The following is a 109,996-nucleotide window of genomic DNA, read 5'->3' as shown; positions in this document are numbered from 1 at the left end:
AAGTGCGTATTCCACTGATCGCGGACACCCATTCCAGGCTGATCGCGGACAGTGTTCCGGGCGATCGCGGACACCCTGAGTGGAGTGCCTGAGTGACGGCCCGCATGGTAGGTCAACTGTCCGCCATCAGTTTGGAACGGTGTCCGCGATCAGCGTGGAACTGGCCCATGGGTCAGGCCCGGGATGAGCCCGGCGCAGAGACTCGCCCTTGAGCGCAATGCTGTGCGAGGCGAGCATCAGCCGGTCCATGATGGCGTCGGCGATGGTGGGCTCACCCAGCCATTGATGCCAGGCCCAGGCGCTGCTGGGCATCTGGCTAGTGATGAGCGTGCTGCGGCTGCCCACCCGGTCGTCCAGCAGCTCCAGCAGATCCTGGCGTTCCTGCGCGGTGATGGGAGCAATCGCCAGATCGTCCAGGACAAGCAAATCCAGTCGCGCCAGCTGCGCCAGGCGACGGCCGAAGCTGCCGTCTCCGTGCGCCACCTGCAGCTCTAGCAGCAGCCGGGTCGAGCGGGTGTAGAGCACAGTGAAGCCCTGGCGAGCGGCCTGCTGGGCCAGCGCGCAACCGAGCCAAGTCTTGCCGCAACCGGTGGCGCCCGTGATCAGCACGTTGCGGCCTTGCCGGATCCAGTCGCCCTCGGCCAGCGACGTGACCAGGTGGCGGTCCAGGCCGCGGCCAGATCGCCAGTCATGTCCTCGACGCACGCGCCGCTGACCTTGAACTTGGCTGCCTTGAGCAGCCGCGCCACGCGCTTGCCGTCGCGCCAGTCCAGCTTGCGCTGTACCAGCAGCGCCAGCCGTTGTTCGAAGGGCAGCGCTTCGGCGCTGGCCTGCAGCGCAGTGTCGTTGAGCGCGGCAATCATGCCGTCCAGGCGCAGGCCGCGTAGTTGGTCCAAGGTGTGTTGTTGAAGCATTGTTTGTTCGTAATTTTTGATGGCTAGGCCAAGGGGCTTGCCTTGCGGCAGCGCCTCAGTGGTGTCGGTAGTAGCTGGGCCCGCGCACGTTGTCGTGGGCGGGCATGGATGCCGTGTCGCCGCCCAGCAAGCTGCTGCCCTGTCGGTTCAGGCCACTGGCCAGGATCGACTTGACGCTGCGGTAGTGCGGCGCACGGATGGACTGCACGGCCTCCAGCCGCTCGTCGCCGTACTCGCGCGCCAAGCGCATCAGGCCCAGGCAAGCGCGGTAGCCCTGCTCGGGGTGGGTGCGGTGCTCCATCTGCCAGCGCACGACGCCAGCGGTGGCGGCACCGATGCGCTCGCCCCAGCCGATGAGCTTGGCCGGGGTCCATTGCCGGTGCGCGCGGTGCGACGCCGGCATGTGCTCGGCCATCGTGGTGAAGCCACCCACGAGGTGGCTGAGGGCGTGTGCCGCGATGCGCTGGCGCCGCAGCAGCACTTCCAACGTGCCGGCGGTGATGCGCAGCTCCACGGCGGCGCCCACGTGCAGGTGCGGCACCGAGTATTAGTGGCCCTCGTAGGCCACGTGGTAGCCGATGGCCGCCTGCGGCCACCTGACGCCAGCGTCGCCCGCATACATCGCGATCTCGCTGACGGTGGCTGGCATCATCCGCACGATCTGAAGCTCGCTGCCCGAGCGCGGGCAATTGCCGGATATGCCGATGCGCTGGTGGCCCTGGTGCGGCACGATGGCCGTCCATGATCAGTGCGCAGCAACTGGACGCCTTGGACCCGCAGACGCGGCAGGCCGTGCAGTCGCTGCTCGCCCAGGTCCAGCAGCGTGACACCGAGCTCGCCTTCAAGCAGGCGCTCATCGACAAGCTCACGCACGAGATGGCGATTCTGAAGCGGATGAAGTTCGCCGCCACCAGTGAGCGCTTCGCCAGCACCCTCTCACCCGAATAGCGAAGCCTGCTGGATGAGACGCTGGGCACCGACATCCATGAGCTCGACGGCGAGCTGCAGCGGCATCGCAAGAAGAGCGACAAGAAGGACGAGGACGAGAAGCAGCAACCCAAGCGCGCCCAGCTCCCCGCCCACCTGCCGCGTCGCGACGTGCCGCACGAGCCGACGGACACGAGCTGCGCGACACCGAATTGCGGCCAGGCCATGCAGCGCATCGGCGAAGACGTGTCCGAGAAGCTGGACTACCAGCCCGGCGTGTTCACGGTCGAGCGCCATGTGCGCGGCAAGTGGGTCTGCAAGTGCTGCGAGCGCATCGTGCAGGCGCCGGTGCCCGCACACGTGATCGACAAGGGCATCCCGACGACCGGCCTGCTGGCCCACGTGCTGGTGGCCAAGTTCATGGATCACTTGCCCCTGTACCGGCAGGAGGCAGTGTTCGCGCGGGCCGGCCACGTGATCGCCCGCTCGACGCTGGCGGAGTGGGTGCGCGCCTGCGGCGCGCAGCTGCAGCCGCTGGTGCAGGCCCTGGCCGACGAACTCCGGCGTCACATGGTGCTGCACGCCGACGAGACGCCGGTGGCGATGCTCAAGCCCGCCGGACAACGAGATGGCAAGACCCACAAGTCCTATATCTGGTCGTACGGCACGCCGAGCACCAACCCGGTCAAGGCGGTGGTGTTCGAGTTCAGCGAGACCCGCAGTGGCGAGAACCTCCGAGACTTCCTGCGCCTGGACACGCCCAACGCCTGGCAAGGCACGCTTGTCCCCGACGGCTTCAGTGGCTACTCGTGCTGCGTCGAAAAGGGCGTGACCTCAGCGCAATGCATGGCCCACAGCCGCAGGAAGTTCCACGAGCTCTGGGCCAAACATGGCAGCCAGGTCGGCGAGCAAGCACTGCGCCTCTACCAAACCCTGTTCCGCATCGAGCGCCAGGCCGAGCGGCTCACAAGCGACGACCCGCGCCTACTGCAAGGACGTGCTGGATCGCCTGCCAACTCACCCGGCCAGCCGCATCGACGAGCTGTTGCCCCACCGTAGGTCCCCGAGCTGAGTCTCTTCGCCGCTGGACGCCGATTCCCATCCCCGGTGTCAGGGGCTGGGCAGCTCCATCGCTCTCTAGGGCTACGCTGAATAAGCCGGCGATTTCGACGCTCCGTCATGCCGACGGCTGACGTGCTCGAACTGACGTCGTTTTGGCCCGCACATGCCGATTTTTTCGGCCCTTTTGAGGCAGCAGGCGCGCCGTGCGCCCACTGCTGACGCACTTATGCCACCAGGCGCTTGCGCGCCAAGTAGATATTGGCCAAGCCCAGCGCTACAAAGGCTCGCGTGGCATTCTTGGCCAACCCTTTGTAGCGAACCTTCGCGAAGCCGAACTGGCGCTTCACGACTGCAAACACGTGCTCCACCCGCGATCGCGTTTTGGACTTGATGCGGTTGACGATGCGCTCCAAGTCGGCGAAGTGCCCTGTGCCCCTGACCCTCTGGTTCGTTCGGTCCTTGGCCTTCGGTGCCTTGGCTGCAATCAACGCCTGCTGCGAGGCGTAGGCACTGTCGCCAAAGACTTCCAGCTCCTGGCCGTGCAGCAGTTCGGGCAGCGGGTGCTTGTCGTGAACGTTGGCTGCGGTCACCACAGCGCTGTGCGCAAGGCCCGTCTCGCTGTCCACGCCGATGTGCAGCTTCATCCCGAAGAAGTACTGCTGACCCTTCTTGGCCTGGTGCATCTCGGGATCGCGCTCGCCCTTGTCGTTCTTGGTGGAGCTCGGCGCCGAGATGATGGTGGCATCCACGATGGTGCCAGTGCCGATCTTCATGCCCTTGCCCTGCAGCACTTCACCGACCTTGGCGAACAGGGCCGCGCCCAGCTTGTGCTTGTCGTCTTCGAGCAGGCGGCGGAACTTCAGCAAGGTTGTGCCGTCGGGAACACGCTCGCGGCCCAGATCGATGCCCACAAAGCGGCGCAGCGCCGTGCTGTCCAACAGCGCTTCCTCGCACGCCTCATCGGCCAGGTTGAACCAGTGCTGCACGAAGTACATGCGCAGCATGCGCTCCAGCCCGATAGGCGGTCGCCCCTTGCCGGCCTTCGGGTAGTGTGGCTCGATGACTTCGCACAGCTCCCCCCACGGCACGATGGTGTCCATCGTCTGCAGGAACACGTCGCGCCGGGTCGGCCTGCGAAATCGCTCGAACTCCGCGCCCTGATCGGCTGCTGCTGCGAGGGTTGCTTGCTTCATGCGAGCATCATCCCGACGCGGCGCCTGCCTTGCCACCAGATCAACCCGGAAGACGGACCTTAATCAGCGTAGCCCTAGGCGGCAACCGTCAAGGTGTGTTTGCCGCGCCCTTACGCCGTGGGAGAGTTCGGCGGGCGCGTCCATCCCATCGCTTACGTTGTTCCGACATGAATGGCGTATACGGTTTAGCGCTGCTAGTCCACTGAATCAGAAGAATTGGTGGTGTCGGCGCTTGGGGTTGTCGTACTTCCACTTCAGCGGTTTGGGGTCCTTGTTGTGCTGGCGGATGTAGCGCATGAGCTTCTTGTCCAGGTCCTTGACCGAGGTGAAAACGCCGCGGCTGATCACGTCGCGCTGAATGCGCGAAAACCAGTTCTCGACCTGGTTGAGCCATGACGAGTAGGTGGGCGTGTAGTGGATCTGCACGTTTGTGTGCGTGGCCAGAAACGCGTCGACAAGGCCGGTCTTGTGGCTGCTGACGTTGTCGCAGATGACGTGAATTTCCCGGCCCAGTGGCTGGCTGTCGACGACATCCCCCAGGAAGCCGACGAACTGCTCGCTCGTATGGCGTGGGGCGGTCATGCCCAGCACTTCGCCGGTGGCTGTGTTCAACGCCGCAAACAGGCTGAGCGTGCCGTTGCGCTTGTACTCGAACCCGTGGCTCTCGGCGCGGCCAGGCGACAGCGGCAGCATGCGGTCCTTGCGATCGAGTGCCTGGATGGCTGTCTTCTCGTCCACGCAGAACACGGCGGCGTGCGCAGGCGGATTCAGGTACAGGCCGATCACGTCAGCAGCCTTGGCCTCGAAGTCAGGGTCGTTAGAGATGAGATGGCGCTCCAGCCGGTGCGGCTGCAGACCGTGCTTGCGCCAGATGCGCTGCACGGCGGAGAACGAAACGTCGCCGAGTTCAGCCGCGAGCTTGCGGCTGCTCCAGTGCGTCGAGCCGTCCTTGGGCTTGTGCTTGAGCGTCTTGTTGAGCACTCGGGCTTCCAACTTGGCCACCGGCTGCACCGGCGCCCGGCCCGGGTGCAGCGACACCAGTCCGGCCAGGCCTTGAAACTCGAACGCCTTGGTCCAGCGCGTGACAAAGGCATCGTTGCACGCCAGTTTGGCGCGGATGTCCACCCTGCGCTCACCGTCGGCCCACAGCAGGACACAGCGCGCACGACGCGCGAGCGCCGCGCTCCCGCTGCGCTTGCGGATCACCCCTTCCAGCTCGCCGCGTTCGTCGGCCGTCAATGTCATTCTGTGCATGCTCTCCATTGTGGAGCATACACAGCCAATTTCAATGACTCAGTGGACTAGTCTGGATGGTCGTCTCGTTCTTCACCGAGCGGTCAGCTTGCGTGTGAGCCCACCCGCACGTCACGCTAGCGTCTAGTCAAGTAGCCACCGTTCAGCGAAACACCCAGCCCAGGCCATTTGCGCAACCGACCCGCAACACAAAGGCCATCCACCGCGGCAAGGGCTGCATCAATGGGTAGTCCAGTTTCGGACGTAATGCCGGATATGGAGCGAACCGTGAAGCGAGACTGAATCATGGCCTCCATGACCTTCTGCTGGTCCAACGACAGCTCTTGATCTGCATCCCCCATCATTCCGCGCTGCCCCCCGCCTCCAATCGCTTCGGGTGCCTCAATCAATGGCTCTACAGCCGCACGAGCCGCAAATGCATCTTCCCTGGCTTGTTGCGCCTCGCGGGCAGCTTCGCGCGCACTGTCAAGAACACGTTGGGAGACACTGCGAATGAAGGCTCGGGATGAGGCGGCGGCCACAAGGCAGAAGCCAGCTAGAACAAACAGCTTGGAATAGTCTGGTTTCGATCCCGCTGCAGCGCCGCGGATTTTGTCGATCAGGTCGCCCGATGCGAGGTTCAACAGCAGCGGAACGATGAAAGCCGCAACAATTCCGACGAAGACATGCTGCCATGCGTTGAGCGGCTTTTCTGTGTCCGTATCGGCGGTGAAATAGTTGGCAAGTCCTCCAAGCGCTCCCGAAATGAGCATGACCCCTGCAATGAGGAACAACGGGATCAAGGCTGCAATTTCGTCAGTCATGACGGTTTCCAAGCTGGAACACACAGAATCCGCACGATGGATGCGACTGACCCAGAAGGTTCTGATACCAGATCTTGCGATAGCGCCACGTGAGCGAATCAGCTTCCTTTCTGTCGTAGAAGGAAAGCCTTGAAGCCAACAGCGCGAGAGCCGCGCGTGTCCAGGGCAATGTCCTGAAGGCAATCTTGCGAAGTACCGCTCGCGCGCTTGAATGACGGCCGAGACGGGCCAGCAATTCAGCTCGCACGACCTGGGCATCAGGAATCCACCTGAGACTATCCGCCCAAACGTTTGTCTCACAGTCCAGTTCTTCCCAGCGCTTCGGATCGTCCAGCGCGCTGAGCGCGGCGATCACGCGACCTAGACCGACCTGCTGCGGCATAAGTGCACTGCTTGTGGAAGACAGCGCCGAGGTCGCTGAAGTAGGCACCCGTTGATCAGGCCGTAGGCTGCCGACAAGAAGGTTGAGGTCAGGATCAGTAAACTCGAAGTACGGCAGATAGACGCCCGTCGTATGCGTCTCTGACCAATGGATGTTCGGCATCTCAAAGCGCCCATTGAAATAGTCAGCCGGCACAAGAGCGAGCCGGCTGCTCCACTTCGGCCCCGCAAACAGGATGCCGAATGCGCTGATGGATTCTGGGGAAGGAAGGAATGGGGGAAGATTCGACGCCAGACGCTCTATAGCAAACATCTCTCGAAAATCTTCACTATCAACGACCTCTTTTGGTCGCGCACGCCGCCTCAGGATGCGCACATAGTGGAAGGCGGGAGCAACCGCCGATGGGGCGTCGAACTGGGCCAAGCGAGACTGACCCCCCGCGACAACCACCGGCAAAGCAGCCTCCTGCAGCAGGTTCCGCCCCTTGATCGATGGCTCGTTCGGTTGAAGCTTGAGGTCAAGTTCGCTGTCGAGCGCCCCAACGTCGAAACGGATCGGCTGACCGATGGCACGCCCACTGCCATCAATGGCACTCGCGACATACCCCTCGCCCTGAGGGACCTGCATGGGCCATCCCGCAGGCCCTTCGCCAACGACTGCGAAATCGCTGGTGTGAACCCTGACTTTGATGGCCTTGGGGCCACCATGAACTGGTGGCCAGACGCGGACAAGCACGTCGCTCATGGCCACCCCCTCAGGATCCATGGATTCTCAACATCCGGAAGCACGATCTGCCCTTCCAATACTGCCGTCCACTGCATGCCTGGCCCTCGAACCTTGACGTCATATTCACCCGGCCGCAACATGATGGTGTGTCGCCCTGGCGCCGCTAGAGTGCCTGGCACGAAGCCCATAGCGGCGTGTTGAAACCCCACTTCTCGTCCTGCGGCCGATGCCGTTGGATCCAGAATGACTTCCAAGTCGACATCGGGCGCGGCAGGCATGCGACGCAGGACAGGTCCTGGAGATGAAGCGTCGGGAACCATCATCTGCCCAGGAAGAGTCGCATAGCGGGCATTTAGTCTCGCGGTAATGGACTCCGCATCGAGCTGCCAACCGGTGACCAACTTCTTGCGGCCTGCACGCAAGAAGGCGTCCGACACCGCCTTTTCGAAACGCGTACCTTGGCCAATGGACGCGTAGGCGGCCTGATTGTCCGGCGCAGCAAACCAACGACCGTAGCTGCGGTTGTCCGGAACTCCCTCCGTCAAAAGGACATCGAGTGCAGGAGCCACGGTCCGGTCATCGAATGCCTTCATCTCTTCCGGATAGCTGCGACAGCAGTCGAAGAAGAAGAACTGCTGACGCGCGATTCGGTCCCCCGCCGTCTGAGGCGCCATGCCAAAGAAGACGTTTGAAGCTGCAATGGTGTTGGACAGCCTCGGGCCGCCAGGCGCGAACAGATCCGAGCAAGAGAGCAGCAGGTTGACGTCGCCGCGACCACGACTGAAGCCATGCCCCGCGTAGTAGAAGAGCGCCACGCTCTGCGGGTCGTCTTGGCAGTCCTGATGCCAGTCCCACAACGCCCGTGCCAAGTTTGCTCGTGTCGGCACGCCGGCACCGGCTGCCCACGCTGGAACTCCTGCCGTTTCAACGTCCGTCGGCGACAGCAGCACACGTAGCGTCTTCAGCTGATGGACGAGTGCCGTGCCCGATAGCCAAGTTGCGATTCGTGCCGCACTGAGTGACGTAGCCCCAATCGAGCAGAGATTCCAGGTCGCGGGATCCGGTGGGTCGTCGTGTCTGGGCAGGTGCGCGTAGTCACTCACGCCGACAACCAAGGCATGCACGCCCGGAGTTGCAACGCCACCAGGAGCCGCACGGTTATCGACGAGGAGTGCCATTGCGCCGGCTAGGGATAGAGTTGCTGAACTGCGGCGACGTCCCCTGAGCTGAGACCGTTCCGCTGCCCCATGTTGATTCCCGGTGGCAACGGTTGACGCGGCACGATGGTCGGCTGACCATTGACCGAGAATGCGGTCGCTGGGTAGTGCATGATCGAGCCAAAGTCGTATGCACCCAGGTTCACGCTATTTTCCTGGTTGAAGTTGTGCCGCATCGTCGGGTTGACGTTTGCCCACTCGATCTGTACGTGCTGATCGCGATCGCTGCGGCTTTGCTCGTGATAGAACCCCACGCAGTGCCCTATCTCATGCATGACGTTCCCGGCGCTGCACGCATCGCCGATGACGATCTCTTGACGACCGCCTCTTCGACCGACATAGGACGCACACCCGGGCCCTGGAACGAACTCAACCCAGTCCTTTTCGTTGGTACGCGCAACCAGACGAATCTTTGTTGCCAGGCCATTCCAATGGCTGATCGCATCCTCGATGCGCTGCTTATTGAGCAGCGATCCAGAGATCACATAGGGCACGCGACCATTCGGCCAGCGGTAGCTGCCTCCTTTGATGGCACCGCCCTGCATGACGAAGTCTGGGTCTGTAAATACCTCTGAGTTCGATTGCTGACGGATCCGATCGACGAGCTTGTCCTGCTCCTCGACAGTGCCGATCAGGATGCAACCTTCAAGTACGGCGTAGCGCGTGCCATTGATGTTTACGGCGCTGTAGATGACCGGCTGCCATGCGCTTCCGATAGGCTTGTGGAAGCCGAGTCGGTAGTCCGTGCTGTGCAATCCATCTGCTTCACTCATGAGAGGACTCCGTTCAGAGGATGAGGTCAAGGGGAAGGTTGATGCCGGACACCATCTCCGGCCGGAATTCGATGGCACGGGTGAGCACAAAGTCGCCCTTGGACAGTTGCCCACCCGGGCGGCTGCTGACGGTGGCATCGAACAACCAACGGCTGCGCGGCGCAGGACTGGCGTCGGGCCTGAGCAAAAACGGGATGTGTCGCGGAATAGGACCTTGCAGACAAAACTCTTGCACCGCCACTTCCTCGGACGGTCCATCCGCCATCGGAGCATCGCGAAGGCAAACCCGGACATGAACCACGCCGCCCGGCATCGGTCCTCGAAGCAGCAGCACTCCCGATACGGGTTTCATTCGTTGCAGGGTTGGTAACGCGTTGAACGCCTCCGCCATCGATACCAGCCATTCCAGTGCACTGCTCCACGGCGCCTACTCCGGTGTCGTGTTCAGCGCCTTGAGCTTGTTCTCCTGCTCCTTGATCTGCACGAGCAGCAGCAGCTGACGCTTGCGCGCCTCAAGCGCATCTTCGGTAAGCTGGTTGCGCGTGGCGACACCTGAGCGCTGCGCTTCTTGCGCCTCAAGCTTCTTCAGAGTGTCTAGGCGATCCGAAAGCACGTCCAGCTGCGAGTCGCGACGCTTACTCTCGAGGGACAGCTGGGCCTCCTCGTCCGTGCGGCGGCCCTTCAAGAAGTCAAGCCGGTCTGTCTCGCGGCCCTTGACGAATGCGAGATAGCCATCGCCGATCTCCTTGGCAGACGATGCTGCGCGCTCGGCCGACGACTTGCTCTTGAATGAGACTACCTTGGGCTGGCCTGACTCGCCGAAGCTGACATTGAGCGAGTTGTCCTCGAAAACCCAGTTGGAAAGCGGCAAGCTGGCTCTCGCGCCAAGCTGAGGCAGCGCGTGGACGCCAACGTAGGCTAGATTTTCTTCAAGGACAGCGCCGTTCTGCAGTTCTTCGCACGCGGAGGGACATACACGCAGGAGTACGTGCGCCGGTTGTCGATACACGATGCCCCCCTTCTTTAGCGGGTCACGGCCGTTGTCCTTCCCGAGCACTCCCAGTGGGGGCGTCAGTGCAACTTCGGAATGCATGGCGTCTTTGGCGAACTTAGCCGCCTCTTGGGAGAAGCCCAGGGCTTGAAGCGCCTGCGCTGAAGGAGAAATTCGCAAGGGCGCGGGCTTCTCCGCTTCGAATTCCGTCGGATCGGGAGTCCACAGAAGCGTTCGTGTCACGGACAACGCCTGCCTGGCTTCGGCAAGCTCGTTTGTCTTGGTGCCCGTTTCAAGCGGGCCAAGGCCCGCCAGGGTCTGCTGTGACACCTCGAAGGCCGCACGCGTCTTGCGAACCTCGACGCGGGCATCTGCAATGGCGATAGGCTCCTTGGCCTCCTCGGCTTCCTTCAGCTTGCTTTCGGCCACTTTTAACGCGGCCGCCGCCTTGGTGCGGGCACCAGCCGCGACCTGCCGCTCCTCATCCTTGACCACGGCACTTTTCAACGCAGCTCGCGCTTTCTCCACTGCGGCAATGCGCGGTTGGAATTCATTACAGTGATTCGGCGGGGTGTTGCCGGAAGCTGCATCCATCGACGGTAGCTGGCCCAACGCCAATCCCCTGGCGACGGAGAACGCGGTGCTTGCCAGGCTCGAGAGGATTGGGCCCGTCTGATCTGCCGCACTGGCATTGACTGAGACCAGCAGACCTTCCTCCGAAGTGGAAATGGTGAGATCTGTCGTCTTGGTGAGCGCCGAGAGAGACTTGTACGAAACGATGTAGCGCTGCGACAGGTCGGGCACTTGTTTCTCAGAAACCTTTGCGCTCACGGCGTATAGCAGCCCCGGCGCACTACCACCGTCGCGGCACTGTGTTATTTCGAAGCTTGCGTCGATTACCAACTGCTTGAGGGGAAGGTAGTAGGCGATGCCTTCTCGCTCTTCGGCCATGCTGGTGGTTTCTAGTCGACTCACCTCCAAAGTCGTGCATCCAGAGCAAAGGGCGGCAACGACGCTCCCGACGCTCGTCGCGCGCAAGCGACGGTTCATTTCAATTCCGAGCAGTTGCATGCGTGCGTCCAGTTCAAAGAGCGGCGATTCTGGAGACCGAAATCGACGTTTGCATCCCAAAAACTGAGGAGAGTTCAGGCTCAGATTGCCGTACGCCAGCGTAGGAATGGCTCAGTCCGTGCTTGCGGGCACCTATACCCGGACGCTGCACTGGTCCACCGGCTATGCCGTAGCCCGCGCAGCGACGCGCGACCTCGTCGAGGACTTCATCGCACAGGACGACGCGCAATTCGCCCACGCGACTCATGGCTTCGAGTTGGACGGCGAGGAGCAGCGGCGCCGCTTCTTCATCCAGTCGCTGCTCACCGAGCCGGGCCTGTCTCACGAAGCCTATGCACGCCGGTTCGGCAGCGCAGCCCTCGACGATCTGCCGCAACTGCGGGAGCTGGCGGCCCTCGAGCTGGCGGATGACGACGGGAGGCTGCTGGCGCTGAACGAGCGCGGTATTGCGTACGCCGACACCATCGGCCCCTGGCTCGCGTCGGCCGGCGTGTCGATGTGGCTCCCGCGTCGGCCAGCGCCGTGTCCTCTGGTGGCCGCGTTGCCGGTGCCGAAAGTTCAAAGTTGAATGAAACAAAAAACCGATAGTTCAGACTTGAGTGAGACACGGGTTCAAAGCCGGCTGACCCGCCCAGAGCCAAGTTGTTGATCAGAGCCGGTTTTCAGTTTTGGGTTGAACGCAAACCGACAGTCGGTTCTCACTCAAGGTGGAACTCTTCTCACCGAAGATGGAACTGATCTCGCTTGCCCAGAACGTTCACCCTGAGAGCCCATCGGCTCGCCAATCGGCGGCTCCATTTTGAAGAGCTTTCCCACCCGGCCGCCACGTTGCCTACGCTGCGGTGCCACCTGCTGCATCTACCTAGGAAGGTGCTTTGACTCCGTGACCTCGCCTCTGTTGAATCCTGCGGGGGATCCGCCTGTGCCGCGAGGCGCTTGGCGTGGTCGCGGATCGTGTGACGGGCGATGCCGGCTCCTTTGGCGCCGCCTAAGGATGACCTTGGTCCGCGAGCACGGCGAATCGAAGCTTAGGTTCCTGGCGCAGCCGTGAACCCACTTACTCGGCGGCACCGTGAGCCCGAGCAGTCGAGGTGCGGTCATGGAAGCGGCAGGCCCGCGATTTCCTGCAGTTGCAGAACTTCGCTCAGTCCCCGGTCAGTGCAAAGCTTGCCGCCAGGCCCAGCGACTGCTTGATGCAAGGAAGCGCGAGTACGTCCTCGTGCGGCCAGCGGCAGAGATCGCGGCGGTCCAGTTTTGCGTTGTCGATCTTGACCTACCGCTTTGGGCACTTTGCAGCCACTCGACTGACCGGCCGCAGCCAGCCTCATCCGGTCATCGCCGACACGGGTGGTCAGCCGCGTTGTCACGGCGAGACGCTCCGACTTGCTTCGCCGGGGTGTCGTACATAGACTGCGCGTCCTTCATGCACCTCCAGCCTTACGGAGCTAATCGTGTCCTGCTGCATCGCCGCCATTTAAGCCGTCGACCGCCATCCGTCTCATGCTCGCCATGAGCTCGGCCGCTGCAGCCGTTCTCCGCGTCCCGCCCGCCCACGCCATGCCGGCGGCGGACGCCTAGCCCGCCAAGCAACGCGCACGCTAGTCGTCGGTTCGTTCCATCGAACCAGGATACGACCATGTCTGCGCACATCGGGTCGACGCCATCCGTCGACTCTCAAATCCAATCCCTGGAGATCCTGAAGTACCCCAGGACTCCGCACATCGAAGGCTCGCGCCTGCAACCTGGCGACGAAGGTCACGAGCACGTCCGCCTCGCGACCCTGGAAGGCTGTCATGCCGTTGTCGAAGAGAAGCTCGACGGCGCCAACGTCGGCATCTCGTTCACCACCGGTGGCGAGATGCTGTTGCAGTCCCGTGGCCACTACCTCGTCGGTGGCGGCCGTGAGCGGCAGTTCGGGCCGTTCAAACTCTGGGCTTGCTCGCACGAATCGCGGCTGCTCGCGCTGCTCGAAGACCGCTACGTGATGTACGGCGAATGGCTGTACGCCAAGCATTCGGTCAGCTATGACCGCTTGCCGCATTGGTTCTGCGAGTTCGACATCTACGACCGGGTCGAGCAAGTTTTCCTCAGCACGCCGCGGCGGCACGAGATGCTTGCGGGCTCGCCCATCGTCAGTGTCCCCGTGCTGCAGGCCGGCGCGATGCCGCGCGATGTCAAGTCACTGCGTGCGCTGGTGCGACCGTCGCTTGCGAAGAGCTCGCATTGGCGCGACGCCTTCGAGCACAGCGTACGCCGCCAGGCCCTGGATCTGTCGCTAGCCTGGCATCAGACCGACAAGTCGGACCTGTCCGAGGGTCTGTACATCAAGGTCGAAGACGAGCGCCAGGTGCTGGGTCGCTACAAGTGGGTGCGCCCGGACTTCGTCCAGACCATCCTTGATTCAGGCTCGCATCACAGCACGCGACCCGTGATCCCCAATGGGCTTGCGCCTGAAGCCGACCTCTACGCGCCGGTGGCCATTGCCAGCTGGGATGAGCCGGTAGCAGGCGACTGATCGATCCGAGAAGGAGAAGAACATGGACTACGAAACGATCCGCGCGCTGTGCCCAATTGAGGCCGGCGCCGGCTACGACTGGGAAGTCTGCTGCGAGGTCTTCCCACGCCTGCGTGCGCTCGAGACCACGCCGCAAAGTCCGCGCTATCACGCGGAGGGCAATGTCGGCGTCCACACTCGCATGGTGCTGGACGCGCTGCTGGAGTGCAACCACTTCCGAGCGGCCAGCGGTACGCGGCGCGAGACGCTGTTCCTCGCCGCGCTGCTGCACGACCTGTGCAAGCCAGAAACGACGATCGTCGATCCGGTGACCGGAGACATTGGCCAGCCCGGCCACTCGCGCCGCGGGGCGGTCGATGTGCGCTCGTTGCTATGGCGTGCGGGCGTGCCGTTCGAGCTGCGCGAGGCTGTATGCCGGATCATCGCCGTGCATCAGGTTCCGTTCTTTGCCTTCGATTCGCGGCGCGGCGAATCGCCGGAGTTCATTGCGCGGCGGCTGTCGTGGAGCCTGGATCTGCCCGATCTGATCTGCGTGGCTCGTGCCGACATGCGGGGTCGCATCTGCGCCGATCAACAGGCACGGCTGGAGGACATTGCGTTGTTTGAGCAGCTTGCACGTGAGGATGGCTGCTGGGGCACTCCCCGGCCGGCGGCCTCTGCGCACACGCGGCTGATGTATGCGCGTGGCTCGGCTGTGCATTTGGACACGCCGCTGTTCCAGGTACAGGGATCGCACGTCACGGTGCTCTGCGGGTTGCCGGCCTCGGGCAAGGACAGCTGGGTAGCACGCCATGCTCGAGGCATCGAGATCGTGTCATTCGACGACGCGAAGGCGGAACTCGGCCTGAAGCACGGCGAGAACGATGGCTTGGCGGCTCATCGCGCGGTCGACAAGGCGAAAGCGTTACTGCGCCGACGGGAGCCCTTCGTGTGGAACGCGACGCACCTGAGCGAGCAGATGCGCAACAAGACGTTGGACCTGCTTTACGCCTACGACGCCAGCGTCCGGCTGGTCTATCTCGAGGTGCCAGCCGACACACTGTTCAGACGCAACGCGCGTCGCGACACCACTCTCAAGCAGAAGGATCTTGAACGCATGTTGCACCGGTGGGAGGTCCCACTCCCCTGTGAGGCGCACGAAGTGCGTTTTGAGGTCGAGTCTGACGACCGTAGAGCCTGAGGCAAGCGGCACGAGTCTCTTGCCGAACGCGTGTTGGCCTTTGGGTGCGGCGTGGCGCGGCTGCGGACGCCATCGCACCACGCGAGAGTCGGCGAGCGCGGAGCAGGCTCATCTGGTGAGCCTGCGGTGAGACACGATAGCGGCATGACCGATGCTTTAGATCGCAGCTCGTCGCCACGACACGCGCCTGCTGACAGCGGCGTACTGGCCCGGGTGCCTGGCCAGTACATCGCACAGGCCAGCAAATCCCTGCCAGACCCCGCCTGTGCGCTGGACGACGAAATGAGCGTCGAGATCGACGCCGAGCGGGTGGGGCGCGTGCGCCTGACGTTCAGGAGGCAGCGCTACAGCAGACCCCTGGGCAAGGTCTCCTATTTCTCCTGGCTCTGCCGACACGCCGAAAACGTCACTGACCCATCGACACAAGATCCCCCCGGTTCGCGGCACATCCTCCAATGCCCGTCCGAGACTTCACCATGAACGCGCCGTTGTTGCCTCAGATCCTGCTTCGGCAAGATCCCTCGCCGCAGGCTGACCTGGACCTCGCGACTGAAGGCGTGCTGCGCTACGTGTGGAGTAGCGAGTGGGGCGACATGCTCATCGAGGCGCGGGATGGCGTGGTCTACGTCAACGGTCGGCGCGTCGATGCGGCTCCCGCATCGGCAAGCGCCGTGTGCTCGGGTGGCCGCGTTGCCGCGGCCGAAAGTTCAAAGTTGAGCGAAACAAAAAGCCGATAGTTCAAACTTGAGTGAGACACGGGTTCAAAGTCTGCTGACCCGTCCGGAGCCAAGTCGTTGATCAGGGCTGGTTTTCAGTTCTGGGTTGAACGCGAACCGACAAACACCCGCCCCGTTAAATCTGTCGAAAGCGCCCAGCGCCCCTCGTCGCGTGGATAGCGGCGGTGTTGCCGTGCTCACTGAAGGAGATGCCATGAACTACGTCGACGGCTAGCTGGTCCCGGTTCCGAACGAGAAGCGGGATGTGTACCTGAAGCTGGCGCTGGAGATGGCAGCGCCGTTCAAGCAGCACGGCGCGCTGAAGGTCCTGGAATGCTGGGGCGACGACGTCCCGAAGGCAAGCTCACGTCGTTTCCGCTGACGGTGCAGCGCCAGCCCGGCGAGACGGTGGTGTTCTCGTGGTGCGTCTGGCCCTCCAAGCAGGTGCGCGACGAAGGTATGAACAAGGCGATGGAACACCAAGGCATGCCGTTCGACGGGCAGCGCATGATCTTCTGTGGCTTCCAGGTCATCGTGGACGAGTGAACGCCGGCCGGCGGCGCGGTTGACGCTGTAGGCCATGACCGCCCGCTCGCGTCGGCCGCGACGCTGACGCGGCACCTGCTGCCATCCGCCGGCGTTTCGCTTGGGCACACTGGCGCCATGCCCGACCTGGTCACACGCCGCCCGCAGGGTCTCTACTGCGATCCCGGTGGTTTCTACATCGATCCTTGGCTGCCCGTGGAACGCGCTGTCATCACGCACGCGCATGCGGATCACTGCCGGCCGGGGCATGCCGCCTACCTGGCGCAGCGCGACGCGCTGGGCCTGATGCGCGCGCGGCTGGGCGACGACGCCCCGCTCGACGGCCTGGCCTACGGCGAGCTGCGGCGCATCGGCGACGTGACGCTCAGCCTGCATCCGGCTGGCCATGTGCTCGGTTCGGCGCAGGTGCGCATCGAGCACCGAGGCGAGGTGTGGGTGGTGGCGGGCGACTACTTCGTCAGCGGTGCGGGCGACTGCAATACCACCTGCGCGCCGTTCGAGCCGGTGCGCTGCGATGTGTTCGTCACCGAGAGCACCTTCGGCCTGCCCATCTACCGCTGGGCGCCGCAGACGGAGGTGATCGCCGAGATGCGCGCGTGGTGGGCCGACTGCGCCGCTCAGGGCAGGCACGCGCTGTTGATGGGCTACAGCCTGGGCAAGGCGCAGCGGCTGGTCGCCGGCCTGGCCACGGCTGATGCGCCCGGGCCGGTGCTGGTGCACGGCGCGGTCGCGCGGCTCAACGCGGCCTACCGCCAGGCTGGCGTCGCGCTGCCGGCGGTCGAGACCGTCACGCCGGAAACGAACTTCAAGTCGCTGCGCGGCGCCCTGGTCATCGCGCCGCCGGCCGTGCAGGGCAGCCGCTGGGCCAAGGCGCTGGGCCCGCACAGCGACGCCTTCGCCAGCGGCTGGATGCGGCTGCGCGGCGCGCGCCGGCGCCGCGGCGTGGACCGCGGCTTCGTATTCAGCGACCACGCGGACTGGCCCGGCCTGCTGCGGGCCATCGGCGCCACCGGAGCGCAGCGCGTCATCGTCACGCATGGCGACGAGGGCGCGCTGGTGCGCCATCTCATCGAGTCCGGTCTGCAGGCCGAAGCGTTCGCGACCGAGTACGGCGACGAGACGCTTGGCGTGGAGGCGGCGGCGTGAAGCGTTTCGTTGCGCTCTACCTGGCGCTGGATGCCAGCACGTCGACGCTCGCCAAGGTGGCGGCGCTGAAGCGCTATCTCGCGGACGCCCCCGCCCGCGACGCCGCCTGGGCCGTCTACCTGCTGGCGGGCGGGACGCCGCGGCGGGCGGTGCCGACGAAGGAGTTGCGCGCGCTGGCCTGCGAGGCGGCGGCGCTGCCCGAGTGGCTGTTCGAGGCCGGCTACGCCGCCACCGGCGACCTGGCCGAAGCCATCGCCTACGTGCTGCCCGACCCGGTGGACCGCCTGGACGAGCCGCTGAGCGAGTGGATGGAGGGCCGCATCCTGCCGCTTCGCACGCTGGACGCGGCGGGTCGCCGCGAGGGCGTGCTGGCGGCCTGGCAAGGCCTATCGGCCGACGAGCGTTTCATGTTCGTCAAGCTCGTGGGCGGTGGCTTTCGCGTCGGCGTCAGCAAGCTGCTGGTGCAGCGCGCGCTGGCCGAATGGTCGGGTGCCGATGTGGCCGGCGTGGCGCAGCGCATGATGGGCTACACCGCCATCGACACCCCGCCGACGACCGAGCGCTTCCAGGCTCTGCTGGCCGAGGACACGAGCGGCGCGCGCGGCGGCCAGCCCTATCCGTTCTTCCTGGCGCATGCGCTGCAGACCGAGCCGGCGTCGCTGGGGGCGCGTGGTGAGTGGCTGGCGGAGTGGAAGTACGACGGCATCCGCGCGCAGGTGGTCAAGCGCGACGGCCAGGTGTGGATCTGGTCGCGTGGCGAGGAGTTGATCACCGAGCGCTTCCCGGAGGCCGTGCTGGAAGCGAGCACCTGGCCGGACGGCACCGTCGTCGACGGCGAACTGCTGGCCTGGCGCCACGGCGACGCCGAGCCGGCGCCGTTCGCGCTGCTGCAAAAGCGCATCGGCCGCACCAAGCTGTCCAAGGCCATCCTGGCCGAGGCGCCCGTGCGGCTGCTGGCCTACGACCTGCTGGAGAGCGACGGCATCGACCGTCGGCAGGAGCCGATGCATGCGCGGCGTGCCAGGCTGGAGCAGCTCGGCATCGCGACCTCGCCGCTGGTGGCGGCCGACGACTGGGACGGCCTCACCGCGGCCCGCGAGCAGTCGCGCGAGCGCCGCGTCGAGGGCCTGATGCTGAAGCACCGCAGCTCGGCCTACGGCATCGGCCGCACGGTTGGCGCGTGGTGGAAATGGAAGGTCGCGCCGCTGAGCGTGGACGCCGTGCTCATCTACGCGCAGGCCGGCCACGGCCGCCGCGCCAACCTCTACACCGACTACAGCTTCGCCGTGTGGAACCGCGCGCCGCGTGATGCGGCAGAAGCCGAGGCGGCGCTGGATTCGACGGGCGGCGAGTTGATGCTGGTGCCTTTCGCCAAGGCGTACTCGGGCCTCACGGACCAGGAGATCCAGGGCGTGGACAGGGTGATCCGCAAGACCACGGTGGAGAAGTTCGGCCCGGTGCGCCGCGTGCGGCCGTCCATGGTGTTCGAGCTGGGCTTTGAGGGCATCCAGGCGAGCACGCGGCACAAGAGCGGCATCGCGGTTCGGTTTCCGCGGATGCTGCGGATCCGGGAGGACAAGCCGTTGTGGCAGGCGGATACGCTGGATTCGCTGCGGGCGCTGATGGAGGTGGTGTGAGCCGGGTTGCTTGGGTGAGTAGTGCGCGTGATCGGTGCATTGCCGGGAGTCCGCCCCGGCGGGCGCCGCCGGGCGTGACTCACGGCTTGGGCATGGCTGTTCAAGCCACCGCAGCGAATGGCTAACCCAACAACTGAATGGCTCCAAGCCAAGGGCTGGATAGCCTTCCCCTTTCAGAAGACCGTCTGGAAGGCAATGAAGCAAGGCCACTCCGGCCTGTTGCACGCCACGACCGGCTCGGGCAAGACGCTCGCCGTCTGGCTCGGCGCACTGCAGTCGCTGGCCAAGACCGAGGCGCCGCTGACGGTCATCTGGGTGACCCCGATGCGGGCGCTGAGCCACGACACGCTGTTGGCGCTGCAGGACGCCGCCGCCACACTCGCCCCCAGCTGGACGCTGGCCGCCCGCACCGGCGACACCACCAGCGGCGAACGCGCATCGCAGCAACGGCGCTGGCCCACCGCGCTGGTCACGACCCCCGAGTCACTGAGCCTGATGCTGTCGCGCGCCGATGCGCCCGACGTGCTGAAGCGCGTGCGTCTCGTCGTCGTCGACGAATGGCACGAGCTGCTGGGCAGCAAGCGCGGCGTGCAGCTGCAGCTGGCGCTGGCGCGGCTGCGGCGCTGGAGCCCGGCGTTGATGACCTGGGGCTTGTCGGCCACACTCGCCAACCTGGAAGAAGCGGCCGACACGCTCGCGCCCGGCGCCATCGTCGTGCGCGGTGCGCGGGACAAGAAGATCACCATCGACACGCTGCTGCCCGCGCGCATCGAGCGCTTCGCCTGGGGGGGGCATATGGGGCTGACGATGCTGCCCGCCGTCGTCGGGCACATCGACGCCGCAGCCAGCACGCTCGTGTTCACCAACACGCGGTCGCAGTGCGAGCGCTGGTTCCAGGCGCTGCTGGACGCGCGGCCGGACTGGGCCGGGTTGATCGCGCTGCACCACGGCTCGGTGGACGCCGAGGCACGCCGCTGGGTCGAGGCGGCGATGAAGGCCGGTCAGCTCAAGTGCGTCGTCTGCACCGCCAGCCTGGACCTGGGCGTGGACTTCCTGCCCGTGGAGCAGGTGCTGCAGATCGGCTCGGCCAAGGGTGTCGCGCGGCTGCTGCAGCGCGCCGGCCGCAGCGGGCACGCGCCGGGCCGGCGCTCGCGCGTGACGCTGGTGCCCACGCACAGCCTGGAGATCATCGAGGCGTCAGCGTTGCGCGCGGCGGTGCAGGCCGGCCACATCGAGCCGCGCCGCCCGCCCGCCGCGCCGCTGGACGTGCTCGTGCAGCACCTCGTCACGGTCGCCCTCGGGGGTGGCTTCCGCCCCGACGACCTGCTGCCGGAAGTGCGCAGCGCGCCCAGCTATCGGGGGCTGAGCGACGAGGCCTGGGCCTGGGCACTCGCCTTCGTGCGACACGGCGGCGAGAGCCTGCGCAGCTACCCTGACTTCCAGCGTGTCGTGCCCGACGACGAGGGCGTCTGGCGCGTGCCCGACCCGCGCCTCGCCAGGCGCCACCGCAGCAACATTGGCACCATCGTGTCTGACGCCGTGATGAGCGTGCAGTTCCTGACCGGCGGTCGCATCGCGACGGTGGAGGAGGGCTTCATCGCGCGGCTGCGCACGGGCGACGTGTTCCTGCTCGGTGGCCGCGCGCTGGAGCTGGTGCGCGTGGAAGGCCTGACGGCTTATGTGCGCGTGGCCAAGCCGGACAAGGCGTTGCTGCCGCGCTGGGACGGCGGCCAATTCCCGATCTCCGACACCCTGGCCGACGCGATGCTGCAGCGTTTTGACCAGGCCACGCAAGGCCGCTACGCGGACCGCGAGATGCGCTTCGTCGCGCCGCTGCTGAAGCTGCAGGCGCAGTGGTCGGCGCTGCCGGGGTCGCAGCAGCTGCTGGCCGAGGTGATGACGTCGGCCGACGGCCACCACCTGTTCCTTTACCCCTTCGCCGGCCGCGTCGTGCACCTGGGCCTGGCGTCGCTGCTGTCGTGGCGCGCCGGCCGAGACACGCCGGCCACGTTCACGATGGCGATGAACGAGTACGGGCTGGAGCTGCTGAGCGCGACCGAGGTCGACTGGGCCGCCCGGCTGCCCACTTTGCTGGCGCCGGTGGACGTCGCGACGCTGCGCGACGACGTGCTGGCCAGCCTGAACGCCAGCGAGCTGGCGCGGCGGCGCTTCCGGCAGATCGCGCGCATCGCCGGGCTGATCTTCCAGAGCCACCCCGGTGAGGCGCGCAGCCAGCGGCAACTGCAGGCGTCGGCGTCGCTGTACTTCGACGTGTTCCGCCAGCACGACCCGGACAACCGGCTGCTGCGCCAGGCCGAGGCAGAGCTGTTGTCTGCCGAGCTGGACGTGGCAGCGCTGGGCCGCACGCTGGACCGCATGGCGGCGCAGACCTTGAACCTTCAGCGGCCGGCACGGCCGACGCCACTGGCCTTTCCATTGATGGTGGAGCGGCTGCGCGAGCGCACGTCGACCGAGTCGCTGGCGCAGCGGCTCACACGCATGCTGGCTGAGGTGGAGGCAGCGGCCGGTGGCGGGGCGGTGCCTGACGTGGACGCGCGCATCGCCTTCGGCCAGCCGGACGATGCCACCCGGCCGCGCACACGGCGGAGGCGCCGATGAGCCTGTCCATCGAGGCGGCCGGCGAGACGCTGTGGCTGCTGCCCGAGGGGGCCGTCTGGTGGCCGGCGCAGCGCCTGCTCTTCGCGGCCGACCTGCACCTGGGCAAGGGCGCGGCGTTTCGAGCGCAGGGTCAGGCGGTGCCGGCCGGCAGCAGCGCGCGCACGCTGGCGCGGCTGGGCGCGCTGGTGCAGGCTCACGACGCGGCGCGGCTCGTGGTGCTGGGCGACTTCTGGCATGGCCCGCAAGGCCTGACACTGCCGCTGCTGGACGCGGTGGCCGCGTTCGCCGACCGCGTGCCGACGCTGCTGGTGCTGGGCAACCACGACCGGCGCATCCACCCGCCCGGGCTGCCGCTGCAGGTGGTCGATGGTGCGCTCGGGTTGGGGCCGTTGACGGCCGCGCACGAACCGCCGCCGCCCGGCACGCCGGGTTTTGCGCTGGCGGGGCACTGGCATCCCGCCATCGGGCTGAGGAGCCGTGCCGGCGACCGGTTGCGGCGGCCTTGTTTCGTGCATGCGCCGCACGCGCTGGTGCTGCCGGCCTTCGGCGGGCTGACCGGTGCGCTAACGCTGCGCCGCGGTGAACTTGCCCGGCTCGGGGCGCGCGTCGCCGTGCTGGGCGAGGGTGCGCTGCACTGGCTGCCGGCCGGGCGCTGACGGCCCGGATCGGAGGCCGCGCCATCGAAGCGCGAGCCGGCCTCCTACAGCCCGGACCAGTGCCGCGCTGCAGACTGGAAGCCCAGCAACTGATGCGTGCGGTGCCCCATGAGACTCGTTGTCGACGCCATCACCGGCGGCCTCCTCGCGGCGGCCCTCGCCAGCACCGCCGTGGCCCAGCCTGCCAAGCCCATGCCGCTGCCTGCGTCGGCGCCGGTGCCTGACACGGCGGCCTCGCGGCAGGTGCCGACGCGCAACCCCGCCATCCGTGCGGCAGAGAACGCGAAGGAACCCGGCGTGCAACGGCCCGAGGAGCGCGTGATCCCGCAGATTTCACTGCCCCTGCGCTCCAGAAATGTCACACCCGCCACGTCGGCATCGGCCCCGGCCGGCAGCATCCCGGGCGGCGTCAATGACGATGCTGCGCGCTGCTTGGCCGCCGGCACCGCGCAGGAGAAGGCCGCTTGCGAGCGCGGGTCGGCCGCGTCGCTGCCCGCGAAGCCGAAGACGAACCGCTGAACTTCCACCCGTTGAAACCTGAAGGGCGATCCATGAACATCCGCAGCCTGCTTTCCTCGATGCTGATCGGCGCCGTCGCCAGTGCGCGCTCCATGACGCCCATGGCCACGCTCGCGGCGGCCCGCCTCATCGGCCGGCGCACGCCGGGGCAGCTCGTGCTGCTGGACCGCCCGCTGTTCAAGTTCGGCGCGCTGGCGATGGGCGCGGGTGAACTGGCCGGCGACAAGATGAAGACGGCGCCCGACCGCACGGTCTTCCTGGGGCTGCTGGCGCGCGTCATGAGTGCCGGCATTGCCGGTGCGGCGCTGGCGCCCAAAGGCCACGAGCGCGCCGGCGCCGCGGTGGCGGTCGGCACTGCCGTTCCGCTGGCCTACGCGACGCTGGCCGCCCGCAAGCGGGCCATGTCCCGCATCGGCCAGACCCGCAGCGGGCTGATTGAGGACGTGTTCATCGTGGCAGCGGGCATCGCCATCGTGGCGCTGTCGACGCGCGCTGATCGGGACTGACCGCGCCTCAATCGAAGAAGTCGCTCAGCCAGGACTTCTTGCGGTACTGGCCGCCGTGGCGCTTGCCGTAGTCGGAGTCTTCGAAGTCGCGCCTGTAGCCACCGGGCGCGGGGTGCTGCGGCAGCGACGATGCAGTCGGCGCCGCTGTGGCGGGAACACCGTTGTTGCCGGCGAGCTGGACGAGCTTGTCCAGTTCGCCGCGGTCGAGCCAGACGCCGCGGCAGCTGGGGCAGTAGTCGATCTCGACGCCCTGGCGGTCGGACATCAGCAGCGTCGAATCGGGGCAGACGGGGCATTTCATGGCGATCTCCTTCAGCGCAAAAGCGTGATGCGGTCGACCTCGAACTCCGACTTGCGCAAGCCCTTGTCGAACTCGCCGGACAGCTCCACGCGCTGCTGCGCGCTGATGGCCTGGCCGGGCGGGAAGTCCTCGGTGTCGATTTCCACGGTGATGCGGCCGGTGGCGTCCTCGAAGGTGTAGCGGTCGCCGCCGTCGTGGGACACGATGCGGCCCTGCAGGCGGGCGCGCTGCTCGTCCTTGCCGGTGTCAAGCAGCTGTTTCACCGTCAGCACCGGCACGCTGCTGGGGCCCGTGTAGCTGCCGGGAGCAGACGCCGCTCTGGGTGCGGCGCTGGGGCCGGTGTAGCCGCTGGCCGGCTCGGCTGTGGCGGCGGTGCACCAGCAGAGCAGGACGGCGAGGCCGAAGGCTGGGACGTTCTTTCGCATAGTCGTTACTCCTTTAACGTTGCGAAGCGGCAATTGGTGTGCCTGCCGGTTCAGCCCCGGCGGGTGTCCAGCGGCCACCCAGCGCGCGCAGCAGCGTCACGCGGTTGGCCTGCTCGGTCTGGCGCAGCGTCACCAGCGCCTGCTGCGCGCTCGCCAGCTGGCGCTGGGCGTCCAGCAGCTCCAGCTGGCTGCTGCTGCCCAGCCGGTAGCTGTCCTCGGCGATCTGCAGCGCCCGTGCGGCGGCGGCGACCTGGGCCTGCTGCGCGTCCAGCCGTTCGGCCAGGCCGTCGCGCACGGCCAGCGCGTCGGCGGCCTCTCGGAAGGCCGCCTGCAATGCGCCTTCGTACGTGGCCAGCGCCTGGCGGCGGCTGGCCTGGCTGACCTCGACCTGCGCCGCGCGCGCGCCGCCGTCGAACAGCGGCAGGTCCAGCTGCGGCAGCACGCTCCAGAAGCCGGTGCCGCTCTTGAACAGGCCGTCCAACTCCGGGCTGCGCGTGCCGGCGCTGGCCGTCAACGTCAGGCGCGGGAAGCGCGCGGCGCGGGCGGCGCCCACGTCGAAGGCTGCGGCCTGCAGCTGCTGCTCGGCGGCGCGCAGGTCGGGGCGTTGCAGCAGCACATCGGCCGGCAGGCCCGCCGGAATGGCGGGCAGCGCGGTGACAGCTTGCAGATCCTGCGACAGCGGCAGCAGCGTGTCGGGCAGCGGCTGGCCGGCCAGCAGTTCCAGCGCCAGACGGGCCTGCGTGACGGCACTCTGCGCGCGTGTCGCTTCGCCACGGGCCGCCTCGAAGGCGGTGCTGGCGCGGGCGCGCTCCAGGCCGGAGGCGGCGCCCAGCTGGTAGCGCTGCTCGGTGAGGTTCAGCGTGCGCTGCTGGCTGTCTCGCAGTTGCTGCGCGAGGGTCAGGCGTTGCTGCTCGGCGGCCAGCGTCAGCCAGGCGCTGCTGACCTCGGCCACCAGGCTCAGCTGGGCGCTGCGCTGGGTTTCCTGCTGCGCCAGGTAGCGCGCCAATGCCGCGCCCTCCAGGCTCCCCAAGCGGTTGAACAGGTCGATCTCGTAGCTCGCCAGGCCCAGGTTGACGGCGTAGCTCGTGGAGCGGGCGCCGCCGGCCACCTGCTGGCGGGTGGCGGACATGCCGGCGTTCAGGTCGGGGATGCGGTCGGCCTCGGTGATGCGGTACTGCGCGCGCACCCGCTCCACGGCGGCGGCGCTGGCGCGCAGCGTGCGGTTCTGCGCCAGCGCGATGCCGACGACCTGGCGCAGCCGCGCGTCGGCGAAGAAGCCATCCCACTCGTGGGCGACGTTCGCGGGCGCGGCGGTCGTCGTGGCTGTCGGGCGGAAATCCTCGCGCAGCGGCGGCGCGATCTTGTCCGTAGCCGGCACCAGGCTGCCGCAGCCGGCCAGCAGCGCCGCAGCGGCGATGAGCGTCAGGTGGTGCGCTTTCATGCCTTCACCTCGCTGGCGGCGGCTGCAGGCTTGGCCCGCGTGAACCGCTGCCGCACCCACAGGTAGAACAGCGGCACAAAGAAGATGCCCAGCGCCGTGGCACTGGCCATGCCGCCCAGCACACCGAAGCCGATGGCCTTCTGCGACCCCGAGCCGGCGCCGCTGGAATAGGCCAGCGGCAGCACGCCCATCATGAACGCCAGCGAGGTCATCAGGATGGGGCGCAGCCGCTGCCGGCTGGCCAGCAGCACGGCGTCCATCAGCGCCATGCCGCGGCCCATGAGGCTCTGTGCGAACTCGACGATCAGGATGGCGTTCTTGGCCGACAGGCCCACCGTGGTCAGCAGGCCGACCTGGAAGAACACGTCGTTGTTCTGCCCGCCCAGGTGGCTGGCGGCCAGCGCGCCCAGGATGCCCAGCGGCACCACCAGCATCACGCTGAACGGCACTGACCAGCTCTCGTACAGCGCGGCCAGGCACAGGAAGATGAACAGCACCGACACGGCGTACAGCAGCGGGGCCTGGTCGCCAGACAGGCGCTCCTGGTAGCTGCGGCCCGACCACTCGTAGCCGATGCCCGGAGGCATCTCGGCCAGCACTTCCTCCATCACCTTCATGGCCGCACCCGAGCTGATGCCCGGCGGCACATCGGCCTGGATCTCGTAGGCCGAGCTGCCGTTGTAGCGCACCAGCTGGCGCGGGCCGTTGATCCAGCTGCTGGACGCGAACGCGGCGAACGACACCATCTGCCCGGCGGTGTTGCGCACGTACCAGTGGTTGATGCTGTCGGGCGCGGCGCGGTACGCACCTTCGCCCTGCACCAGCACGCGCTTGACGCGGCCCCGGTCGATGAAGTCGTTGACGTAGGCACCGCCCAGCGCGATGGACATGGTGTCGTTGATGACGCTGGGTTGCACACCCAACACGCCGGCCTTGTGGTCGTCGATGCTGATCTGCAGCTGCGGCGTCTCAGTCAGGCTGTTGGTGCGGGTGCGGCTGAGTTCAGGGCGCTTGTTGGCCAGCTCGATGAGCTGCTCGCGGGCCTCCACCAGCTTGTCCTGGCCGAGGCCGCCCAGGTCTTGCAGGAACAGCTGGATGCCCGCGCTGCCGCCCAGGCCGCGTACGGTGGGCGGCTGCACGATGAAGACGTTGGCGTCACGCACGCGTTTGCCCAGTTCACGCGTGAAGCGTTCGGCCAGCGCACCGGCTGCCTGCTCGGGGGCCTTGCGCTCGCTCCAGTCCTGCAGCCGGATGAAGCCCTGGCCGGAGCCCTGGTCGCCACCGGCGCCGCGCACCACGTTGTAGAACTGCACTTCCTTCTGCTCGGCCAGGTAGGCCTCCAGCTGCTGCATCACCACCTCCAGCCGCTCGGCCGTGGCGCCGGGCGCCATGCGCACCTGGAGCTGCAGGCCGCCCTGGTCTTCGTCGGGCAGGAAGGAGGTCGGCAGGCTCTTGTACATCCAGCCCATGGCGGCAATCACCGCGACATAGACCGCAAAGCTGCGCACACCGCGCCGGCTCATCCAGCCCACGCCGCGCACATAGCGCTCGGTGAAGGCATCGAAGCGGCGGTTGAAGCCGCCGAAGAACCAGTCCAGCTGCTTGCCGAACGGCCCGCCGTGGGCCGCATGCTCGCCCTGGTGCACGGGTTTCAGGACCGTGGCACAGAGGGCAGGCGACAGCGTCATCGCCACCAGCACCGACAGCACCATCGCGCTGACCACGGTGATCGAGAACTGCCGGTAGATGATGCCGGTGGAGCCGCCGAAGAAGGCCATCGGGATGAACACGGCCGACAGCACGACGGCGATGCCGACCAGCGCGCCGGTGATCTCCTGCATGCTCTTGCGCGTGGCCTCCTTGGGCGACAGGCCCTCCTCGCGCATCAGCCGCTCGACGTTCTCGACGACCACGATGGCGTCGTCCACCAGCAGGCCGATGGCCAGCACCAGGCCGAACATCGTCAGCGAGTTGATCGAGAAGCCTGCCACCGCCAGCACGCCGAACGTGCCCAGCAGCACGACCGGCACGGCGATCGCGGGGATCAGCGTCGCGCGCAGGTTTTGCATGAACAGGTACATGATGGCCACCACCAGCACGATGGCCTCGATGAGCGTCTGCACCACGCCCTTGATGGACACGCTGATGAAGGGCGTCGTGTCGAAGGTGACGGTGGCCTTGTAGCCGGGCGGGAAGAACGGCTCCAGCTCCTTGATCTTGGCCTTCACGGCGTCGCCCGTGGCCAGCGCATTGGCGCCGCTGGCCGGGAAGATGGCCACGCCGGCGGCGGTGCGCGCGCTGGAGCGCACATTGGTGGTGTAGCTGTCGCGGCCCAGCTCGACGCGTGCCACGTCGCCCAGCCGCAGCGCGGAGCCATCGGCCTGCACGCGCAGCACGACGTTCTTGAACTCCTCGGCCGTGGTGAGCTTGGAGCGCGCGGTGATGATGGCCGTCAGGCGCTGGCCCTCGGGCACCGGCTGGGCGCCGATCTGGCCCGCGGAGACCTCGGTGTTCTGCTGCTGCAGCGCGGTGCGGATGTCGCCGGGCACCAGCGCATAGCGTTGCAGCTTCAGCGGATCCAGCCAGATGCGCATCGCATAGCCAGAGCCGAACACGTTGACGTCGCCCACGCCCTCGACGCGGCTGATGATGTCCACCAGCGTGCTGTTCAGGTAGTCGCCCAGGTCGCCCGACGTGACGGCCGGGTCGTCGCTGGTCAGCATCATCACCATCAGGAAATCGGTGCCCGACTTGGTGACTCGCACGCCCTGGGCCTGCACCGCCTGCGGCAGCCGGCTGATGATGGACTGCACCTTGTTCTGCACCTGCACCTGGGCGGTGTCGGGGTTGGTGCCGGCGATGAAGGTCAGCGTGGTGCTGGCGTTGCCGGCGGCGCTGCTGCTGGACTCGATGGACAGCAGGCCGTCGATGCCCTTCAGGCTCTGCTCGACGATCTGCGTCACCGAGTCCTCGATGGCCTTGGCCGACGCACCGGGGTAGGTGGTGTTGATGGACACGCGCGTGGGCGCGATGTCGGGGTAGCGCTCCAGCGCCAGCTGGTGGATGGCGCCGCCGCCGGCCAGCATGATGACGATGGCGATGACCCACGCGAAGATGGGCCGGTCGATAAAGAAGGACGCCATGGGTCAGGCGCCCTTGCTGGCGGCGGAAGCGGCCGAGGATGCGGCCGATGAGGGTGCGCCACCCTTCTTGCCGCTGGCCGAGCCGGCGGCGACCGGCGTCACCACCACGCCGGGCCGGGCGCGCTGCAGGCCTTCGACGATGAGCTTGTCGCCCACTTTCAGGCCGCTGGTCACCAGCCACTTGTTGCCGACCGCGCGCTCCAGCACGAGTCGGCGGCGCTCGACCTTGTTGCCCTCGCCGACGACCAGCGCCGTCGCGTCGCCCGTGGCCGAGCGGCTGACGCCTTGCTGCGGCACGAGCAGGGCGGCCGTGTCCACGCCGGCCAGCAGGCGCGCGCGCACCACCATGCCAGGCAGCAGCGTGCCCTTGGGGTTGGGCACCGTCGCACGCAGCGTCACGGCGCCGGTGCCGCGGTCCACGGTGACGCCGCTGACCTGCAGCGTGGCGGGCTGCGGATGCGGCGTGCCGTCTTCCAGCATCAGCTGCAGCTGCCGGCTGCCGGTGCTGCCGTCAAGCTGGCGGCGCAGCGTCAGCATCTCGGCGCTGCTCTGCACGATGTCGACCTGCATCGGGTCCAGCTGCTGCACGGTGGTCAGCGCCTGGGTCTGGTTGGCCGTCACCAGCGCGCCGACCGTGACGGTGGAGATCTCCACGCGCCCGCTGATGGGCGACGTGATGCGCGCCCGCTCCAGCTGCACGCGGGCAGCGTCCAGCGCGGCGCGCGCCACGGCCACGTCGGCCTCGCCCTGCTTCAGCAGGCCGGCGCTGTCGTCGGCGGCCTGGCGGCTGATGGCGTCGGCCTTCAGCAGCTCGGCGTCACGCGCGGCCTTGCTGCGCGCCACGGCGAGGGACGCCTCGGCCTTCTGCAGCGCCGCGGCGGTGCGGGCGCGTTCGGCCTCGAAGCTGGCCGCGTCCAGCTGGTACAGCGGCTGGCCGGCCTTGACCTGCGAGCCTTCCGTGAAAAGCCGCTTGACGACGATGCCACCCACCTGCGGGCGAATCTCGGCGACCTGGCTGGCCGACAGCCGGCCCGGCAGGTCCAGCTCCAGCGGCGCGTCCTGCGTGCTGACGCTGACGACGCCGACCTCGGGGGCGCCGGCCTTGGGCGGCTCGGGTTTCTTGTTCTGGCAGGCGCTCAGCAGCAGCAGGGCGCTGACGATGCCGACGGCGGGAAGGGCGTGACGCGGGAAGAGGTTCATGGCCATGGCGCGGCATGGTGCCTGCAGAATGTGGAGAGAGATTGAAGGCGGGGCGCGCCAGCCGGGAATCCTTGCCCCGCGCGCACCGCGGCCCTCACCATGCGCCCCTGATGATGAAGCTCAGCCTGACCGCCCGCCTGTTCGCCGCCGTGTTCAGCACGGCCATGGCCGTGGCGCTGGCCATGGGCGTGTTCACGCACATCAACCTGAACCGCGACTTCCTCGGCTACCTGAACGAGCAGGCCGTCAATCGGCTGGAACTGGCGCAGGCCAGCGTCACCGCCGGCTACCGCGAGAACGGCGGCAGCTGGGACTTCCTGCGTGAGCAGCCCGAACTGTGGGGCCGGCTGCTGCGCCCGCGCGTGCCCGAGGCGCAGGCGCCGGCCGTCAAGACCAGCCCGGCCGATCTGACCGGCGCCACGCGTCGTTTCACGCTGCTGGATGCCGACCGCCAGCGCATCGCCGGCTTCACGCAACCGTCGCCGCAGGCCATCGAGCGCCCCATCCTCGTTGACGGTGTGACGGTGGGCTGGGTGGTGCTGACGCCGTTCGAGTCGGTCAGCTCCGGCGCTGAGAAGCGATTTGCCGACGCGCAGGTGCGCTCGGCCTGGGCGGTGGGCGTCGCCGCGGTGCTGCTGGCCGCCGGCGTGGCGTTCTGGGCGTCGCGCCGGCTGCTGCGGCCGGTGCGCCGCGTGGCCGATGCCAGCCACCGCCTGGCCGCGGGCGACTACGGCACGCGCGTGCCTGTCATCGCCAGCAACGACGAGATCGCGCAGCTCAGCGCCGACTTCAACCACCTGGCGCTGACGCTGCAGCGCAACGAGGCCATGCGGCGCGAGTTCATGGCCGACGTGTCGCATGAGCTGCGCACGCCGCTGGGCGTGCTGCACGGCGAGCTGGAAGCGCTGGAGGACGGCGTGCGCAGCCTGGACGCGCAGGCACTGCGCTCGCTGCAGGGGGAGGTGGCGACGCTGCACAAGCTGGTAGACGACCTGTACGAGCTGTCGCTGGCCGACGTGGGCGCGCTGTCCTACCGCAAGGCTGACCTGGATCTGCGTGCGGTCATCGACGGCGCCGCCGGCGCGTTCGGCGAGCGCCTCAGTGGCAGCGGCCTGCGCCTGCAGCTGGAGCTGCCCGACCAGCCGCTGCCAGCCTTCGGCGACGAGCGCCGGCTGCGGCAGCTGTTCAACAACCTATTGGAGAACAGCTGCCGCTACACCGATGCCGGCGGCGCGCTGCGCATCAGCGCGCGGCGCGAGGGCGCGCATGCGGTCATCGACGTGCAGGACACTGCGCCGGGCGTGCTCGCCGAACAGTTGCCACGACTTTTCGAGCGCTTCTTCCGCGCCGATGCATCGCGCAGCCGGCGCGGCGGTGGCGCGGGCCTGGGGCTGTCGATCTGCCAGCGCATCGTCGAGGCGCACGAAGGCCGCATCGAGGCGCGGCCGTCACCGCTGGGCGGCCTGTGGCTGCGCGTGGAGCTGCCAAGCCATGGCTGAAGTGGTTCCGTCTCTCGCGCTCGACACCGGCCCGGCGCGCATCCTGGTGGTGGAGGACGAGCCCAAGCTGTCGGCGCTGCTGGCCGACTACCTGCGTGCGGCCGGCCACGAGCCCGAGTGCGTGGCCGACGGCCGCGACGTGCTGGCGGCCTGGACCGCGCGCCAGCACGAGCTCATCCTGCTGGACTTGATGCTGCCGGGGCTGGACGGGCTGAGCCTGTGCCGCGAGATCCGCGCGCGCAGCAGCGTGCCCATCGTCATGCTGACCGCGCGCGCCGACGAGGCCGACCGGCTGCTGGGGCTGGAGCTGGGCGCTGACGACTACATCGCCAAGAACCCCTTCAGCCCGCGCGAGGTGATGGCCCGTGTCAAGGCGGTGCTGCGCCGCAGCCGCGCTGCTGCCACGTCGCCGCCGCCCGACGCTGGCGGGCCGCTGCAGGTCGACGAGAACGGTTGGCGCGCCAGCTGGCAGGGCCAGGCGCTGGACCTGACGCCCATCGAGTTCCGGCTGCTGCGCGCGCTGGCCGCGCAGCCGGGCCGCGTCTATGCACGCGCGCAGCTGCTGGAGCTGCTGCACGACGATGGCCGCGCCGTCACCGAGCGTGCGGTGGACAGCCACGTGAAGAACCTGCGCCGCAAGCTGGAGCAGGCCGGCGCCGGCGCGGACCGGATCCGCGCGATCTACGGCGTGGGCTACCGCTTCGAGGCCTGAACGCCGGCCGCCTGCGCCGCCGCCGTGCCCAGCTCGCTGTACAGCGGCAGCACGTTGGTGCCCAGCGCCGGATGCACGCGGTTGGACAGCAGCACGTAGAAGCTGCGGCTTTCCGGGTCCAGCCAGAACGCGCAGCCGGTGAAGCCGGTGTGGCCGAAGCTGCCGGCCGGGTACACGCTGCCGCGCGGGCGCACGGCGTAGGGCGTGGCGATGTCCCAGCCCAGACCGCGCTGCTCGGCCAGCGCGGGCGGCGACTGCGGCGTGGTCAGCAGCGTGACGCTGTCGGTGGACAGCAGGCGCCGGCCATCCTCGGCCACGCCGCCTGACAGCAGCATGCGTGCGAAGCGGGCCAGATCCGCCGTTGTCGTGAACAGGCCCGCGTGGCCGGCCACGCCGCCCATCTTGCGGGCGGTGGGGTCGTGCACCTCGCCTCGCAGCAGCGTGCCGTTCTTGAGCCGCTCGGTGGGTGCGATGCGCGCGGCGGCCAGGCGCCGCAGCGGCAGGTAGCCGCTGCTCGTCATGCCCAGCGGCTGGAACAGCGCGGTGTCGGCCAGGCGGCCCAGCGGCTGGCCGCTGACCTGCTCGACGATGCGGCCAAGCAGGATGAAATTGACGTCCGAGTAGCGGAACAACGTGCCCGGTGGCGCGGTCACCGGCAGGCCGCAAGCGATGCGCTGGGCGTCCGCCGGGCCGGCCCAGTCGCCGGCGCCGTTGCCCGGCAGGCTGGCGGGCAGGCCGGAGCTGTGCGTCAGGAGCTGGCGCAGCGTGATGGCGGCCTTGTCGGCGCCGCCGCAGTCGGGCAGGTAGCGCTGCAGCGGCGCCTCGATGTCGAGCTGGCCGCGCTCGCGCAGCAGTTGCACCAGCGTGGCGGTGACGACCGCCTTGGTCAGCGACGCGGCGTCGAACACGGTGGCCTCGTCCAGCGGCTCGGGCGCCGGGTCCAGCGCGCGCTGGCCGTAGGCGCGGTGGTGGGAACCGTGGCCCAGGCGCTCGATCCACACCGCGGCACCAGGGATCTGGCGGGTGGTGATGGCGCGTTCGACGGCGGCGTCGGCCTGCGCGAGCGGCTCGGGCGCCAACGCGGCGCGGTGGGCGCAGCCGGCCAGCACCGCGGCGGCGACCAGGCAGGGGATGATGGCGGCTTTCATGCCAGCGATTCTGGGAGCTGTCCGACACACGCGCCCATGAATTGCTGCGAGGCTCGTATGCCATGACGTCACCCACCGCCGCCTCTGCCCCGTTCTTCGTCGTGTTCAACCGCGCCTCGGGCCGCGGCGACCGCGATGCGCTGGGGCCCGCCGTGGAGGCGGCCTGCACGGCGGCCGGCCGGCGCTGCGAGCTGATGCCGGTAACGCAGTCCGGCCAGCTGCCGGACGTCGCCCGCGAAGCCGTGCGGCGCGCGCAGGCGGTGGGCGGCATCGTCGTGGCAGCCGGCGGCGACGGCACGATCAACTGCGTCGCCCAGGCCGTGCTGGGCAGCGGCTGCCGTTTCGGCGTGCTGCCGCGCGGCACCTTCAACTACTTCTCCCGCACGCATGGCATCCCGGCCGAGCTGGACGCCGCGCTGCAGGTGCTGCTGCGCGAGCAGGCCATGCCGGTGCAGGTGGGCCTCGTCAACGGGCGGGTTTTCCTCGTCAACGCAAGCCTGGGTCTGTACGCCCGGCTTCTGGAGGAGCGCGAGGGCTGGAAGCGCCAGTTCGGCCGCAGCCGCTTCATCGCGCTGCTGGCCGGCATGCGCACGCTGCTGCGCGGCCACCGCAGCCTGCAGCTGGACGTGGAGCTGCAAGGCAAGACCTGGCAGGCGCGCACGCCCACGCTGTTCGTCGGCAACAACGCGCTGCAGATGGAGCAGGTGGGGCTGCCCGAGGCACAGGCCATCGACGCCGGCTGCCTGGCCGGCGTGACGCTGAAGCCGGTCGGCCGGTGGGCGCTGCTGGCCCTGCTGGCGCGCGGCATCTTCGGGCGCATGGGCGACGCCGACGAGGTGCAGAGCTTCGGGTTTCAGACGCTGACGGTGAAGGCGCGGCGCTTCGGCGCGTCGCGCATCAAGGTGGCCGCCGATGGCGAGGTGCTGAAGATGGCGCTGCCGCTGCGCTTCGAGGTGGCGCCTGAGCCGCTGCTGCTGATCCGCCCGGCGGGCATGGCGCCGGAGCGGCGCGAGGTGCAGGCGTGACGGTGCTGCTGCAGGTCTCGGACACGCATTTCGGCACCGAGCGGCCCGTCGCGATGGCGGCGCTGCAGCAGCTGTGCGCCGAGTTGAGCCCCGACCTGCTGCTGGTCACCGGCGACATCACGCAGCGCGCGCGCCGCCGTGAGTTCGAACGCGCGCGCGCTTTCTTCGACACGCTGGCCGTGCCCGCGCGGCTCATCGTTCCGGGCAACCACGACATCCCGCTGTTCGACCTGGCCACGCGGCTGCTGCACCCTTACAGCGGTTTCGAGCGTGTGTTCGGCGCGGCGCTGGAGGGTGAGTTCGAGCGCGACGACCTGCTGGTCATCACGCTGAACACGACGCGGCGCTGGCGCCACTCCAACGGCGAGGTGTCGCGCGCCCAGGTGGCGCGCGTGGCCGAACGGCTGGCGCGCGCGCGGCCCGCGCAGCTGAAGCTGGTGGCGGTGCACCAGCCGGTGGCCGCCGTCACGCACGAGGACGTCGCCAACCTGCTGCGCGGGCGGCATCACGCGCTGAAGCGCTGGGCCGCGGCCGGCGTGGATGCGGTGGTGGGCGGGCACATCCACCTGCCGTATGTGCTGCCGCTGCGCGAGCGCTGGCCCGAGCTGCCGCGCGAGGTCTGGGCCGTGCAGGCCGGCACCGCGGTCAGTAGCCGGCTGCGCGGCGGCATCAGCAACTCGGTCAACGTCATCCGCGGCGTGCCTGCGGCGACGGTGGAACGCTGGGACCTGGACGAGGCGCAGGCGCGCTTCCAACTCGTGCAGGCGACGGCGCTGCGCTGACAACGCGCCCACGCCGGCCGGCCAGATGAGGCATCGGCTGACACGCGCCGCGCCGCCCCGCCCCCACAGTGGCGACACGCATCACTTCGAGGGACCGTCTCATGGACACCACCACGCACCACGACCTGTCTTCGCTGTTCGCGCAGCTGGGCTTGCCCGACGACGCGGCCGAGATCCGCGCCTTCATCCGCCAGCACCGGCCCCTGCCGCAGACGCTGAACCTGTCGGAGGCGCCGTTCTGGAACGACAGCCAGCGCGCCTTCCTGCGCGAAGAATGGCATGCCGACGACGGCGACTGGGTGCTGCAGATCGACCAGTTGAACGCCTGCCTGCGCGAGCATCCGGCGCCTGAGACGCTGGCGCAGGCCTGAGCGCATGAAGCGGTCGCCGTCCTGGGCCACGTTGCTGGGCCGCCAGGCGCGGCTGTGGCAGCAGGCCGCGCGCCCGCTGCGCGAGCGCCGCGAGGCGCCGCCGGGCGATGGCAACTGGCTGATGGGCAGCGTGCTGTCGGCGCGCGGGCCACGGCGCTATTGGCTGTTCAGGCCCGCGGGCGTGCGCTTTGGCGAGAAGCTGCCGCTGCTGGTGATGCTGCACGGCTGCCATCAAGACCCCAAGGGCTTTGCCGCCAGCACGCGCATGAACCAGCTGGCCGCGCGTGAACGCTTCCTGGTGCTCTACCCCGAGCAGCCGCGGCTGGCCAACACGCAGGGCTGCTGGAACTGGTTCGAGACCCGCTCCAGCGTGGCCACGGACGAGGCCGACTGGATCCTGCGTGCGATGGACCAGGTCGGCATGTTGTACGCGGCGGACCTGGCGCGCACCGCCGTGGCCGGCCTGTCCGCTGGGGCCAGCATGGCGGCGCTGCTGGCCACGCGGCATCCCAGCCGCTTCAAGGCCGTGGTGATGCACTCGGGCGTGCCGCCGGGCGCGGCGCATTCGGCCGCGTCGGCCGTCGGCGCGATGCGCGGCCGGCACGTGCCGGTGGACGTCACCCACGCGACCAACTGGCCGCCGCTGCTGGTCATCCACGGCGATGCGGACGGCGTTGTCTCGGCGCGCAATGCGGACGCCGCCGTGCAGCTGTGGGCGCAAGCGGCGGGCGCTGTGGCGGGTGATACGCGCGAGTCCCAGCGCGGGCGGCGCTACCCGGTGCGCGTCACGCAGTTCAAGCGCACGCGGCGGCTGGTGGCCACGCTGGTGCAGGTCGACGGCCTGGGCCACGCCTGGAGCGGCGGCGCGGCCCGCCAGCGCTTCAGCGATGCCGGGGGGCCGGACGCATCGCGGCTGGTGTGGCGGTTTGTGGAGAAGCAGTTCAGTCCTTGAGCTTGAATGCCAGCTCGGTCACCCACTGTTCCATGTCGGGCTGCTCGGCGGGATCGGTCTCGTAGATCTCCAGCCTGCAGGCGAAATGGTCGCCATCCGCGCGCTCGTCGACGTCGAACTTCCGCTCGGTCAGCCGCACCCAGCCGATCAGCATGGCAGTCACCGCTTCGAGCTTGTCGGGGTGACCGTGCCAGCGCAGCGTGACGAACCGGCCCGCCGGCAGCGTCGCGAACGCTACCTGGTCCGTCGCCGTGCCAGCCCGCTCGACCGCGATGCCGGCCTCTACATCCAGCGTCTCGGCCATGTTGATGCGGCGGTAGTTGTAGAAGGCCGCGCCGACCGGCTGGATGCCTTGCTCGGCAAGGGTCTTGAAGACGATCGGAAAGCCCTCGTCGGCCGGCTTGAGCATCTCGTCCATGCGCACCGTGAAGCGCATGAAGGCATAGGCCTGGGCGGGGCGATCGATGATCTGGGGCAGGGTCAGCATGGTGGGTTCTCCTCGATGGATTCAGTCGATCTGGCCGCCGCCAGTGGCGTTGGCGACGGTCGCGGTCATGGCCGAAGCCAGGTCGCTGGACAGCAGCACGGCGGCATCGGCCACCTGCGTCAGCCCGGCGATGCGGCGCAGCGGCGTCGTCTTGGCGTAGTCCCGGTGCAGGTCCTCGAAGCTGATGCCGCGTTCCTCGGCCTGCGCCTGCCAGACCTCGCGCACGCCCGGCGCGTCGGGCGACCCCGGCGAGCGCACCCAGCACACCCGCACGCCCGCGGGGCCGTGCTCCATGCCCAGCTGGCGCAGGAAGTGCTCCACCGCCGCGCATGCGATGCCGAAGCCGCCGGTCGACGGTGACGGCCAGCGCGCCACGTTCGCCGTGATGCCGACGATGGCGCCGCCGCCATGCTGGCCCATGTGGCGTGCCATGAGCGTGCCGGTGTGGAACCAACTGAGCATCGACAGCCTGACCGGCTCGAACATCGCATCAAAGCCCATGTCTGCCATGAACGAGCCCTGCGTGTCCGCCCACGACACCCCGTTGAACATCAGCCGCACCGGCCCTGCGGCTGCCACCACGGCATCGAGATGGGCCTGGATCGCCACAGGGTTCGTTGCATCGACGAGGGCCACCTCGGCCTGGCCCCCGGCCGCCGCAATCTCTGCGGCAACCCGTTCAAGCGGGGCCCGGTGGCGCGCGGCGAGAAAGACGTGCGCCCCTTCCCGCGCATAGGCCCTAGCCACCGCGCCACCTACCGCGCCACTGCCACCGTACACGATGGCCAAATTGTCCTTGAGCAACATGGATCGCCTCCTTGCACACGTCATGCGACGAGTGACGGACGCGGATTTAGACAGACACCAGCCGAAGATTTTCCGCAGGTGCTGCTGTTGGTGCTGGGCGCGCATTGCGGCGGTTGCGCGCGTGGATGGACCCAACAAACTCGGCTGTCAGATTCGGCCGCACTGTGGTTGCATCGCACGGGTTTACCCCGGTCTTGCCCAGATGCGCCTGTGCGTCGTTGGCATGAGACCGACCTACGCTGGCTGCACGCCAGCAATTCAAAGGAGTGACCGTGCCCAGATTCTTGATCTCGTTCGACAGCGGCTCGATGGACCACATCCCCGATGAGGATTGGCCCGCCGTTGGCGAAGCCTCGCATGCAGTGGTTCGTGAGGCCAAGGCGGCCGGCGTGTGGATTTTTGGAGGCGGGTTGCTCCGGCAGCAGGCCACCATTGTCGGGACGGATGGCATCGCGACACCTGGCCCATTTCCTGAGACCAAGGCGGTCGTTGGCGGGTTCTCGGTGATCGAGGTGCCGTCTCGACAGGAGGCGCTCATGTGGGCCGCGAAGATTGCGACTGGCTGTCGCTGTGCGCAGGAGGTCCGCGAGATCATGTTTGATCCGGAATCCTGATGCGCGTGGCGGGCTTCCGTTCGGCGATCGGCAGTGGGCGATAGGGCCGTGCCAGTTCCGGGCGGCAGGTCCTACTGATCGGATCAGCTGTGGTTGCCCCATGTCTGGGCATCCTGATCAGCGTGTGTGGACAGAGCCGGGAGGCGGCCTTACTTCATCGCGTTGATCTTCTCGATCAGTGCCCGGTGGCTCGGCAAGTCCACCAACGCCCGGTCCGCAAACCGCTGGATCTTGGCGAACAGCTTTTCGGCGGCAGCGCCCTGCGTGAAGTCGGCGCGGCCGGCGCCGAGGTCGGTGCGAAAGCCCATGCCGTACAGGATGTACTGGTAGTTGAAGAAGGCAAACGTTTCCGTGTCCAGCACGAAGTCGAAGCGCCCGGGCGGGCGCAGCCGCCATTGCTCCAGCAGGTCAGCCAGCGGCTCGGGGATGGTGGCCGGGTTGGCGTTGTCGCGCCAGAAGGGCTCGTCACGCTGGCTCAGGCAGTAGTGCAGCTTCAGGAAGTTGATGATGTTCTCGAAGCGCGCCGTCATCAGCTCGTTGAAGCGCCGCGCCGGCGCCTCCATGGCGCCGCTGTGCGGCAGCATCTCGGCAATCATGCCGACTGCCGCCTCGATGAGCACGAGGCCGGTGGACTCCAGCGGCTCCAGGAAGCCGGCGGACAGGCCCACGGCGACGCAGTTCTTCACCCACTGCTGCTCGCGGTAGCCGGGTGCGAACGGAATGCTGCGCAGTGCCACATCCTCGGGGGCGCTGGGCTGGGTATGGAGGCAGTAGCCGCGCAGGATCTCGGCCGCGCGCTCGTCGCTGATGTGGCTGCTGCTGTAGACGCAGCCGATGCCGCGCGCGCCGTTCAGGCCGATCTCCCACAGCCAGCCGGCCTCGTGCGCGGTGGCGATGGTGCAGCTCTCCATCGGCGTGTCGGCAGCATCAAACGGGAGCTTGCACGCCAGCGCCCGGTCGGCGAAAAGCTGGTGGCGGCAGGACTTGAACGGGCTGCCCAGCGCCTGGCCGATCAGTTCGGCGCGGAAGCCCGAGCAGTCGATGTAGAGGTCGCCCTCGAACTTGCCCTGCGCCGTGCGCAGGTGGGCAATGGCGCCGCGCGCATCCAGCGCCACGTCGCTCACCGTGCCTTCGACATGCCGCACGCCCAGCTCACGCGCGCGGTCGGCCAGCAGGCCGGCGAGCTTGATGGCGTCGAAGTGGTAGGCGTAGTTCAGCGGCGCCGCGTAGGCCGCCTCGCCCACGCGTTTGGGCGCGCGCTGGGCGTCGGCGACGCGCTGCTGCAGCGTCATGGCCTGCGCGAACGGCGGCCGGGTGGCCTCGTCCTGCAGCAGCCAGTAGGGCACGAGGTTGACGTCCTCGGCGTAGAAGGGTGCCTCGAACGGGTGGAAGAACTGCTCGTGCCGGCCGCCTGCGGGCGTGCGCGCCCAGTCGACGAAGCGGATGCCCTGCTTCAGCGTGGCCGAGGTCGCGCGGATGAATCGCGCCTCGTCGATGCCCAGGAACTGCAGCGTGTTGCGGATGGTGGGGAAGGTGCCTTCGCCGACGCCGACGGTGCCGATGTCCGGCGACTCCAGCACGGTGATTTCCAGGTGCGGTCGCTCGGCCAAGCGCAGCGCCTTGGCCAGGTAGGCTGCCGTCAGCCAGCCGGCGGTGCCGCCGCCGACGATGAGGATGCGTCGCTTGTTCATGCTCTGACGTACAAATTCTTGAGCCACTGCTGGCCGGATTGCGCGCCGTGGGCCCAGTCTTCGTCCTCGTCGCTGGGCTGGGCAATGTAGCCGGACGGGTTAAGCAGCTTGACGCGGCCGGCGCGGAAGGCCGACACGCGGTGCGTCACGAAGGTCAGGCCGTGTTCCAGCGCGGTGGCGGCCAGCAGGCCGTCGCGCGTGTTGGCGTAAGGCAGCTGGGCACGGCGGCGCACCACGGCGGCATCCACCGGCAGCACGCGGCCCTCGAAGGCCGGCATCACGCGGTTGTCGATCCAGTCGCGCACCACCAGGCCGGCGGCGCGGTCCTTGCGGGCCAAGCGGGCGGCGGCGTTTTCCAGCTCCAGCAGGTTCAGCGCCGACAGGAACAGCTGCTGCCGCGGCAGCGCGGCGGCCCACGCGGCGAGGCCCGCGTCCGAACCGGCGGCCTTGGCCTTGCGCAGTTCCAGCACGATGCCGGTGTCGAGCAGGAACATCAGTCGATGCTCTCGCGGTGGTCCCAGGCGCCGTCGGCAACCGCATCCGCTGCGTCGATAACGACCGCCTCGGGCATGGCCAGTAACTCCAGGATGCTTTCGCCCTCGCCCGTGAGGCGCCGGTAGTCGCCGATGCTGAGCAACACGTGCGTGGGCTGGCCGCGGTCGGTGATCAGCACCGGCTCCACCAGCGCGGCGCGCTTGGCCACGCTGACGTCCCGGTTGAACTCGCGGCTGGTCAACAGTCTCATGAGCACGGATGGTACCTACGTGCCTGCCCAGCCGCCGGGCGTATGTAGGTACGTAGGTTCAAAAGTGCCAATCCCGATGGACTGCGCAGCGCCAGCGGGCACAGTGCGGCGCCAGATTGACGGCGCTTTCAGCGCGGTCAGGAGACAACGTTGTATACGGCCGCCCCGGCGGCCTGCCGCAACGCCCGGTACTTGAGGAACGCAATGGAACACTTCGACCTGCCGGCCATGTTGGCCGACATCTTCGCCAAACACGGCGGCCCGGCCCCGGCCGTGGCGGCGACCTACTCGCCCACCGACTTCAGCGTGCACTTCTTCCTGCAGCTCGGGATCATCATCCTGGCTTGCCGCGTGGTGGGCTGGCTGGGCTCCAAGTTCCTGGCGCAACCCCAGGTGGTAGGCGAAATGATTGCCGGCGTGGTGCTGGGCCCGTCGCTGTTCGGCATGCTGGCGCCCGAGGTGCAGGCGGCCATCTTCCCCAAGGAGATGAAGAACGTCCTTTACTGCGGCGCCCAGCTGGGCGTGGGCCTGTACATGTTCCTCGTCGGCACGACGCTGCGGCTGGACCACTTCGCGACCAAGGCCAAGAGCGCCATCGGCGTGTCTATCTCGGGCATTGCGGCGCCGTTCTTCATCGCCTTCCTGATCACGCCCATGCTGCTGACGGTGCCGGGTCTGTTCGCCGAAGGCATCTCGCCGGCCAACGCGACGCTGTTCATGGGCGCCTGCATCGCGCTGACGGCCTTCCCGATGCTGGCGCGCATCATCAACGAGCGCGGCCTGTCCCACACCTCGCTGGGCACGCTGTCGCTGACGGCCGGCGCCTTCGACGACGCGGTGTCTTGGTGCGTACTGGCGCTGGTGCTGGCCGCCTTTGGCGCGGGCGCTGGCGTGGCCGTATTGGCCATCGGCGGCGGTCTCATCTGGGCCACCGTCGTGCTGCTGTTCGGCCGCAGGCTTCTGGCGCCGCTGGGCCGCCGGGTCGAGCGCGAAGGCCACATGAGCAACACGGTGCTGGGCATCACGCTGATCGCGTTCTGCACGTCGGCCTTCGTCATGGACGCCGTCGGCATCCACGCCATCTTCGGCGGCTTCATTCTCGGCGCCGTCATGCCGCGCGGCCTGTTCGCCGCCGAGCTGAAGAAGAAGGTCGAGCCCATCACCGTGCTGCTGCTACTGCCGATGTTCTTCACGTACTCGGGCCTGAACACGCGGTTTGACATGATCAATTCGGTCCAACTGCTGCTGATCGCGCTGGGCGTGCTGGTCGCCTCGGTGCTGGCCAAGTTCGGCGCCTGCTACCTGGCGGCCCGCCTGGCGGGCGAGGACAACCGCACGGCGCTGGGCATCGGTGCGCTGATGAATTCGCGCGGCTTGATGGAGCTGATCATCATCAACATCGGCCTGCAGAAGGGCATCATCGGCCCGGCCCTTTTCTCGATGCTGGTGCTGATGGCCGTGGTCACGACCATGATGGCCAGCCCCGTTTTCGAATGGGTCTATGGCAAGAAGGCCCGCGAGTCCGGTGAATTGGGCGCTGTCCCGGGTAGCGCTGGCGGCACGGCCTGACGTCCAGATGCGGGTCTCGGCGCTGGCGTCGCCAGGTGTCGGCGGCGCGATGCGACCGTGGCCGGCGGGCGGCCCCGCCTTTGCGTACGCGGGTCGGCTTGATCCTTGCTAAGGATCCTGCACCTGACAAGGACTTCCATGAGCGAGCTTGCTCCCGGCGTCTCGGTGCGCCCGTCCGAACCCGCGCCTGTCGCGATGGTGCCCACGCGGGCGCCCGGCTACACGTTGACGCGCGGCGTTGGCCTGCGCGGGCGTGTTCGTCGTCATCGGCGTGCTGGCCTTCAGCTCCTTCAACCTGGGCGTGCTGCTGGCGCTGGGCTCGTTCGGGTCGACGGCGGTGATGGTGTTCACGTTCCCGGAGATCCACTTCGCGCAGCCGCGCAGCGTCATCGGCGGTCATTTCATCTGCACGGCCGTGGGCCTGGCAGCGCTCGCGCTGCTGGGGCCGTCCTGGTGGTCGCTGGCCAGCGCGGCGGCGGCGTCGACGGCACTGATGATGCTGACGCACACCATGCACCCGCCGGCCGGGTCCAATCCGATCATCGTGTTCCTGGTGGCGCCGAAATGGGGCTTCCTGTTCTTCCCGACGCTGGCGGGGGCGGTCGTGCTGGTGCTGGTGGCGGTGGCCTACCACCGCGCGTGCCGCCTGCCGTACCCGGCGTACTGGTACTGAACCCGCCATGAAAAAGGGGCGCAATCTGCGCCCCTTGTGCTTGTCCGCTGCTCGAGATCAGGCGGCCATCAAGCGGCCACCACGCGCACCATCTCGAGCACCTTGTTCGAGTAGCCCCACTCGTTGTCGTACCAGGACACCAGCTTGACGAACGTGCTGTCCAGTGCGAGGCCGGCTTCGGCGTCGAAGATGGAGGTGCGAGCGTCACCGCGGAAGTCGGTCGCGACAACCTTCTCGTCGGTGTAGCCCAGCACGCCCTTCAGCGCGCCCTGGCTCTGGGCCTTGAACTCCGCGCAGATCTCGGCGTAGCTGGCTTCGCTGTTCAGCTCGACGGTCAGGTCGACGACCGACACGTCGCTGGTCGGCACGCGGAAGGCCATGCCGGTCAGCTTCTTGTTCAGCTCGGGGATGACCTTGCCGACGGCCTTGGCGGCGCCGGTGCTGCTGGGAATGATGTTCTCCAGGATGCCGCGGCCGCCGCGCCAGTCCTTGTTGCTCGGGCCGTCCACGGTCTTTTGCGTGGCGGTGGCGGCGTGCACGGTGGTCATCAGGCCGCGCTTGATGCCCCACTTGTCGTTCAGCACCTTGGCCAGCGGGGCCAGGCAGTTCGTCGTGCACGAGGCGTTGGAGATGATCTTCTCGCCGGCGTACTTGGTGTGGTTCACGCCGAACACGAACATCGGCGTCTCGTCCTTGGAGGGGGCCGAGAAGATGACCTTCTTGGCGCCCGCGGCCAGGTGCTTCTCGCCTCCGGCGGCGTCCAGGAAGATGCCGGTGGCTTCGATGACGATGTCGGCGCCGGCCTCGGCCCACTTCAGCTCGGTCGGGTCCTTGATGGCGGTCAGGCGAATCTTCTTGCCGTTGACCACCAGCGTGTTGCCGTCCACGGAGACTTCACCCTCGAACTTGCCATGCACGCTGTCGTACTTCAGCATGTAGGCGAGGTAGTCGGGCTCCAGCAGGTCGTTGATCGCGACGACCTCGATGTCCTTGAAGTTCGCAACTGCGGCACGGAACACCATGCGTCCGATGCGGCCGAAGCCGTTGATGCCGATCTTGATGGTCATGGAAAAGTCTCCAGAGAAAAGGAAAGAGGGTCGCGCGGGGTCGCCGATTCTCGGCCATTCCCCAGGAAGGGTGGTTTCAGGACGATTTCACACGGCGTCGAAGCCGGCGGGATAAACCGGCGGCCAACAGGGCAGCCAACAGCGCGCAGACACTGGCGATGGCCGTCAATCGCACGCGCTTGTTGCCATGGGCGTCCTGGAATTCCCGGTAGCTCAGCAGCTCGCGCTCGGGCGATGCGATGCGAACCACTTGTTCGTCGAACACGCTCACCGTCCATCGGGCACTGTTCTTGTTCAGTGCCAGGATGCGTTCAAAGCCCAACTTGAGATCAGCGTGGATGGGCAATTCCCGGTCACGCAGCAGCGGACGCAGTGCCGCCGGCAGCGGCTCGTTCTTGTCGAGAAACAAGGCCTCGCTGCGCGTCAACCGCGTCAGTCCGAACACCAGGTCGGCTTCTTCGATCCGCTCAAAGGCTGTCGTCGGTACGACGTCGTAGCTGTGGAGTTCCGCCCACGTCGACGGGACTTCGCGCCACGCCTGCGCGCCGCAAAACCCGAAGGCTGCGATGAGCAAGACCACGCAGGCCCAGAGCACGGGTGCCTGCTTCCCGTCCACGCCATTCGGGGCAACGGCTACCTTGCCGTGGGTGTCCATGGCGAAGACCTTCAACCCAGCTTGATCGTGCCGCACGGCACGTCGATAAGCATCTCGGCGCCCAGCAGGTTCTCGAACTGCTCAGGTGTCACCGCCAGCTCCAGCTCTTCCAGCCAGGCGATGAAGGCGCGGCGGTTCGGGTTGCGGGCGCCGGACTCGGTGACGCGGTTGGGCACTGCCGGGCGGCCCAGCGCGTAGCGCACGCGGAACGGGCAGCCCATGGTGTCCAGCTCGAAGTTGACGGGGCGTGCGTCGACGTTCTTGACCATGCTCAGGAACTTGACGAGGCCCACGTCCTTGAACGCGAAGCTGCGGTTGCCGCCGAAGCCGACGTGGAAAGTCTGCTGCACGCCAAAACGCTCACCCGGGGTCAGGCAGGGCAGGCGGTACTGCGCAACGTGATCCAGCACATCGTTGCGGTGGCGCGGGTTCAGCGAGTTGTAGAGAACCTTGGTCTGCGGCGGCTGGTCGGGCGCGGTGAAGTCGAGCTCAACGACGAGATTGCCATTCTTCAGCTCGCGCTGGAAGGTCTGCAGCTGCGTCGCCTCGCTGAGCCGCGGCCCGTCCGCCGGCGTGCGCATGCATTCGCCCAGGCGCTGGTTGGCCGTGCGCGGCAGGTTCAGCGGCTGCGGCACTTCGGCATCGGCGTCCGCCACCGCGGTGAAGCGCACCTCCTGCACCAGCGTGACGACGCTGTCAGCCTTCAGGCAGGGCAGGCGGAACTGCTTCACGTAGTGCTCGGCGGTGAACTGCAGGTCCTCCGACCCCGCGGCGAACAGGACCTTGACCTCAGGGGCGCGCTGCGCTTGCGTGAAGGTCAGCAGCACGCGGTAGAAGCCGCTGGTGCGGCGCTCCAGCTCTTTGTCCGGATACTTGGGAGCGGCCGGCCGCTGCAGGCAGGCCAGCGCGGTCTCGCCGCTGCGGTCGTCGATGGCGGTCTGGGCATGCGCGCCGATGGCGCACAGCCCCAGCAACGCGGTGGTCAGCAGTCTGCGCAAGTCGAACTCTCTGTTCGTGGTGACAGGGCGCAGTTGTAGCGCAGACTGCTGCCGCGGCGACTTACTTCTTCTTCAACACGGCCTTGACGGTCGCGGCCACGTTTTCGGGCGTGAAGCCGAAGTGCTTGAACAGCACGCCGGCCGGCGCCGATTCGCCGAAGGTGTCGATGCCGACGACGGCATCCACGCCGTACTTCCACCAGAAGTCGCTGACGCCCATCTCGACCGCCACCCGCGGCAGGCCCTTGGGCAGCACGGTCTTCTTGTAGTCCTTGTCCTGGCGGTCGAACACGCTGGTGCTGGGCATCGAGACCACGCGCACCTTCACGCCCTGCTCGGCCAGCAGCGCCTTCGCGGCCATGGCCAGTTGCACCTCGGAGCCGGTGGCGATGATGACGGCCTGCGCCTTGCCCTTGGCCGGTTCGGCCAGCACATAGGCGCCCTTGGCGATCTCGTCCACATTGGTCTTGGGCGAGTAGGCCAGGTTCTGGCGGCTCAGCGCCAGCAGGCTGGGGCGCTGGGCGTTGCCCAGGGCCATGGTCCAGGCGACGACCGTCTCGGTCGTGTCGGCCGGGCGCCAGACGTCCAGGCCGGGGATCAGGCGCAGTGACGCGACATGCTCGATGGACTGGTGTGTCGGGCCGTCTTCGCCAAGGCCGATGGAGTCGTGCGTCATCACGTGGATGACGCGCGTCTTCATCAACGCAGCCATGCGGATGGCGTTGCGGCTGTAGTCGCTGAAGGTCAGGAACGTGCCGCCATACGGGATGAAGCCGCCGTGCAGCGCGATGCCGTTCATGACCGCAGCCATGCCGAACTCGCGCACGCCGTAGTTGATGTGGCGGCCGTTGTTGGGCGTGCCGTCCTTCTCGAAGCGCAGGTTGGGCGTGCTGCTGGTGTTGGTCAGGTTGGAGCCGGTCAGGTCGGCGCTGCCGCCCAGCATCTCAGGCAGCTTCAACGTGAAGGCTTCCAGCGCCAGCTGGCTGGCCTTGCGGCTGGCGACGGTCTGCGCCTCGGCATGGGCCTTGACGACGGCGTCCACGGCAATCTGCGCGAAGTCGGCGGGCAGGACGCCGGCCATGCGGCGCTGGAACTCGGCGGCCAGCTCGGGGTGGGCATCGGCATAGGCATCGAAGCGCACGTCCCACTCGCTCTCCGCGCGGTCGCCGGCGGACCGGGCGTCCCAGGCGGTGTAGATCTCGGGCGGCACGACGAAGGGCTCGTGCGTCCAGCCGATGGCCTCGCGGGTCAGCTTGATTTCCTCGGCGCCCAGCGGCTCGCCGTGCGCCTTGCTGGTGTTGGCGCGGTTGGGCGAGCCCTTGCCGATGGCTGTCTTGGCGATGATCAGCGTCGGCTTGTCGTCGCTCTTCTTCGCCTTGGCGATGGCCTTGTCCACGGCGTCCACGTCATGGCCGTCCACCGGGCCGACGACGTTCCAGCCATAGGCCTCGAAGCGCTTGGCGGTGTCGTCGCCGAACCAGGGGCCGACCTGGCCGTCGATGGAGATGCCGTTGTCGTCGTAGATGGCGATCAGCTTGTTCAGCTTCCAGGCGGCGGCCAGCGCGGCGGCCTCGTGCGAGATACCTTCCATCAGGCAGCCATCGCCCAGGAACACGTAGGTGTTGTGGTTGACGATCTGGTGGCCGTCGCGGTTGAAGTCTCGCGCCAGCAGCTTCTCGGCCAGCGCCAGGCCGACCGCGTTGGTCACGCCCTGGCCCAGCGGGCCGGTGGTCGTCTCGATGCCGGCGGTGATGCCCACCTCAGGGTGGCCGGGCGTCTTGCTGTGCATCTGGCGGAAGGCCTTCAGCTCCTCGATGGGCAGGTCATAGCCCGTCAGGTGCAGCAGCGCGTAGATCAGCATCGAGCCGTGGCCGTTGGACAGCACGAAGCGGTCGCGGTCGGCCCAGTGCGGGTTGGCCGGGTTGTGCTTCAGGTGACGCGCCCACAGCGCCACGCCGATGTCGGCCATGCCCATGGGCGCGCCCGGGTGGCCGGAGTTGGCAGCCTGCACGGCGTCCATCGCCAGCGCGCGGATCGCGTGGGCCATGAGGGTGGGGGAGGCGGTCGTTGCGGTCATGGCCGGAGCTTTCCTGGGCTGGTGGAGCAAAGCGCGGGATTTTACGGGGGTGGTTCTCGTCGGCTTGATCCAGCGCAAGACAGGCGCGTCGCCGCCGCGCGACGCTCGCGGCATGTCGCTGTCTCCCATGCCCCTGGCGGTACGCGTGATCCGCGCCGAGCACGACGCGCTGGCCGCCATGCTGCGCACGCTGCCCCTGCTGCTGGCCGCCCAGCGCGAGGCCGGCGCGGCACCGGACTTCGGCGCGTTGCGCGCCATGCTGTTCTATGTCGACGAGTTCCCGGAGCGCTTGCACCACCAGAAGGAAAGCGAGCTGCTGTTCCCGCGGCTGCGGGCGTTGGCGCCGGAGCTGCGCATGACGCTGGACGAACTGGAGGCAGACCATGCGCAGGGCGAGCGCGCCATCCGCGAGCTGCAGCACAGCCTGCTGGCCTGGGAGCAGATGGGCGACGCCCGGCGCGACAAGTTCGAGCAACAACTGCGCGTCTACGCGGCGCGCTACCTGCGCCACATGAAGCGCGAGGAGACCGAGATCCTGCCGCGCGCCGCCGCGCTGTTCACCCCTGAAGACTGGGCCGACCTGGACGACGCCTTCGGCAGCCACCAGGACCCGCTCGCGCCGCGGCCTGGCCAGTCGGTGGACGCGGGCTATGCGCCGCTGCGCCAGCGCATCCTGGCCGCGCTGCCAGAGCCGTTCGGCTGGGCGCCAGCCATCTCCGGTTCGCGCGCCTGACGCCACGCGGCCGTCGCACGCGCCGCGCCGGCCAGGACGGCATCAGCCGCCGGATTGCACCAGCCGCAGCCGCCCGCGCGCTGCCCAGGCCTCCAGCGGCCGGCGCACGTCGCGCTGCAGTTCCTCGTCGCTGGACGCGTGCGCGCTGACCAGACCCACCCAGGCGTTGCGGCCGGCGTCCTTGGCCTCGTACAGCGCGGCGTCGGCCAGGTCGATGGCGGAGCGCCAGTCCAGCGCGCGCGGTAACGTCGGGCACAGCGGGAAGGCCGAGAAGCCCACCGAGCAGGTCTGCGCCAGCTTCAGGCCGTTGTCCAGCGTGAAGGGCTCGCCGGACACCGCGCCGCGGGCGCGCTCGGCCAGCTCGGCGGCACGCGAGCGTGGTGTGCCGCGGGCGACGATGAGGAACTCCTCGCCGCCCCAGCGCACCAGGTAGTCGGTGGCGCGGAACACCTGCTCAAGCCGGCCGCGCATCTGCTCCAGCACCGCGTCGCCGGCCATGTGGCCGTGCGCGTCGTTGATGCGCTTGAAGTGGTCGATGTCGATCAGGAAGAACAGCAGGTCCTGCTCGCTCTCGCCTTCAACCGGGGCATTGCTGATGGGCTCGTAGTGGCGCAGCGTCAGCGCCGCGTCCGCCGGCATCTGGCGGTCCAGGAAGCGGCGGTTGCGCAGCCCGGTCAGCGGGTCGGTCAGGCTGGCTTCCTCCAGCTCGGCGGACTTGGCCGTCAGCGCAGCCTTGGCGGCCTCCAGCGCCTCGGTGCGCTCGCGCACCCGATCCTCCAGCACGCGGCGGTGGCGCAGCAGCAGCCGCGTGCGCATGCCAACGATGCCGGCCATCAGGCTGGCGGCGGCGATGACGGCCAGCGCCATGGCCCAGCGCGTCTGCCACCAGGCGGCACGCACCTCGACGGGGATCTGCAGCTCGTCCGTGCCCCAGGCGCCGTCGCGGTTGCTGCCCTGCAGGTGCAGCACGTACTTGCCGGGTGCGAGGTTGGTGTAGGTCGCCGACCGGCTCAGGGCGCCGATGTCCACCCAGCCGTGGTCCAGCCCCTGTAGCCGATAGCGGTAGCGGTTTCGCGCGGGCTGGCTGTAGTCAAGTGACGCGAAGGCCAGGCTGAAGGCGCGCTCGCCCGCGGCCAGCACCAGCGGCTGGCCATCCAGCGGCACGGGGCGCTCCACGCCCTCCACGCGCAGCTCCGACGCCACCAGCGGCGGCTTGTAGTTCCAGGGCGTGAAGCGCTGCGGGTCGATGACCAGCAGGCCGCGCGCGCCACCGAAGAGCATGCGCCCGTCGTCCAGCTGCGCATAGGCGCGGAACCAGCCGGTGCCCAGGTCCGCGCCATCGGCCGGCCCCAGCTCGCGGCGCTCGCCGGTCTTGGGGTCGTACATATTGCGCTGCGACCAGACGCGACCCTGCGCGTCGAACACCAGGTTGGCGCCGAACGCCCCGCCCAGCTCGGCGGCCGGCACGGTCTCGAAGCGGGCGCGCTTGCCGTCGCTCTCGACCAGCCGGTGCAGACCGTTGCCGGTGTCTACCCACAGCTTGCCGTCCGGCGCGACGGCCATGCCCAGCACCGTCTGGCCCGTCAGGCCCTTGGGTTCGACCCACTCGGCGATGGGCTCTTCGTCGCCCGGCTGGGCGACGCGGAACAGCCCCGCCGCGCCGCCGGCCCACAAGCTGCCGTCGGGCAGCGTGGCAAAGGCGTTGACCTCGCCCGTGCCGCCCACCAGCCCTGCGGTCGGGATGGCGCGCATCTGCGGCCGTGTGGGCGTCCAGCGCATCAGGCCGTCCAGCGTGGCGATCCACAGCGAGCCGTCGGCGCCGGCATGCAGACGCCGCGGCACCGCGTTGCCGCTGCGCAGCGTTTCCTGCCAGCGGCCCTGCCTGTCGAAGCGCAGCAACTGCGTGTCGACGGCCACCCAGACGGCGCCGTCCCTGGTCTGGCCCAGCGCGTTGACGCGGCCCGCCGGCAGGCCCGCGGTGCCCGGCGCGATGGCCGCCACGGGTTGCAGCTGGCGGTCTCGGCGCTCGATGCCACCTGACAGCGTGCCCAGCCAGACCTCGCCGTTGTCCAGCTGCAGGATGCTGCGCACGTCCAGCCCTCCGGGCGTGCCGCGCAGCGTCTCGCGCACCATGCTCAGCCCGGGCAGCGACGGCACGTGGCGCATCAGCCCGCCGCCGTAGCTGCCGGCCCACACGGTGCCGGACGGGTCGCGCATCAGCGCGCGCAGGTCACTGCGCGGTGCGTTGCCGGACGCCGGCATGCGCTCGATGAGCTGACCATCGCTGGCGCGACGCCGCGTCAGCCCAGAGGCGTCGCCGAACCACAGCTCGTCGGCGTCCGGCTGCGTCATCGCCATGACCGGCGACACGCCCGTGGCGGCGCCCGGTTCGGCGCCGTTGCTGAATGCCAGCGGCTGGCCGGCGGCCGACAGCGCGCGCAGCTGGCCCTGAGCCGTGCCGACGATGATGCGGCCGTCCAGCGTCTCGCTGATCAGCGTGATCAGCTGGTCGGACAGGCCCACGTCCAGCGTCTCGATCGGGCCGTCGGCCGTCTTGCGCGCCAGGCCCTTCCAGGTGCCGATCCATAGCGTGCCCTCGCGGTCGACCAGCAGCGTCTGCACGCGCGGGTCGGGAAGGCCGTCTTCCTTGCCGCGGTGGTGGGTGAAGCGCTGCCGCTGCGCGTCGAAGCGGTCCAGGCCGCCGCTGCCGCCCAGCCACAGCGTGCCGTCCTTCTCCAGCGCGAAGGTGCGCACCGTGTTGGCGGCGGGCGCGGTGTCGTCGGCCGAGTTGCCGTCGCGGGCCCACCGGTCCCAGCGGCCGGTGTTGAGGTCCAGCCGCACCAGGCCGCTGTTGCCGGCTGCCACCCAGATCCAGCCGCGCGGGTCGGGCAGCATGGAGCGCACGAACTGCTCCGGCAGCAGCTGGCCGTCGGGCGACATCAGCGCGTGGCGGCGGAAGGTGTAGCCGTCGTAGCGCAGCAGGCCCTCGGGCGAGCCGGCCCATAGCAGGCCGCGGGCGTCCAGCCCCAGCGCCGACACGACGTTGTCGCGCACGCCGCCGGGGTCGCCGATGGTCTCGAAGCGCGGCACCACGGCGTGCGCCACAGTCGCCAGTCCCATGGCAACCGCCAGGGTGATCCACCCGTGCCCCAACCAGCGTCTCATGCCCCGCGCGCCTGTCATCCGGGCATTCTCGGCCAGGAAACCGACCCGGCTGGCCGGGTCTTGCCCTCAGTGGACGTGAATCGTCACTGGGCCAGCGGCTTCGTGATCGCGTCGATGCGTTCGACGACGTCGGCCGTCAACTTCGGAACCACGGCCAGCGCGCCCAGGTTGTCGCGCAGCTGCTCGATGCGGCTGGCGCCCAGGATGACGGTGGACACGCGCGGGTTACGGTTGACCCACGCGATGGCCAGTTGCGCCGTGTTGCACCCCAGCTCGGCGGCGATGTCACCCAGCCGGCCGACGGCGTCGTTCTTCGCCTGGTCCTGCAGCTGCTCGCGCATCCACGCCATGTTGTCCAGCGCGCCGCGGCTGCCGGCGGGAATGCCGCTGCGGTACTTGCCGGTCAGCAGGCCCGAGGCCAGCGGGCTCCACGTGGTCAGGCCCAGGCCGATGTCGTCGTACAGTCGCGCGAACTCCTGCTCGACCTTGCGGCGGTGGAACAGGTGGTACTGTGGCTGCTCGACGACCGGCTTGTGCAGGTGGTGCCGCTCGGCGATGTCCCAGGCCGCGCGGATGTCGGCGGCGCTCCACTCGCTGGTGCCCCAGTACAGCGCCTTGCCCTGGCGGATGATGTCGCTCATCGCCCAGACCGTCTCCTCGATGGGCGTGTGCGGGTCGGGGCGGTGGCAGTAGATCAGGTCGATGTGCTCCAGCTGCAGCCGCTTCAGCGAGCCGTCCACGGCCTGCATCAGGTACTTGCGGTTCAGCGTGTCCTTGCGGTTGGTCGTCGTCACGCCGTCCCGCGCCAGGCCCCAGAAGAACTTGCTGGAGACGATGTAGTCCAGCCGGTTCCAGCCCAGCGCCTTGAAGGCCTGGCCCATGACGACTTCGCTCGCGCCCTGCGCATAGACCTCGGCGTTGTCGAAGAAGTTGATGCCGGCGTCGAAGGCCGCGGCCAGCATCTCGGTGGCGGCTTTCGTGTCGACCTGGTTGTGGTACGTGACCCACGAGCCCAGCGAGAGTTCGGAGACCTGGAGGCCGGCACGGCCGAGGCGACGGTATTGCATGTGATGTCCTGTGGCGGTTGAAGGGGTGGTCCAGCGCAAGGCGCGCAGCTTATGCGCTGGCCCGCGGCCCCGCGAGTCCCGGGGAGAATGCGGCGCATGCTGAAACTCGCCGTCATCGGCGCTGGCCCCGCCGGCCTCGCGCTCGCCCTGCTGGCCGCCGAGCGGCTGGCCGCCTCCACCGAGATCCATCTCTTCGACACCCGCCCGCTGGACCGCAACATCGGCGCCGACGCGCGCACACTCGCGCTGAACCTGGGCAGCGTGCGGCTGCTGCAGCGGCTGCGGGCTTGGCAGCCCGAGTCGGCTCAGGCCATCCAGGCCGTGCACGTCAGCCAGGCGCCGCCCGCACCCGTGGCCGGCGAGGTGTGGATACGCGCGGCCGACCAAGGCCTGCCGCAGCTGGGCGCGGTGCTGCCCTACGGCGCGCTGGTGGCGCCGCTGCAACAACGCTGGCTGGACGTCGCCGCGCAAAGGCCGCAGCAGCTGTTCACGCGCTTCGGCACGGCGGTGCATGCGATCCGCTCGCGTGCCGACGGCGTCGATCTGGACAGCGGCGAAGGCCCGCTGGTGGAGAGCTTCGACCTGGCCGTGGTGGCCGAGGGCGGTGTGTTCGCCGAGCAAGATCGCAAACGCATCAGCAGCAACTACAAGCAAAACGCCTGGGTCGGCAGCGTGCGCCTGGCCAACCCGGGCTTGCAGGGCCAGGCGTTCGAGCGCTTCACGCGCAACGGCCCGCTGGCGCTGCTGCCACTGCCGGACGATGCGCAAGGCCATCGCGCCGCGCTGGTCTGGTGCCTGCCGCAGGTCGAGGATGACATCGCCGCGCTGACCGACGCGCAACGTCTGGTCGTCATCCAGCAGCAACTGCCCGCCGCCGCTGGGTGGCTCACGGGCATCTCGCCGCTGAAGTGCTTCCCGCTGGGCCTGAACGCCGAGACGCGGCTGTTGCAGGGCCGCACGCTGCGCATTGGCAACGCGGCGCAAACGCTGCACCCGGTGGCTGGACAAGGCCTGAACCTGGGTTTGCGCGACGCGCAGGCGCTGGTCGACGCGCTGCGCGACATGGCCGAAACCGGCACGGACCTGGACGCCACATTGGCCCGTGTGGACTGGCAGCGCGCGCCCGACCGCTGGCCCATGATCGCCGCGACGGACTTCCTGGCCCGCAGCTTTGCGTGGCGGCTGCCGGGCCTGCCCGCACTGCGCGGCCTGGCGCTGGCCGGGCTGGAGCGGGCCGGGCCACTGAAGACCGCCCTGGCACGCCGCATGATGTTCGGCGGCTGACTCTCGGCGGCACAAGCGGGCCTTGCCCGCTCGCGCAGTGTCGACGGCACGCCCTTTGGGACAATGGCTGCCATGAGCCTGCCCGCCTACATGGACGACCTCGGCCGCGCCGCCCGCGCCGCCGCCACGCAGATGGCCGCCGCCCCCACGGCCGCCAAGAACACCGCCTTGCTGGCGCTGGCCCGCCGCCTGCGCGAAGCCGGCCCATCGCTGGCCGAAGCCAATGCGCGCGACCTGGCCGGCTCCAGCGAGCTGAGTGGCCCGCTGCGCGACCGCCTGAAGCTCGACGCCAAGACACTGGCCACCGTGGCCGAAGGCTGCGAGCAGATCGCCGCGATGCCGGACCCCATCGGCGAGATCACCGGCGTGAAGCGCCGCCCCACCGGGATCAGCGTGGGCCACATGCGCGTGCCGCTGGGCGTGTTCGGCATGATCTACGAGAGCCGCCCTAACGTGACCATCGAGGCCGCGTCGCTGGCCATCAAGAGCGGCAACGCCTGCATCCTGCGCGGCGGCTCCGAGGCCATCCATTCCAACCTCGCGTTGGCCGAGCTGGTGGCCGCGTCGCTGGAAGAAGCCGGCCTGCCGCGCGCCGCCGTGCAGCTCGTCAACACGACGGACCGCGCCGCTGTCGGCCTGCTCATCAGCCAGCCGCAGTGGGTGGACGTCATCATCCCGCGCGGCGGCAAGGGGCTGATCGAGCGCATCAGTGCCGAGGCCAAGGTGCCGGTCATCAAGCACCTGGACGGCAACTGCCACACCTACGTGGACGAGGCGGTGGACCTCGACCTCGCCGTCAACGTCGTCGACAACGCCAAGACGCAGAAGTACAGCCCCTGCAACGCAACCGAATCGCTGCTGGTGCATGCGGCGCAGGCCGCGGCCTTCCTGCCTCGCATCGCGGCCGTGTTCCAGGCCAAGGGCGTCGAGATGCGCGGCTGCCTGCGCACGCTGGCGCTGGTGCCCGGCGCCGTGCCGGCGACCGAGGACGACTGGTCCACCGAGTATCTAGCGCCCATCATCAGCATCAAGGTCGTGGACTCGCTGGACGAGGCCATCGCCCACATCAACCGCTACGGGTCACATCACACGGATGCGATCCTGACGACGAATCACCCCAACGCGATGCGCTTCCTGCGGGAGGTGGATTCGGCCAGTGTGATGGTCAACGCCAGCACGCGCTTTGCCGACGGGTTCGAATACGGCCTGGGCGCCGAGATCGGCATCTCCACCGACAAGTTCCACGCCCGCGGGCCAGTGGGGCTGGAAGGGCTGACGTCGATGAAGTGGGTGGTGTTGGGGCAGGGTGAGGTGAGGGGCTGAGGCTCGGCGCCTGCCTACGCACAATGGCGCCTGGAACGCCGTCAGTCAGGAGTTCGCCATGAATGCCTTTCCGCTGAGTGTCTCGCGCAGCCTGCTGTTGTCTCTGATTTTGGCTGCCCCTGCGGCCTGGGCGCTCGACGGTGACAAGCCGCAGCTGCCAAAGCCTGCAAAGGTTGACGCGGACAAGTCGGATTGACCGCAGCGCTGGGATCGCCTGGAGCGCAGCGCAATCGAACGCGTGGAGCAGAAGGCCAGGCTCAAAGCGCCTGCGTTCCCAACTGAACGCTACTGAACCCCAACGACGTCCTGTCCGTGGGGCGCCGTCGTGGCTGTCGGCTTTCGCGTGAGTGCCTAGCCGGGAAGTCGCCCCTGCTCCGTCGCCTCTCGGCCCCTCCAAAGGAGGGAAGGGAACAGCCAACAGCCGGTTAGCGCAGACCGCTGACGTTGGCCTCCTTCGGCGCACTGACCAGGTACTCCGCCGTGAACCGCTGGCTTTGTCCTGCGGCCAGCAGCTGCTCCCACAGCACCAGCCCCGGTTGCTTGCGCCAGTTTTGGGTGGTGGGTGCTGGGCTGAACTGGGCCTGCACCTTGATGTCCTCGTGCTGCGCCACCGGCGCGGCCTCGACGACCTGCAGCGTGACGGGCGCGGCATGCCGGTTCTCCACGACCCAGGCCCGCGTGTAGCGCTGCTCGGCACGAGTGCCGATGAAGCCAGTGTTGCCAGCGTTCTTCTGCTCGGGTTCCACCTGCACTCTCACGCCGTCGTCGCGGCCGAAGGGCAGTTCCAGGCGATCCTCGCTGGTGGCGACGTTCAGCGTGCTGCTACCCACCAGCGTGCCATCGCGCAGCAACTGCACCGTGCCGCGCGGCCAGCTGCCGGCAGGCCGTGCCAGATCGGCGACCAGGTAGGCCGTCGCCTCGGTCTGCGGCTGCACGCGGGCGATGACTTTGGACTGCAGCGTCTCGCTGCCCAGCGTGAGGGTGGCGCGCTGCGTGCCGCTGTCGACGGTGACTCGCAGCGGCAGCACGAACTCGGTGGCGTGGCTGCCCTGGAACACGGTCAGGTCGAAGCGTTCCTGCTCGGCCGGGCGCGACCCCGCCACCGCGACTCTTTCCAGCGCTGGAGCCATGACCGCGGGCGCCGGCGCCGGCGGCGGTGATGCCATCGCGCGCATCTCCAGCTGGGGCTGCGGCTTGAAGAGGTCCAGCGTCCACGGCCGCGGCAGGCCCACACCCACGCGCGGCGTGGCCTGCGCGGTGGACAGGCGCAGCTTCACGTCCTTCCAGTCCTCGCCGCTCTGCTGCGACACCTGGGCCAGCCGCTCCAGGGCCAGCGCGCCGCTGGCGGTGTCCAGCAGCGCGCGGTAACTGGGCGCCCAGCCGGCCTGCGCGATGCGGTAGCTCAGCTTCAGTTCGGCCTCGCGCGCGGTGGACAGGCGCAGGCGCAGGCTGCGCCATTGCGGGTTGGCGTTCAGCACGCGCTCGCGTTCGCCCTGCAGCGGCGCCAACTGCTTGTCCATCTCTTCCTGCTGGCGGCGCAGCTGGGCCTGGCGGGCCAGCGTGTCCTGCGCGGTCTTGCGGATGCTGTCCGCCGTCGCGGCGATACCGGCGGCCGGCGTGGCGCGTGCCTCGCCGGAGCCCAGCGCCTTCAGGTAGCCCAGGCCGGTGTCGAGCGCGCCGAGCTCGGCGGCGACGGCGTCGCGGCGCGCCTCCAGCTTGCGGATGTCGTCGTCCAGCGGGCTCTTGCCGCAGTCGGGTGCGCGCTCGCGCGGCAGCGTCTCCAGCTGCACCGGGCCGAGGTTGACGCCGGCCGGCGCGCTGACCTGCAACGAGTCGGGGTCGAAGCGGGCGCTCAGGCAGTGCAGCACCAGCTCGCGCGCGCCCGCCGCCACCGTGGCCAGCCGCGTGACCTGCGCGCCGCCGGGGTAGACCAGCACGTCGTCGATGCGCGACGGGGTCTGCGCCTGGGCGGTGGTCGCGGCCAACGGGCCCAACAGGCCCAACAGGCCGAGGACCGTCAAGCCGGTCGGGGAGATTCGTGTCATCGCTGCCTCCTGTCTGTGTGAACAGGGCGGCAGGCTAGCACCCGCCGGGCGTGCAAGGCTGCGGCGGGCGTCACCCCTAAACTGCCGGCCGTGAACGCCGCCGCCGACTCCCGCAAAGCCCTGGTCCTGTTCTCAGGCGGCCAGGATTCCACTACCTGCCTGGCCTGGGCGCTGGACCGCTACGCCGAGGTCGAGACCCTGGGCTTCGACTACGGCCAGCGCCACCGCATCGAGCTGGACTGCCGGGGCACCGTGCGCGACGAGATCGCCAGGCTGAACATCGACTGGGCCGCGAAGCTGGGCGCCGACCACCTGCTGGACCTGCGCCTGCTGGGCCAGATCAGCGACACGGCGCTGACCAGCGAACGCGCCATTGAGTTGCAGGCCAACGGGCTGCCGAACACCTTCGTGCCGGGCCGCAACCTGCTGTTCCTGACCTTTGCAGCCACGCTGGCCTACCGGCGCGGCGCCAGCGTGCTGGTGGGCGGCATGTGCGAGACCGACTTCTCCGGCTACCCGGACTGCCGCGACAACACGATGAAGGCGATGCAGGTCGCCTTGAGCCTGGGCCTGGACACGCCTATGACGCTGGACACGCCGCTGATGTTCATCGACAAGGCGGCCACCTGGCGCCTCACCGAGCAGCTGGGTGGCACGGCGTTGGTGGACCTGGTGGTGGAGCACACCCACACCTGCTACCTCGGCGAGCGCGGCCAGCGGCACGACTGGGGCTATGGCTGCGGCCACTGCCCCGCCTGCGCGCTTCGAGCGAAGGGGTTTGCGGCGTATCGAGAAGCCGCATGACGATGTGGCAATGGGTCAGCGTCGCTGCGGCGGCGCTGCTGTTCTTCTGGGGCGTGGGCGCCTACAACCGGCTGATGTCGCTGCGCAATGCCATCGGCGACGCCTTCGTGCAGCTGGATGCCCACCTGCGCGACCGCAGCGACGTCTGCGACCGGCTGCTGGCGGCCGTGGCGCCGCGCCTGTCCAGCGAGCAGGCCACGTTCGATGCGCTGGCCAACGCGCAGACGGAGTCGCAGAACGCCGCACAGGCTGCACGCGGCAAGCCCTGGTCGCCCGACCCCATCGGCAGCCTGGCCGTGGCCAGCGCGCTGCACGCGGCGGCGCTGACCCGGCTGTCCTCGCTGCTGGACCACCAGCCGGAACTGCGCAGCGAGACCGAGATCGACGCGCTGGTCAGCGAGCTGAAGCTCATCGAGCGTCAGCGCGCCTTCTCCCGCCAGGTCTTCAACCAGGCCGTGGCGCAGTACAACGAGGCGCTGCACCAGTTCCCGACGCGGGTGCTGGCCAATTTGTACGGGTTCGGCGAGGCTCGCTCGCTGTGACCCGGGGATGAGCGCGCCGGCCACCGACCTGGGCGACACCGACCTGGGAGCCCGCATCCTCAAAGTCAACCACGCGGGCGAGAACGGCGCGGTCCACATCTATCTGGCGCAGGCCGCAGTGGCCCGGCTGACGGCGCCAGGCATGGTGGGGGAGTTGAACGAGTTCCGGTCGCACGAGGAACGGCACCGCGCCATCTTCTGGGCAGAGCTGCAGCGACGCGGCCGGCCGCCTTGTCGCAGCTATGCGCTGTGCGCGCTGGGCGGATGGGTGCTGGGGCTGGTGACGGGCCTGCTGGGTCGCGCCGCCATCGCGGCCACGACGGTGGCGGTCGAGCGGGTGGTGCTGCGCCATTTGAAGGTGCAGATCGCTCAGCTCGAGGCCTCCGATCCAGCGGCGGTCCGGGCCATAGCGGCCATCGTGGCCGACGAGCAGCGGCATCACGACGAGCTGGCGGCTCAGGTGACCGGTGGCCTGTGGGTCCGGCTGCTGGAGCCGGTCGTGGCCGACTCCACGGAGACGGTCATCTGGTTAGGCATGAAGCGGTGAACCTAGCGCCGCCGCCGTCGCGACTGGGCGGCGGCATGGCTGCCTCGCGCTACCGTCAGCTGACGGCGATTGCCCCCGACGCGCACATCTCCTTGAACAGCGCCGCCATCGCGGCCCCGCTCATCGCATAGGGGTCCAGCCTCCCGGTCTCGGAGTACTTCAGCAGAAGTGCCGGGTTCAGGCGGTGCAGGTTGACCTGGCCCATGGTCCAGCCGGCGAAGCCGCGCTCGGCGATCTCTTCGTAGCCCAGCAGGATGACGTCGCGGTGGCGCGGGTCCTCCACGATGCGCTTGTAGCGCGCGTTGACCGCATCACGCCCACCCTCTAGCACCTGCACGAACACGCCGTCCGTGAAGCACAGTAGCCCGGTGATGCCCTCGGCGGGGTTGTGCTCACGCGAGGCCTTGAGGATGGCGGCGAGGTCGCCGTCGGTGGGCGCCGCGGTGGCGCGGCTGGCGTACATCAGTCGAACCAGCATGTTCAGCCTTTGGAGATGAGGGAAAGAAACTCGCGGCGCAGGTTGGCGTCCTTCAGGAACGCGCCGCGCATGACGCTGTTGGTCATCTTGGACTCGGTGTCCTTCACGCCGCGCCAGTGCATGCAGAAGTGGTCGGCCTCCATGACCAGAGCCAAGCCGTCGGGCTGCACGCGCTCTTGCAGCTCGTTGGCCAGCATGGTGACAGCCTCCTCCTGGATCTGCGGGCGGCTCATGATCCAGTCGCACAGCCGCGCGTATTTGGACAGGCCGATCAGGTTGGAGTGCTCGTTGGGCAGCAGGCCGATCCACACCTTGCCCATGATGGGGCACAGGTGGTGCGAGCAGGCGCTGCGCACGGTGATGGGCCCCACGATCATCAGTTCGTTGAGCCGTGTGACGTTGGGGAACTCGGTCACCGCGGGCGGCTTGGCGTAGCGACCGGCGAACACCTCGCGCACGAACATCTTGGCGACGCGCTTGGCGGTGTCCTGCGTGTTGTGGTCGCTGTCGGTGTCGATGACCAGGCTCTTCAGCACCTCTTGCATGCGAGCCTGCACCTCCGCTTGCAAATCGTCGAGCTCGCCGGGCAGGATGTGCTCGGCGATGTTGTCGTTGGCGTGGTGTCGGCAGCCGGCCGACACGAGGCGGTAGCGGATGCGTTCGGAAACCGGGGCGTCGGGTGCGGGGGCTTTCATGGTCGCGGATTCTGCGGGCAAAGGCCACTTCTACACTGGCGGCATGTCTCAAAGCCCCCAGTCCGGCCATCCGTCGGCCCCGCTGCACCGGCTGCTCTCCCAGGCCGCCGACGCCGTGCAGGGCGTGCGCGAGGGCCGGTCCCTGACCGACCTGCTGGCCCGCGTCCCGGCCGACCTGCGTCCCGGCACGCAGGCGCTGGCCTTCACCGCGCTACGCCGCCTGGGCGGTGCCGAGGCGGCGCGCCAGCAACTGGCGCCCAAGGCGCCACCGCCGCGCGTGGACTCGCTGCTGCTGGTCGCGCTGGCGCTGCTGTGGCCCGAACCCGAGCCCGGTGCTTCGCCCATGTACGCCGACCACACGCTGGTCGACCAGGCCGTGCATGCCGCCAAAGTCCGCGCACCCGCCAGCGCAGCCTTCATCAATGCCGTGCTGCGCCGCTTCCTGCGCGAGCGCGACGCGCTGGTCGCCGCGGCCGGGCGCAACCCGCTGGGCGCGTTCAATCACCCGGCCTGGTGGGTGGAGCGGTTGAAGCAGGACTGGCCCACGCAGTGGCAGGCCATCCTCGCCGCCAACAACCGCCCGCCGCCGATGACACTGCGCGTTCATGCCCAGCGCGCCACCACTGCGGAGTACGCCGAACGCCTGGCGGCGCTGGGCATCGGCGCGCGCATGCTGGGCGCATCGACGCCGCAGGCCCTGGTGCTGGACAAGCCGGCGCCCGTGTCGGCGCTGCCGGGGTTTGCAGAGGGCCTGGTCTCGGTGCAGGATGCCGCGGCGCAGCTCGCCGCGCCGCTGGTCATCGGTGCGGGCCCTGATCAGCCCCTCAGGCCCGGCGCCCGCGTGCTGGACGCCTGCGCCGCGCCTGGCGGAAAGACGGCCCACCTGCTGGAGCTGCGGCCCGATCTGCTACTGACCGCGCTGGACGCCGACGCCCAGCGCCTGACCCGCGTGCAGAACAACCTGAACCGTTTGCAACAGAAGGCAACGCTGAAGGCCGCCGACGCTCGCAGGACTGCCCTTGCGCCCGACGGATGGTGGGACGGCCAGCCGTTCGACGCCATCCTGCTCGACGCGCCCTGCAGCGCCTCGGGCATCGTGCGCCGCCACCCGGACGTGCGCTGGCTGCGCCGGCCGGAGGACATCACGGCGCTGGCGCGCATCCAGGCTGAGCTGCTGGACGCGCTGTGGCCGCTGCTGGCACCGGGCGGCCGGTTGGTCTATGCCACCTGTTCGGTGTTCCGCGCCGAGGGCCAGGACCAGCTCGACGCATTTTTGCAACGCCATCCCGAGGCGAAGGCCCACGACGTGACCGGGTTCACCGGCCACCTGCTGCCCCTGGCCGACAATGCCCCTCAACCCCAGCCGTCCCTGGACGGCTTTTTCTACGCCTTGCTGACCAAGCCCTGATTTGTTCGCCCGCATCGCCATTGCCGCTGTCTTTGCCGTGCTGCTTGCCCTGTTATCGGGCGGGGCGCGGGCCCAGGGCGTGGAGCTGGCGCACCTGTCCACGCAGAAGGTCGAAGACGGGCTGGAGCTGGGCTTCACGGCCCGTTTCGAGCTGAGCCGCTCCGCCGAGGACGCGCTGCACAAGGGCGTGCCGCTGTATTTCGTCGCCGAGGCCGCCGTGGCGCGCAGCCGCTGGTACTGGCGCGACGCCCGCGCCGGCCGCGTCGAGCGCAGCTGGCGCCTAGCCTGGCAGTCCCTGACCCGACAGTACCGCGTGTCCACCGGCGGCCTGCACCAGAGCTTCGCCACGCTGGACGAGGCGTTGAACGCGCTGCGCGGCATCAGCGGCTGGCACATCGCCGACGCCAAGGACATCGAGGACAGCGGCAGCTACTACCTTGAATTCAGCTACCGGCTGGACGTCAGCCAGCTGCCGCGCCCGATGCAGATCGGCCTGCAGTCGGGATTTGCGCTGAGTGTCGAGCAAAAGCGCAGCCTGGCGCCCGACTTCACGCTGAAGTGATGCCTCTCGTCCAAGGAGTACCTTGGCCGGTCCCCCTAGAGGACGGCGATGCTTGTGGTATCGAGCCGCAAGCACATCGCCATGACGGGCCGGCTTGGGAGCGGCCCGGCGCTCGGCCCGCAGGGATCGAGCCGGAGCGGCCGAATTGACCCGCGTCACGCGCTGGGGCTGGTTCATCACGCTGGTGACGCTGGTCGGCGTGGCAGGCGTCCTGGCCTTCGTGCTGACCATCGGCACCACCAGCGAGCGAGGCATCTTCGAGCGCCACTACCACTGGCTGTACTGGGTCAACGTCGCCGTCGCCGCGGTGCTGGCGCTCGTCATCCTGACGGCCGCCGTGCGCTTGGTCGTGCGGGTGCGCCGCGGGCGCTTCGGCAGCCGGCTGCTGCTGAAGCTGGCCGGCATCTTCGCGCTGGTGGGCGTGGTGCCAGGGCTGATGATCTACGCCGTGTCGTACCAGTTCGTGAACCGCAGCATCGAGAGCTGGTTCGACGTGCGGCTGGCGAGCGCGCTGGAGGCCGGCCTGAACCTGGGGCGCGGCACGCTGGACGCGATGGTGGCCGACCTCGGCAACAAGACCCGCGACGCCGCCGACCAGTTCGTTGACGCTAGCACCACGCCGCGGCTGATCGCGCTGGAGCGCGTGCGCGACAAGCTGGGCGCGCGCACCGTCGCGCTGGTCGGCGGGCGCGGCCAGATCCTGCTGGAGAGCGGGGGCGACACCAGCCAGCTGGCGCCCGACCGGCCCGCCGAGGCCATGCTCAGCAAGGCGCGCGGCGGCGGGCCGGTCAGCCAGCTCGAAGGACTGGAGGACGAAGCCGCTGCGCTGCAAAACGGTGCCCGCATCCGTGCGCTGGCGCTGCTGCCCAACACCGAGCTGCGCCTGGGGCTGGGCGAGCGCTACCTGATGGTCATCCAGCGCGTGCCGGCCTCCATGCTGGCCAACGCACTGGCCGTGCAGACGGCCAACAGCGAGTACCAGCAGCGCTCTCTGGAGCGCGTGGGCCTGCGCCGCATGTACCTGGGCACGCTGACGCTGGTGCTCATCCTCGCCGTGTTCGCGGCGCTGCTGCTGGCCGTCACGCTGGGCAACCAGCTCGCACGGCCGCTGCTTCTGCTAGCCGACGGCGTGCGCCAGGTGGCGCAGGGTGACCTGTCCGTGCGGCCGGTGCTGGCCACGCGCGACGAACTCGGCGGCCTGACGCGCTCGTTCGCCGACATGACCGGCCAGCTCGCCGATGCGCGCGCCCAGGTGTCGCGCACGGTGGTCGAACTCGACGCCGCCCGCACCCACCTGCAGACCATCCTCGACAACCTGACCGCCGGCGTCCTGGTGATCGACGCCGCCGGCGCGCTGGAGACCGTGAACCCCGGCGCCACCCGCATCCTGCGGCTGCCGCTGTCCGCCTACGTCGGCCGGCCGCTGGCCGACGTTCCGGGTCTTGCCGTCTTCGCCGCCTCGCTGGACCAGCGCTTCGAGCAGCACGTGGCGCCCGACCCCACCGAGCGCGACATGGACCGCGAGCTGTGGCAGGACTCCTTCGAGCTGCAGCTCGACCCCAAGCAGGACCTGCTGACGCTGCTGGTGCGCGGCGCGCCGCTGCCGCACGGCGCGCGACTGATCGTGTTCGACGACATCTCTGAGGTCGTCTCCTCGCAGCGCTCGGCCGCGTGGAGCGAGGTCGCGCGCCGCCTGGCCCACGAGATCAAGAACCCGCTGACGCCCATCCAGCTGTCCGCCGAGCGCCTGCAGCACAAACTCGAAGCCAAGCTCGAAGGCGCCGACCAGGCCATGCTCGTGCGCTCGGTGGCGACCATCGTCAACCAGGTGCAGGCAATGAAGCAGCTCGTCAACGAGTTCCGCGACTACGCCCGCCTGCCGTCCGCGCAGCTCACGGCCCTGGACCTCAACGAACTGATCCACGAGGTGCTGAGCCTGTACGCTGAGGCGCAGGAGGCGGGCCGCCTGGTCGCCGAACTCGCGCCGGGGTTGCCGCACATCAAGGGCGACGCCAGCCAGCTGCGCCAGGTCATCCACAACCTCGTGCAGAACGCGCTGGATGCGGTGCAGGACCGCGCCGACGGGCGCGTCTGCGTGCGCTCGCGGCTGTCGCTGACCGACACCGGCGCGCCGCGTTCCGTGCGCCTGGTGCTGCTGGACAACGGCCCCGGTTTTGCCGACAAGGTGCTCAAGCGCGCCTTCGAGCCCTATGTGACGACCAAGAGCAAGGGCACCGGCCTGGGACTGGCCGTCGTGAAGAAAATTGCCGATGAACACGGGGCGCGCATCAGCCTGCGCAACCTGCATGTCACCACGGCTACGGGTTCTCCCGCCGACGAGCGCAGCGATGGCGCCGTGGTCGGTGCTCAAGTTTCGCTATCATTTTCCAATCTGGCCCCTGCCACCGAGCCCGGTGCGTCAGGCGCCAAGACCTAAGGATTCATGGCCACCATTCTTGTTGTCGACGACGAACTGGGCATCCGCGCCCTGTTGTCAGAAATCCTCAGCGACGAGGGGCACACCATCGAGCTTGCCGAGAACGCCTCGCAGGCGCGGGCGGCGCGCGAGCGCATGCGCCCCGATCTCGTGCTGCTCGACATCTGGATGCCAGACGTCGATGGCGTCACGCTGCTGAAGGAGTGGGGCGGCGCTGGCCTGCTGACCATGCCCGTCATCATGATGAGCGGCCACGGCACCATCGACACCGCCGTGGAGGCCACCAAGTTCGGCGCCACGGCCTTCCTCGAAAAGCCCATCACGCTGCAGAAGCTGCTTCGCGCCGTCGAGCAGGCCCTGGTCAAGACCGCGCCGCCGCGCCCCGCGCCGGTCGCGCCCGGCCTGCCCATCTACAGCCGCCCCGACCCGGGCCTGACGGGCTTGCCGAGCATGGCCAGCCATACCGCGGGACTGTCCAGCCACCTGGCGGGCGCCGGCAGCAACGGCCTGGCGTCGGAGCAGAGCTTCGAACTGGACCGCCCGCTGCGCGAGGCGCGGGACGCGTTCGAGAAGAGCTACTTCGAGTTCCATCTCGCCAAGGAAAACGGATCCATGACCCGTGTGGCCGAGAAGACCGGCCTGGAGCGCACGCATCTGTACCGCAAGCTCAAGCAGCTGGGTGTGGACCTCAGCCGCAATAAGCGTGGCGGCGGCGGCTGAGCCGCGGCCGGGTTGGCAGCGCCACAGGTCGTGCTATAGTCGCGGACTTCGCTGAACGGTCAAGCGCTGTTCGGAGAGCAAACCAAGGCCTGGTAGCTCAGTTGGTAGAGCAGCGGATTGAAAATCCGCGTGTCGGTGGTTCGATTCCGCCCCAGGCCACCAAGATCGCAGGCCCCTGATTCCCAACCGAATCAGGGGCTTTTTGCTTTCTGTGGCCGTAGGTCCGCCCATGGACTTGCGACAGCGCCATTGTCCGTGGGTTGATTGCGTTGTAAGGATCCGCCCGTGACCGCAGAAAGCACCGTCTTGCATAACCAACTGCTGGCCCTCGTCGCCACGGCGCTCTGCACCCGCCCGATAAATGGCTTCGCGCAGGAGTCGCGGCTGGACGGCGAGAGCCTGAGGGACGCGGTGGAGCGCTACGAAGTCGACTACGCCTGGCATGTGCTGGCATCGGACCGCCTGCGAGCCGAGACTGTCACGCGGCTGGAGGCCAAACTCGGCCAGCCGGCGACCGGTGCGCAGAAGGCCGCCGTGGCCACGGCGCTAAGCGCCGCTGCGGCGAGCCAGGCATCAGACCTGCTGATGAGTTTCGACAGCGACGTGCCCGAAGTGCTGGCTGCATGGCTGTGTGCCCGGGACGAGCGCGCCGCAGTTGCCGAAGGCGAAGCGGTGAGCTGAGGCGCAGTCGCGCGCGGCGCCACGCCGCCGCCGCTTCCTACAATGCGACCCATCGTGACCCGCTGGATGCGTCTTTTCATACTGGCTCTGCTGCTGCCCGCCTACGGCTTCGCGGCGGTGCATGTGGAGCCGTATTTGGTGGACGAGCCTCCGGCGCATGCGCCGGCATTCACCGCCGGCAGTGCCCAGGACGACGGCAAGTCGTTGCTGTCCGAGCTGAGCGACACGACCGACGATGCCTGCGATCACTGCATTGCCTATGCGGTCGAGGTTACCGTGCAGCGCGCGCGCCTGTGGGACTTGCCCATCGAGCAGCCCCGGGTGCCCGATGCGGTGCCGCGCCAGCTGCTGCGGCCGCCGCGCGTCTTGCGGCGCTGAGCGCCCCGTGCGCGCCGCCGTCCGCCCGTGAGGCGGGACGGCGGCTGACCTTCCCCATCTTCCCGGCCGTTCCCCGGCCCTGCCTTCATTGCGGTGCGCCCCCGGCGTGCCTGCACTCCCATGGAAATCGCTTTACTTCTTGCACTCATCCTGTTGAACGGACTCTTCGCCATGTCCGAGATCGGCCTCGTCACGGCGCGGCGCGCGCGCCTGCAGCGCATGGTCGACGAGGGCGACAGCGCCGCCGCCGCGGCGGTCAAGCTCGGCGAGGACCCGACGCGCTTCCTGTCCACCATACAGATCGGCATCACCTCGATTGGCGTGCTCAACGGCATCGTCGGCGAGGCCGCGCTGGCCGGCCCCTTGGCCGTCTGGTTGATCTCTGCGGGCGTGCCGGCTGCGTACGCGTCGGGCTTGGCCACCGGCCTGGTGGTCGTGTTGATCACCTACTTCTCCATCGTGCTGGGCGAGTTGGTGCCCAAGCGGCTGGGGCAGTCCAACCCGGAGGCCGTGGCGCGCTTCGTGGCGCGGCCCATCGCGGCGCTGGCGGTAGCGACCCAGCCGTTCGTGCGGCTGCTGTCCGGCTCCACCAAGGCGTTGCTGCGCCTGCTCGGCGCGAAGGAGAACAACAGCTTCAACGTCACCGAGGAGGAGATCCACGCGGTGCTGGCCGAGGGCACGAGCGCGGGCGTCATCGAGTCGCACGAGCACACGATGGTGCGCAACGTGTTCCGGCTGGACGACCGCCAGATCGGCTCGCTGATGGTGCCGCGCGGCGCGGTCGTCTGTCTGGACCTGAACCTGCCAGTGGAGGAGAGCCTGGCGCGCATCGCCGTATCGGAGCACGCCAGCTTCCCGGTCGTGCGCGGCGGATTGCACGACATCGTGGGCGTTGTCAGCGCGCGGCAACTGCTGGCGCAGATGCTCAAGCGCGGCCAGCCGCGGCTGGACGAGCACCTGCGCCCGGCGCTGTACGTGCCCGAGACGCTGACCGGGATGGAGCTGCTCGACAACTTCCGCTCGTCGGACATGCATATGGCCTTCGTCATCGACGAGTACGGCGAGGTGCAGGGGCTGGTGACGCTGCACGACCTCGTGGAAGCCATCACTGGCGAGTTCCAGCCGCGCGACCCAGCTGCCGCCTGGGCGGTCCCGCTGGAGGGAGGCGGCTGGCTGCTGGACGGCCACATCGCCGTGCCGGAGCTGAAGGACCGGCTGGAGCTGGACGCCGTGCCCGAGGAAGAGCGCGGCCGGTATCACACGCTGAGCGGCATGCTGATGCTGCTGACCGGGCGCATGCCGCAGGTGGCCGACGCGGTGACGTGGGAGGCCTGGCGGCTGGAGGTCGCCGCCACCGACGGCAAGACCATCGCCAAGGTGCGGGCCACACGGCTGCAGTCGGCGGAGGTGGTCGATGCGCCGCGCTGACGCACGCTGCCGTGCGTGGTGGGGCGTCGCGCTGGTGGCGGCGCTGGCCGCCTGTTCGGACGGCTACCCCACCGAGGACATGCCGCGCACCAGCCCTTTCGACATGAGCCGCGAGCAGCGGCTGGCGACGCTGAACCGCCTGGCGAAAAAGGCCCACCCCGAGCGCCGCTGGCGCTACGCGATGACGGCGGCCTGCGAACTTCGCGTGGACTTCCGGCGCAAGGGGGCCGGCACCACGCGCACCGCGGTGCAGCTGGCGCGCGAGATGGAGGTGGAAGTCGTCTTCGACAAGGCGGACCGGACCTTCAACGTCGTGCTGCTGGCCGACCGGCAGCCCGGCACCGAGGTGCTGGCGACGCTGCTGCAGAGCAAGGCCTGGACGGATGCCAGCCAGGCTGAGCTGGTGCTGCAGCTGCTGACCCGGGACTGCGAGCCGCCGCCACCCGATGACGGTCGTGCCGGCTGAGCGGCACTCACGCCCCGCCCAACGCCCGCTTCGCCGACGCGGCCATGAACACCGCGAAGACGACCACCACCAGCAGCCCCACCGTCAGCGACGAGTGTTCGGCGATGAGGCCGATCAGTGGAGGGCCGGCCATCATGCCGGCGTAGCCCACGCCGGCCACCGCGGCGATGCCGTGCGCTGGCGCCACGTCGGGCAGCTGCGACGCGGCGCTGAACAGCACCGGCACGACGTTGGACAGGCCCAGGCCCACCAGCGCATAGCCGGCCAGCGACACCCACGGCGAGTCCACCGCCAGCACCAGCAGCATGCCGCCGGCCGCCAGCACGCCGCTGGCGCGCAGCAGCCGGCGCGGCGCCATGCGGGCGCGCACCCAGTCGCCGCCGAAGCGGCCGGCCGCCATCGCGCCGCTGAAGCTGGCATACGCGAGCGCCGCAATGCTGGGCTCGCTGCCACGGTCCTGCTTCATGAACAGCACGCTCCAGTCGTAGATGGCGCCCTCGGCAATCAGCCCCATCGCGGCCAGCACGCCCAGCAGCAGCAGCGGGCCGCGCGGCAGGCTCAGCGGGTGGTGCTCGGCCGCCGCCCCCTTGTCGGGCACCGGCAGCATGAAGCGCGAGGCCAGCAGCGCTGCCGCGGCGCCGGCACCGGTGGCCACCAGCAGGTGGCCCTGCGCCGTCAGGCCCAGCGCAGGCGCCACGCTGCCCAGGCCCGCGCCGGCCATGCCGCCGAGGCTGAACATGCCGTGGAAGCCGCTCATCAGCGGCTTGCCGGTGATGCGCTCGATCTCGCTGGCCTCGCTGCTCAACGACACGTCGAACAGGCTGCCGCAGGCGCCGAACACCAGCATGGCGACGGCCAGCGCGGCGTAGTAGGGCGTCGCAATCAGCGCGGCGATGGCGGCGCAGCTGGCCGTGCCCATAACCGCCGCGATGACGCGCGGGCCGTGGCTGCCCACGATGCGACCGGCATGCGCCAGCGCGGTGAGCGCACCGGCGCCGCTGATCAACATCGCCAGCGCGACACCCTGCTCGCCCAGGCTGTAGTGCGACTTGACGGTGGGCACGTGCACGCCCCAGGTGGCGAACAGCACGCCCATGACGAAGAACTGCGCGCGCAGCGCGTGGGCTGCGCCTTTGACGGAGGCGTCGCTCACTTGGCGGCAGCCGTGATCTGCGTGAAGAAGTCCAGCACGCCCTGGTCGCCCATCTTGCGGGCGTTGGCCAGTTCGCCGCCCGCGGTGGCGTACAGCAGCTTGCCCTGCGGCGACAGCACGGCCACGGCCGGGATGCCCTTCTTCAGCGGTATCTGGTAGCGCTCGGCGATGTCCACGTTGCGGTCGAAGCGGCCCACGTCCACCTTGACGACCTTGAAGCGATTCGCGATCAGCGGCGCGCTCGGGCCGTTCTTGAAGGTCGCGTCCAGCATGCGACAGTCGCCGCACCAGTTGGCGCCGAACACCACCAGCACCGGCAGCTTCGCCTGCTCGGCGTCCGCCAGCGAGGCAGTGATGGCGGCCTTGGCGTCGGCGCCTTCGTCGTAGATGGCGGGTGGGCCGGCATGGGCGGCAAAGGTGATGGTCAGCAGCAGGGAGGCGGTCAGCAGGCGCATGGATCGTTCGCTGGAAGTGGAATCGATTCCACGAAGTTTAGTGGTTTGAATTTGTTTAGTAAAACAATTTCATCACTGCTGCGATGCGGTCTGGAAGAAGCGCCAGATCTCGTCATTGGCGTCCAGTGCCGTCGAGGCTGGCGCCTTGCCACGGCGCTGGGCGCCAGAGCCGGGCCAGGAGTGTCCGCCGGTCTCCGTCACGCACAGCTGCACCTGCGCGCCGGCGGCGCAGCCGCTGTAGGTCTCGCACCAGGCGCCCGGCTTGTCGAGCGCGCGCTGCGGTGGCGCGGTACAGCGGTCGCGCTTGACCCACCGGGCGATGGTCTCGGGCACGGACACGAAGTCCATGACCTTGCTCGTGTCGCGGAAGGCCTCGGGCCCGGCGCCGCCGTTGAACAGCACGTGGGTGTCGTCCCGGGCGTGAATGTGCAGCACGGCAATGGGCCGCGACGGCGTGCAGTTGGCGGTCGCATCGGTGCCCGCCACGGCGGCGACGGCGCGGAACACGTCGGCCGCCTCGCAGGCCAGGCGGTGCACCAGCATGCCGCCGTTGGACATGCCCGTGGCGAACACCCGGGCCGGGTCGGTCCGGTAGCGGGCCTGGATTGCCGCCACGACCGCGCGCGCGAAGCTGACGTCGTCGCTGCCGCGGTCGCGAGCGTCGCCGCAGCAGCCGCCGGCGTTCCAGGTGGCGAGCTTGCCGCCGGGGAACTTGCTGTAGCCATTGGGGAAGGCGACCACGAAGCCGGCCGCGTCGGCCTTCTGCGTGAGGCCGTAGTTCTCTGCCATGTGCTCGGCATGACCGCCGCCGCCGTGGAAAGCCAGCACCAGCGGCGCGGGCTGGGTTGCGTCAAAGCCGCGTGGCAGGTGGACCAGCACCTGGCGGCCCTGCACCTGCAGCGTCTGCAGAATGCCCTGGTCGTCCGCGCGACGCTGTTCCAGGCGCTGCTTCAGCCGCTCGCGCAGCGTCTCCTGCGCGTGGGCTGCAGGCAGCAGCAGCGATAGGGCAACGGCGAACACGAAACGGCGCATGGATCAGCCTCCTCCGCCCAGCACACGGTAGACGGCCACCAGATTCTGCGCGCGCACGCTCTGCACCTGCACCAACGCCTGCTGGGCGGCGAACAGAGAGCGCTGCGCGTCCAGCACCTCCAGCGAGCTGGCGATGCCGGCGCGGTAGCGCTCGTCGGCCAGCGCCAGGCGGCGGGCCTCGGCGTCCACCTGCGCGGCCTGGGCAGCGCGCTGCTCGGCCAGCGTCGCGCGGCCGGCCAGCGCGTCGGCCACGTCGCGGAACGCGCTCTGCACGGCCTTCTCGTACTGCGCCGTCGCGGCGTCGCGCTGCGCGCGCGCGGCGGCCAGGTTGGCGCGGTTGCGGCCGGCGTCGAACAGCGGCTGGAGCAGCGACGGCGCGAAGCTCCAGGCCGAGTTCCTGAACAGGTTGTCGAGCTGGCTGCTGGTCGTGCCGAAGCTGCCGGTCAGCGTGATGCGCGGGAAGAAAGCCGCACGCGCAGCGCCGATGTTGGCGTCGGCGGCGGCGAGCTGCTGTTCGGCCTGGCGGATGTCGGGCCGGCGCGTCAGCACCTCGCTGGGCACGCCGGCGGGCAGTTCGGCCAGGGGCTCGAAGTCGGCCAGTTGCCCGGTGGGCGCGGGCAGGTCGGCCGGCAGCGCGGCACCCAGCAGCAGCACCAGCGCGTTCTGGTCCAGCGCGCGCTGGCGGCGGGTCTGGGCGTAGGCCACGCGTGCCGCCTGCAGCGCCGACTCGGCCGTGCGCAGGTCGATCTCGCTGGTGATGCCGCCTTCGAAGCGCTGGCGGACCAGGTCCAGCGACTGCTCGCGGCTGGCCAACGTGTCGCGCGTGATCTTCAGCAGCGCCTCGTCGGCCTGGAGCGCGATCTCGGTGGTGGCGACGGCGGCGACCAGCGCGATGCGCACGGCCTGCTGGTTGGCCTCGGCGGCCAGCAGCTGGGCCTGGGCTGCGGCGCTGATGCCGCGCAGGCGGCCGAACAGGTCCAGCTCGTAGGCGCTGACCTGCATGCCGGCCTGGTAGTTGCTCGTGATGCCGCCGCTGGCGTTGGGCGTGCGCGAGCCGCTGAGGCCGGCATTGACGGTGGGCCACAGGTCGGCGTCGCGCGCGGCAGCCACAGCGCGGGCGCTCTCGATGCTGGCGGCCGCCACGCGCAAGTCGCGGTTGTTGGCCAGCGCCAGCGGGATCAGCTGCTGCAGCCGCTCGCCCCTGAAGGCCTGAGCCCAGGGCAGGGCGTCGGCCGGCGTGGCGCCTGCACTGGCCGTTTCGCCGGTGCTCGGGAACCCGGTGGCCGGCAGCGCGGCCTGCGCGGCTTCGGCGGCGCTGGGCTGCTTCGGCTCGGGGCCGGCGCAGGCGGCCAGCAGTGCGGCCGTGGCGACGAGGGTCAGGCCGTGCTTCATGCCTGGCCTCCGTTCTCTTCCTCGGTCTCGTGGGCGTCGCGGCGGCGCTGGCGTTCGCTGCCCGGCATGAACCGCCGCACGACGACGAAGAACACCGGCACGAAGAACACGGCGAAGGCCGTCGCGGTGATCATGCCGCCCATCACGCCGGTGCCGATGGCGCGCTGGCTGGCCGAGCCGGCGCCGCTGGCCAGCACCAGCGGCAGCACGCCGAGGATGAAGGCCAGCGACGTCATGACGATGGGCCGAAAGCGCAGGTGCGCCGCCTCGATGACGGCCTCGAACACACTCTTGCCGTGGGCCTGCAAGTCTTTCGCGAACTCGATGATGAGCACCGCGTTCTTGGCCGACAGGCCGATGATGGTGATCATGCCGACCTTGAAGTAGACGTCGTTCTCCAGGCCGCGGAAGGTGGCGCCAAGCACCACGCCCAGGATGCCCAGCGGCACCACCAGCAGCACCGAGACTGGGATGCTCCAGCTCTCGTACAGCGCGGCCAGACACAGGAACACGGCCAGCAGCGAGAAGCCGAACAGGATCGCCGCAGTGGAGCCAGACAGCTTTTCCTCGCGCGACTGGCCGGTCCACTCGTAGCCGAAGCCGTCGGGCAGCTGCGCGGCCAGCTTCTCCATCTCGGCCATGGCCGTGCCGGTAGACACGCCCTTGGCCGGTTCGCCCGCAATGCGCAGTGTCGGGTACCCGTTGTAGCGCACGGTCTGCAGCGGGCCGGTGATCCACCGGCTGCTGGCGAACGACGCCAGCGGCACCGGCTGCCCCGCGCTGTTCAGCACGTTCAGGCGCAGCAGGTCCTCGGGCTGCATGCGGGCCCGGGCGTCGGCCTGCACGATGACGCGCTGCATGCGGCCGGCGTTGGGGAAGTCGTTCACGTAGCTGGAGCCAAGCGACGTGCCCAGCACCGCGTTGACGGCACTGACGTTGATGCCCAGCGCCTGCGCGCGTTCGCGGTCGATGCTCAGCTCAAGCTGGGCGGCGTCTTCGAGGCCGTCAGGGCGCACGGCCGCCAGCAGCGGGTTCTTGGCGGCGGCGGCCAGCAGCTGGCTGCGCGCGGCCAGCAGTTCGGCGCGCGTGTGGCCTGAGCGGTCCTGCAGCCGGAACGCGAAGCCGTTGGCGCGGCCCAGGTCGCGGATGGGCGGCGGGCTGGTCGGGAAGATGACGGCGTCGCGCACCTTGCTCAGCGCCGCGAACGAACGCGTCACCAGACCTTGCGCCGAGTGCTCGGCGCCGTGGCGCTCGTCCCATGGCTTCAGCGTCACGAAGGCCAGGCCGGCGTTCTGCCCGGAGCCCGCGAAGCTGAAGCCGACCACGCCAACCATGCTTTCCACCTCGGGCTGCGCGAGCATGTAGTCCTCGACCTGCTTGACCACCTCCAGCGTGCGCGCCTGCGTGGCGCCTGGCGGCAACTGCACGTTGACGAGGATGTTGCCCTGGTCCTCGTTGGGCACGAACGAGGTCGGCAGCTTCTGGAACATCAGCGCCGCGACCGCGATGACGGCCGCGTAGACGAAGAACATGCGCCCGCCGCGATGGACGAGCCTGGCGACCCAGCCCTCGTAGCCCTTGGCGGTGCGCGAGAAGGCGCGGTTGAACCAGCCGAAGAAGCCGCGCTTCTCGTGGTGGTGGCCTGCCTGAACCGGCTTCAGCAGCGTGGCGCACAGCGCCGGCGTCAGCGACAGCGCGAGGAAGGCCGAGAACGCGATGGAGCTGACCATCACCGCCGCGAACTGGCGGTAGATGTTGCCGATGGAGCCCGAGAAGAACGCCAGCGGCGCGAACACCGACAGCAGCACGACGGTCACGCCGACGATGGCGCCGGAAATCTGGCTCATCGCCTTGCGCGTGGCTTTGAGTGGCGACAGCCCCTCCTCGCTCATGATGCGCTCGACGTTCTCGACCACCACGATGGCGTCATCCACCACGATGCCGATCACCAGCACCATGCCGAACATCGTTAGCACGTTGATGGAGAAACCCAGGGCCAGCAGCGTGGCGAAGCTGCCCAGCAGCGCGATGGGCACCACCAGCGTCGGGATGATGGTGTACCGGATGTTCTGCAGGAACAGGAACATCACCAGAAACACCAGCACTACGGCCTCGATCAGCGTCTCGACGACCTGCGAGATGGAGATGTCGATGAACACCGAGCTGTCGAACGGGATGTCGGCCTGCACACCCTGCGGGAAGTAGGGCTGCAGTTCTTTCAGCCGCTGCTTGATGAGCTTGGCAGTCTGCAGCGCGTTGGCCGTGGGCGCCAGCTGCACGCCCACGCCCACCGAGGGGCGGCCGTTCAGCCGCGTGGAGCGGCCGGTGTAGCTGTCGGCGCCCAGCTCGACGCGGGCCACGTCCTTCAACCGCACGGTGGAGCCGTCGGGGTTGGCCCGCAGCACGATGTTGCCGAACTGCTCAACGCTGCTGAGCTGCCCGCGCACCACCACCGTGGCGGCGACGGGCTGGCCCGGCACGTTGGGCAGGTCGCCGATGGAGCCGGAGCTGACCTGCGCGTTCTGGGCCTGGATGGCCGCGTTCACGTCGGCCGGCGCCAGCCGGTAGCCGACCAGCTTGGCGGGGTCCAGCCAGATGCGCATCGCGCGCTCGGTGCCAAACAGCAGCGCCTGGCCCACGCCGGGCACGCGCTGGATCTCGGGCAGCACGGTGCGCGCACCGTAGTCACCCAGCGCGATGGGATCGAACGCCGGGTTCTTGCTGGACAGGATGATGAACAGCAGGAAGTTGGGGTTGGCCTTGTCGACCCGCACGCCCTGCTGGATGACGGCAGCCGGCAGCCGCGGCGTGGCGCGGGCCAGGCGGTTCTGGACGTCCACCTGCGCCAGGTCCGGGTTGGTGCCGGGCTCGAAGCTCAGCGTGATGGAGCCGGTGCCGTCCGACTGGCTGGACGCCTCCATGTAGATCAAGCCCGGCGAGCCGTTCATCTCGCGCTCGATGAGGCTGATGACGCTGTCCTCCAGCGTCTGCGCCGACGCGCCGGGGTAGACGACCGACAGCGAGATGGCCGGCGGCGCCACGGGCGGGTACTGCGAGATCGGCAGCTGCGTGACCGCCGTGGCGCCCAGCACCAGGATGAACAGGGCGATGACCCACGCGAAGATGGGCCGGTTGATGAAGAACTGCGCCATGCGTCAGCGCCTCACTTCGACGCGGCCGAGGCCGAAGCCGGCACCGGCGTGGAAGCCGCACCCGCCGGTGACCACGGCACCGGGCGGCCCTTGCCGCCGGCCTTGGCCTTCTGCAGGCCGTCGACGATGACCTTCTCGCCGGCCTTCAGGCCGTCCAGCACGAGCGCCTTGCCGCCCTGGGCCGGGCCCAGCTTGACCGGGCGCGCGCTGATGCTTCCGTCGTCGGCGATGACCAGCACCGTGTCGCCCGTCGCGCCGCGCGCCACCGCCTGCTGCGGCAGCCACACCGCGCCGGCCACCTCGGCCTGCGCCAGTCGCACGCGCACGTACAGGCCCGGCAGCAGCAGCCCCTGCGGGTTGGGCAGCTCCGCGCGCAGCGTGATCTGGCCGGTGTTGGCATCCACGCTGAGGTCCGAGAACAGCAGCCGGCCGGCTTGCGGGTAGACGCTGCCGTCCTCCATCAGCACCTGCACCCTGGCGGACTCGCCGTTGCCGGAGCGCTGCAGCCGGCCCTCGACCAGCGCCTGGCGCAGCCGCATGACCTCGGCGGCTGACTGCGTGAAGTTCACGTACAGCCTGTCGACCTGCTGCACCACGGCCAGCGGCGTGGCCTCGCCCTGGCCCACCAGCGCGCCCTCGGTGACCAGCGCGCGGCCGATGCGGCCCGCAATCGGCGACGTGACGGTGGCGTAGCCCAGGTTGATCTGCGCCGTCTGCACGGCGGCCTTGCCGGAGGCCACGTCGGCTGCGGCCTGCTTGGCTGCCGCCTGCGCGTTCAGCGCCTCTTGCTGGCTGACGGCCTGGCTCCTGGCCAGCGGCGCGTAGCGATCCGCCAGCGCCTGTGCCTGCAGCAGGTTGGCCTCGGCACGGGCCAGCTGGGCCTGGGCGGAGGCCAACGCCGCGCGGTAAGGCGCGGCGTCGATCTCGAACAGCGGCTGGCCGGCCTTCACGTCCGAGCCCTCGGTGAACAGGCGCCTGTTCAAGATGCCGGCCGCGCGGGCGCGCACCTGCGCCACGCGGAAGGCTTCCAGCCGGCCGGGCAGGTCGGCCGACAGGTCGGCGCGGCCGGGCGTCACGGTGACCACGCCCACCTCGGGTGGCGGCGGTGCGGCGGCTGACTGCGGGCTGCTGCCCTGGCCGCATCCGGCCAACCCCCAAGTCGCCAGCGCCAGCACCGTTGCTGCCGCCCGTCCAGTTCCCGTCACCCTCATGCCAGCCTCAGGCTTTCCAAGCTTGCTGCCAGCTGTCCGCCGGCGAAGGCGCAGACTGTAGCGATTTGTGCTTCCTCGCGTAGGCGAAGCGGCGCAAATCCTGATCAGCGCCTGTCCGCCAGGTGGAACCGGCCCATGGCTTGCTGCAGCCGCTGGGTCTGGTGCTTCATCGACTCGGCCGCGGCGGCGGCTTCCTCGACCAGCGCGGCGTTCTGCTGCGTGACCTGGTCCATCTGCGCGACGGCCTGGTTGACCTGCTCGATGCCGGTGGTCTGCTCCTGGCTGGCGTGGCTGATCTCGCCCAGCAGCGCCGACACGCGGCGCACGCCGTCGACGATCTGCTGCATCGTGGCGCCGGTGTCGGCGGCCAGCTGGCTGCCGCTGCCGACCTTCTCGACGGCTGTGTGGATCAGCGTCTTGATCTCCCGGGCCGCGCCGGCCGAGCGCTGCGCCAGCGAGCGCACCTCGGCGGCGACGACGGCGAATCCCTTGCCCTGTTCGCCGGCCCGCGCCGCCTCGACGGCCGCGTTCAGCGCCAGGATGTTGGTCTGGAACGCAATGCCGTCGATGAGGCCGATGATGTCCACGATGCGGTCGGCCGATGCGCGGATCTCGCCCATCGTCTGCACCATCTGGCCGGCCAGCTGGCCGCCGCGCTCGGCGACGTCGCGCGTGCTGGCCGCCAGCGCGGTGGACTGGCTGGCGTTGTCGGCGTTCTGGCGTGCGGTGCCGGTCAGCTCCTCCATGGAGGCCGCCGTCTGCTGCAGCGACGCGGCCTGCTGTTCCGTGCGCGAGGACAGGTCCAGGTTGCCGCTGGCAATCTCGTTGGCCGAGACGACCAGGCTCTCCGTGCTGTCGCGCACGCCGCCCACGAGGGTGGAGAGGTTGTCGTTCATCGTCGCCAGCGCAGCCAGCAGCTGGCCTGTCTCGTCGGTGCGGGTCGCCGCGATGCGCGTGGTGAGGTCGCCGTCGGCCACGGCCCGGGCCAGCTGCACCGCGTCCGCCAGCGGCGCGGTGATGGAGCGCGACACCCGCCACGCGCACAGCGCACCTGCCGCCAGCGCCGCCGCGCCAAGCACCGCCAGCCACAGCGTGGCCGAGCGGATGCGCGCCTCGCCGGCCTGTGCCCCGGCCAGCACGGCCGCCTTCTGCTCGTTCGAGATCGTCTGGATATGCTGCTGCAGCGCGTCCAGCAGCGGCAGCGTCTCGGCCAGCAGCACCTCGCGCGCCTTGTCGCGCTCGCCGGCGCGCACCTGGGCGCCCACGCCCTGGAAGGACTTCACGTACCGCCCGCGCAACTCGGCCAGCGTCGTCAGCGTGGCGCGCTCCGCGCCGTCCATGCGCTCGTCCAGCACCGCGAATGCGTCGTCGATGGTCTTCTTGTTGGTGGCGATGGCCGCGAACAGCGGGTCCAGCGCGGTGGCGTCGGTCACCAGCACCAGCTCCAGATTGCGCCGCGCGTTGGCGCGCGTGGTGGTGTCGATGGTCGCGATGGCGTCCGCTTTCACCCAGGTGTTCTGCGCAAGTTCGCGGTTCAGCGCGCCGATGCCGCGCAGGTTCAACAACGCCACCAGCGTGGTCGCCAGCAACAGGGTCAGCACCAAGCCGAAGGCCAGCATCAGCCGTTGCCCGATCTTCATGTCCACCTCCATCGGCCCGGAGGCGGGCCGCTGCAATGCCACTGCATGGTGCATGCCAGCCGTATCGACGAGGCGTTAGGGCGATGCCGAGCTGCAAGATGGTGCGCGGATGCGCCGCGCCGGTGCTTGTCAGCCCGCTTGCAGTGCCTGCAGCCGCGCGCGCTGCACGGCGCGGCCAATGTCCGGGCCCTGCGCGCCGCGCGCCAGGGCGGCGGCGCTGACGGCGGCCAGGTCCACCTGCTGCGTGGCGGCCAGGTCGTCCAGCAGCTGCTGGCGCTGCGGGTAGTCGCGGCCCTCCAGCCCCAGCCGGCCACGGGCATCGCACTCGCAGGCCCACAGCAGCTCGGCGAAGCGCTGCGGCCGCCGCCAGGCATCGCAGCGCTCCAGCAGGCGCAGCCGCGCCTCGGCGCCGAAGCCGCCGCTTTGGTGCACATGCGTGTGCTCGCGCGCGACCAGCTCGGCCAGCTCGCGGCAGTCGTTGGGCACCCTCCAGCGCGCGCTGACCTGGCGGGCCAGCTTTTCGCTGCGCACCTCGTGCGCGATGTGGCGCGGCAGCTCTTCCTTGCGCGTGGTGCCCTTGCCGAGGTCGTGGCACAGGCAGGCGTAGCGCACGGTCAACGGTGCGTCCAGGCGTGCGCACTGGTCCAGCACCATCAACAGGTGGATGCCGGTGTCGATCTCGGGGTGATGCGCCTCGGGCTGCGGCACGCCGAACAGCGCTTCCACCTCGGGCAGCAGCTTCTGCAATGCGCCGGCCTCGCGCAGCACCTCGAACATGCGCGAGGGCTTCGCTTCCATCAGCCCTCGCGACAGCTCCTGCCACACGCGCTCGGCCACCAGCGCGTCCACCTCGCCGGCGGCCACCATGTCACGCATCAGCGCGACGGTCTCGGGCGCCACCGTGAAGTCGGCAAAGCGCGCCGCGAAGCGGGCCAGCCGCAGGATGCGCACCGGGTCTTCGGCAAAGGCGGGCGATACGTGGCGCAGCACGCGGTCTGCGATGTCGCGCTGGCCGCCGTAGGGGTCGACGACCTGGCCGGTGTCGTCCTCGGCCATCGCGTTTATGGTGAGATCGCGCCGCGCCAGGTCTTGCTCCAGCGTGACGTCGGGCGCCGCGTGGAAGGCGAAGCCGTGGTAGCCGGCGGCCGTCTTGCGCTCGGTGCGTGCGAGTGCCACTTCCTCGTGCGTGTGCGGGTGCAGGAAAACCGGAAAGTCCTTGCCGACGGCCTGGTAGCCGGCGGCGATCAGCGCCTGCGGCGACGCGCCGACGACGACCCAGTCGCGGTCCTGCACCGGCAGGCCCAGCAGTCGGTCGCGCACGGCGCCGCCGACGAGGTAGGTCTTGAAGTGGGCTGCCATGGCGCCAGTATCGGCGCGGCCGGCGGGGTGGTCAGCGCGGTGTGCCGCCCTCGCACAAGACCTTCAGGCGCAGCAATGCACGCGGCCAGGTTTCGCGCATGTGGTCGGCAAAGTCCGACGGCATCTGCAACTCCACCTCCAGCCGCGTGCCCTGCGGCACAGCCTCGAAGCGGTAGTTCTCGTAGCAGGGCGCCCAGGCCTTCACGGCTTCGCTGGTGGTGTCCACCATGCCTTGCTCGATCATGCCCAGGTGGCGGATGGAGATGAAGGCGCCGGGGCGGTGCTCGGCAATCTCCGCCATCATGCCGTCGCCGGATGGAGCGAGGAAGCGGATGATCTCGCCTTCGTTCCAGGAGCCCTGGTAGTACGAGCCCTCCGCGAACGCCGAGGTCCAGTCTCGGTAGCCGGCGTCGTCGATCATGGTCGCGTGGACCCGTTCGACCGCGGCCTCGACGAGGATCTCGAACTTCAGCGTCTCGAGCTTGGGCATGCGGGACTCCGTGGCGGTGCGATGGCGCCATGCTAGAGCGCCAGCCGGCGCGGGCTGCCCCCGTCATCAGGGACAGTCCCGACCGCCCGGTGCCGATCAGCGCCGCTCGGGCGGCAGCCCCTTCAGCGACTCCACCAGCAGCGCATGCGCCTCCAGGTCCGCCGGGCGGTGCTTGGGCGTTGTCTTGGCGGGGTAGTCGCCCAGGTAGTTGTCGCCCTTCCAGTTGCGCGCCGGCCGGATGGGCCGCGGCGTGAAGCCGCCGGCGCAGTTGGGGCAGACGTTGTGCAGCACCCCGTCGGCGCAGTCCGCACAGAACGTGCATTCGAAGCTGCAGATGCGGGCATCCGGCGACTCGGGCGGCAGCGCGATCGCGCAGTGCTCGCAGCAGGGGCGAAGTTCAAGCATCTCAGGGCCGCCCCGCCGCCCGAAGGCACTGGGCAACCCCTCGAGGGGCAGCGAGCGAAGTGGAGCGTGGGGGCGTCATGTCCTTGATGTCCGGTAGGGCTCGTCCTCAGGCACGAAGTGCTGCTCGCGCAGCGACTCCGCGATCCAGTCCTCCACTGCCGGGTGGGCCAGCAGCGCGTCGCGGTAGGCCGCGGCACGGTCGGACAGCGGCAGGCCGAAACGGCTCAGCCGAACCGCCACCGGCGCGAAGAAGGCGTCCACCGCGCCGAACGACCCGAACAGGAACACGCCGCCGCTGGCCGCCAGCGCGTCGCTCCAGGCGGCGTCCAGACGCGCCACGTCGGCGCGCAGGGCCTCGTCCTCGGCCCACAGCCGGGCGCCGATGTCGGGGAAGAAGGCCTCGATGTTCATCGGGCAGACCGTGCGCAGCCGCGTGAAGCCGGCGTGCATCTCGGCGCACAGGCTGCGGGCGCGGGCGCGGGCCCGGGCATCACGCGGCCAGACGGCGTGCTCGGGATGGCGGTCGGCCACGTACTCGGCGATGGCCAGCGTGTCCCAGACCGTGAAGCCGTCGTCCTCCACCAGCGCGGGCACGCGTTTCGTCGGGCTGATGCCGGGGATGACGCGGTGCCACTCCGAACCGGGGCTGAAGTCGAAGCGCAGCTTGACCTCCTCGAACGGGATGTCGAAGGCCGCCAGCAGCACGCCGCTGCGCATGGACCAGGAGGAGTAGTTCTTGTTGCCGATGTAGAGCTTCATGGCCGCAAGCCTAGCGGCGTGGCAGGTTGCGCGGGATGAGCATTGCGCATCGGATCAATGCCTCGCACGCCAGGCATCCAGCCGCGCGATGCCGGCGCCGGGCGCCAGGTAGCCGGGCAATACCGCCTCCAGTGCCGCGGGCTGGATGTCCAGGTCCGCCAGGCCTGGCAGCGCGCCCGACGGCACATTGGGCACGCTCAGCGAGGCCAGGTTGTCGCGCGACAGCAGCGGCTCGCCGGGCAGGCACTCCATGACCAAAGCCTGCAGCGTGGCCAGCGGCCCGGGCAGCGGCAGCACGGACCGCTCGTGGCCGGCGCTGCGGCCGGCCAGCCGCACCAGCTGCGCCAGCGTCAGCTCGCGCGGCCCGGCGATCTCGTAGGTGCGGCCGATGCTGTCGGGGCGCAGCAGCACTTCCACCAGCGCGCGGGCCAGGTCTTGCACCCACACCGGCTGCAGGCGCGCGTCGGCGCCGCCCAGCGGTAGCACCGGCGCCAGACGCTGCAGCCGCGCGAACAGGTTGACGCTGCTGTCCTCACGGCCGAACACCAGCGAGGGGCGCAGCACGCTCAACTCCAGCCCGGCGGTCTGCGCGCCGACCTGCAGCGCCGCCTCGCCAGCCGCCTTGCTGCGCAGGTAGCGCGACGGGGCGTGTTCGGCCACGCCCAGCGCGCTGACGTGCACCACGCGGCTCGCGCCGTGGCCGGTGAGCGCAGCCACGAGGCGCCGCGGCAGCTCCACATGCGCGTGCTCGAAGGCCGCCGCGCTGCCCTGCAGGATGGCGATGAGGTTGACGACGGCATCATGGCCCGGCACCAGGGCCGGCAGGTCGCGGAAGACGTCGGCCTGCAGCACGGTCACGCCGGGCAGGCTCTGCACGGCCTGCGCATGCGGCAGGCGGCGCGTGGGCACCGTGATGCGCACACCGGCGCCGAGGCGGCGCGTCAGCTGCTCGCACAGCGCGCGGCCCACGAAGCCGCTGCCACCGAGGATGAGCACGGAAAAAGGCATGGCAAGTCCTTGCAGATACCGGGGTTGGCGGTCAGCGCGCCGCATCGCCGGCCGCGGCGGGTGGCACGTCGACGGCGTCGTCGCCACGCGCGCTGGCCGGGCCCACGGTGGTGCCCAGTCGGGCGCGCAGCGATGTGCCGGGCAGCCCCAGCACCTGCGCGTACAACGTGCCGCCCAGCAGCACCTTGCGCACGTAGTCGCGGGTCTCGTTGAACGGGATGTTCTCGGCCCAGATGGCCGCGTCCAGCACCGGGCCGTCGCGCCAGCGCGCGGGGCGGCCGGGGCCGGCGTTGTAGGCCGCCGCGGCCAGTGCCTGCGCGCCGTCGAAGCGGTCCAGCACCAGTTTCAGATAGCTGGTGCCGATGCGCAGGTTGAAGTCGCGGTCGTTGTGCCGGTCGGTGCTGTAAGGCACGCCGATCTTCTTCGCCGTCCATTTCGCCGTGGCCGGCATGACCTGCATCAGCCCGGACGCACCCACGTGCGAGCGTGCGTCCATGACGAAGCGCGACTCCTGGCGGATCAGGCCGAAGACGTAGGCCGGGTCGATGCTGCTGGCGCGGGACTCGCGCAGCAATTCCTCGCGGTGCGGCGTCGGGAAGCGCTGGGCGATGTCGACCTCCGCCTTGGTGCGTTCGCTGGTGTTGATGCAGCGGTCCCAGATCTCGCGGTCGCAGGCCTCCTGCGCGGCGGCCAGCAGCTGGCGGTCGCTCATGCCGCGCAGCGAGAAGTTCCACTCGCGCACGCCCTCGCTGCGCAGGCCCAGCGCCATGAGCTGCAGCGCGCGTGTCAGGCCCGGGTGGCTGCGCGCGGCGCGGCGCTCCTCAGCCGTCAGCGGCGTGGGTGGAGGCGGCAGCGTGGTGGGCAGGCCCAGTTCCTCGATGGCCAGCCGGCCGAAGAAGTTCAGCGCGCCGCCCTGCGGGGCGGTGGCCAGCGCGGTCAGCTGCGAGCGGGCCGCGGTGTTGTCGCCCTGCATGCGGGTGGCCCGGGCCTTCCAGTACTGCCAGGCGGGATCGCGCTGCTCGGCCGCGCTCATCTGCCCGATGGCCTGCAGCGCGACGGGCCACTGCTTGGCGCGCAGCGCGGCGCGCGCCCGCCAGGCGAGCATGTCGTCGCTCCAGTCCAGGTCGGGCGCGGTCCGCTGCGCGCGGTCGAACGCGGCCAGCGCATCGTCCTGTAGCCGCAGCGCGGACTGGCGGCCGATCTGCACCCACAGCCACGCCTGCAGGTCCTTTGGCAGCTTGCCCCATTTGTCGCGCAGCAGGTCGCCGGCCTGATCGGCATTGCTGGCGGCCACGCGCGCCAGCGCCAGCGTGGTCAGCTCGGCCTCCGCGCGCGGGGTGGGGCGGGCTTTGCGGGTCAGGTAGCGGCCGGCGTTGTCCTGCAGTTCCGCCAGCTTCTGGCTCAGCGGCTTGCTGTCAAGCAGCGCGACGGCCTGGCGTGCCGCCACCGGTCGGCTCTGCTCCAAGGTCTGGCGGGCGCGGTCCCACACCGTGTCGTGCTTGAAGATGCCGGCGTCCACCATCGCCGCGGCCAGCGCGCGGCAGCCTTCGTCGGCGTCCTTCTGTGCGAACCAGGCGGCGCGTGCGGCGTCTGCCGACACCTTGCCACCGCCGGCGTGCTCGGCAAGCAGCGTGTAGCAATGGACCTCGCGGTCATCGCGCATCTGGTAGCTCGCGTGGTCGCGCTTGAAGCCGGTCCAGTCGCGGCGCCGGCCCAGCTCCAGCAGCCAGTCGTTGCGCAGCCGGTCCTCGACATAGCTGGCCGGGTAGCGCGCGTAGAACGCGTCCATCTCAGCCTGCTGCACGGTGCGCAGGCGGGCGTTCAGGTCGAAGTACTCGACCCAGCCGGCCAGCGGGTGTTGCTGCGTCAGCGCGGCTTCCACCAGCGTCGCCAGGCGTGCGCGGTCGCGTTTGACCCACGCCTCGCGGGCCTGCTGGGCGAGGTCGGCCTGCGCGGAGGCTGCCGGCACGGCCAGCACCGCCGCCATCCAAAGACCCAGCGCCTGGCGCCCCCACCGATTCACGAACTGCCGACTCATTTCACCCATGCCCGTCGCAACTGCCAACGCGGGCAATTTACCCCGAGGCGGCATACATCATGAGTTCCAATGCAATCGCCCTTGACGACGACCGTGCCCATGACCGCCGCCCCTCCCGCCGACCGCTCCGAACTGCGCCGCCAGCTGCTGGCCGCACGCCGCGAATTTGCCGCGACGCCGGCCTTCCAGGCGGCCGAGCATGCGCTGCGCGCCGCGTTGTCGGCGCTGCTGGAGCGGCTGGAGCCCGAGCTGCTGGGCGTGTATTGGCCGTTGGCCGGCGAGTTCGATCCCGGCGTGCTGCCGTTCCCGCGCGCGCTGCCGTTCGCGCAGCGCGACCCTGTCGGCATGGTCTATCGCCGCTGGGACGGCGCCGAGCCCACCGCGCGCGACGAGTTCGGCATCGCCACCGCCAGCGGCGGCGTCGTCGTGCCGGACGTGGTGCTGGTGCCCTGCGTTGGTTACACACGCGAGGGCTTTCGGCTTGGGTATGGTGGGGGCTTCTTCGACCGCTGGCTGGCCGAGCACCCGGGCGTGACGACCGTGGGCCTGGCGGGTTCGGCGGCCGAAACCCACTTTGCCGTCGAGGCGCACGACCGCGCGTTGACATTGATCCTGACCGAACGCGAACTGATCGCTCCTGACTGAAATGCCATGAAGCCCTTCGTCCAAGAGACTACCTTGGCCGGTCCCTCGCGCGGACGGCGATGCTCGCGGCATTGAGCCGCTCGCACATCGCCAGACGGGCCGGCTTGGGAGCGGCCCGGCGTCCGGCCCGAAACACAACACCTCAATGAAAAGCTGAAAGGACCCCCGCACGATGCACGACGGCATGACCCTGATCTCGACGCTGGCCGCGGCCTTCGGCCTGGCGCTGGTGCTGGGCCTGGTGGCGCAATGGGCGCGGTTGCCGGCGCTGGTGGGCTACCTGCTTGCCGGCGTGCTGATCGGGCCGCACACGCCGGGCTTCGTCGGGGACCTGCATCTGGCGCAGCAGCTGTCGGAAGTGGGCGTCATGCTGCTGATGTTCGGCGTGGGTCTGCATTTCTCGGTCGGCGACCTGATGTCGGTGAAGGGCATCGCGCTGCCCGGCGCGATCGTGCAGATGGCCGCGGCGACGGCCATGGGCGCGGCGCTGGCGCACGGGTGGTGGGGCTGGACGCTGGCGGCTTCGGTGGTGTTCGGCCTCGCGCTGTCGGTGGCCAGCACGGTGGTGCTGCTGCGCGCGCTGGAGGCGCGCGAGCTGCTGCACACCGGCAACGGCCGCATTGCGGTGGGCTGGCTGGTGGTCGAGGACCTGGCGATGGTCCTGGCGCTGGTGCTGATGCCGGTGCTGGGCGGCCAGGGCGACGCACTTACCAGCGGCAGCGACCTGGCCATCACCATCGTGACGACGTTGCTGGCAGTGGCCGCGTTCGTCGCCGTCATGCTGATCGCAGGGCGGCGCCTGTTGCCGTGGATGCTGTGGCAGGTCAACCGCACCGGCTCGCGCGAGCTGTTCACGCTGGCCACCATCGCTGCGGCCATCGGCCTGGCCGTGGGTGCGGCGGCGCTGTTCGGCGTCAGCGTGGCGCTGGGCGCGTTCTTCGCCGGGCTGGTGCTGCGCGAGTCAGCCTTCAGCGAGCGCGCGGCGCACGAGAGCCTGCCGCTGCGCGATGCGTTCGCGGTGCTGTTCTTCGTGGCGGTGGGCATGCTGTTCGACCCGCTCATCCTCGTCGAGCAGCCGGGCGCAGTGCTGGCTACGGTGGCCGTCATCCTGGTGGGCAAGACGCTGGCGGCCGGCGCGTTGGTGCTGCTGCTGAAGTACCCGCTGTCCACCGCGCTGACGGTGGCGGTGAGCCTGGCGCAGATCGGCGAGTTCAGCTTCATCCTGATGGGCCTCGGACTGAGCCTGGGCTTGGTGCCAGCGCAGGCCAACAGCCTCGTCGTGGCTGGCGCCATCGTGTCCATCGCGCTGAACCCGCTGCTGTTCTCGGGCGTGGAGCCGCTGCGGCGGTTCGTGCTGGCGCGCTCGGCCTGGGCGCGCAAGCTGGAGGCGCGCGACGACCCGCTGGCCGAGCTGCCGGCCGACACGCCGCACACGTCGCTGGCCGGACAGATCGTGCTGGTGGGGCACGGCCGCGTGGGCCAGTCGCTGCTGCAGCAACTGGGTGGCAGGCCGGTCGTCGTCGTCGACCGCGACCGCGACGTCGTCGAGCGGCTGCGCGCTTCAGGACAGGCCGCCGTGCTGGGTGATGCGTCCGAGGCGATGACGCTGGTGCAGGCGCACATCGCGCAGGCCGCCTGGCTGGTCGTCGCACTGGCCGACGTGCGCGGGGTGCCGGTGCTGCTGGACCTGGCGCGCCAGCTCAACCCCGGCCTGCGCTGTGCCGTGCTGGCCTACACGGAAGAAGAGGCCGTGTGGCTGGCCGAGGCGGGCGTCACGCACGTCGTGCGCTCGCAGCACGCGCTGGCGCAGGCGCTGGCCAGCGTCGTCAACGACGCGCCGCCCGCAAGCGCCGTGCCTGCGCACTGACCCCGCTCACACGCCGGCCAGGGCGCTGCGCGTGAGCGCCGCCTGCTCGCGCACCCAGTCGGCAAACTGCTGCACCTCGGGCCGGCGGGCCGCGTTGGGGCCGGTGATGAGCCAGTAGCTGAACGGGCTGCCCAGCCGCGCGGCGCGGCCGAACGGCTCAATCAGCTCGCCACGCTGCAGCTGCTCGTGCACCAGTGGCAGCCGCGCCAGCGCCACGCCCTGGCCGGCCAGCGCGGCCTGGATCTGCTGGTAGGTGAAGTTGAAGTACATCCAGCGCAGCGGCTCCAGCTCGGCCTGGCCCTGGGCGGTCAGCCAGCGCCGCCAGCTCAGGTAGGTGGCGCTGGGGCGCGGATCGTCCTCCTCGGTCAGCGCGTGGGCGGCCAGGTCGGCTGGCTGGCGCAGCACGGGCAGGCGGCCGTTGCGCGTGCTTTCGGCGTACCAGGGGCTGAGCACGGGCGACACGGTCTCCTCGAACATCAGTTCGCCCGGTGCGCCCAGGTCGTGGCCCGAGGTGTAGCGCAGGGCCAGGTCGTGCTCGCCGTCGTCAAGGTCGGCCAGGCGGTCCAGTGCCGATACGCGGATGTCGATTTCCGGGAAATTCTGCTGGAACTCGCACAGCCGCGGGATCAGCCACAGCGACGCGAAAGACGCGAAGGTCGTCACGTTGACGACGCTGCGGCCCCGCGAGCGGCGGATCTGGCGCACCGTCAGGTCCAGCCGGGACAGCACCGCGATGGCGGTGGGCAGCAGCTGCGCACCGTCGCCGGACAGCTCCACCTTGCGCGTGCCGCGCAGGAACAGCGTGCAGCCGATCTCCTCTTCCAGCGACTGGATCTGGCGGCTGACGGCGGACTGCGTGAGGCTCAGTTCCTCGGCTGCGCCGCGAAAGGACAGCAGCCGCGCGACGGCCTCGAAGGCGCGCAGCGGGCCGACCGAAAGCGGGCGTTGGCGGATGGGCTGATTCATGCGCAAATGGTATCAATGCGCGCTCATGCATCATTGGACCGACCTGGGCTGCCTCAGCAAAATTGCTGACATCAATCCAGGAGCAGACATCATGAGCGATGCGCAATCCACATGGCATCTAGGCGGCGGCCGGGCGCTGACGCTGGCCGCTGGCGCCGAGGCACGCCGGCTCGCGGTGGCCTGCGGCCGGGTGTGGCTGACGCTGTCCGGCACCACCGACGAGCCGGCCCAGGACCACTGGCTGGAGGCCGGCCAGGCCATCGCGCTGCCAGCCGGCCGCACGGCGGTGCTGGAGGGCTGGCCCGCGGCCGACTTCGAGCTGCTGGTGCCGCCGGCGTCAGGGGCGGCGGGTCCGGGCGGCTTTCTTCTGGGCCGCCGGCTGCTTGGCGGCGGATTTGTCCGGCGCTGATTGGGCCGCCCGCTTCGCGACGGCCGCGGCTGAAGGCTTTTTCTTCACCTTGGCGTTCGCCGCCCGCAGCGCGGCCTCGAACGCGAGCCGCGCCCACGGCAGCATCAAGGGCGGCGATTCCAGCGCTTCTTCCGGCGCGCTGAAGTAGCTCATGACGATGCGATCGCCGTCCTTGGTGTCGAAGCTGAACGGCCGGCAGCCGGCGGCGATGAAGCGCTCGCGCGTCGTGTCGTCGGTTTTCAGGAAGAACTCGCCGTTCGCGATCAGAGCCATGAACAGCCCGTCCACGTAGAAGCCCCGGCCGCCGAACATGGCCCGCGTGCGCACGGGCCCCAGCGGCGACAGCAACTCCACGCACAGGTCGGTGAGGGCATCCATGCCGGCCACTGTAAGCTCTACGGCCATGGATGCGAACGACCGCGCTGCCCTTCGGCACAAGCTGATCGAACAACGCCTGGCCCTGCCCAACCGGCTGGACTTGGCGGCGGAACTGCAGGAGGTGCTGGCCGTCTGGCTCCTGCGCCGGCAGGAGAAGACCATCGGCGCCTACTGGCCCATCAAGGGCGAGTTCGACCCGCTGCCCACGCTGTACCGCTGGGGCGAGAACCACCCCGAGCGCCGCATCGGCCTGCCGGTGGTGGACAAGGAGCACGGCACGCTGCGCTTTCATGTCTGGTATCCCGGCTGCCCGATGGAGGAGGACGCCTTCCACATCCCCAAGCCCAAGGGCACCGAGGCCTTCCAGCCGCACCTGATGCTGGTGCCCTGCCTGGGCTTCGGTCCGTGCGGCCTGCGGCTAGGTTACGGCGGCGGCTTCATGGACAAGACGCTGGCCGAGATGCAGCCGCGGCCGGCTGCCGTGGGCATCGGCTACGCGCATGGCTTTCTGCCGCTGTTGAAGCCCAGCCCGCTGGACGTGCCGCTGGACGCGATGCTGACGGAAGAAGGCGTCGTCTGGGACCGCGAGGGCTGAGCGTCGTCAGCGGCGCGGCAGCGCCTGCCACCAGGCCGCGGCGATACGGCCCACCTCGGCCAGCACGGCCTGGTCCTCGTCGCGCATGCGGCCGGTCCGGCCCGGCGCGTCGTAGTAGGCGGCGATGACGACGGCCTGCCGCGCATCGGGCCAGGCGATGGCCACGTCGTTGAGCTTGTCGGCCATGCTCGAGTGCATGGCCGTGCCGGTCTTGTCGCCGGCGCGCCAGGCGGCGGGCAGGCCCGCGCGCAGCCGCTTGCGGCCGGTCTGCGTGGCCACCATCCAGCCAGCCAGCCGCTCGCGCGACGCGGGCGACAGCCAGTCGGAGCGCAGCATGCGCGCCGTCGTGCGTGCCATCGCGGCGGGCGTGGTGGTGTCGCGAACTTCGTCGCCCGACACCCGGTTCATCTCGGGCTCCATGCGGTCCAGCCGCGTGTGGGCGTCGCCCAGCGCGCGCAGCGACGCGGTGATGGCCGCGGGGCCGCCCAGCAGCGTGATCAGCAGATTGGCGGCCGGGTTGTCGCTGGTGACCTGCGTGGCCTCGGCGAGCGCGCCCACCGTCATGCCACCGGCCTTCAGGTGCTGCGACGTGACCGGCGCGTGCGAAACCATGTCCTGCTCGCCGTAGGCCACCCACTGGTCCAGCGCCAGTCGGCCCTCGTCGGCGGCCTTCAGCACCAGCCCGGCCAGCGGCAGCTTGAAGGTGGAGCACATGCCGAAGCGCTCATCGCGGCGCAGGCCGGTCTTTGCGCCGCTGGCGGTGTCCAACACCGCCACGCCGAGCCGGCCGCCAGCCCGGCGCTCCAGCGCCAGCAGCTCGGGATGGTCGGCCTCGGCGCGGGCCGGAGCAGTGAAGGCGGGCAGCAACACCGCAGCGGTGGTACTGGCGAGCGCCTGGCGGCGGGTGATGAGGCTCATAGTTCTTCTCGGGGTGGGTAACAGGTGCGGTGCATTCTCTGGAGAGACGGCTGCTGGGCACAATCGATGGTTTCTGAGGTCAGCTCTTAGTTTTCAAGGGGATCAGCTTGTCGCTGAATGGGGTGTCGTTGAACGGGCTGCGCGCCTTCGAGGCGGCAGCCCGCCACCTGAACCTGAGCCGCGCGGCCGACGAGCTGTGCGTGACGCAGGCGGCCGTCAGCCACCAGGTCAAGGCGCTGGAGGCGCAGCTGGGCCGGGTGCTGTTCCGCCGCCATGCACGCGGTCTGCTGCTGACCGACGAGGGCGAAGCGCTGGCACCCGTCGTGGCGCAGGCCTTCGAGCGCATGGGCGCGGCGCTGGCGGCGTTGCGCGAGGGCGGGCCGGCCGAGGTGTTGACCGTGGGTGTCGTCGGGACGTTCGCGCTGGGCTTTTTGCTGGAACGTCTGGCTGACTTCCGCGCCGGGCATCCGCGCATCGAGTTGCGCGTGCAGACGCACAACAACAAGGTCGACCTGGCCGCCGAGGGGCTGGACCTGGCCATCCGCTTTGGCGACGGCGCCTGGCGCAGCGTCGAGGCCGAGCCGCTGCTGGCCGCGCCGCTGGCCCCGTTGTGCGATCCGGCACTGGCCGCGCAGCTGCAGCAGCCCGAAGACCTGGCCCGCGTGCCGCTGCTGCGCTCCTATCGCCAGGGCGACTGGCCGGCCTGGCTGGCGGCGGCCGGTGCGCCGCGCGTGGCGGCGCGCGGGCCGGTGTTCGACGCCTCGGCGCTGATGGTGCAAGCGGCGCTGCGCGGCGAGGGCGTGGCGCTCGCGCCGCCGTGCATGTTCGCGCGCGAGCTGCGCGCCGGCCGGCTGGTGCAGCCGTTCGCGCAGACGCTGGATGCCGGCAGCTACTGGCTCACGCAGTTGCTGTCGCGCGAACCCACGGCAGCGATGCGCGCCTTCGCGGCGTGGCTGCGCGCCGAGTGCGCGGCGGCGGCTCGCGGCTGAGCACGTCGCGATGAACCGGCGGCGGTGGCGGCGGCAGCGACGCCGGCTGCCGGACAATGGCGCCACCTCCCTGCCACAAGCAAAACCACCATGTCCACCAAGCCCACCCTGCTGCTGATCGCAGCCACTGCCGTGCTGCTGACCCAGGCCGTGCAGGCCGCGCCCAAGCCCTGCGAAGAACTGAAGGCCGAGATCGCCGCGAAGCTGGACGAGAAGGGCGTGAAGGGCTACGAGATTGCCGCGGTCGAGAACGACAAGGTGGGAGATGCGCAGGTCATCGGCAGCTGCGACGGCGGCACCAAGAAGCTGACCTACGTGCGCAAGTGAGGAGCACGGTATGAGCCTCTACCTCGACCACCTCGCCACGCTGCAGCAACAGGCCGAAAGGGCCTTGGCTCGCTGCGGCTTCGACACGCTGCTGATTGCCGCCGGCATCGAGAAGTACGCCTTCCTGGACGACCGGCCCTACCTGTTCCAGCCGAACCCGCACTTCAAGCACTGGCTGCCGCTCACCAGCCATCCGCACTCGTGGCTGGCGGTGCGGCCGGGCCGCAAGCCGCGCGTCGTCTACTACCAGCCCGATGACTACTGGCATGTGCCGCCCGAAGCGCCAAGCGGGGAATGGGTGGACGCGGTGGAACTGGTGGTCATCCGCGAGCCCGGCGAGGCGGCGCAGGCGCTGGCCGACTGCGCCACGCCGCGCACCGCCATCGTGGCCGAGCCCGATGCGGCGCTGCCTGGCATCGCGCCGAACAATCCCGAGGCGCTGCTGAACCTGCTGCACTGGGCGCGCGGCGTGAAGACGCCCTACGAGCTGGCGCAGATGCGCGCCGCCCAGAGCCGCGCCGTGCCGGGCCATCATGCGGCGCGCGCGGCCTTCCTTCGCGGCGACAGCGAGGCCGCCATCCACCGCGCCTACCTGCTGGCCACCGGCCACACCGACCGCGACTTGCCGTACGGCAACATCGTGGGGCTGAACGAGCACGCGGCCGTGCTGCACTACCAGTACCAGGCCGAGAGCCCGCCGGCCGAGTCGCGCAGCTTCCTGATCGACGCCGGTGCGCAGGTCAACGGCTACGCCAGTGACATCACGCGCACCTGGGTGACGCCCGGGCACGACGAGTTCGCCGCGCTGGTGGCGGCGATGGAGGTGGAGCAGCTCGCGCTGGTGGACGAGGTGCGCGAGGGCGTGGACTACCGCGACATCCACCTCAGCACGCATCGCCGCATCGCCCGCGTGCTGCGCGAGGCCGGCCTCGTCAAGATGAGCGACGAAGCGATGGTGGCCGAGGGCGTTACCAAACCGTTCTTCCCGCACGGCATCGGCCACCTGCTGGGCCTGCAGGTGCACGACGTGGGCGGCTTCATGGCGGCCGAGACCGGCGGCACGGCCGACAAGCCCGAGGGCCACCGCTACCTGCGCCTGACCCGCCCGCTGCAGGCCGGCATGGTGGTCACCATCGAGCCGGGGCTGTACTTCATTCCGACGCTGCTGCGCCAGCTGCGCGCATCACAGCAGGCTGCGAATGTGAACTGGGACGCGGTCGAGCGTCTGTCGCGCTACGGCGGCATCCGCATCGAAGACGACGTGGCCTGCCGCGCCGCGGGCGAGGCGCCCGAGAACCTGACGCGGGACGCGTTCGCGGGCATTGCTGGCTGATGCCATGGCCCGCGCGGGCGATAGCTGGCGGTGGCGTGAGCAGGCAGTTTGAGGAGACACCCTCGGTCATCGCGCCCATGGCGCGTCTACCCCGGCTGTGAATAGTGGCTAACCATTACATCAGCCGGCCTCGGGAAAGCTGCGCTTCTTGGCGCCCTCCGCTACGCTTCGGAGCCGGTTATGTCCAAAGTTAGGCCGCGCAAACCAACCTGAGCTTTGCTCACCCAGTTCTCAACCACGCCCCGGCGTCCACTTCGTCCAGCCCATGAAATTCCTCCAGTCTGTAGCCATCATTGGCACCTCCGCCCTTCTCGCAGCGTGTGCCTCTTCGCCGAGTCAACCGCCAGTGGCTCCCAGCCCGACCGCCGAGTCGGTTGTTTCATCGAGCGCCGCGCCGCGCCTGGTCAAGTCCATCGACGGGAAGTACACGGGGGAAGTCAAGGGTGTCATCACCCGTGAATCACGGTTCTCAAAGCTCAAGATCGGTATGAGCACAGACGACGTACAAACTGTCTTTGGGCGCGCTCCAGACCGATCGCACAGCTATGAGTCTGGCAAGCGGTGGATCCCCTTCTACTTCGGAAACGACGCGCGCCGCATGCAGGTTCTGTACAAGGGCGAAGGTTGCCTCATTTTCACGGGTGGCAACGTCTGGGGCGGCGGTGGCGGCGATCTCATCCAGATCGAAGCTGACCCTTCTGGCAAGTGCTATGAGCAGTGAGCTCAGTTCAGGCCGCGTCAGGCAAGATTCTGGCGTGGCCTGACTTGCGGTGGACGGGCGCTGCGCCATACGGCGTTGCGCCCTGAACTTTGACGTTGAGTGCCCGCGTTCGGGCAGCGACGGAAGTTTTCAACGGTCGCAAGCCGCCCGCCGCCATGGACGAAGCGACAGGCTGTTGCCGGTCTCTCCATGGACCACCGAGTTGCACGCATAAGCGATCCCTCGATCAAGGCCGTCCTGGCCGGTCGGCGATGTCGGCCGTTGACTGGGGCCGAGGGTCGCCGTAGACCACACCCCGCCCATGGGTGCCCACGTACACGCGGCCAAACACCTTGGGATCACCGCTGATCTGCAAGATCAGGCCCCACTGGTGCGCGTCGTCGTTGATGCGCTGCCAGCCGTTGCCGCCGTCGGTGGAGCGGAAGATGCCGTACTGGCCCGCCACCGTGCCGACGAGGTACAGCGACGGCACTGACGACCCCGGCGCGGCGCGGCCGAAGCCGAACGCGTGGATCTGCGACACGGCCGGCAGCCGCTTCATCGCCTGGCCGTCGCCGCCGCGGTACAGGCCGTGGAAGGCGGCCAGCCACAGGTCGCCTTCGCGGCCGGGCGTGGCGTAGAGGCGGTCCTGGCCGCCGCGGTCGTCGCCGCGGTTGCTGTGGTTGTGCACGCCCGAGGCGGGCCGCATGACGGGGCCGTCCGGCAGCGCCAGCGGGCGGGCGCTGAAGCTGAGCCCGGCATCGTTGCTGCCGAACAGCTGGTCTTCGAACAGGGCCATCGCATGGAAGCGCCGCGGGTTCGCGCGGTCGGCCACCACGCGGGTGCCCGCGGGCAGGCCTTTGACGGGCGTCCAGCTGTCGCCGCGGTCGTGGCTGACGTGCGGCACCTGGCCTTTGGGCGTCCACACCCAGGCCTTGCCGTCGGCCGAAACCGCGATGAAGCCGTCGCCGACCGGCTTGCCCGCCGGGACGGCGCGGGGTTCGCGCCACGTGGCGCCGCCGTCCAGTGAATAACCCAGGTTCTTGCCGCCGTCGCGCGCGTGGCCGATACGCACGACGACTTCGGGCGCTGCTTCCGCGCCAGTCACGTCATGCGTGTTGCCGAAGAAGGGCGGCTTGGGGTTGCCAGGAGCCGGTTTGTCGAGGTCGGTGTGCACGAAGCCGGAGTAGTCGCCGATGGCCGTCACCAGTGGCACGCCTGTCGTAGGGCTGTGCAGTGCCAGCGCGACGGTCTCCTCGATGCCGCGGCTCATGACCTGCCAGGTGGTCGGTTGGCCCTTGTCAGCGGCGGTGAGGTTGAACGTTTCCCAGCCGCCGTAGCCGGTGGTGAAGATGGCGTGGTCGGGGTTGGCGGGGTTGATCTTGACGTCGAACAGCCAGTGCAGGTGCGTGTCGGCCACGTAGGGCGCGGCGGACGCGTCGAAGGTGGCAGTGGTGAACAGCGGTTTCCAGGTCGCGCCGCTGTCCACGCTGTGGAACAGTTCGTCCCCCTTGCCGCGGCCCGCTGTACTCGCCAGCAGACGCTTCGGGTCGCGCGGGTCCACGGCGACGGTGGCGTAGCCGAAGGGGTCGGTGGCGCCGGGAGGGGCGGGCGTGATGTCGGCCCAGCTGCCGCTGCGCGGGTCCAGCCGCCAGACGCTGCCGTCCTTCATGCGGTGCGGGCCGGGCTCGATGGCATAGGCAATGTAGAGCCGGCCGTCGCCGGCCAGCGCGGCGCGCATGGGGCGGTGGAGCGTGGGGCCGCCGGGCACGGGCGCCCAGCTGGCGCCGGCATCGCGGCTGACCCACAGGCCGGGCCGGCCGACGACCGACACGCCGGCGTAGATCGTGCGGCTGGGCTGGCCGCGTGTGCTGCTCGTGGGGTCGAAGACGATGAAGTTGATGGTGGCCTTGCCGTCGCTGCCGCCCCAGGACGGCGGCGGGCCGTCGCTCGCGTCGCGGCGCCACGCGGCGTCGGGGAATGCATCCACGCGCCGCCAGGTCGCGGCGCGGTCGGTGCTGCGCCACAGGCCGGCGTAGCGTGTGCCCAGGTAGAGGACGCGGCCGTCGTTGGGGTCCACCATCAGGCGCTCGCCGTTGCCGCGCCCGCCTTCGTTGGCACCGAGCTTGAACGGCAGGTCGGTGCGCTGGAACGTGCGGCCCCGGTCGCTGGAGCGCAGCAGCGCGCCGTTGGGCGCGGCGGGACTGGTGTAGGTGCCGCAGGCCAGGTAGACGGCATCAGCGTCGTGCGGGTCCACCGCCACGCTTTCGACGCCCATCAGGTTCACGTCGGCCAGGGACAGGCCGTCCAGCAGTGGCAGCCAGCGGCCGGTGGCCGTGTCCCGGCGGTAGGCGCCGCCCATGTCAGTGCGGGCGTAGGCCAGCCCCGGCATGGTCGGGTGGAACACGATGCCGTCGACGAAACCGCCGCCGACGATCTCGACGGCGCGCCAGTCGTACGGCGTGGTCGGTGGGGCCGGGGGCTGTGCGCTGGCGGTGGCACCGGCCAGTGCCAGCAGCGCACCCAGCAGGGGCTTGATGGGGTTCATGTCTCCAGCAGGGTCTTGTTCGAATGACGCCATGCTAATTTGTTCGCCTGGCGAACAAATGCGGTTTACCCGAGGAAACTGGTCGTTCCGGGTTCTGACCGGTCGGGCGTCGCGAGGCCTGCTCACCCCGGGTTCCCGGCAGGGTCGACGAGGGCCCCGAAATGGGATACTTGCTTCGAAACGGGCGGCCGCAAAAAATGGAACGGCCTTCCATTTGAAAAAAAGAGGCAGTGAGACATGAGCAGACCGATCACGATGAAGCACACGCTGGCCTATGGCAGCGCGAACCTGCTGGGCAGCGGTGCGCTGGCCATTGCATCGGCGTGGTTGCTCTACTTTTACACGACCTTTTGCGGTCTGACGGTGGTCGAGGCTGCCACGATCTTTGCGATCGCCAACATCGTAGATGCGCTCAGCAACCCCATCATTGGGTATATCAGCGACAATTTCTACAACACGCGGCTGGGCCGCAAATTCGGGCGCCGGCGGTTCTTCATTCTGCTCGGTATCCCCGCAGTGCTGCTGTATCCGCTGATGTGGGTGGAGGGTTTTGGGTTCTGGTATTACCTGAGTATGTACATCCTGTTCGAGCTGGTGTACACGATGATCATGGTGCCGTATGAAACCCTGGCCACGGAGATGACCGACGATTTCTCGGTGCGCTCCAAGCTGACGGGGTCCAAGGCCATGTTCGGCAAGGCGGCCAACTTCCTGGCGGCCTTCATCCCGGCCCAGCTCTTCCTGATCTACAGCAAAGAGTCGGCGGTGCCGTTCCTGCTGACCGGCATCATCTACGCCTGCATCATGTGCGCGGCCATGGCGGCGCTGTACTTCACCTCCTGGGAGCGGCCGGCGCATGAAGTGGTGCAGGAACGTGCTGGCGGCCTGTGGAAGGCGCTGCGGAAACTCGTGGCGGACATGATGTCCACCTTCCATCTGAAGATTTTCCGCAAGCACCTGGGCATGTACCTGTGGGGTTTCGGTGCGGAATGGCTTTTCGCCTCGATATTCACCTACTTCATCATCTTCTGTATCGGTCAAGACAAGGCCACGGTCGGTTATCTGAACAGTTTCAGCTCGGTGATGCAGTTGATATCGACGATGGCGTTCATCGGTTTGTGCATCAAGTTCGGTTTCGCGCGGCCCTACCGCGTGGCGCTGCTGGTCGTCTGCGGCAGCGTGCTGGCCTATGCCGGGCTGTTCTACCTGGGCTGGTCCAAGGAGACGACCGTCATCGCGCTGTTCGCCGTGACCGCCGTGTTCGGCTTGGGCACCGGCGGCGTGTACTACATCCCCTGGACGGTTTACACCTTCCTGGCCGACGTGGACGAGGTGCTGACCGGCCGTCGCCGCGAAGGCATCTATGCCGGCGCGATGACCTTCGCCGGCAAGATCACCCGCTCGGCCATCGTGTTCGCGATGGGCTGGATCCTCGGCCAGTTCGGCTTCCTGTCCGGCCAGGCCACGCAGCCCGACACCGCCATCAACGCCATCGTCGGCATCTTCACGCTGGGCGTCATCGGCTTGGGGATGGGCGGCGTGTACTACACCTACCAGATGAAGCTGGACCGCAAGAACCACGCGGTGCTACTGAAGGAGATCGCCCGCATCAAGTCGGGCGGTCGCATCGAGGACGCGCCCGCCGAGGCTCGCGCTGTGGCCGAGGAACTCACCGGCTGGAAGTACGAGCAGTGCTGGGGCAACAACAAGCTGGCTCCACAGGGCACGGAAGTGACGGCGCGGGCCTAAGCACCCCCCGGCGTCGCCCAGGCCGCTGCGTGGCGCCCCTCAGCGGCCCGCGTAGTCGATGAAGCCGCGGTTGATGGTGTTGATCTTGCGCGTGAGCCGGAAGACGCCAAAGCCGTCGCGGCTGCCCTCGTTGTTCGAGTTGCCTTCGATGGTCGTGATGAAGCCGCCCTGAACGGATTCGACGATGCCGGTGTGACCGGTACCCCCGCCGAAGGCCATGATGAAGATCATGCCGGGCTTGACGAGGGCGGGCTTCTGCGTCGCACGCGCACCGGTGATCTCGGTGATGCCGGCCGCCCGCGCCTTATTCCAGTGGTCTTGGCAGCCGGCGGTTTTGATCAGCGGGTTCCTGCGGCCAGCCTGTTTCGCCGCCTCGTCGAAGCAGTAGTACAGGAAGCAGGCACACCACGCAAAGCCATCGGTGCCGGCCTTGAGCCGCAGGCCGGTGCGGGTCTGGTAGTCGTCGACGCGGGGCCCGCGGTTCAGCGGCGGGCGCACCTCCCGTACACCGGCAGCGGCCTCGCCCTGCGCGATCTTCAGCGCGTCGCGCAGCAGCGCGTCGTCCGTGTCGACGGCCCCCGGCACGCTGTCGGCGCCGAAGAGCGCCTCCCACGCGACGCTGCCCACTTCGCCGTCGACCTTCAGCGGCGCGCCCTGGCTGTCGACGTGGCGGGCCTGGAACAGCATGACCGCCTGCGTCATCTTCGGCCCGAAGGCCGGGTTGTCGGCGTCCAGCGCCAGCCCCTCGGTGAGGCCCAGCGCGTCGTTGAGCCTGAGCTTCAGCGCCCTGACGACGGTGGCGCTCTTCTCGCCTGCCTTGATGATCCGTCCCGGAAATTGCATGGTGCGCTCCTGTCGGTTTGATCTGTTCACTGGCGCAGCAGGAAGACCGTCTCCTCGGCCTTGCCCTGCACGATCATCTGCCCCGTCCATTGGGGCGTCTGGCCCGCCGCCAGGGTCTTGCTGAGCTTGGGCTTGCCCAGCGGGGTGGCGGGCGCGTCGTTGATCTCCTCGAACTCGACCAGGTTGCTGAGCTGATGCTGGGCGTTCACCCAGATCTTGCTGTTCAGGAACCGGGCCGCCTTCGACTCCTCGCCCCGTATGGCCAGGGACTGGTCGGCCAGGCTCATGCTGCCCGGCAGCTCGCGAAAGTAGGTGTCCATGGGTGGCCTTCCGTCAGTAGGGTGGGCGGGGCGGCTACTTGAGGAGGCCTTGGGCCTTGAGCTGTGCCTCCAGTGCATCCGTCCGCGCGCCGCCGTCGCTGGCCCGCAGCTCCTGCAGCAGTGCGCGCCGCGTGTTGTGTGCGTCGAGCTGCTCCTTCAGGCCCAGTGCCTTCAGCGCCTGGTTGCCCTTCTGCACAGCCTGCGGCGTCTGGATGGCGTGGATCGCCGCAACGATGGCGCCGTTGCGGTCCATCTCGGACTCCGTCAGCACCTTCAGCGTTCGGATCTGGCCCTGCCCCTCCGCCACCGCCGTCTCGGCGCGAGCCGTGATGTCCTTGATGGCGCCCACGAGCGTGCCGGCGGTGTAGTAGGTCTCCAGGTCGCGGGCCGCCGCCGCGCCGTCATAGCGATCCGTACCGAATTGCTGGTTCTGCTTGATCTGCAGCAGGGCCTGCGTGCGGGCTGCGTCCATGCCGGCGATGAGCGCGGGCGCGGTCTTCTCGAAGTAGTAGTGCTTGTCGACGATGCCGAAGGCGCCGATCAGCGTGGCGCCGAACAGCGCGTAGTTGGTCTTGGCGGTGACGCTGTCAACGAAGGCCGCTGCGGTCGCGGCGCCGAGCGTGGTGCCCGCCACGGCAGTGGCGGCGTCGGCCCGGTCGGCCACCAGCGAGCGAACGAAGGCCGAGTACTGCTGGTCGATCACCGCCACGGCCTTGTTTTGCAGCCGGTTGCGAGTGACGGGGTCGGTCTCGACGGCCAGGTCGGCAATGTCCTGCGCCGTCAGTTGGATGGCGGCGACGATGGCGTCGGTGGATTGGTAGCGGGTCGGCGTGCCCCGCATCGTGTTGCAGCCAGCGAGTAACAGCGTGGCCAGTGCGGCCAGCAGAACAGCCAGCGAGCGCCAGGCAGGCAGCCCTTGCGTGAACAACGGGGTCATGGATCGCTCCCACACCGGATGGCCCAGATGCGCAGTTGTATTGCGGCCGGCGCAACTGCGCTTCCTCAGTTGTTGGGAGCAATTTCAATGGCTGGCCCGCAGCGGGGGCCTGCGCGGCGCCGCTCAGCGGGGGCGCAGGGTGGCGAGCAGCCCGTCACAGGCCGCCTCCACCAGGTCCAGCACCTCTTCGAATCCGGCCGCGCCGCCGTAGTAGGGGTCGGGCACGTGGTGTCGGCCCAGATGCGGCGCGTAGTCCAGCAGCAGCTTCAGCCGGTGCCGCTGCGCGGGGGGACACAGCGCGCGGGCGTGCGCGACGTTGTCGGCGTCCATCGCCAGCACGAGGTCGAAGTCGCTGAAGTCGCGCGCCAGCAGCCGGCGGGCGCGCAGCGGGCTCAGGTCATAGCCTCGCTTGAGCGCGTGCTCCTGGCTGCGCTCGTCCGGCGGCGCGCCGACGTGATAGCCGTGCGTGCCGGCCGAGTCCACCTCGATGTCCAGGCCGGCTGCCTTCAGCTTGGCACGCATGACGCCGTCGGCCGTGGGGCTGCGGCAGATGTTGCCCATGCAGAAGAAGAGGATGCGGCGCGTCATTGCCGCATTCTCGTCAGCATCAGAAGCGCATGTCGGCGCGCAGGGAGATCACGCGGAAGGTCTTGTTGCGCGACCAGCTCTCGGTCAGGTATTGGCGCTGCGTGACGCTGTTGGTGCTGATGCCCTCGGAGCGCGACTCGGCATCGCGTGCCGTCAGGTTGGCCATGGACAGGCGCCAGTTGATGCCGTCTCGCACCGAGCCGCTGCTCCACGACAGGTAGGCATCGAGCTGGCGGCGCGCGGTTTCATCGTTGCGCAGGTACTCCGTCACCTGCTCGCGGACGGCGGGCACGTAGTTGAGGTTGAAACCGCTGCCGAAGTTCTGACCCCAGGCCTTCCAGCGGTGGTCGATGCCAAAGTTCAACGTGCCCCGGGGCTGCTGGTCCAGGCGCGGGCTGTTGCCCGGGATGCCCTCCACCTTGTTCTTGAACAGGGCGAAGTTGAAACGCAGCAGCATCATCTGAAGTTCGGCCGGCGCGTCTTCCCACAGCTCGTCCATGCGGGCTTTGAACTCGAACTCGAACCCCATGCGGCGCGCGTTGCCCAGGTTGCGCGGCCGGCTGACCCAGCGCTGGACGGTGTCCCAGCTCACGGTCTCCAGCATCACATCGTTGCGGAACGTGCCCTTGATGTCGCGCACGAAGGCGCTGCCAGAGATGATGCCGCCGGTCGGCAGCCAGTGCTCCACGCTGAAGTCCACGCCCGTGGCCAGTTCGGGCTTGAGGTCGGGATTGCCGGCGCGGTCGGCATGAGTCTGATAGTTGGGGCCGTCCGGGTAGGTGGCGTTGATGGTCGGCCGGGCGACCAGTTGTTGGAGGTTGGGGGTGCGGTAGCTTCGCGTGAGGCTCAGGCGCACCTGGTCCTTGGGGAAGGCCTCGGGCTTCCACAGCAGGTGCAGCAACGGCGACGTGACTTGGGAGACGTTGCGCGCCTCGGGCAGATTGCCGGTGGCTTCGGCGGTGGTCTCGATGCGCTCGTAGCGAAGGCCGGCGTAGAGCGACCACTGCTTGCTCGGGCTCCACTCATCCTGCGTGTAAGCGGCGAAGCGCTCGTTGCGCGAGACCAGCGTGTTGCCGAATCTCACCAGGCCCGGCAACACGGCGCCGTTGACTAGCGTGTCCACCAGCTGCGTGCGCTGGCTGCGCTCCAGCTCCGCGCCGGTGACCCACTGGTGCTCCTGCGCCGTCTTCAGGCTCCAGCGGCCGTTCAGGCTGGTTTGGTCTTCCTCGACCGAGTTGTGGTCCTGCTGCAGGCGCTCCGTGGTGACGCCGCCGATGGTCGTCGTGTCGCGCCGCTCGCTGTTGCGGGTGTTCTTGGACGTGCCGGTGCCCAGGCGCAGGCTGAAGCTCTCGCCCACCTGCGGGCGGTAGTCGGCCGACAGGTTCAGCCGCAGGTTGTGGTTCTTGGCGTCGTTCTCGCCGTGCACGTCTCGAAAGCGCGTGCCTTCGGAGTTGTACTGGCTGCTGCCCTCGTTCTGCGACAGGAAGAACGATGGCGACAGGTTGAAGCTCAGCGTGTCGCTGTACTTCCAGCGCAGCCGGGCATTGCCGTTGAGGCTGGTGTTCTGGTTCTCGCTGGTGCCGATCTGTGTGTTCTGTTCGGTGACCTCACCGGTCTCTGTGTCGGTGATGCGATTGCCCGAGTCGACGTTGTTGAAGAACCGACGCACCGCGCCATTGGTGGAGATGGCGCCGACGAACTCGTCACCATTCGGCCCGCCCCATTTCAGGTTGCGTGTCCAGCTGGCATCCACCTGGGGCTTGTTGCGGTCCCAGCCCACGCCCATGCGCACCTCGTGGTTGGACTTCTGCAGCGGCTCGCGCAGCACGATGTTGATGGTGCCGGCAATGGCCCGCGTGCCGGTGGCGGCGGTGGGCGCGCGGTAGATCTCGATGCGCTCGATCTGGTCGGGCGGCAGGTCTTCCACCGCGAAGCCCGGCGGCGGGCGCTCCTCGTCGATGAGGATCTGCGTTGCGCCGCCGCCCATGCCGCGCATGCGGATGTCGCCGCCACGGCCCGGGCGGCCGCCGCCGAGCGTCACGCCCGGCAGGCGGCGCAGCACGTCACCCAGCACGACGTCGCCGTACTTCTCCAGGTCCTCGCGCTCGATGACGATCTTGCTGGCCGTGCTGTTGCGCCGCCGGCTGTTGGCCGTCGGGCCGCTGCTGACCTCCACGCGGTCCAGCTTGTTGCCGGTTTTGTCGGTCGCAGGCGCGGCGGCGGCCGGCGCCGGTGCGTCCGCAGACTTCGGCGGCGTGGCGGGTGTTGTAGGGGCTGGAGAGGCCGGCGTCTGCGCTGCACTGAGAGTCCAGGCGCACAGCGGGGCCAGCGCAAGGAGGAGGCGGCTCATGGCCGCGCATTCTGCTGACTCCTGTTACGAAAACCCATGTAAAGCAAGCATTTACATGATCAGAACCGCCAGCCGACGCCGGCGCCGATCAGGGTCGGATTGACCTTGAACTTGCCAGCCTCGGCGCCGCGGGAATAGACCGTTGTGCCCAGCTGCACCTTCTTGACGTCGAGGTTCAGGAACAGCCCCTTGGCGATCTGGAAGTCCACGCCCGCCTGCAGCGCACCGCCCCAGCTGCTGTGCTTGATGCCTGGCTGCAGGGCGGTCTGCACGGCGGGTGCGAAGTGCACCGACGAGAAGTTCGTGTAGTTCACGCCGCCGCCCACGTAGGGACGCACGGTGCCGGTGGGGTTGAAGTGGTACTGCAGCGTCAGCGTGGGCGGCAGGTGCTTCAGCGAGCCGATCTCGACGCCGCCGGCGGTCAGCGTCTGCTTCTGCGGATAGGTCAGGATCAGCTCGGCCGCGAGGTGCGGCGTGATGAAGTAGCTGATGTCCAGCTCGGGGAAGGTCTTGTTGTCGATGGCCAGGCCCAGGCCGGTGCTGTCCTTGTTGGCCGAATCGAGGTGCAGCGCGCGTACGCGCACCAGCCAGGGGCCGTCCGCATCGGCGAGTGCCGGGGTCAGCGCGAAGGCGCAGGCGAGGGCAAGGGCGGCGGGGATGAACTTCATGCAATGGCTCCGAAAGAGGGACGGGGTCCCGATGGCGCCATTGCATGCCGGCGCGTGCCGGCGGCCTTTGAGGCAGGACAAGGCCGCAGCGTGCGGCCGAGGGCTTCAGCGCGCCCGCTTGCGCTGGATCAAGCCTTGGCCCCGAGGCCCAGCCGCTTGCAGATCTCCAGCGTCAGCGGGCTCTGGTTCAGCGTGTAGAAGTGGATGCCCGGTGCGCCACCCGCGACGAGGCGCTCGCAAAGCCGCGTCACCACGTCCAGCCCGAACGCGCGGATGCTGGCCGCGTCGTCCATGAAGCCTTCCATCTTCATCTGCACCCAGCGCGGGATCTCGATGCCGTCGCGCTGCGCGAACTGCGCGATGCGACCGTAGTTGTGGAAGGGCATGATGCCCGGCACGATGGGCTGGGTGACGCCGAGCTTGCGGGCCTCGTCAACGAAGTGGAAGTACGCGTCGGCGTTGAAGAAGAACTGCGTGATCGCGCCGTCGGCACCCGCGCGCATCTTGTCGGCGAAGTGCTGCAGGTCGCGTGCCGCGTAGCGCTGCTGCGGGTGGGTCTCGGGATAGGCGGCCACCTCGATGTGCCATGCCTTGCCCTGGCCGTCTCTTTCAAATTGCCGGATGAAGCTCACCAGCTCCGACGCGTAGCGGAACTCGCCCGCCGTGGCGGTGCCGCTGGGCAGATCGCCGCGCAGCGCGACGACGCGGCGGATGCCGCGCTCGCGGTAGGTGGCCAGGATCTCGGCAATGTTCTCCCGCGTGGAACCCACGCAGGAGAGATGCGGCGCGGCATCGAAGCCGGCGCCAGCGATGTCCATCACGGCCGACAGCGTCTTGTCACGCGTGGAGCCGCCGGCGCCGTAGGTGACGCTGAAGTACTGGGGCTTCAGCGCCCCCAGTTCCTGCACGACGGTCTTGAGCTTCTCGACGCCGACCGGCGTGTTGGGGGGGAAAAATTCGAAACTGACAGGGGTGCTCATCGGGAGGCCCACAAGAAAAATTCGCGGTTGCCATCACCACCGGTGATGGGGCTGTCGAAGTAGTCCAGCACCTTGAGGCCGAGGGCCGTGCAGGCCAGGCGCACGCGGGCTTCCAGTCGCGGGTAGTCGGCCTCGTCCTTGACGAGCCCGCCCTTGCCCAGGGCTTGTGGCCCCAGTTCGAACTGCGGCTTGATGAGCACGAGCAGGTGGCCGTGCACTTCCAGCCAGGGCAGCAACTCCGGGAGGCTGCCCACCATGGAAATGAAACTCAGGTCGCCCACGATGACGGTGAAGCCACCGGTGGGCGTGTGCGGCCGCAGCGTGCCGTCTAGCTCACGCACGTGCAGGCCTTCCAGCGCCGTCACGCGCGCATCGGCCTGCAGCCGCGCATGCAGCTGGCCGTGGCCCACGTCCACGCCCACGACGCGCCTCGCGCCATGCGCCAGCAGGCAGTCGGTGAAGCCACCGGTGCTCTGGCCCACATCCAGCACCGTGTGGCCGGCCACGTCCAGACCGGTGCGTGCCAGCGCGCCTTCCAGCTTGAGCCCGCCGCGCGACACGTAGCGCAGCTCCGCGTCGTCGGTGACGCGCAGCTGCGCCGTCTCGGGCAGGTCCTCGCCGGCTTTCTTCAGCACAGCCCAGCCGGTGGGCGAGGCCCATTCGGCCGCGCCGTGGCTGATGAGCCGCTGCGCGACCGAGCGCGTGGGCGCCAGGCCTTGGGCAACGAGGAGCTGGTCAGCGCGCATCGAGGGATCAATAGCGATAGGTGTCCGCCTTGAACGGACCTTGCTGGCTCACGCCAATGTAGGCCGCCTGCTCCTCGGTCAGTTGGGACAGCTGCGCGTTCAGCGTCGTCAGCTGCAGCAGCGCGACCTTCTCGTCCAGGTGCTTGGGCAGCACGTAGACCTTGCCGGCTTCGTAGCGGTCCTTGTGGGCGAACAGCTCGATCTGCGCGATGGTCTGGTTGGCGAACGACGAGCTCATCACATAGCTCGGGTGGCCCGTGCCGCAGCCCAGGTTCACCAGGCGGCCCTTGGCCAGCAGGATGATCTTCTTGCCGTCGGGGAAGGTCACATGGTCGACCTGCGGCTTGATCTCGTCCCAGCCGCAGTTCTCGATGGACGCGACGTCGATCTCGTTGTCGAAGTGGCCGATGTTGCAGACGATGGCGTTGTTCTTCATCGCCTCCATGTGCTCGCGACGGATGACGTTCTTGTTGCCGGTGGCGGTGACAAAGATGTCGGCCTTGTCGGCGGCGTATTCCATCGTCACGACGCGGTAGCCTTCCATCGCGGCCTGCAGCGCGCAAATGGGGTCGATCTCGGTAACCCAGACCTGGGCCGACAGCGCACGCATCGCCTGCGCCGAGCCCTTGCCCACGTCGCCGTAGCCGGCCACGACGGCGATCTTGCCGGCCACCATCACGTCGGTGGCGCGCTTGATGGCGTCCACCAGGCTCTCGCGGCAGCCGTAGAGGTTGTCGAACTTGCTCTTGGTGACCGAGTCGTTGACGTTGATCGCACGGAACTGCAGCGCGCCCTTGGCGGCCATCTCGTTCAGGCGCAGCACGCCGGTGGTGGTTTCCTCGGTCACGCCGATGATCTCGGCGGCCTTGCGGGTGTACCAGGTGCCGTCTTGCGCCACCTTTTTCTTGATGGCGGCGAACAGGATGCGCTCTTCCTCACTGCCCGGGTTGGCCAGCACGGACAGGTCCTTCTCGGCCTTCTGGCCCAGGTGCATCAGCAGCGTCGCATCGCCGCCGTCGTCCAGGATCATGTTGGGGCCTTCGCCCGCCGCGCCCTTGTCCCCGAATTCGAAGATGCGGTGCGTGTAGTCCCAGTAGTCTTCCAGCGTCTCGCCCTTGTAGGCGAACACGGGTGTGCCCACCGCGGCCAGCGCGGCGGCGGCGTGGTCCTGCGTCGAGAAGATGTTGCACGAGGCCCAGCGCACTTCGGCGCCCAGCGCCTGCAGCGTCTCGACCAGCACGGCGGTCTGGATGGTCATGTGCAGCGAGCCGGTCACGCGCGCGCCCTTCAACGGCTGCGACGCGGCGTATTCCTTGCGGATGGCCATCAGCGCCGGCATCTCGTGCTCGGCGATCTTGATTTCCTTGCGGCCCCAGTCGGCCAGCGACAGGTCCTTGACGATGTGTTTGACGGCGGCGGTCATGCAGGCTCCTTCAATCAAATGAAGCCGCTGGACGCACGCAAGGAGAGATCGGATCTCACCCAGGCACGGTCGGCCAGCGGGTGAGCGCAGTTGCAATGGAGGGTTCCGAGCCTGGCCTCAAGGGTAGAGGTTGCAACGCTCCTCGGAAGGCCCGCATTCTAGCGGCCTGCCCGTGGTGGTGAGCGCCCGTGGCGGGGCGGCTTCGATGACAAATACCGCTTCGCCGGTTGGTGCGCCATGGCGCCTGCGCCGCTTGGGCCGTCCGCAGTCAACGCCTGGCGCCGAGGAAATCGGCCAGGCGCTGGATCTCGTCCTCCAGCGCCGCCTGGTAGCCGGCCTCGCGCGGCGCGCGGTCCGCGGCATAGCCGCAGTCAACGTGCAGCGCGCCGCCTTTCACGCTGGCATTGGCCCAGCCGATGACCTGGTCGCGCCACAGCAGCGGCAGCGCATAGTGGCCGCGCACGCGTTTGGCCGCCGGCGTGTAGGCCTCGAACCGGTAGGCCCAGCCCCACAGCTGCTCGAAGCGGCGCCGGTCCCAGACCACCGGGTCGAAGGGGGCCAGCAGCCGCACCTGCGCCGGGATGCGCCAGCCGCGCGCTGGGTCTTCGCCGGCCGGCCAGTACCAGTCCATGCCGTCCACGCGCGCATGGGGCAGCCGGGCCTTGGCGCGCGCGAAGGTCGTGCGGCGCAGATCTTGCCATTGCCGCGCGCCGCTGGCCAACATACTGATCAGCGTGGACAGGCTGCCCGCCGGCAACGGTGCGTACTTCTGCACCAGCGCATCGGCCATTGCGTCCATCGCGGCCTGCGGGTCGGGGTGGGCCTGTTGCCCCAAGGACGGGGCCGCCAGGCGGTAGATGCGTGTGCCGCTGTCGCGCCGCACCACGTCCAGCCGGCCGCGGTAGTGCAGGCCGTCCAGCAGCTCGGTGGACAGCCGGCTGTTGCCGCCGAACCAGTTCTTCACCGGCCCATGACCGAGTGCCGCATCGACCGCGGCCGGGTGCGCCTCGCCCAGGCGCCCTACCTCCGCGAGCACCGCGTTGGCGAGCTGCCAGCGCGGCTCGTCCCACACCCGGTGTGCCGTGCGCGGATGCATCAGCGCGCGCAGCGCGGGCGTCACGAAGCCATAGTTGATGAAGAAGTCTTCCTGCAGGTCCAGCCGCGGGTAGCGGCGTTCCAGGTCGCCGGCCTGGTAGCCCTTCACGCGATGGCGCAGCGTCAGATCCTGGGCGCGGGCCGGGGCGCGCAGCGGGTCGGCCTGCACGAAGCCGCCCAGCCGCTCGACGGCGGCCATCAGCGTGGTGGGAGCGAACAGGCTGCGCGCGACCGCGTGGCGGCGCAGGGTGTCGAGATCGGGCGGCTTGGGCATGTGCGGTACTGGCGCGGGTAAGTGGGGCGCCAGAGGCGCGCCGCGACACCGCAGGCCCCGAGTGGCGCCGCTCAGGCTAGCAGGGCGCCGGGGCAAGGGGCGCCCGCCGGGGCGGCACTAGAATTCGCGGTTGCTCTGGACGGTCGCGGCCGTCCCTGCCTGTTCACCTGAGGAATCCATCGTGTTCATCTCCAACGCCTACGCCCAAGCCGCTCCGGCCGCTGCCAGTCCCGAGTCCGGTCTCCTCGGCATGCTGCCGCTGGTGCTGATGTTCGTCGTGCTCTATTTCGTCATGATCCGGCCGCAGATGAAGCGCCAGAAGGAGCACAAGGCGATGATCGAGGCCGTTGCCAAGGGTGACGAGGTCGTCACCGCCGGCGGCGTGGTCGGCAAGGTCAGCAAGCTGGGCGACAACTTCATCCACCTTGAAGTGGCCACGGGCGTGGAGCTGCAGATCCAGCGCAGCGCCATCTCTCAGGTGTTGCCCAAGGGCAGCTTGAAGTAAGCCGACAGGGCGCCATATTCCGGTGCCACCGCGGCGCTGACAAGAAAGTCTCCTCATGAACCGCTATCCGCTCTGGAAGTACGCGATCCTGCTTGTCGCGCTGCTGATTGGCACGCTCTACACGCTTCCCAACCTGTTCGGCGAGGCGCCGGCGGTGCAGGTCTCCAGCGCCAAGGTCACCGTCAAGGTGGACACGGCGCTGCAGGCACGCATCGAGGCCGCACTGAAGGAAGCCGGTGTCCAGGCGGATTACGTGCAGTTCGACGGCAGCTCCGTCAAGGCGCGGTTCGCCGATCCCGACACGCAGCTGGCCGCCAAGGACGTGATCAGCAAGGCGTTGAATCCGGATCCCAAGGACCCGGCCTACATCGTCGCGCTGAACCTGCTGTCGCGTTCGCCCCAGTGGCTGACCGCGCTGCACGCCAACCCGATGTACCTGGGCCTGGACCTGCGCGGCGGCGTGCACTTCCTGATGCAGGTCGACATGAAGGCGGCGCTGACCAAGAAGTCCGAGGCGCTGATCGGCGACGTGCGCACCATGCTGCGCGAGAAGAACATCCGCCACGCCGGCATCTCGCGCGACGGCAACACCGTGCTGGTGGCCTTCCGCGACGCCGAGCAGCGCCAGGCCGCCGTGACTGTGCTGAAGACGCAGCTGCCCGAGGTCACCTGGACGCCGCAGGGCGAGGGCAGCGATCTGCGCATCGCCGGCAGCCTGTCGCAGCAGGCGCAGGTGGCCACGCAGGAAGCCGCGCTGAAGCAGAACATCACGACGCTGCACAACCGCGTCAACGAGCTCGGCACCACCGAGCCGGTGATCCAGCAATCAGGCCTGGACCGCATCGTCGTGCAACTGCCCGGCGTGCAGGACACCGCCCGCGCCAAGGACATCATCGGCCGCACCGCCACGCTGGAACTGCGCATGGTGGACGACAGCGCCGAAGCCCAGGCCGCACTGAGCGGCAACGGCCCCGTGCCGTTCGGCACCGAGCGCTTCATCGACCGCGGCTTCGGTCCCATCATCGTCAAGCGCCAGGTCGTGCTGACCGGTGACAACCTCACCGATGCGCAGTCCGGCTTCGACGACAAGCAGCAGCCCGCCGTGCACCTGACGGTGGACGCGAAGGGCGCCCGCATCATGAAGGAGGTCTCGCGCGAGAACGTCGGCAAGCGCATGGCCATCCTGATCTTCGAGAAGGGCAAGGGCGAGGTCGTCACGGCCCCGAACATCAACAGCGAGCTGGGTAGCCG

At 69.1% G+C, this 109,996-nt stretch carries 103 protein-coding genes, 1 tRNA gene, 4 pseudogenes and 1 riboswitch (1 of these 109 only partly in view); of the genes and pseudogenes, 51 read left to right on the top strand and 57 right to left on the bottom strand.

The annotated features are described in order from the left end of the window. Positions 1-126 precede the first annotated feature (126 nt). Positions 127-863 (bottom strand): annotated as a pseudogene (gene istB / locus ACG02S_RS19780) (IS21-like element helper ATPase IstB). Between the two features lie 106 nt (positions 864-969). Further along, a complete protein-coding gene (locus ACG02S_RS19775; RefSeq protein WP_394472207.1) occupies positions 970-1,455 on the bottom strand; it encodes a hypothetical protein in 486 nt (161 codons plus the stop codon). Positions 1,456-1,655: 200 nt separating this feature from the next. Here ACG02S_RS19775 and ACG02S_RS19770 point away from each other — a divergent pair, with 200 nt between their 5' ends. The 3 genes and pseudogenes from ACG02S_RS19770 to ACG02S_RS19760 all read left to right on the top strand — a co-directional run bounded on the left by ACG02S_RS19770 (position 1,656) and on the right by ACG02S_RS19760 (position 2,913). After that, positions 1,656-1,862, top strand: coding sequence for a hypothetical protein (locus tag ACG02S_RS19770; RefSeq protein WP_394472206.1), 207 nt, complete (start codon positions 1,656-1,658; stop codon positions 1,860-1,862). A gap of 6 nt (positions 1,863-1,868) precedes the next feature. Then, positions 1,869-2,807, top strand: a pseudogene (tnpC, locus tag ACG02S_RS19765) (IS66 family transposase); the annotation flags it as partial. Beyond that, positions 2,731-2,913: a transposase domain-containing protein gene (locus ACG02S_RS19760; protein ID WP_394472205.1), complete on the top strand. Its 183-nt coding sequence runs from the start codon at positions 2,731-2,733 to the stop codon at positions 2,911-2,913. The pseudogene tnpC and the gene ACG02S_RS19760, both read left to right, overlap by 77 nt. Positions 2,914-3,127: 214 nt before the next feature. On the opposite strand, the gene ACG02S_RS19755 is transcribed toward ACG02S_RS19760, so the two are convergent. The 8 genes from ACG02S_RS19755 to ACG02S_RS19720 form a co-directional block, all read right to left on the bottom strand. Beyond that, positions 3,128-4,096 carry an IS5 family transposase gene (locus ACG02S_RS19755; protein ID WP_394472204.1) on the bottom strand — a complete coding sequence of 323 codons (969 nt, stop codon included), beginning with the start codon at positions 4,094-4,096 and terminating at the stop codon, positions 3,128-3,130. 207 nt (positions 4,097-4,303) lie between these two features. Then, positions 4,304-5,359, bottom strand: coding sequence for an IS630 family transposase (locus tag ACG02S_RS19750; RefSeq protein WP_394472203.1), 1,056 nt, complete (start codon positions 5,357-5,359; stop codon positions 4,304-4,306). A 107-nt stretch (positions 5,360-5,466) separates the two neighbouring features. Then, complete coding sequence (locus tag ACG02S_RS19745; RefSeq protein WP_394472202.1) at positions 5,467-6,153, bottom strand: YEATS-associated helix-containing protein; 687 nt, start codon at positions 6,151-6,153, stop codon at positions 5,467-5,469. Further along, entirely contained in the window at positions 6,146-7,279 is a 1,134-nt protein-coding gene (locus ACG02S_RS19740) for a hypothetical protein (RefSeq protein ID WP_394472201.1), read from the bottom strand. The genes ACG02S_RS19745 and ACG02S_RS19740 overlap by 8 nt, the downstream gene beginning before the upstream one ends. Next, positions 7,276-8,385, bottom strand: coding sequence for a caspase family protein (locus ACG02S_RS19735; RefSeq protein ID WP_394472200.1), 1,110 nt, complete (start codon positions 8,383-8,385; stop codon positions 7,276-7,278). Before ACG02S_RS19735 ends, ACG02S_RS19740 begins: the two co-directional genes overlap by 4 nt. Before the next feature lie 62 nt (positions 8,386-8,447). After that, entirely contained in the window at positions 8,448-9,251 is an 804-nt protein-coding gene (locus ACG02S_RS19730) for a M12 family metallopeptidase (protein WP_394472199.1), read from the bottom strand. A gap of 13 nt (positions 9,252-9,264) precedes the next feature. Next, positions 9,265-9,603 carry a hypothetical protein gene (locus ACG02S_RS19725; protein WP_394472198.1) on the bottom strand — a complete coding sequence of 113 codons (339 nt, stop codon included), beginning with the start codon at positions 9,601-9,603 and terminating at the stop codon, positions 9,265-9,267. Positions 9,604-9,678: 75 nt separating this feature from the next. Beyond that, positions 9,679-11,313, bottom strand: coding sequence for a hypothetical protein (locus ACG02S_RS19720; RefSeq protein WP_394472197.1), 1,635 nt, complete (start codon positions 11,311-11,313; stop codon positions 9,679-9,681). A 118-nt stretch (positions 11,314-11,431) separates the two neighbouring features. On the opposite strand from ACG02S_RS19720, the gene ACG02S_RS19715 reads away from it, so the two are divergent. The 12 genes and pseudogenes from ACG02S_RS19715 to ACG02S_RS19660 all read left to right on the top strand — a co-directional run bounded on the left by ACG02S_RS19715 (position 11,432) and on the right by ACG02S_RS19660 (position 23,353). Then, the gene (locus tag ACG02S_RS19715; protein ID WP_394472196.1) at positions 11,432-11,881 is read left to right on the top strand and encodes a hypothetical protein; all 450 of its coding nucleotides are present in this window, start codon (positions 11,432-11,434) and stop codon (positions 11,879-11,881) included. Positions 11,882-12,949: 1,068 nt separating this feature from the next. Further along, positions 12,950-13,828, top strand: coding sequence for an RNA ligase family protein (locus tag ACG02S_RS19710; protein ID WP_394472195.1), 879 nt, complete (start codon positions 12,950-12,952; stop codon positions 13,826-13,828). Positions 13,829-13,850: 22 nt separating this feature from the next. Continuing rightward, entirely contained in the window at positions 13,851-15,008 is a 1,158-nt protein-coding gene (locus ACG02S_RS19705) for an AAA family ATPase (protein WP_394472194.1), read from the top strand. 144 nt (positions 15,009-15,152) lie between these two features. After that, a complete protein-coding gene (locus ACG02S_RS19700) occupies positions 15,153-15,488 on the top strand; it encodes a hypothetical protein (RefSeq protein WP_394472193.1) in 336 nt (111 codons plus the stop codon). Continuing rightward, a complete protein-coding gene (locus tag ACG02S_RS19695) occupies positions 15,485-15,745 on the top strand; it encodes a hypothetical protein (protein ID WP_394472192.1) in 261 nt (86 codons plus the stop codon). The genes ACG02S_RS19700 and ACG02S_RS19695 overlap by 4 nt, the downstream gene beginning before the upstream one ends. A 268-nt stretch (positions 15,746-16,013) precedes the next feature. After that, positions 16,014-16,270, top strand: a pseudogene (locus ACG02S_RS19690) (DUF1428 domain-containing protein). Positions 16,271-16,387: 117 nt separating this feature from the next. After that, on the top strand, positions 16,388-17,416 hold the full coding sequence (locus ACG02S_RS19685; RefSeq protein WP_394472191.1) for a ligase-associated DNA damage response exonuclease: 1,029 nt from the start codon (positions 16,388-16,390) through the stop codon (positions 17,414-17,416). Further along, complete coding sequence (locus tag ACG02S_RS19680; protein WP_394472190.1) at positions 17,413-19,053, top strand: ATP-dependent DNA ligase; 1,641 nt, start codon at positions 17,413-17,415, stop codon at positions 19,051-19,053. Before ACG02S_RS19685 ends, ACG02S_RS19680 begins: the two co-directional genes overlap by 4 nt. Before the next feature lie 117 nt (positions 19,054-19,170). After that, entirely contained in the window at positions 19,171-21,672 is a 2,502-nt protein-coding gene (locus tag ACG02S_RS19675) for a ligase-associated DNA damage response DEXH box helicase (protein WP_394472189.1), read from the top strand. Beyond that, positions 21,669-22,328, top strand: coding sequence for a ligase-associated DNA damage response endonuclease PdeM (gene pdeM / locus ACG02S_RS19670; protein ID WP_394472188.1), 660 nt, complete (start codon positions 21,669-21,671; stop codon positions 22,326-22,328). Before ACG02S_RS19675 ends, pdeM begins: the two co-directional genes overlap by 4 nt. Before the next feature lie 108 nt (positions 22,329-22,436). After that, positions 22,437-22,847 carry a hypothetical protein gene (locus ACG02S_RS19665; RefSeq protein ID WP_394472187.1) on the top strand — a complete coding sequence of 137 codons (411 nt, stop codon included), beginning with the start codon at positions 22,437-22,439 and terminating at the stop codon, positions 22,845-22,847. A gap of 32 nt (positions 22,848-22,879) precedes the next feature. Further along, positions 22,880-23,353: a hypothetical protein gene (locus ACG02S_RS19660; RefSeq protein WP_394472186.1), complete on the top strand. Its 474-nt coding sequence runs from the start codon at positions 22,880-22,882 to the stop codon at positions 23,351-23,353. Between the two features lie 7 nt (positions 23,354-23,360). On the opposite strand, the gene ACG02S_RS19655 is transcribed toward ACG02S_RS19660, so the two are convergent. The 5 genes from ACG02S_RS19655 to ACG02S_RS19635 are packed head-to-tail and all read right to left on the bottom strand — an operon-like array spanning position 23,361 to position 29,869. Next, on the bottom strand, positions 23,361-23,654 hold the full coding sequence (locus tag ACG02S_RS19655) for a TFIIB-type zinc ribbon-containing protein (RefSeq protein WP_394472185.1): 294 nt from the start codon (positions 23,652-23,654) through the stop codon (positions 23,361-23,363). An 11-nt stretch (positions 23,655-23,665) separates the two neighbouring features. Beyond that, positions 23,666-24,079, bottom strand: a complete 414-nt coding sequence (locus ACG02S_RS19650) for a YgiW/YdeI family stress tolerance OB fold protein (protein WP_394472184.1) — start codon at positions 24,077-24,079, stop codon at positions 23,666-23,668. Between the two features lie 13 nt (positions 24,080-24,092). Next, positions 24,093-25,520, bottom strand: coding sequence for an efflux transporter outer membrane subunit (locus ACG02S_RS19645; RefSeq protein ID WP_394472183.1), 1,428 nt, complete (start codon positions 25,518-25,520; stop codon positions 24,093-24,095). Beyond that, positions 25,517-28,663 (bottom strand): efflux RND transporter permease subunit, encoded by a 3,147-nt coding sequence (locus ACG02S_RS19640; RefSeq protein WP_394472182.1) that lies wholly within the window; start codon positions 28,661-28,663, stop codon positions 25,517-25,519. Before ACG02S_RS19640 ends, ACG02S_RS19645 begins: the two co-directional genes overlap by 4 nt. A 3-nt stretch (positions 28,664-28,666) precedes the next feature. Then, positions 28,667-29,869, bottom strand: coding sequence for an efflux RND transporter periplasmic adaptor subunit (locus ACG02S_RS19635; protein WP_394472181.1), 1,203 nt, complete (start codon positions 29,867-29,869; stop codon positions 28,667-28,669). A 107-nt stretch (positions 29,870-29,976) separates the two neighbouring features. Between ACG02S_RS19635 and ACG02S_RS19630 the strand changes: the two genes are divergently transcribed. Together ACG02S_RS19630 and ACG02S_RS19625 are read left to right on the top strand one after the other, a co-directional pair. Then, a complete protein-coding gene (locus ACG02S_RS19630; RefSeq protein ID WP_394472180.1) occupies positions 29,977-31,362 on the top strand; it encodes an ATP-binding protein in 1,386 nt (461 codons plus the stop codon). Further along, positions 31,355-32,074: a response regulator gene (locus ACG02S_RS19625; RefSeq protein ID WP_394472179.1), complete on the top strand. Its 720-nt coding sequence runs from the start codon at positions 31,355-31,357 to the stop codon at positions 32,072-32,074. Before ACG02S_RS19630 ends, ACG02S_RS19625 begins: the two co-directional genes overlap by 8 nt. Here ACG02S_RS19625 and ACG02S_RS19620 read toward each other — a convergent pair. Continuing rightward, on the bottom strand, positions 32,056-33,222 hold the full coding sequence (locus ACG02S_RS19620; RefSeq protein WP_394472178.1) for a serine hydrolase domain-containing protein: 1,167 nt from the start codon (positions 33,220-33,222) through the stop codon (positions 32,056-32,058). The genes ACG02S_RS19625 and ACG02S_RS19620 overlap by 19 nt on opposite strands. 62 nt (positions 33,223-33,284) lie before the next feature. Here ACG02S_RS19620 and ACG02S_RS19615 point away from each other — a divergent pair, with 62 nt between their 5' ends. The 4 genes from ACG02S_RS19615 to ACG02S_RS19600 all read left to right on the top strand — a co-directional run bounded on the left by ACG02S_RS19615 (position 33,285) and on the right by ACG02S_RS19600 (position 36,352). Further along, positions 33,285-34,247 (top strand): diacylglycerol/lipid kinase family protein, encoded by a 963-nt coding sequence (locus ACG02S_RS19615; protein ID WP_394472177.1) that lies wholly within the window; start codon positions 33,285-33,287, stop codon positions 34,245-34,247. After that, positions 34,244-35,029 (top strand): metallophosphoesterase family protein, encoded by a 786-nt coding sequence (locus tag ACG02S_RS19610; protein WP_394472176.1) that lies wholly within the window; start codon positions 34,244-34,246, stop codon positions 35,027-35,029. Before ACG02S_RS19615 ends, ACG02S_RS19610 begins: the two co-directional genes overlap by 4 nt. Positions 35,030-35,130: 101 nt before the next feature. Further along, entirely contained in the window at positions 35,131-35,400 is a 270-nt protein-coding gene (locus ACG02S_RS19605) for a DUF2789 domain-containing protein (RefSeq protein ID WP_394472175.1), read from the top strand. A gap of 4 nt (positions 35,401-35,404) precedes the next feature. Beyond that, positions 35,405-36,352 carry an extracellular catalytic domain type 1 short-chain-length polyhydroxyalkanoate depolymerase gene (locus ACG02S_RS19600; RefSeq protein ID WP_394472174.1) on the top strand — a complete coding sequence of 316 codons (948 nt, stop codon included), beginning with the start codon at positions 35,405-35,407 and terminating at the stop codon, positions 36,350-36,352. Here the strand turns inward: ACG02S_RS19600 and ACG02S_RS19595 are convergent. Both ACG02S_RS19595 and ACG02S_RS19590 read right to left on the bottom strand, forming a co-directional pair. Then, a complete protein-coding gene (locus ACG02S_RS19595; RefSeq protein ID WP_394472173.1) occupies positions 36,342-36,839 on the bottom strand; it encodes a GyrI-like domain-containing protein in 498 nt (165 codons plus the stop codon). The genes ACG02S_RS19600 and ACG02S_RS19595 overlap by 11 nt on opposite strands. Before the next feature lie 21 nt (positions 36,840-36,860). Further along, a complete protein-coding gene (locus tag ACG02S_RS19590) occupies positions 36,861-37,646 on the bottom strand; it encodes an SDR family NAD(P)-dependent oxidoreductase (RefSeq protein ID WP_394472172.1) in 786 nt (261 codons plus the stop codon). A gap of 272 nt (positions 37,647-37,918) precedes the next feature. On the opposite strand from ACG02S_RS19590, the gene ACG02S_RS19585 reads away from it, so the two are divergent. Continuing rightward, a complete protein-coding gene (locus ACG02S_RS19585) occupies positions 37,919-38,260 on the top strand; it encodes a YciI family protein (protein ID WP_394472171.1) in 342 nt (113 codons plus the stop codon). Positions 38,261-38,409: 149 nt separating this feature from the next. On the opposite strand, the gene ACG02S_RS19580 is transcribed toward ACG02S_RS19585, so the two are convergent. From ACG02S_RS19580 to ACG02S_RS19570, 3 genes are read right to left on the bottom strand one after another with little or no spacing between them, the layout of a single operon-like run. Then, positions 38,410-39,951 (bottom strand): tryptophan halogenase family protein, encoded by a 1,542-nt coding sequence (locus ACG02S_RS19580; protein ID WP_394472170.1) that lies wholly within the window; start codon positions 39,949-39,951, stop codon positions 38,410-38,412. Then, positions 39,948-40,445: a PIN domain-containing protein gene (locus tag ACG02S_RS19575; protein WP_394472169.1), complete on the bottom strand. Its 498-nt coding sequence runs from the start codon at positions 40,443-40,445 to the stop codon at positions 39,948-39,950. Before ACG02S_RS19575 ends, ACG02S_RS19580 begins: the two co-directional genes overlap by 4 nt. Then, the gene (locus ACG02S_RS19570) at positions 40,445-40,696 is read right to left on the bottom strand and encodes a type II toxin-antitoxin system prevent-host-death family antitoxin (protein ID WP_394472168.1); all 252 of its coding nucleotides are present in this window, start codon (positions 40,694-40,696) and stop codon (positions 40,445-40,447) included. Before ACG02S_RS19570 ends, ACG02S_RS19575 begins: the two co-directional genes overlap by 1 nt. 204 nt (positions 40,697-40,900) lie before the next feature. Between ACG02S_RS19570 and ACG02S_RS19565 the strand changes: the two genes are divergently transcribed. After that, a complete protein-coding gene (locus tag ACG02S_RS19565; RefSeq protein ID WP_394472167.1) occupies positions 40,901-42,265 on the top strand; it encodes a cation:proton antiporter in 1,365 nt (454 codons plus the stop codon). Between the two features lie 238 nt (positions 42,266-42,503). Beyond that, the gene (locus ACG02S_RS19560) at positions 42,504-42,938 is read left to right on the top strand and encodes an HPP family protein (RefSeq protein WP_419964804.1); all 435 of its coding nucleotides are present in this window, start codon (positions 42,504-42,506) and stop codon (positions 42,936-42,938) included. Positions 42,939-43,006: 68 nt separating this feature from the next. Here the strand turns inward: ACG02S_RS19560 and gap are convergent, their stop codons facing one another. The 4 genes from gap to tkt all read right to left on the bottom strand — a co-directional run bounded on the left by gap (position 43,007) and on the right by tkt (position 47,735). Beyond that, positions 43,007-44,005 (bottom strand): type I glyceraldehyde-3-phosphate dehydrogenase, encoded by a 999-nt coding sequence (gene gap, locus ACG02S_RS19555; protein WP_394472165.1) that lies wholly within the window; start codon positions 44,003-44,005, stop codon positions 43,007-43,009. Between the two features lie 76 nt (positions 44,006-44,081). Further along, on the bottom strand, positions 44,082-44,660 hold the full coding sequence (locus ACG02S_RS19550; RefSeq protein ID WP_394472164.1) for a hypothetical protein: 579 nt from the start codon (positions 44,658-44,660) through the stop codon (positions 44,082-44,084). Positions 44,661-44,671: 11 nt separating this feature from the next. Beyond that, the gene (locus tag ACG02S_RS19545; RefSeq protein ID WP_394472163.1) at positions 44,672-45,658 is read right to left on the bottom strand and encodes a hypothetical protein; all 987 of its coding nucleotides are present in this window, start codon (positions 45,656-45,658) and stop codon (positions 44,672-44,674) included. A 61-nt stretch (positions 45,659-45,719) separates the two neighbouring features. Continuing rightward, positions 45,720-47,735, bottom strand: a complete 2,016-nt coding sequence (gene tkt, locus ACG02S_RS19540; RefSeq protein ID WP_394472162.1) for a transketolase — start codon at positions 47,733-47,735, stop codon at positions 45,720-45,722. A gap of 112 nt (positions 47,736-47,847) precedes the next feature. Here tkt and ACG02S_RS19535 point away from each other — a divergent pair, with 112 nt between their 5' ends. Next, a complete protein-coding gene (locus ACG02S_RS19535; RefSeq protein ID WP_394472161.1) occupies positions 47,848-48,468 on the top strand; it encodes a hemerythrin domain-containing protein in 621 nt (206 codons plus the stop codon). 42 nt (positions 48,469-48,510) lie between these two features. Here the strand turns inward: ACG02S_RS19535 and ACG02S_RS19530 are convergent, their stop codons facing one another. Together ACG02S_RS19530 and ACG02S_RS19525 are read right to left on the bottom strand one after the other, a co-directional pair. After that, on the bottom strand, positions 48,511-51,588 hold the full coding sequence (locus ACG02S_RS19530; RefSeq protein ID WP_394472160.1) for a diguanylate cyclase: 3,078 nt from the start codon (positions 51,586-51,588) through the stop codon (positions 48,511-48,513). A 128-nt stretch (positions 51,589-51,716) separates the two neighbouring features. Next, on the bottom strand, positions 51,717-52,700 hold the full coding sequence (locus ACG02S_RS19525) for a potassium channel beta subunit family protein (RefSeq protein WP_394472159.1): 984 nt from the start codon (positions 52,698-52,700) through the stop codon (positions 51,717-51,719). Between the two features lie 96 nt (positions 52,701-52,796). Between ACG02S_RS19525 and ACG02S_RS19520 the strand changes: the two genes are divergently transcribed. From ACG02S_RS19520 to ACG02S_RS19510, 3 genes and pseudogenes are all read left to right on the top strand, one after another. Next, positions 52,797-53,984: an FAD-dependent monooxygenase gene (locus tag ACG02S_RS19520; protein WP_394472158.1), complete on the top strand. Its 1,188-nt coding sequence runs from the start codon at positions 52,797-52,799 to the stop codon at positions 53,982-53,984. Between the two features lie 12 nt (positions 53,985-53,996). After that, positions 53,997-55,307 (top strand): annotated as a pseudogene (locus tag ACG02S_RS19515) (glutamate-5-semialdehyde dehydrogenase); the annotation flags it as partial. 58 nt (positions 55,308-55,365) lie between these two features. Continuing rightward, positions 55,366-55,503 (top strand): hypothetical protein, encoded by a 138-nt coding sequence (locus tag ACG02S_RS19510; protein WP_394472157.1) that lies wholly within the window; start codon positions 55,366-55,368, stop codon positions 55,501-55,503. A gap of 229 nt (positions 55,504-55,732) precedes the next feature. Here the strand turns inward: ACG02S_RS19510 and ACG02S_RS19505 are convergent, their stop codons facing one another. Further along, positions 55,733-57,352, bottom strand: coding sequence for a DUF4139 domain-containing protein (locus tag ACG02S_RS19505; RefSeq protein ID WP_394472156.1), 1,620 nt, complete (start codon positions 57,350-57,352; stop codon positions 55,733-55,735). A 90-nt stretch (positions 57,353-57,442) separates the two neighbouring features. Between ACG02S_RS19505 and queC the strand changes: the two genes are divergently transcribed. The 3 genes from queC to ACG02S_RS19490 are packed head-to-tail and all read left to right on the top strand — an operon-like array spanning position 57,443 to position 59,245. Beyond that, the gene (gene queC / locus ACG02S_RS19500; RefSeq protein WP_394472155.1) at positions 57,443-58,156 is read left to right on the top strand and encodes a 7-cyano-7-deazaguanine synthase QueC; all 714 of its coding nucleotides are present in this window, start codon (positions 57,443-57,445) and stop codon (positions 58,154-58,156) included. Beyond that, positions 58,153-58,698, top strand: a complete 546-nt coding sequence (locus ACG02S_RS19495; RefSeq protein ID WP_394472154.1) for a LemA family protein — start codon at positions 58,153-58,155, stop codon at positions 58,696-58,698. The genes queC and ACG02S_RS19495 overlap by 4 nt, the downstream gene beginning before the upstream one ends. Before the next feature lie 7 nt (positions 58,699-58,705). Next, entirely contained in the window at positions 58,706-59,245 is a 540-nt protein-coding gene (locus ACG02S_RS19490) for a demethoxyubiquinone hydroxylase family protein (protein ID WP_394472153.1), read from the top strand. A 55-nt stretch (positions 59,246-59,300) separates the two neighbouring features. On the opposite strand, the gene ACG02S_RS19485 is transcribed toward ACG02S_RS19490, so the two are convergent. Both ACG02S_RS19485 and folE read right to left on the bottom strand, forming a co-directional pair. Further along, positions 59,301-59,723 carry a BLUF domain-containing protein gene (locus ACG02S_RS19485; RefSeq protein WP_394472152.1) on the bottom strand — a complete coding sequence of 141 codons (423 nt, stop codon included), beginning with the start codon at positions 59,721-59,723 and terminating at the stop codon, positions 59,301-59,303. Between the two features lie 2 nt (positions 59,724-59,725). Continuing rightward, positions 59,726-60,418 (bottom strand): GTP cyclohydrolase I, encoded by a 693-nt coding sequence (gene folE, locus ACG02S_RS19480; protein WP_394472151.1) that lies wholly within the window; start codon positions 60,416-60,418, stop codon positions 59,726-59,728. Between the two features lie 43 nt (positions 60,419-60,461). Here folE and rsmB point away from each other — a divergent pair, with 43 nt between their 5' ends. The 9 genes from rsmB (at position 60,462) to ACG02S_RS19435 (ending at position 68,498) form a co-directional block, all read left to right on the top strand. Further along, a complete protein-coding gene (gene rsmB / locus ACG02S_RS19475) occupies positions 60,462-61,826 on the top strand; it encodes a 16S rRNA (cytosine(967)-C(5))-methyltransferase RsmB (protein WP_394472150.1) in 1,365 nt (454 codons plus the stop codon). 1 nt (position 61,827) lies between these two features. Further along, positions 61,828-62,388, top strand: a complete 561-nt coding sequence (locus ACG02S_RS19470) for a DUF4390 domain-containing protein (RefSeq protein WP_394472149.1) — start codon at positions 61,828-61,830, stop codon at positions 62,386-62,388. A gap of 145 nt (positions 62,389-62,533) precedes the next feature. Then, positions 62,534-64,825 carry a sensor histidine kinase gene (locus tag ACG02S_RS19465; protein WP_394472148.1) on the top strand — a complete coding sequence of 764 codons (2,292 nt, stop codon included), beginning with the start codon at positions 62,534-62,536 and terminating at the stop codon, positions 64,823-64,825. A 6-nt stretch (positions 64,826-64,831) separates the two neighbouring features. Beyond that, entirely contained in the window at positions 64,832-65,545 is a 714-nt protein-coding gene (locus tag ACG02S_RS19460) for a response regulator (protein ID WP_394472147.1), read from the top strand. Positions 65,546-65,631: 86 nt separating this feature from the next. Next, a tRNA-Phe gene (locus tag ACG02S_RS19455) sits at positions 65,632-65,707 on the top strand. 144 nt (positions 65,708-65,851) lie between these two features. Then, on the top strand, positions 65,852-66,226 hold the full coding sequence (locus tag ACG02S_RS19450) for a hypothetical protein (RefSeq protein WP_394472146.1): 375 nt from the start codon (positions 65,852-65,854) through the stop codon (positions 66,224-66,226). Between the two features lie 66 nt (positions 66,227-66,292). Further along, on the top strand, positions 66,293-66,604 hold the full coding sequence (locus ACG02S_RS19445; RefSeq protein WP_394472145.1) for a hypothetical protein: 312 nt from the start codon (positions 66,293-66,295) through the stop codon (positions 66,602-66,604). Positions 66,605-66,724: 120 nt separating this feature from the next. After that, the gene (locus ACG02S_RS19440) at positions 66,725-68,032 is read left to right on the top strand and encodes a hemolysin family protein (protein WP_394472144.1); all 1,308 of its coding nucleotides are present in this window, start codon (positions 66,725-66,727) and stop codon (positions 68,030-68,032) included. After that, positions 68,019-68,498: a hypothetical protein gene (locus ACG02S_RS19435; protein WP_394472143.1), complete on the top strand. Its 480-nt coding sequence runs from the start codon at positions 68,019-68,021 to the stop codon at positions 68,496-68,498. Before ACG02S_RS19440 ends, ACG02S_RS19435 begins: the two co-directional genes overlap by 14 nt. A 7-nt stretch (positions 68,499-68,505) precedes the next feature. Here the strand turns inward: ACG02S_RS19435 and ACG02S_RS19430 are convergent, their stop codons facing one another. The 13 genes from ACG02S_RS19430 to ACG02S_RS19370 form a co-directional block, all read right to left on the bottom strand. Next, the gene (locus tag ACG02S_RS19430; RefSeq protein WP_394472142.1) at positions 68,506-69,651 is read right to left on the bottom strand and encodes an MFS transporter; all 1,146 of its coding nucleotides are present in this window, start codon (positions 69,649-69,651) and stop codon (positions 68,506-68,508) included. Then, entirely contained in the window at positions 69,648-70,106 is a 459-nt protein-coding gene (locus tag ACG02S_RS19425; protein ID WP_394472141.1) for a thioredoxin family protein, read from the bottom strand. The genes ACG02S_RS19430 and ACG02S_RS19425 overlap by 4 nt, the downstream gene beginning before the upstream one ends. A 72-nt stretch (positions 70,107-70,178) precedes the next feature. After that, positions 70,179-71,138, bottom strand: coding sequence for an extracellular catalytic domain type 1 short-chain-length polyhydroxyalkanoate depolymerase (locus tag ACG02S_RS19420; RefSeq protein ID WP_394472140.1), 960 nt, complete (start codon positions 71,136-71,138; stop codon positions 70,179-70,181). Positions 71,139-71,141: 3 nt separating this feature from the next. Then, positions 71,142-72,530, bottom strand: a complete 1,389-nt coding sequence (locus tag ACG02S_RS19415; protein ID WP_394472139.1) for an efflux transporter outer membrane subunit — start codon at positions 72,528-72,530, stop codon at positions 71,142-71,144. After that, a complete protein-coding gene (locus ACG02S_RS19410; RefSeq protein WP_394472138.1) occupies positions 72,527-75,682 on the bottom strand; it encodes an efflux RND transporter permease subunit in 3,156 nt (1,051 codons plus the stop codon). Before ACG02S_RS19410 ends, ACG02S_RS19415 begins: the two co-directional genes overlap by 4 nt. Positions 75,683-75,693: 11 nt before the next feature. Then, on the bottom strand, positions 75,694-76,893 hold the full coding sequence (locus ACG02S_RS19405; protein WP_394472137.1) for an efflux RND transporter periplasmic adaptor subunit: 1,200 nt from the start codon (positions 76,891-76,893) through the stop codon (positions 75,694-75,696). 104 nt (positions 76,894-76,997) lie between these two features. Beyond that, positions 76,998-78,533 carry a methyl-accepting chemotaxis protein gene (locus ACG02S_RS19400; RefSeq protein WP_394472136.1) on the bottom strand — a complete coding sequence of 512 codons (1,536 nt, stop codon included), beginning with the start codon at positions 78,531-78,533 and terminating at the stop codon, positions 76,998-77,000. A 129-nt stretch (positions 78,534-78,662) separates the two neighbouring features. Then, the gene (locus ACG02S_RS19395) at positions 78,663-79,892 is read right to left on the bottom strand and encodes a multifunctional CCA addition/repair protein (RefSeq protein ID WP_394472135.1); all 1,230 of its coding nucleotides are present in this window, start codon (positions 79,890-79,892) and stop codon (positions 78,663-78,665) included. Positions 79,893-79,923: 31 nt separating this feature from the next. After that, positions 79,924-80,382, bottom strand: coding sequence for an SRPBCC family protein (locus tag ACG02S_RS19390; protein WP_394472134.1), 459 nt, complete (start codon positions 80,380-80,382; stop codon positions 79,924-79,926). A gap of 96 nt (positions 80,383-80,478) precedes the next feature. Continuing rightward, complete coding sequence (locus ACG02S_RS19385) at positions 80,479-80,787, bottom strand: DUF1272 domain-containing protein (RefSeq protein WP_394472133.1); 309 nt, start codon at positions 80,785-80,787, stop codon at positions 80,479-80,481. A gap of 75 nt (positions 80,788-80,862) precedes the next feature. Continuing rightward, complete coding sequence (locus ACG02S_RS19380) at positions 80,863-81,546, bottom strand: glutathione S-transferase (RefSeq protein ID WP_394472132.1); 684 nt, start codon at positions 81,544-81,546, stop codon at positions 80,863-80,865. A gap of 54 nt (positions 81,547-81,600) precedes the next feature. Then, positions 81,601-82,554 (bottom strand): complex I NDUFA9 subunit family protein, encoded by a 954-nt coding sequence (locus ACG02S_RS19375; RefSeq protein WP_394472131.1) that lies wholly within the window; start codon positions 82,552-82,554, stop codon positions 81,601-81,603. A gap of 31 nt (positions 82,555-82,585) precedes the next feature. After that, complete coding sequence (locus ACG02S_RS19370) at positions 82,586-84,592, bottom strand: lytic transglycosylase domain-containing protein (RefSeq protein ID WP_394472130.1); 2,007 nt, start codon at positions 84,590-84,592, stop codon at positions 82,586-82,588. Between the two features lie 69 nt (positions 84,593-84,661). On the opposite strand from ACG02S_RS19370, the gene ACG02S_RS19365 reads away from it, so the two are divergent. Both ACG02S_RS19365 and ACG02S_RS19360 read left to right on the top strand, forming a co-directional pair. Further along, complete coding sequence (locus ACG02S_RS19365) at positions 84,662-85,237, top strand: 5-formyltetrahydrofolate cyclo-ligase (RefSeq protein WP_394472129.1); 576 nt, start codon at positions 84,662-84,664, stop codon at positions 85,235-85,237. Positions 85,238-85,421: 184 nt separating this feature from the next. Then, entirely contained in the window at positions 85,422-87,104 is a 1,683-nt protein-coding gene (locus ACG02S_RS19360; RefSeq protein ID WP_394472128.1) for a cation:proton antiporter, read from the top strand. Between the two features lie 6 nt (positions 87,105-87,110). On the opposite strand, the gene ACG02S_RS19355 is transcribed toward ACG02S_RS19360, so the two are convergent. After that, a complete protein-coding gene (locus tag ACG02S_RS19355) occupies positions 87,111-88,070 on the bottom strand; it encodes a LysR substrate-binding domain-containing protein (protein WP_394472127.1) in 960 nt (319 codons plus the stop codon). 91 nt (positions 88,071-88,161) lie between these two features. Between ACG02S_RS19355 and ACG02S_RS19350 the strand changes: the two genes are divergently transcribed. Beyond that, the gene (locus ACG02S_RS19350; RefSeq protein ID WP_394472126.1) at positions 88,162-88,479 is read left to right on the top strand and encodes a DUF2917 domain-containing protein; all 318 of its coding nucleotides are present in this window, start codon (positions 88,162-88,164) and stop codon (positions 88,477-88,479) included. Here the strand turns inward: ACG02S_RS19350 and ACG02S_RS19345 are convergent. Beyond that, on the bottom strand, positions 88,408-88,857 hold the full coding sequence (locus ACG02S_RS19345) for a TfoX/Sxy family protein (RefSeq protein WP_394472125.1): 450 nt from the start codon (positions 88,855-88,857) through the stop codon (positions 88,408-88,410). The two genes, ACG02S_RS19350 and ACG02S_RS19345, sit on opposite strands and share 72 nt — an antisense overlap. A 25-nt stretch (positions 88,858-88,882) precedes the next feature. Here ACG02S_RS19345 and ACG02S_RS19340 point away from each other — a divergent pair, with 25 nt between their 5' ends. Then, positions 88,883-89,452, top strand: a complete 570-nt coding sequence (locus tag ACG02S_RS19340) for a 5-formyltetrahydrofolate cyclo-ligase (RefSeq protein ID WP_394472124.1) — start codon at positions 88,883-88,885, stop codon at positions 89,450-89,452. A 6-nt stretch (positions 89,453-89,458) separates the two neighbouring features. Here the strand turns inward: ACG02S_RS19340 and bla are convergent, their stop codons facing one another. Further along, positions 89,459-90,370 (bottom strand): class A beta-lactamase, encoded by a 912-nt coding sequence (bla, locus tag ACG02S_RS19335; RefSeq protein ID WP_394472123.1) that lies wholly within the window; start codon positions 90,368-90,370, stop codon positions 89,459-89,461. A 107-nt stretch (positions 90,371-90,477) separates the two neighbouring features. On the opposite strand from bla, the gene ACG02S_RS19330 reads away from it, so the two are divergent. The 4 genes from ACG02S_RS19330 to ACG02S_RS19315 all read left to right on the top strand — a co-directional run bounded on the left by ACG02S_RS19330 (position 90,478) and on the right by ACG02S_RS19315 (position 93,740). Next, a complete protein-coding gene (locus ACG02S_RS19330) occupies positions 90,478-91,359 on the top strand; it encodes a LysR family transcriptional regulator (protein WP_394472122.1) in 882 nt (293 codons plus the stop codon). 90 nt (positions 91,360-91,449) lie between these two features. Continuing rightward, positions 91,450-91,686 carry a DUF1161 domain-containing protein gene (locus ACG02S_RS19325; protein ID WP_394472121.1) on the top strand — a complete coding sequence of 79 codons (237 nt, stop codon included), beginning with the start codon at positions 91,450-91,452 and terminating at the stop codon, positions 91,684-91,686. Positions 91,687-91,696: 10 nt separating this feature from the next. Beyond that, the gene (gene pepQ, locus ACG02S_RS19320; protein WP_394472120.1) at positions 91,697-93,019 is read left to right on the top strand and encodes a Xaa-Pro dipeptidase; all 1,323 of its coding nucleotides are present in this window, start codon (positions 91,697-91,699) and stop codon (positions 93,017-93,019) included. Between the two features lie 265 nt (positions 93,020-93,284). Further along, positions 93,285-93,740, top strand: coding sequence for a YajG family lipoprotein (locus ACG02S_RS19315; protein WP_394472119.1), 456 nt, complete (start codon positions 93,285-93,287; stop codon positions 93,738-93,740). A gap of 226 nt (positions 93,741-93,966) precedes the next feature. Here ACG02S_RS19315 and ACG02S_RS19310 read toward each other — a convergent pair whose 3' ends face one another. Continuing rightward, positions 93,967-96,267: a beta propeller repeat protein gene (locus ACG02S_RS19310; RefSeq protein ID WP_394472118.1), complete on the bottom strand. Its 2,301-nt coding sequence runs from the start codon at positions 96,265-96,267 to the stop codon at positions 93,967-93,969. 237 nt (positions 96,268-96,504) lie between these two features. Here ACG02S_RS19310 and ACG02S_RS19305 point away from each other — a divergent pair, with 237 nt between their 5' ends. After that, positions 96,505-98,016, top strand: a complete 1,512-nt coding sequence (locus tag ACG02S_RS19305; protein ID WP_394472117.1) for an MFS transporter — start codon at positions 96,505-96,507, stop codon at positions 98,014-98,016. A gap of 39 nt (positions 98,017-98,055) precedes the next feature. Here ACG02S_RS19305 and ACG02S_RS19300 read toward each other — a convergent pair whose 3' ends face one another. The 10 genes from ACG02S_RS19300 to ACG02S_RS19255 all read right to left on the bottom strand — a co-directional run bounded on the left by ACG02S_RS19300 (position 98,056) and on the right by ACG02S_RS19255 (position 108,240). After that, complete coding sequence (locus ACG02S_RS19300) at positions 98,056-98,859, bottom strand: CHAP domain-containing protein (RefSeq protein ID WP_394472116.1); 804 nt, start codon at positions 98,857-98,859, stop codon at positions 98,056-98,058. Positions 98,860-98,885: 26 nt separating this feature from the next. Continuing rightward, complete coding sequence (locus ACG02S_RS19295) at positions 98,886-99,179, bottom strand: hypothetical protein (protein WP_394472115.1); 294 nt, start codon at positions 99,177-99,179, stop codon at positions 98,886-98,888. A 34-nt stretch (positions 99,180-99,213) separates the two neighbouring features. After that, on the bottom strand, positions 99,214-100,116 hold the full coding sequence (locus ACG02S_RS19290) for a hypothetical protein (protein WP_394472114.1): 903 nt from the start codon (positions 100,114-100,116) through the stop codon (positions 99,214-99,216). A 123-nt stretch (positions 100,117-100,239) separates the two neighbouring features. After that, entirely contained in the window at positions 100,240-100,704 is a 465-nt protein-coding gene (locus ACG02S_RS19285; protein WP_394472113.1) for a low molecular weight protein-tyrosine-phosphatase, read from the bottom strand. Between the two features lie 19 nt (positions 100,705-100,723). Beyond that, complete coding sequence (locus ACG02S_RS19280; protein ID WP_394472112.1) at positions 100,724-103,054, bottom strand: TonB-dependent receptor plug domain-containing protein; 2,331 nt, start codon at positions 103,052-103,054, stop codon at positions 100,724-100,726. A 59-nt stretch (positions 103,055-103,113) separates the two neighbouring features. Then, positions 103,114-103,722, bottom strand: a complete 609-nt coding sequence (locus ACG02S_RS19275) for an OmpW/AlkL family protein (protein WP_394472111.1) — start codon at positions 103,720-103,722, stop codon at positions 103,114-103,116. Between the two features lie 128 nt (positions 103,723-103,850). Continuing rightward, positions 103,851-104,702 carry a methylenetetrahydrofolate reductase [NAD(P)H] gene (gene metF, locus ACG02S_RS19270; protein WP_394472110.1) on the bottom strand — a complete coding sequence of 284 codons (852 nt, stop codon included), beginning with the start codon at positions 104,700-104,702 and terminating at the stop codon, positions 103,851-103,853. Continuing rightward, positions 104,699-105,448: a TlyA family RNA methyltransferase gene (locus ACG02S_RS19265; protein ID WP_394472109.1), complete on the bottom strand. Its 750-nt coding sequence runs from the start codon at positions 105,446-105,448 to the stop codon at positions 104,699-104,701. Before ACG02S_RS19265 ends, metF begins: the two co-directional genes overlap by 4 nt. Before the next feature lie 7 nt (positions 105,449-105,455). Continuing rightward, the gene (ahcY, locus tag ACG02S_RS19260) at positions 105,456-106,871 is read right to left on the bottom strand and encodes an adenosylhomocysteinase (protein WP_394472108.1); all 1,416 of its coding nucleotides are present in this window, start codon (positions 106,869-106,871) and stop codon (positions 105,456-105,458) included. A 75-nt stretch (positions 106,872-106,946) separates the two neighbouring features. Beyond that, positions 106,947-107,021, bottom strand: a riboswitch (S-adenosyl-L-homocysteine riboswitch). Between the two features lie 118 nt (positions 107,022-107,139). After that, positions 107,140-108,240 (bottom strand): DNA glycosylase AlkZ-like family protein, encoded by a 1,101-nt coding sequence (locus tag ACG02S_RS19255; RefSeq protein WP_394472107.1) that lies wholly within the window; start codon positions 108,238-108,240, stop codon positions 107,140-107,142. A 181-nt stretch (positions 108,241-108,421) separates the two neighbouring features. On the opposite strand from ACG02S_RS19255, the gene yajC reads away from it, so the two are divergent. Next, positions 108,422-108,745 carry a preprotein translocase subunit YajC gene (yajC, locus tag ACG02S_RS19250; RefSeq protein WP_394472106.1) on the top strand — a complete coding sequence of 108 codons (324 nt, stop codon included), beginning with the start codon at positions 108,422-108,424 and terminating at the stop codon, positions 108,743-108,745. Positions 108,746-108,800: 55 nt separating this feature from the next. Then, positions 108,801-109,996 carry the 5' portion of a protein translocase subunit SecD gene (gene secD / locus ACG02S_RS19245; protein ID WP_394472105.1) on the top strand. 706 nt of this gene lie beyond the right edge of the window, so 1,196 of the gene's 1,902 nt are visible here — the first part of the coding sequence; it begins with the start codon at positions 108,801-108,803; the stop codon falls past the right edge of the window.

The sequence above is a fragment of the Pelomonas dachongensis genome, assembly GCF_043555865.1.
In the GTDB taxonomy this organism is placed as follows: domain Bacteria; phylum Pseudomonadota; class Gammaproteobacteria; order Burkholderiales; family Burkholderiaceae_C; genus Pelomonas; species Pelomonas dachongensis.
The sequence above is the reverse complement of the archived record's forward strand: the minus strand, read 5'-3'. Positions and strand labels throughout refer to the sequence as shown.

What these genes read in the sequence shown, in the direction of transcription:
- ACG02S_RS19550 (WP_394472164.1), bottom strand. Translation starts at nt 44,660, where the DNA reads ATGGACACCCACGGCAAGGTAGCCGTTGCCCCGAATGGCGTGGACGGG.
- ACG02S_RS19425 (WP_394472141.1), bottom strand. Translation starts at nt 70,106, where the DNA reads ATGCGCCTGCTGACCGCCTCCCTGCTGCTGACCATCACCTTTGCCGCC.
- ACG02S_RS19570 (WP_394472168.1), bottom strand. Translation starts at nt 40,696, where the DNA reads ATGAGACTGTTGACCAGCCGCGAGTTCAACCGGGACGTCAGCGTGGCC.
- ACG02S_RS19655 (WP_394472185.1), bottom strand. Translation starts at nt 23,654, where the DNA reads ATGAAATGCCCCGTCTGCCCCGATTCGACGCTGCTGATGTCCGACCGC.
- ACG02S_RS19770 (WP_394472206.1), top strand. Translation starts at nt 1,656, where the DNA reads ATGATCAGTGCGCAGCAACTGGACGCCTTGGACCCGCAGACGCGGCAG.
- ACG02S_RS19405 (WP_394472137.1), bottom strand. Translation starts at nt 76,893, where the DNA reads ATGAGGGTGACGGGAACTGGACGGGCGGCAGCAACGGTGCTGGCGCTG.
- ACG02S_RS19310 (WP_394472118.1), bottom strand. Translation starts at nt 96,267, where the DNA reads ATGAACCCCATCAAGCCCCTGCTGGGTGCGCTGCTGGCACTGGCCGGT.
- gap (WP_394472165.1), bottom strand. Translation starts at nt 44,005, where the DNA reads ATGACCATCAAGATCGGCATCAACGGCTTCGGCCGCATCGGACGCATG.
- ACG02S_RS19375 (WP_394472131.1), bottom strand. Translation starts at nt 82,554, where the DNA reads ATGCCTTTTTCCGTGCTCATCCTCGGTGGCAGCGGCTTCGTGGGCCGC.
- ACG02S_RS19755 (WP_394472204.1), bottom strand. Translation starts at nt 4,096, where the DNA reads ATGAAGCAAGCAACCCTCGCAGCAGCAGCCGATCAGGGCGCGGAGTTC.
- ACG02S_RS19275 (WP_394472111.1), bottom strand. Translation starts at nt 103,722, where the DNA reads ATGAAGTTCATCCCCGCCGCCCTTGCCCTCGCCTGCGCCTTCGCGCTG.
- tkt (WP_394472162.1), bottom strand. Translation starts at nt 47,735, where the DNA reads ATGACCGCAACGACCGCCTCCCCCACCCTCATGGCCCACGCGATCCGC.
- ACG02S_RS19630 (WP_394472180.1), top strand. Translation starts at nt 29,977, where the DNA reads ATGAAGCTCAGCCTGACCGCCCGCCTGTTCGCCGCCGTGTTCAGCACG.
- ACG02S_RS19265 (WP_394472109.1), bottom strand. Translation starts at nt 105,448, where the DNA reads ATGCGCGCTGACCAGCTCCTCGTTGCCCAAGGCCTGGCGCCCACGCGC.
- pepQ (WP_394472120.1), top strand. Translation starts at nt 91,697, where the DNA reads ATGAGCCTCTACCTCGACCACCTCGCCACGCTGCAGCAACAGGCCGAA.
- ACG02S_RS19695 (WP_394472192.1), top strand. Translation starts at nt 15,485, where the DNA reads ATGAACGCGCCGTTGTTGCCTCAGATCCTGCTTCGGCAAGATCCCTCG.
- ACG02S_RS19710 (WP_394472195.1), top strand. Translation starts at nt 12,950, where the DNA reads ATGTCTGCGCACATCGGGTCGACGCCATCCGTCGACTCTCAAATCCAA.
- ACG02S_RS19725 (WP_394472198.1), bottom strand. Translation starts at nt 9,603, where the DNA reads ATGAAACCCGTATCGGGAGTGCTGCTGCTTCGAGGACCGATGCCGGGC.
- ACG02S_RS19530 (WP_394472160.1), bottom strand. Translation starts at nt 51,588, where the DNA reads ATGGGACTGGCGACTGTGGCGCACGCCGTGGTGCCGCGCTTCGAGACC.
- ACG02S_RS19535 (WP_394472161.1), top strand. Translation starts at nt 47,848, where the DNA reads ATGTCGCTGTCTCCCATGCCCCTGGCGGTACGCGTGATCCGCGCCGAG.
- ACG02S_RS19600 (WP_394472174.1), top strand. Translation starts at nt 35,405, where the DNA reads ATGAAGCGGTCGCCGTCCTGGGCCACGTTGCTGGGCCGCCAGGCGCGG.
- ACG02S_RS19295 (WP_394472115.1), bottom strand. Translation starts at nt 99,179, where the DNA reads ATGGACACCTACTTTCGCGAGCTGCCGGGCAGCATGAGCCTGGCCGAC.
- ACG02S_RS19490 (WP_394472153.1), top strand. Translation starts at nt 58,706, where the DNA reads ATGAGCGCGCCGGCCACCGACCTGGGCGACACCGACCTGGGAGCCCGC.
- ACG02S_RS19305 (WP_394472117.1), top strand. Translation starts at nt 96,505, where the DNA reads ATGAGCAGACCGATCACGATGAAGCACACGCTGGCCTATGGCAGCGCG.
- ACG02S_RS19255 (WP_394472107.1), bottom strand. Translation starts at nt 108,240, where the DNA reads ATGCCCAAGCCGCCCGATCTCGACACCCTGCGCCGCCACGCGGTCGCG.
- ACG02S_RS19315 (WP_394472119.1), top strand. Translation starts at nt 93,285, where the DNA reads ATGAAATTCCTCCAGTCTGTAGCCATCATTGGCACCTCCGCCCTTCTC.
- ACG02S_RS19760 (WP_394472205.1), top strand. Translation starts at nt 2,731, where the DNA reads ATGGCAGCCAGGTCGGCGAGCAAGCACTGCGCCTCTACCAAACCCTGT.
- folE (WP_394472151.1), bottom strand. Translation starts at nt 60,418, where the DNA reads ATGAAAGCCCCCGCACCCGACGCCCCGGTTTCCGAACGCATCCGCTAC.
- ACG02S_RS19510 (WP_394472157.1), top strand. Translation starts at nt 55,366, where the DNA reads ATGAATGCCTTTCCGCTGAGTGTCTCGCGCAGCCTGCTGTTGTCTCTG.
- ACG02S_RS19745 (WP_394472202.1), bottom strand. Translation starts at nt 6,153, where the DNA reads ATGACTGACGAAATTGCAGCCTTGATCCCGTTGTTCCTCATTGCAGGG.
- ACG02S_RS19605 (WP_394472175.1), top strand. Translation starts at nt 35,131, where the DNA reads ATGGACACCACCACGCACCACGACCTGTCTTCGCTGTTCGCGCAGCTG.
- ACG02S_RS19700 (WP_394472193.1), top strand. Translation starts at nt 15,153, where the DNA reads ATGACCGATGCTTTAGATCGCAGCTCGTCGCCACGACACGCGCCTGCT.
- bla (WP_394472123.1), bottom strand. Translation starts at nt 90,370, where the DNA reads ATGAGCCTCATCACCCGCCGCCAGGCGCTCGCCAGTACCACCGCTGCG.
- ACG02S_RS19395 (WP_394472135.1), bottom strand. Translation starts at nt 79,892, where the DNA reads ATGGCAGCCCACTTCAAGACCTACCTCGTCGGCGGCGCCGTGCGCGAC.
- ACG02S_RS19740 (WP_394472201.1), bottom strand. Translation starts at nt 7,279, where the DNA reads ATGAGCGACGTGCTTGTCCGCGTCTGGCCACCAGTTCATGGTGGCCCC.
- ACG02S_RS19595 (WP_394472173.1), bottom strand. Translation starts at nt 36,839, where the DNA reads ATGCTGACCCTGCCCCAGATCATCGATCGCCCCGCCCAGGCCTATGCC.
- ACG02S_RS19620 (WP_394472178.1), bottom strand. Translation starts at nt 33,222, where the DNA reads ATGAAAGCCGCCATCATCCCCTGCCTGGTCGCCGCCGCGGTGCTGGCC.
- ACG02S_RS19290 (WP_394472114.1), bottom strand. Translation starts at nt 100,116, where the DNA reads ATGACCCCGTTGTTCACGCAAGGGCTGCCTGCCTGGCGCTCGCTGGCT.
- ACG02S_RS19435 (WP_394472143.1), top strand. Translation starts at nt 68,019, where the DNA reads ATGCGCCGCGCTGACGCACGCTGCCGTGCGTGGTGGGGCGTCGCGCTG.
- ACG02S_RS19505 (WP_394472156.1), bottom strand. Translation starts at nt 57,352, where the DNA reads ATGACACGAATCTCCCCGACCGGCTTGACGGTCCTCGGCCTGTTGGGC.
- ACG02S_RS19665 (WP_394472187.1), top strand. Translation starts at nt 22,437, where the DNA reads ATGAGACTCGTTGTCGACGCCATCACCGGCGGCCTCCTCGCGGCGGCC.
- ACG02S_RS19415 (WP_394472139.1), bottom strand. Translation starts at nt 72,530, where the DNA reads ATGAAGCACGGCCTGACCCTCGTCGCCACGGCCGCACTGCTGGCCGCC.
- ACG02S_RS19370 (WP_394472130.1), bottom strand. Translation starts at nt 84,592, where the DNA reads ATGAGTCGGCAGTTCGTGAATCGGTGGGGGCGCCAGGCGCTGGGTCTT.
- ACG02S_RS19650 (WP_394472184.1), bottom strand. Translation starts at nt 24,079, where the DNA reads ATGCGAAAGAACGTCCCAGCCTTCGGCCTCGCCGTCCTGCTCTGCTGG.
- ACG02S_RS19300 (WP_394472116.1), bottom strand. Translation starts at nt 98,859, where the DNA reads ATGCAATTTCCGGGACGGATCATCAAGGCAGGCGAGAAGAGCGCCACC.
- ACG02S_RS19385 (WP_394472133.1), bottom strand. Translation starts at nt 80,787, where the DNA reads ATGCTTGAACTTCGCCCCTGCTGCGAGCACTGCGCGATCGCGCTGCCG.
- ACG02S_RS19380 (WP_394472132.1), bottom strand. Translation starts at nt 81,546, where the DNA reads ATGAAGCTCTACATCGGCAACAAGAACTACTCCTCCTGGTCCATGCGC.
- ACG02S_RS19705 (WP_394472194.1), top strand. Translation starts at nt 13,851, where the DNA reads ATGGACTACGAAACGATCCGCGCGCTGTGCCCAATTGAGGCCGGCGCC.
- ACG02S_RS19285 (WP_394472113.1), bottom strand. Translation starts at nt 100,704, where the DNA reads ATGACGCGCCGCATCCTCTTCTTCTGCATGGGCAACATCTGCCGCAGC.
- ACG02S_RS19575 (WP_394472169.1), bottom strand. Translation starts at nt 40,445, where the DNA reads ATGTTCCTGCTCGACACCGGCATCGTGCTGGAACTGCGCAAGGCCAAG.
- ACG02S_RS19340 (WP_394472124.1), top strand. Translation starts at nt 88,883, where the DNA reads ATGGATGCGAACGACCGCGCTGCCCTTCGGCACAAGCTGATCGAACAA.
- ACG02S_RS19355 (WP_394472127.1), bottom strand. Translation starts at nt 88,070, where the DNA reads ATGAATCAGCCCATCCGCCAACGCCCGCTTTCGGTCGGCCCGCTGCGC.
- ACG02S_RS19730 (WP_394472199.1), bottom strand. Translation starts at nt 9,251, where the DNA reads ATGAGTGAAGCAGATGGATTGCACAGCACGGACTACCGACTCGGCTTC.
- ACG02S_RS19580 (WP_394472170.1), bottom strand. Translation starts at nt 39,951, where the DNA reads ATGAACAAGCGACGCATCCTCATCGTCGGCGGCGGCACCGCCGGCTGG.
- ACG02S_RS19345 (WP_394472125.1), bottom strand. Translation starts at nt 88,857, where the DNA reads ATGGATGCCCTCACCGACCTGTGCGTGGAGTTGCTGTCGCCGCTGGGG.
- ACG02S_RS19750 (WP_394472203.1), bottom strand. Translation starts at nt 5,359, where the DNA reads ATGGAGAGCATGCACAGAATGACATTGACGGCCGACGAACGCGGCGAG.
- ACG02S_RS19590 (WP_394472172.1), bottom strand. Translation starts at nt 37,646, where the DNA reads ATGTTGCTCAAGGACAATTTGGCCATCGTGTACGGTGGCAGTGGCGCG.
- ACG02S_RS19625 (WP_394472179.1), top strand. Translation starts at nt 31,355, where the DNA reads ATGGCTGAAGTGGTTCCGTCTCTCGCGCTCGACACCGGCCCGGCGCGC.
- rsmB (WP_394472150.1), top strand. Translation starts at nt 60,462, where the DNA reads ATGTCTCAAAGCCCCCAGTCCGGCCATCCGTCGGCCCCGCTGCACCGG.
- ACG02S_RS19280 (WP_394472112.1), bottom strand. Translation starts at nt 103,054, where the DNA reads ATGAGCCGCCTCCTCCTTGCGCTGGCCCCGCTGTGCGCCTGGACTCTC.
- ahcY (WP_394472108.1), bottom strand. Translation starts at nt 106,871, where the DNA reads ATGACCGCCGCCGTCAAACACATCGTCAAGGACCTGTCGCTGGCCGAC.
- ACG02S_RS19400 (WP_394472136.1), bottom strand. Translation starts at nt 78,533, where the DNA reads ATGAAGATCGGGCAACGGCTGATGCTGGCCTTCGGCTTGGTGCTGACC.
- ACG02S_RS19565 (WP_394472167.1), top strand. Translation starts at nt 40,901, where the DNA reads ATGGAACACTTCGACCTGCCGGCCATGTTGGCCGACATCTTCGCCAAA.
- ACG02S_RS19350 (WP_394472126.1), top strand. Translation starts at nt 88,162, where the DNA reads ATGAGCGATGCGCAATCCACATGGCATCTAGGCGGCGGCCGGGCGCTG.
- ACG02S_RS19440 (WP_394472144.1), top strand. Translation starts at nt 66,725, where the DNA reads ATGGAAATCGCTTTACTTCTTGCACTCATCCTGTTGAACGGACTCTTC.
- ACG02S_RS19685 (WP_394472191.1), top strand. Translation starts at nt 16,388, where the DNA reads ATGCCCGACCTGGTCACACGCCGCCCGCAGGGTCTCTACTGCGATCCC.
- ACG02S_RS19365 (WP_394472129.1), top strand. Translation starts at nt 84,662, where the DNA reads ATGCAATCGCCCTTGACGACGACCGTGCCCATGACCGCCGCCCCTCCC.
- ACG02S_RS19390 (WP_394472134.1), bottom strand. Translation starts at nt 80,382, where the DNA reads ATGCCCAAGCTCGAGACGCTGAAGTTCGAGATCCTCGTCGAGGCCGCG.
- ACG02S_RS19420 (WP_394472140.1), bottom strand. Translation starts at nt 71,138, where the DNA reads ATGCGCCGTTTCGTGTTCGCCGTTGCCCTATCGCTGCTGCTGCCTGCA.
- ACG02S_RS19640 (WP_394472182.1), bottom strand. Translation starts at nt 28,663, where the DNA reads ATGGCGTCCTTCTTTATCGACCGGCCCATCTTCGCGTGGGTCATCGCC.
- ACG02S_RS19720 (WP_394472197.1), bottom strand. Translation starts at nt 11,313, where the DNA reads ATGCAACTGCTCGGAATTGAAATGAACCGTCGCTTGCGCGCGACGAGC.
- ACG02S_RS19635 (WP_394472181.1), bottom strand. Translation starts at nt 29,869, where the DNA reads ATGGCCATGAACCTCTTCCCGCGTCACGCCCTTCCCGCCGTCGGCATC.
- pdeM (WP_394472188.1), top strand. Translation starts at nt 21,669, where the DNA reads ATGAGCCTGTCCATCGAGGCGGCCGGCGAGACGCTGTGGCTGCTGCCC.
- ACG02S_RS19360 (WP_394472128.1), top strand. Translation starts at nt 85,422, where the DNA reads ATGACCCTGATCTCGACGCTGGCCGCGGCCTTCGGCCTGGCGCTGGTG.
- metF (WP_394472110.1), bottom strand. Translation starts at nt 104,702, where the DNA reads ATGAGCACCCCTGTCAGTTTCGAATTTTTCCCCCCCAACACGCCGGTC.
- ACG02S_RS19520 (WP_394472158.1), top strand. Translation starts at nt 52,797, where the DNA reads ATGCTGAAACTCGCCGTCATCGGCGCTGGCCCCGCCGGCCTCGCGCTC.
- ACG02S_RS19495 (WP_394472154.1), top strand. Translation starts at nt 58,153, where the DNA reads ATGACGATGTGGCAATGGGTCAGCGTCGCTGCGGCGGCGCTGCTGTTC.
- ACG02S_RS19410 (WP_394472138.1), bottom strand. Translation starts at nt 75,682, where the DNA reads ATGGCGCAGTTCTTCATCAACCGGCCCATCTTCGCGTGGGTCATCGCC.
- ACG02S_RS19525 (WP_394472159.1), bottom strand. Translation starts at nt 52,700, where the DNA reads ATGCAATACCGTCGCCTCGGCCGTGCCGGCCTCCAGGTCTCCGAACTC.
- ACG02S_RS19445 (WP_394472145.1), top strand. Translation starts at nt 66,293, where the DNA reads ATGCGTCTTTTCATACTGGCTCTGCTGCTGCCCGCCTACGGCTTCGCG.
- ACG02S_RS19660 (WP_394472186.1), top strand. Translation starts at nt 22,880, where the DNA reads ATGAACATCCGCAGCCTGCTTTCCTCGATGCTGATCGGCGCCGTCGCC.
- ACG02S_RS19645 (WP_394472183.1), bottom strand. Translation starts at nt 25,520, where the DNA reads ATGAAAGCGCACCACCTGACGCTCATCGCCGCTGCGGCGCTGCTGGCC.
- ACG02S_RS19460 (WP_394472147.1), top strand. Translation starts at nt 64,832, where the DNA reads ATGGCCACCATTCTTGTTGTCGACGACGAACTGGGCATCCGCGCCCTG.
- ACG02S_RS19615 (WP_394472177.1), top strand. Translation starts at nt 33,285, where the DNA reads ATGACGTCACCCACCGCCGCCTCTGCCCCGTTCTTCGTCGTGTTCAAC.
- ACG02S_RS19325 (WP_394472121.1), top strand. Translation starts at nt 91,450, where the DNA reads ATGTCCACCAAGCCCACCCTGCTGCTGATCGCAGCCACTGCCGTGCTG.
- ACG02S_RS19675 (WP_394472189.1), top strand. Translation starts at nt 19,171, where the DNA reads ATGGCTAACCCAACAACTGAATGGCTCCAAGCCAAGGGCTGGATAGCC.
- ACG02S_RS19485 (WP_394472152.1), bottom strand. Translation starts at nt 59,723, where the DNA reads ATGCTGGTTCGACTGATGTACGCCAGCCGCGCCACCGCGGCGCCCACC.